The 113,002-nt window shown below is 71.3% G+C and carries 104 protein-coding genes, 1 tRNA gene and 1 pseudogene (1 of these 106 cut by a window edge); 55 read left to right on the forward strand and 51 right to left on the reverse strand.

The genetic code is table 11. The features are described from left to right. Positions 1 to 134: 134 nt before the first annotated feature. Together IL992_RS46100 and IL992_RS12135 are read left to right on the forward strand one after the other, a co-directional pair. Positions 135 to 1,385 carry a zinc metalloprotease gene (locus IL992_RS46100; RefSeq protein WP_226872841.1) on the forward strand — a complete coding sequence of 417 codons (1,251 nt, stop codon included), beginning with the start codon at positions 135 to 137 and terminating at the stop codon, positions 1,383 to 1,385. A 244-nt stretch (positions 1,386 to 1,629) separates the two neighbouring features. After that, positions 1,630 to 3,585: a Xaa-Pro dipeptidyl-peptidase gene (locus IL992_RS12135; protein ID WP_193203454.1), complete on the forward strand. Its 1,956-nt coding sequence runs from the start codon at positions 1,630 to 1,632 to the stop codon at positions 3,583 to 3,585. A 62-nt stretch (positions 3,586 to 3,647) separates the two neighbouring features. On the opposite strand, the gene IL992_RS12140 is transcribed toward IL992_RS12135, so the two are convergent. Then, entirely contained in the window at positions 3,648 to 4,724 is a 1,077-nt protein-coding gene (locus IL992_RS12140; RefSeq protein WP_193203455.1) for a transcriptional regulator, read from the reverse strand. Between the two features lie 159 nt (positions 4,725 to 4,883). After that, positions 4,884 to 8,345 carry a S8 family serine peptidase gene (locus IL992_RS12145; RefSeq protein ID WP_193203456.1) on the reverse strand — a complete coding sequence of 1,154 codons (3,462 nt, stop codon included), beginning with the start codon at positions 8,343 to 8,345 and terminating at the stop codon, positions 4,884 to 4,886. A gap of 153 nt (positions 8,346 to 8,498) precedes the next feature. Between IL992_RS12145 and IL992_RS12150 the strand changes: the two genes are divergently transcribed. The 13 genes from IL992_RS12150 to galK all read left to right on the forward strand — a co-directional run bounded on the left by IL992_RS12150 (position 8,499) and on the right by galK (position 20,622). Then, the gene (locus tag IL992_RS12150) at positions 8,499 to 9,506 is read left to right on the forward strand and encodes a helix-turn-helix domain-containing protein (RefSeq protein WP_193203457.1); all 1,008 of its coding nucleotides are present in this window, start codon (positions 8,499 to 8,501) and stop codon (positions 9,504 to 9,506) included. A gap of 225 nt (positions 9,507 to 9,731) precedes the next feature. Then, positions 9,732 to 10,493: a DeoR/GlpR family DNA-binding transcription regulator gene (locus tag IL992_RS12155; protein WP_193203458.1), complete on the forward strand. Its 762-nt coding sequence runs from the start codon at positions 9,732 to 9,734 to the stop codon at positions 10,491 to 10,493. After that, complete coding sequence (pfkB, locus tag IL992_RS12160; protein WP_193203459.1) at positions 10,490 to 11,455, forward strand: 1-phosphofructokinase; 966 nt, start codon at positions 10,490 to 10,492, stop codon at positions 11,453 to 11,455. The genes IL992_RS12155 and pfkB overlap by 4 nt, the downstream gene beginning before the upstream one ends. Before the next feature lie 114 nt (positions 11,456 to 11,569). Beyond that, a complete protein-coding gene (gene mtlA / locus IL992_RS12165; protein WP_193203460.1) occupies positions 11,570 to 12,751 on the forward strand; it encodes a PTS mannitol transporter subunit IICB in 1,182 nt (393 codons plus the stop codon). Positions 12,752 to 12,755: 4 nt separating this feature from the next. After that, a complete protein-coding gene (locus IL992_RS12170; RefSeq protein ID WP_193203461.1) occupies positions 12,756 to 13,064 on the forward strand; it encodes a PTS lactose transporter subunit IIB in 309 nt (102 codons plus the stop codon). Continuing rightward, positions 13,057 to 13,524, forward strand: coding sequence for a PTS sugar transporter subunit IIA (locus IL992_RS12175; protein WP_193203462.1), 468 nt, complete (start codon positions 13,057 to 13,059; stop codon positions 13,522 to 13,524). Before IL992_RS12170 ends, IL992_RS12175 begins: the two co-directional genes overlap by 8 nt. Then, positions 13,521 to 14,561, forward strand: a complete 1,041-nt coding sequence (locus IL992_RS12180) for a zinc-dependent dehydrogenase (protein WP_193203463.1) — start codon at positions 13,521 to 13,523, stop codon at positions 14,559 to 14,561. The genes IL992_RS12175 and IL992_RS12180 overlap by 4 nt, the downstream gene beginning before the upstream one ends. 17 nt (positions 14,562 to 14,578) lie before the next feature. Continuing rightward, on the forward strand, positions 14,579 to 14,881 hold the full coding sequence (locus IL992_RS12185; RefSeq protein WP_193203464.1) for an HPr family phosphocarrier protein: 303 nt from the start codon (positions 14,579 to 14,581) through the stop codon (positions 14,879 to 14,881). A gap of 92 nt (positions 14,882 to 14,973) precedes the next feature. Beyond that, the gene (locus IL992_RS12190; protein ID WP_193203465.1) at positions 14,974 to 15,891 is read left to right on the forward strand and encodes a helix-turn-helix domain-containing protein; all 918 of its coding nucleotides are present in this window, start codon (positions 14,974 to 14,976) and stop codon (positions 15,889 to 15,891) included. Then, positions 15,888 to 16,310: a VOC family protein gene (locus tag IL992_RS12195; RefSeq protein ID WP_193203466.1), complete on the forward strand. Its 423-nt coding sequence runs from the start codon at positions 15,888 to 15,890 to the stop codon at positions 16,308 to 16,310. Before IL992_RS12190 ends, IL992_RS12195 begins: the two co-directional genes overlap by 4 nt. A 77-nt stretch (positions 16,311 to 16,387) precedes the next feature. Further along, the gene (locus tag IL992_RS12200; protein ID WP_193203467.1) at positions 16,388 to 17,626 is read left to right on the forward strand and encodes a hypothetical protein; all 1,239 of its coding nucleotides are present in this window, start codon (positions 16,388 to 16,390) and stop codon (positions 17,624 to 17,626) included. A gap of 96 nt (positions 17,627 to 17,722) precedes the next feature. Next, positions 17,723 to 19,384, forward strand: a complete 1,662-nt coding sequence (locus tag IL992_RS12205; protein ID WP_193203468.1) for a catalase — start codon at positions 17,723 to 17,725, stop codon at positions 19,382 to 19,384. Positions 19,385 to 19,500: 116 nt separating this feature from the next. Further along, positions 19,501 to 20,622, forward strand: coding sequence for a galactokinase (gene galK, locus IL992_RS12210; RefSeq protein ID WP_193203469.1), 1,122 nt, complete (start codon positions 19,501 to 19,503; stop codon positions 20,620 to 20,622). Positions 20,623 to 20,625: 3 nt separating this feature from the next. Here the strand turns inward: galK and IL992_RS12215 are convergent, their stop codons facing one another. From IL992_RS12215 to IL992_RS12225, 3 genes are all read right to left on the reverse strand, one after another. Continuing rightward, a complete protein-coding gene (locus IL992_RS12215) occupies positions 20,626 to 21,396 on the reverse strand; it encodes an enoyl-CoA hydratase-related protein (protein ID WP_193203470.1) in 771 nt (256 codons plus the stop codon). A gap of 28 nt (positions 21,397 to 21,424) precedes the next feature. After that, positions 21,425 to 22,579: a nitric oxide synthase oxygenase gene (locus IL992_RS12220; RefSeq protein ID WP_319018501.1), complete on the reverse strand. Its 1,155-nt coding sequence runs from the start codon at positions 22,577 to 22,579 to the stop codon at positions 21,425 to 21,427. A gap of 347 nt (positions 22,580 to 22,926) precedes the next feature. Continuing rightward, positions 22,927 to 22,999, reverse strand: a tRNA-Asn gene (locus tag IL992_RS12225). A 263-nt stretch (positions 23,000 to 23,262) separates the two neighbouring features. Here IL992_RS12225 and IL992_RS46105 point away from each other — a divergent pair. Further along, the gene (locus tag IL992_RS46105) at positions 23,263 to 23,565 is read left to right on the forward strand and encodes a YtxH domain-containing protein (RefSeq protein ID WP_226872842.1); all 303 of its coding nucleotides are present in this window, start codon (positions 23,263 to 23,265) and stop codon (positions 23,563 to 23,565) included. Positions 23,566 to 23,733: 168 nt separating this feature from the next. On the opposite strand, the gene IL992_RS12235 is transcribed toward IL992_RS46105, so the two are convergent. From IL992_RS12235 to dnaG, 4 genes are all read right to left on the reverse strand, one after another. Further along, the gene (locus tag IL992_RS12235) at positions 23,734 to 24,237 is read right to left on the reverse strand and encodes a hypothetical protein (protein WP_226872843.1); all 504 of its coding nucleotides are present in this window, start codon (positions 24,235 to 24,237) and stop codon (positions 23,734 to 23,736) included. An 86-nt stretch (positions 24,238 to 24,323) separates the two neighbouring features. Further along, on the reverse strand, positions 24,324 to 25,007 hold the full coding sequence (locus tag IL992_RS12240; RefSeq protein ID WP_226872870.1) for a VOC family protein: 684 nt from the start codon (positions 25,005 to 25,007) through the stop codon (positions 24,324 to 24,326). 228 nt (positions 25,008 to 25,235) lie between these two features. Then, entirely contained in the window at positions 25,236 to 26,375 is a 1,140-nt protein-coding gene (rpoD, locus tag IL992_RS12245; protein ID WP_319018533.1) for an RNA polymerase sigma factor RpoD, read from the reverse strand. Positions 26,376 to 26,521: 146 nt separating this feature from the next. After that, complete coding sequence (gene dnaG / locus IL992_RS12250; RefSeq protein WP_319018502.1) at positions 26,522 to 28,465, reverse strand: DNA primase; 1,944 nt, start codon at positions 28,463 to 28,465, stop codon at positions 26,522 to 26,524. Positions 28,466 to 28,612: 147 nt separating this feature from the next. Here dnaG and IL992_RS12255 point away from each other — a divergent pair, with 147 nt between their 5' ends. Further along, complete coding sequence (locus IL992_RS12255) at positions 28,613 to 29,461, forward strand: M23 family metallopeptidase (protein WP_193203474.1); 849 nt, start codon at positions 28,613 to 28,615, stop codon at positions 29,459 to 29,461. Positions 29,462 to 29,486: 25 nt separating this feature from the next. On the opposite strand, the gene IL992_RS12260 is transcribed toward IL992_RS12255, so the two are convergent. Continuing rightward, positions 29,487 to 30,239, reverse strand: a complete 753-nt coding sequence (locus IL992_RS12260; protein WP_404804748.1) for an SDR family oxidoreductase — start codon at positions 30,237 to 30,239, stop codon at positions 29,487 to 29,489. A gap of 71 nt (positions 30,240 to 30,310) precedes the next feature. Between IL992_RS12260 and IL992_RS12265 the strand changes: the two genes are divergently transcribed. Continuing rightward, complete coding sequence (locus IL992_RS12265) at positions 30,311 to 31,198, forward strand: LysR family transcriptional regulator (RefSeq protein ID WP_193203476.1); 888 nt, start codon at positions 30,311 to 30,313, stop codon at positions 31,196 to 31,198. A 72-nt stretch (positions 31,199 to 31,270) separates the two neighbouring features. Here IL992_RS12265 and IL992_RS12270 read toward each other — a convergent pair whose 3' ends face one another. Continuing rightward, positions 31,271 to 32,575 carry a deoxyguanosinetriphosphate triphosphohydrolase gene (locus tag IL992_RS12270; RefSeq protein WP_193203477.1) on the reverse strand — a complete coding sequence of 435 codons (1,305 nt, stop codon included), beginning with the start codon at positions 32,573 to 32,575 and terminating at the stop codon, positions 31,271 to 31,273. Positions 32,576 to 32,748: 173 nt separating this feature from the next. Between IL992_RS12270 and IL992_RS12275 the strand changes: the two genes are divergently transcribed. Then, the gene (locus tag IL992_RS12275; protein ID WP_319018503.1) at positions 32,749 to 33,540 is read left to right on the forward strand and encodes a hypothetical protein; all 792 of its coding nucleotides are present in this window, start codon (positions 32,749 to 32,751) and stop codon (positions 33,538 to 33,540) included. Here the strand turns inward: IL992_RS12275 and IL992_RS12280 are convergent. Continuing rightward, positions 33,537 to 34,496 carry a LysR family transcriptional regulator gene (locus IL992_RS12280; RefSeq protein ID WP_193203479.1) on the reverse strand — a complete coding sequence of 320 codons (960 nt, stop codon included), beginning with the start codon at positions 34,494 to 34,496 and terminating at the stop codon, positions 33,537 to 33,539. The genes IL992_RS12275 and IL992_RS12280 overlap by 4 nt on opposite strands. A 70-nt stretch (positions 34,497 to 34,566) precedes the next feature. Here IL992_RS12280 and IL992_RS12285 point away from each other — a divergent pair, with 70 nt between their 5' ends. After that, positions 34,567 to 35,586, forward strand: coding sequence for a YeiH family protein (locus IL992_RS12285; protein ID WP_193203480.1), 1,020 nt, complete (start codon positions 34,567 to 34,569; stop codon positions 35,584 to 35,586). Positions 35,587 to 35,597: 11 nt separating this feature from the next. Here the strand turns inward: IL992_RS12285 and IL992_RS12290 are convergent, their stop codons facing one another. Further along, a complete protein-coding gene (locus IL992_RS12290; protein ID WP_193203481.1) occupies positions 35,598 to 37,418 on the reverse strand; it encodes a M14 family zinc carboxypeptidase in 1,821 nt (606 codons plus the stop codon). A 231-nt stretch (positions 37,419 to 37,649) separates the two neighbouring features. Continuing rightward, a complete protein-coding gene (gene ppdK / locus IL992_RS12295; RefSeq protein WP_193203482.1) occupies positions 37,650 to 40,298 on the reverse strand; it encodes a pyruvate, phosphate dikinase in 2,649 nt (882 codons plus the stop codon). A gap of 381 nt (positions 40,299 to 40,679) precedes the next feature. Here ppdK and IL992_RS12300 point away from each other — a divergent pair, with 381 nt between their 5' ends. Further along, positions 40,680 to 42,200 carry an alpha/beta hydrolase gene (locus IL992_RS12300; protein WP_319018504.1) on the forward strand — a complete coding sequence of 507 codons (1,521 nt, stop codon included), beginning with the start codon at positions 40,680 to 40,682 and terminating at the stop codon, positions 42,198 to 42,200. 11 nt (positions 42,201 to 42,211) lie between these two features. On the opposite strand, the gene IL992_RS46110 is transcribed toward IL992_RS12300, so the two are convergent. Next, the gene (locus tag IL992_RS46110; protein ID WP_319018505.1) at positions 42,212 to 42,559 is read right to left on the reverse strand and encodes a zinc-binding dehydrogenase; all 348 of its coding nucleotides are present in this window, start codon (positions 42,557 to 42,559) and stop codon (positions 42,212 to 42,214) included. A gap of 24 nt (positions 42,560 to 42,583) precedes the next feature. Between IL992_RS46110 and IL992_RS46115 the strand changes: the two genes are divergently transcribed. Then, positions 42,584 to 42,865: a hypothetical protein gene (locus tag IL992_RS46115; RefSeq protein ID WP_226872844.1), complete on the forward strand. Its 282-nt coding sequence runs from the start codon at positions 42,584 to 42,586 to the stop codon at positions 42,863 to 42,865. Between the two features lie 82 nt (positions 42,866 to 42,947). Here IL992_RS46115 and IL992_RS12310 read toward each other — a convergent pair whose 3' ends face one another. Further along, a complete protein-coding gene (locus IL992_RS12310; RefSeq protein ID WP_193203483.1) occupies positions 42,948 to 43,541 on the reverse strand; it encodes an ATP-dependent Clp protease proteolytic subunit in 594 nt (197 codons plus the stop codon). Between the two features lie 142 nt (positions 43,542 to 43,683). Continuing rightward, a complete protein-coding gene (locus tag IL992_RS12315) occupies positions 43,684 to 44,631 on the reverse strand; it encodes a GlxA family transcriptional regulator (protein ID WP_193203484.1) in 948 nt (315 codons plus the stop codon). Positions 44,632 to 44,702: 71 nt separating this feature from the next. On the opposite strand from IL992_RS12315, the gene IL992_RS12320 reads away from it, so the two are divergent. After that, positions 44,703 to 45,035 carry a cupin domain-containing protein gene (locus IL992_RS12320; protein WP_193203485.1) on the forward strand — a complete coding sequence of 111 codons (333 nt, stop codon included), beginning with the start codon at positions 44,703 to 44,705 and terminating at the stop codon, positions 45,033 to 45,035. A 48-nt stretch (positions 45,036 to 45,083) separates the two neighbouring features. Here IL992_RS12320 and IL992_RS12325 read toward each other — a convergent pair whose 3' ends face one another. From IL992_RS12325 to IL992_RS12335, 3 genes are all read right to left on the reverse strand, one after another. After that, positions 45,084 to 46,496, reverse strand: a complete 1,413-nt coding sequence (locus IL992_RS12325) for a glycoside hydrolase family 43 protein (RefSeq protein ID WP_193203486.1) — start codon at positions 46,494 to 46,496, stop codon at positions 45,084 to 45,086. Positions 46,497 to 46,520: 24 nt separating this feature from the next. Then, positions 46,521 to 49,085, reverse strand: a complete 2,565-nt coding sequence (locus tag IL992_RS12330) for a glycoside hydrolase family 127 protein (protein WP_193203487.1) — start codon at positions 49,083 to 49,085, stop codon at positions 46,521 to 46,523. Positions 49,086 to 49,151: 66 nt separating this feature from the next. Next, the gene (locus IL992_RS12335) at positions 49,152 to 52,466 is read right to left on the reverse strand and encodes a galactose-binding domain-containing protein (protein ID WP_193203488.1); all 3,315 of its coding nucleotides are present in this window, start codon (positions 52,464 to 52,466) and stop codon (positions 49,152 to 49,154) included. 221 nt (positions 52,467 to 52,687) lie between these two features. Here IL992_RS12335 and IL992_RS12340 point away from each other — a divergent pair, with 221 nt between their 5' ends. Then, positions 52,688 to 53,722: a LacI family DNA-binding transcriptional regulator gene (locus IL992_RS12340; protein ID WP_319018506.1), complete on the forward strand. Its 1,035-nt coding sequence runs from the start codon at positions 52,688 to 52,690 to the stop codon at positions 53,720 to 53,722. A gap of 68 nt (positions 53,723 to 53,790) precedes the next feature. On the opposite strand, the gene IL992_RS12345 is transcribed toward IL992_RS12340, so the two are convergent. The 4 genes from IL992_RS12345 to IL992_RS12360 are packed head-to-tail and all read right to left on the reverse strand — an operon-like array spanning position 53,791 to position 58,466. Then, positions 53,791 to 55,530 (reverse strand): glycoside hydrolase family 127 protein, encoded by a 1,740-nt coding sequence (locus IL992_RS12345; RefSeq protein WP_193203490.1) that lies wholly within the window; start codon positions 55,528 to 55,530, stop codon positions 53,791 to 53,793. Continuing rightward, positions 55,523 to 56,305, reverse strand: coding sequence for a carbohydrate ABC transporter permease (locus IL992_RS12350; protein WP_079312265.1), 783 nt, complete (start codon positions 56,303 to 56,305; stop codon positions 55,523 to 55,525). Before IL992_RS12350 ends, IL992_RS12345 begins: the two co-directional genes overlap by 8 nt. After that, complete coding sequence (locus tag IL992_RS12355) at positions 56,302 to 57,186, reverse strand: carbohydrate ABC transporter permease (RefSeq protein WP_193203491.1); 885 nt, start codon at positions 57,184 to 57,186, stop codon at positions 56,302 to 56,304. The genes IL992_RS12350 and IL992_RS12355 overlap by 4 nt, the downstream gene beginning before the upstream one ends. An 8-nt stretch (positions 57,187 to 57,194) precedes the next feature. Then, positions 57,195 to 58,466, reverse strand: coding sequence for an ABC transporter substrate-binding protein (locus IL992_RS12360; RefSeq protein ID WP_193203492.1), 1,272 nt, complete (start codon positions 58,464 to 58,466; stop codon positions 57,195 to 57,197). 203 nt (positions 58,467 to 58,669) lie between these two features. Here IL992_RS12360 and IL992_RS12365 point away from each other — a divergent pair, with 203 nt between their 5' ends. Beyond that, the gene (locus tag IL992_RS12365; protein WP_193203493.1) at positions 58,670 to 59,677 is read left to right on the forward strand and encodes a LacI family DNA-binding transcriptional regulator; all 1,008 of its coding nucleotides are present in this window, start codon (positions 58,670 to 58,672) and stop codon (positions 59,675 to 59,677) included. 83 nt (positions 59,678 to 59,760) lie between these two features. On the opposite strand, the gene IL992_RS12370 is transcribed toward IL992_RS12365, so the two are convergent. Continuing rightward, positions 59,761 to 59,964 (reverse strand): hypothetical protein, encoded by a 204-nt coding sequence (locus IL992_RS12370; protein ID WP_193203494.1) that lies wholly within the window; start codon positions 59,962 to 59,964, stop codon positions 59,761 to 59,763. A gap of 138 nt (positions 59,965 to 60,102) precedes the next feature. On the opposite strand from IL992_RS12370, the gene IL992_RS12375 reads away from it, so the two are divergent. Then, positions 60,103 to 60,714: a TetR/AcrR family transcriptional regulator gene (locus IL992_RS12375; RefSeq protein WP_193203495.1), complete on the forward strand. Its 612-nt coding sequence runs from the start codon at positions 60,103 to 60,105 to the stop codon at positions 60,712 to 60,714. 176 nt (positions 60,715 to 60,890) lie between these two features. On the opposite strand, the gene IL992_RS12380 is transcribed toward IL992_RS12375, so the two are convergent. Next, positions 60,891 to 62,276: a glycine--tRNA ligase gene (locus tag IL992_RS12380; protein WP_193203496.1), complete on the reverse strand. Its 1,386-nt coding sequence runs from the start codon at positions 62,274 to 62,276 to the stop codon at positions 60,891 to 60,893. A 163-nt stretch (positions 62,277 to 62,439) separates the two neighbouring features. Beyond that, a complete protein-coding gene (locus IL992_RS12385; protein ID WP_142568246.1) occupies positions 62,440 to 62,757 on the reverse strand; it encodes an antibiotic biosynthesis monooxygenase family protein in 318 nt (105 codons plus the stop codon). A 122-nt stretch (positions 62,758 to 62,879) separates the two neighbouring features. Here IL992_RS12385 and IL992_RS12390 point away from each other — a divergent pair, with 122 nt between their 5' ends. The 3 genes from IL992_RS12390 (at position 62,880) to IL992_RS12400 (ending at position 64,394) form a co-directional block, all read left to right on the forward strand. Then, positions 62,880 to 63,302, forward strand: coding sequence for a DUF6703 family protein (locus IL992_RS12390; protein ID WP_319018507.1), 423 nt, complete (start codon positions 62,880 to 62,882; stop codon positions 63,300 to 63,302). 55 nt (positions 63,303 to 63,357) lie between these two features. After that, complete coding sequence (locus IL992_RS12395; RefSeq protein WP_193203497.1) at positions 63,358 to 63,768, forward strand: Fur family transcriptional regulator; 411 nt, start codon at positions 63,358 to 63,360, stop codon at positions 63,766 to 63,768. Between the two features lie 77 nt (positions 63,769 to 63,845). Further along, positions 63,846 to 64,394, forward strand: coding sequence for a CGNR zinc finger domain-containing protein (locus tag IL992_RS12400; RefSeq protein WP_193203498.1), 549 nt, complete (start codon positions 63,846 to 63,848; stop codon positions 64,392 to 64,394). A gap of 13 nt (positions 64,395 to 64,407) precedes the next feature. On the opposite strand, the gene IL992_RS12405 is transcribed toward IL992_RS12400, so the two are convergent. After that, a complete protein-coding gene (locus IL992_RS12405; RefSeq protein ID WP_193203499.1) occupies positions 64,408 to 65,202 on the reverse strand; it encodes an isoprenyl transferase in 795 nt (264 codons plus the stop codon). A 128-nt stretch (positions 65,203 to 65,330) separates the two neighbouring features. Further along, positions 65,331 to 66,098: a DNA repair protein RecO gene (recO, locus tag IL992_RS12410; protein ID WP_193203500.1), complete on the reverse strand. Its 768-nt coding sequence runs from the start codon at positions 66,096 to 66,098 to the stop codon at positions 65,331 to 65,333. A gap of 266 nt (positions 66,099 to 66,364) precedes the next feature. On the opposite strand from recO, the gene IL992_RS47570 reads away from it, so the two are divergent. Beyond that, on the forward strand, positions 66,365 to 67,963 hold the full coding sequence (locus tag IL992_RS47570) for a CDP-alcohol phosphatidyltransferase family protein (protein WP_193203501.1): 1,599 nt from the start codon (positions 66,365 to 66,367) through the stop codon (positions 67,961 to 67,963). Then, positions 67,960 to 68,670 carry a DUF5941 domain-containing protein gene (locus IL992_RS47575; protein WP_193203502.1) on the forward strand — a complete coding sequence of 237 codons (711 nt, stop codon included), beginning with the start codon at positions 67,960 to 67,962 and terminating at the stop codon, positions 68,668 to 68,670. Before IL992_RS47570 ends, IL992_RS47575 begins: the two co-directional genes overlap by 4 nt. Positions 68,671 to 68,836: 166 nt before the next feature. On the opposite strand, the gene IL992_RS12425 is transcribed toward IL992_RS47575, so the two are convergent. Beyond that, the gene (locus IL992_RS12425; RefSeq protein WP_193203503.1) at positions 68,837 to 69,331 is read right to left on the reverse strand and encodes an ATP-binding protein; all 495 of its coding nucleotides are present in this window, start codon (positions 69,329 to 69,331) and stop codon (positions 68,837 to 68,839) included. A 225-nt stretch (positions 69,332 to 69,556) separates the two neighbouring features. Between IL992_RS12425 and IL992_RS12430 the strand changes: the two genes are divergently transcribed. Then, positions 69,557 to 70,456, forward strand: a complete 900-nt coding sequence (locus tag IL992_RS12430; protein WP_193203504.1) for a helix-turn-helix domain-containing protein — start codon at positions 69,557 to 69,559, stop codon at positions 70,454 to 70,456. Between the two features lies 1 nt (position 70,457). On the opposite strand, the gene IL992_RS12435 is transcribed toward IL992_RS12430, so the two are convergent. From IL992_RS12435 to IL992_RS12445, 3 genes and pseudogenes are all read right to left on the reverse strand, one after another. Then, entirely contained in the window at positions 70,458 to 71,357 is a 900-nt protein-coding gene (locus IL992_RS12435) for a LysR substrate-binding domain-containing protein (RefSeq protein WP_193203505.1), read from the reverse strand. A gap of 78 nt (positions 71,358 to 71,435) precedes the next feature. After that, complete coding sequence (locus IL992_RS12440; RefSeq protein WP_193203506.1) at positions 71,436 to 72,164, reverse strand: ABC transporter permease; 729 nt, start codon at positions 72,162 to 72,164, stop codon at positions 71,436 to 71,438. 71 nt (positions 72,165 to 72,235) lie between these two features. Beyond that, a pseudogene (locus IL992_RS12445) lies at positions 72,236 to 72,904 on the reverse strand (ABC transporter ATP-binding protein); the annotation flags it as partial. 64 nt (positions 72,905 to 72,968) lie between these two features. Between IL992_RS12445 and IL992_RS12450 the strand changes: the two are divergent. After that, complete coding sequence (locus IL992_RS12450; RefSeq protein WP_193203508.1) at positions 72,969 to 73,661, forward strand: TetR/AcrR family transcriptional regulator; 693 nt, start codon at positions 72,969 to 72,971, stop codon at positions 73,659 to 73,661. Here the strand turns inward: IL992_RS12450 and IL992_RS12455 are convergent. After that, the gene (locus tag IL992_RS12455) at positions 73,615 to 74,301 is read right to left on the reverse strand and encodes a TetR/AcrR family transcriptional regulator (RefSeq protein ID WP_226872845.1); all 687 of its coding nucleotides are present in this window, start codon (positions 74,299 to 74,301) and stop codon (positions 73,615 to 73,617) included. The two genes, IL992_RS12450 and IL992_RS12455, sit on opposite strands and share 47 nt — an antisense overlap. 129 nt (positions 74,302 to 74,430) lie before the next feature. On the opposite strand from IL992_RS12455, the gene IL992_RS12460 reads away from it, so the two are divergent. From IL992_RS12460 to rocD, 13 genes are all read left to right on the forward strand, one after another. Then, the gene (locus tag IL992_RS12460) at positions 74,431 to 75,462 is read left to right on the forward strand and encodes a DMT family transporter (protein WP_193203509.1); all 1,032 of its coding nucleotides are present in this window, start codon (positions 74,431 to 74,433) and stop codon (positions 75,460 to 75,462) included. A gap of 30 nt (positions 75,463 to 75,492) precedes the next feature. Beyond that, positions 75,493 to 76,317 carry an MBL fold metallo-hydrolase gene (locus IL992_RS12465; protein WP_193203510.1) on the forward strand — a complete coding sequence of 275 codons (825 nt, stop codon included), beginning with the start codon at positions 75,493 to 75,495 and terminating at the stop codon, positions 76,315 to 76,317. Between the two features lie 32 nt (positions 76,318 to 76,349). After that, positions 76,350 to 77,036: a DsbA family oxidoreductase gene (locus IL992_RS12470; protein ID WP_193203511.1), complete on the forward strand. Its 687-nt coding sequence runs from the start codon at positions 76,350 to 76,352 to the stop codon at positions 77,034 to 77,036. Between the two features lie 485 nt (positions 77,037 to 77,521). Then, the gene (locus IL992_RS12475; RefSeq protein WP_226872846.1) at positions 77,522 to 78,733 is read left to right on the forward strand and encodes an aminotransferase class I/II-fold pyridoxal phosphate-dependent enzyme; all 1,212 of its coding nucleotides are present in this window, start codon (positions 77,522 to 77,524) and stop codon (positions 78,731 to 78,733) included. Further along, on the forward strand, positions 78,723 to 79,229 hold the full coding sequence (locus tag IL992_RS12480; protein WP_193203512.1) for a DUF6190 family protein: 507 nt from the start codon (positions 78,723 to 78,725) through the stop codon (positions 79,227 to 79,229). The genes IL992_RS12475 and IL992_RS12480 overlap by 11 nt, the downstream gene beginning before the upstream one ends. Before the next feature lie 8 nt (positions 79,230 to 79,237). After that, positions 79,238 to 80,065, forward strand: a complete 828-nt coding sequence (locus IL992_RS12485; RefSeq protein WP_319018508.1) for a dihydrodipicolinate synthase family protein — start codon at positions 79,238 to 79,240, stop codon at positions 80,063 to 80,065. Beyond that, complete coding sequence (locus tag IL992_RS12490) at positions 80,062 to 80,901, forward strand: iron-containing redox enzyme family protein (protein WP_193203514.1); 840 nt, start codon at positions 80,062 to 80,064, stop codon at positions 80,899 to 80,901. Before IL992_RS12485 ends, IL992_RS12490 begins: the two co-directional genes overlap by 4 nt. Further along, entirely contained in the window at positions 80,898 to 81,230 is a 333-nt protein-coding gene (locus IL992_RS12495; RefSeq protein ID WP_193203515.1) for a Rieske (2Fe-2S) protein, read from the forward strand. The genes IL992_RS12490 and IL992_RS12495 overlap by 4 nt, the downstream gene beginning before the upstream one ends. Further along, entirely contained in the window at positions 81,227 to 82,705 is a 1,479-nt protein-coding gene (locus IL992_RS12500; protein WP_319018509.1) for a purine-cytosine permease family protein, read from the forward strand. The genes IL992_RS12495 and IL992_RS12500 overlap by 4 nt, the downstream gene beginning before the upstream one ends. After that, entirely contained in the window at positions 82,702 to 83,418 is a 717-nt protein-coding gene (locus IL992_RS12505; protein WP_193203516.1) for a DsbA family oxidoreductase, read from the forward strand. The genes IL992_RS12500 and IL992_RS12505 overlap by 4 nt, the downstream gene beginning before the upstream one ends. A gap of 128 nt (positions 83,419 to 83,546) precedes the next feature. Continuing rightward, positions 83,547 to 83,996 carry an Lrp/AsnC family transcriptional regulator gene (locus tag IL992_RS12510; protein ID WP_193203517.1) on the forward strand — a complete coding sequence of 150 codons (450 nt, stop codon included), beginning with the start codon at positions 83,547 to 83,549 and terminating at the stop codon, positions 83,994 to 83,996. Positions 83,997 to 84,103: 107 nt separating this feature from the next. Beyond that, positions 84,104 to 84,958: a dimethylargininase gene (ddaH, locus tag IL992_RS12515; protein WP_193203518.1), complete on the forward strand. Its 855-nt coding sequence runs from the start codon at positions 84,104 to 84,106 to the stop codon at positions 84,956 to 84,958. Continuing rightward, complete coding sequence (gene rocD / locus IL992_RS12520; RefSeq protein ID WP_193203519.1) at positions 84,955 to 86,160, forward strand: ornithine--oxo-acid transaminase; 1,206 nt, start codon at positions 84,955 to 84,957, stop codon at positions 86,158 to 86,160. The genes ddaH and rocD overlap by 4 nt, the downstream gene beginning before the upstream one ends. Here rocD and IL992_RS12525 read toward each other — a convergent pair. Beyond that, complete coding sequence (locus IL992_RS12525; protein WP_193203520.1) at positions 86,129 to 87,712, reverse strand: alkaline phosphatase D family protein; 1,584 nt, start codon at positions 87,710 to 87,712, stop codon at positions 86,129 to 86,131. The two genes, rocD and IL992_RS12525, sit on opposite strands and share 32 nt — an antisense overlap. 257 nt (positions 87,713 to 87,969) lie before the next feature. Between IL992_RS12525 and IL992_RS12530 the strand changes: the two genes are divergently transcribed. After that, positions 87,970 to 89,292 (forward strand): Glu/Leu/Phe/Val family dehydrogenase, encoded by a 1,323-nt coding sequence (locus IL992_RS12530; RefSeq protein ID WP_193203521.1) that lies wholly within the window; start codon positions 87,970 to 87,972, stop codon positions 89,290 to 89,292. Positions 89,293 to 89,354: 62 nt separating this feature from the next. Here IL992_RS12530 and IL992_RS12535 read toward each other — a convergent pair whose 3' ends face one another. The 3 genes from IL992_RS12535 to IL992_RS12545 are packed head-to-tail and all read right to left on the reverse strand — an operon-like array spanning position 89,355 to position 91,567. Continuing rightward, on the reverse strand, positions 89,355 to 90,245 hold the full coding sequence (locus tag IL992_RS12535; RefSeq protein ID WP_193203522.1) for a Gfo/Idh/MocA family protein: 891 nt from the start codon (positions 90,243 to 90,245) through the stop codon (positions 89,355 to 89,357). Positions 90,246 to 90,279: 34 nt separating this feature from the next. Further along, positions 90,280 to 91,209, reverse strand: coding sequence for an NAD-dependent epimerase/dehydratase family protein (locus tag IL992_RS12540; protein WP_193203523.1), 930 nt, complete (start codon positions 91,207 to 91,209; stop codon positions 90,280 to 90,282). 10 nt (positions 91,210 to 91,219) lie between these two features. After that, positions 91,220 to 91,567 (reverse strand): YrdB family protein, encoded by a 348-nt coding sequence (locus IL992_RS12545; RefSeq protein ID WP_193203524.1) that lies wholly within the window; start codon positions 91,565 to 91,567, stop codon positions 91,220 to 91,222. 112 nt (positions 91,568 to 91,679) lie between these two features. Between IL992_RS12545 and IL992_RS12550 the strand changes: the two genes are divergently transcribed. Then, a complete protein-coding gene (locus IL992_RS12550; RefSeq protein WP_193203525.1) occupies positions 91,680 to 92,378 on the forward strand; it encodes a TetR/AcrR family transcriptional regulator in 699 nt (232 codons plus the stop codon). Positions 92,379 to 92,410: 32 nt separating this feature from the next. Here the strand turns inward: IL992_RS12550 and IL992_RS12555 are convergent, their stop codons facing one another. The 7 genes from IL992_RS12555 to leuA form a co-directional block, all read right to left on the reverse strand. After that, positions 92,411 to 93,097, reverse strand: coding sequence for a response regulator (locus tag IL992_RS12555; protein WP_193203526.1), 687 nt, complete (start codon positions 93,095 to 93,097; stop codon positions 92,411 to 92,413). Then, complete coding sequence (locus IL992_RS12560) at positions 93,094 to 94,350, reverse strand: sensor histidine kinase (RefSeq protein ID WP_449843667.1); 1,257 nt, start codon at positions 94,348 to 94,350, stop codon at positions 93,094 to 93,096. Before IL992_RS12560 ends, IL992_RS12555 begins: the two co-directional genes overlap by 4 nt. Continuing rightward, positions 94,347 to 95,024, reverse strand: a complete 678-nt coding sequence (locus tag IL992_RS12565; protein WP_319018511.1) for a hypothetical protein — start codon at positions 95,022 to 95,024, stop codon at positions 94,347 to 94,349. The genes IL992_RS12560 and IL992_RS12565 overlap by 4 nt, the downstream gene beginning before the upstream one ends. Positions 95,025 to 95,256: 232 nt before the next feature. Further along, positions 95,257 to 95,796: a MarR family winged helix-turn-helix transcriptional regulator gene (locus tag IL992_RS12570; RefSeq protein ID WP_193203529.1), complete on the reverse strand. Its 540-nt coding sequence runs from the start codon at positions 95,794 to 95,796 to the stop codon at positions 95,257 to 95,259. A gap of 10 nt (positions 95,797 to 95,806) precedes the next feature. Further along, a complete protein-coding gene (locus tag IL992_RS12575; protein WP_226872847.1) occupies positions 95,807 to 97,438 on the reverse strand; it encodes an FUSC family protein in 1,632 nt (543 codons plus the stop codon). 177 nt (positions 97,439 to 97,615) lie between these two features. Then, the gene (locus IL992_RS12580; RefSeq protein ID WP_193203531.1) at positions 97,616 to 98,338 is read right to left on the reverse strand and encodes a hypothetical protein; all 723 of its coding nucleotides are present in this window, start codon (positions 98,336 to 98,338) and stop codon (positions 97,616 to 97,618) included. Between the two features lie 207 nt (positions 98,339 to 98,545). Next, complete coding sequence (leuA, locus tag IL992_RS12585; protein WP_193203532.1) at positions 98,546 to 100,270, reverse strand: 2-isopropylmalate synthase; 1,725 nt, start codon at positions 100,268 to 100,270, stop codon at positions 98,546 to 98,548. Positions 100,271 to 100,549: 279 nt separating this feature from the next. Between leuA and IL992_RS12590 the strand changes: the two genes are divergently transcribed. Together IL992_RS12590 and IL992_RS12595 are read left to right on the forward strand one after the other, a co-directional pair. Continuing rightward, positions 100,550 to 100,795, forward strand: a complete 246-nt coding sequence (locus IL992_RS12590) for a DUF2630 family protein (protein ID WP_193203533.1) — start codon at positions 100,550 to 100,552, stop codon at positions 100,793 to 100,795. Positions 100,796 to 100,867: 72 nt separating this feature from the next. Then, the gene (locus IL992_RS12595) at positions 100,868 to 101,965 is read left to right on the forward strand and encodes a GNAT family N-acetyltransferase (RefSeq protein WP_193203534.1); all 1,098 of its coding nucleotides are present in this window, start codon (positions 100,868 to 100,870) and stop codon (positions 101,963 to 101,965) included. 15 nt (positions 101,966 to 101,980) lie between these two features. Here the strand turns inward: IL992_RS12595 and IL992_RS12600 are convergent, their stop codons facing one another. Next, positions 101,981 to 102,619: a DUF1579 family protein gene (locus tag IL992_RS12600; RefSeq protein ID WP_193203535.1), complete on the reverse strand. Its 639-nt coding sequence runs from the start codon at positions 102,617 to 102,619 to the stop codon at positions 101,981 to 101,983. A 209-nt stretch (positions 102,620 to 102,828) separates the two neighbouring features. Between IL992_RS12600 and IL992_RS48315 the strand changes: the two genes are divergently transcribed. The 4 genes from IL992_RS48315 (at position 102,829) to IL992_RS12620 (ending at position 106,890) form a co-directional block, all read left to right on the forward strand. Further along, a complete protein-coding gene (locus tag IL992_RS48315) occupies positions 102,829 to 104,739 on the forward strand; it encodes a sensor histidine kinase (RefSeq protein WP_193203536.1) in 1,911 nt (636 codons plus the stop codon). A 58-nt stretch (positions 104,740 to 104,797) separates the two neighbouring features. After that, positions 104,798 to 105,403, forward strand: coding sequence for a response regulator transcription factor (locus IL992_RS12610; protein ID WP_193203780.1), 606 nt, complete (start codon positions 104,798 to 104,800; stop codon positions 105,401 to 105,403). 208 nt (positions 105,404 to 105,611) lie between these two features. After that, positions 105,612 to 106,016: a hypothetical protein gene (locus tag IL992_RS12615; RefSeq protein WP_193203537.1), complete on the forward strand. Its 405-nt coding sequence runs from the start codon at positions 105,612 to 105,614 to the stop codon at positions 106,014 to 106,016. A 28-nt stretch (positions 106,017 to 106,044) separates the two neighbouring features. Beyond that, entirely contained in the window at positions 106,045 to 106,890 is an 846-nt protein-coding gene (locus tag IL992_RS12620; protein WP_193203538.1) for an NAD(P)H-binding protein, read from the forward strand. A gap of 32 nt (positions 106,891 to 106,922) precedes the next feature. On the opposite strand, the gene IL992_RS12625 is transcribed toward IL992_RS12620, so the two are convergent. After that, on the reverse strand, positions 106,923 to 107,774 hold the full coding sequence (locus tag IL992_RS12625; protein ID WP_193203539.1) for an SgcJ/EcaC family oxidoreductase: 852 nt from the start codon (positions 107,772 to 107,774) through the stop codon (positions 106,923 to 106,925). Between the two features lie 47 nt (positions 107,775 to 107,821). Then, on the reverse strand, positions 107,822 to 108,919 hold the full coding sequence (locus IL992_RS12630; RefSeq protein ID WP_319018512.1) for a sigma-70 family RNA polymerase sigma factor: 1,098 nt from the start codon (positions 108,917 to 108,919) through the stop codon (positions 107,822 to 107,824). Positions 108,920 to 109,010: 91 nt separating this feature from the next. Here IL992_RS12630 and IL992_RS46130 point away from each other — a divergent pair, with 91 nt between their 5' ends. Continuing rightward, positions 109,011 to 110,600: an OmpA family protein gene (locus IL992_RS46130; RefSeq protein WP_319018513.1), complete on the forward strand. Its 1,590-nt coding sequence runs from the start codon at positions 109,011 to 109,013 to the stop codon at positions 110,598 to 110,600. Positions 110,601 to 110,869: 269 nt separating this feature from the next. Here IL992_RS46130 and urtE read toward each other — a convergent pair whose 3' ends face one another. The 3 genes in view from urtE to urtC are tightly spaced (each overlapping or abutting the next) and all read right to left on the reverse strand, a layout consistent with a single transcriptional unit that may run on beyond the window. Next, complete coding sequence (gene urtE, locus IL992_RS12640) at positions 110,870 to 111,562, reverse strand: urea ABC transporter ATP-binding subunit UrtE (protein WP_193203541.1); 693 nt, start codon at positions 111,560 to 111,562, stop codon at positions 110,870 to 110,872. Next, positions 111,549 to 112,325: an urea ABC transporter ATP-binding protein UrtD gene (gene urtD / locus IL992_RS12645; protein ID WP_319018514.1), complete on the reverse strand. Its 777-nt coding sequence runs from the start codon at positions 112,323 to 112,325 to the stop codon at positions 111,549 to 111,551. The genes urtE and urtD overlap by 14 nt, the downstream gene beginning before the upstream one ends. After that, positions 112,322 to 113,002: the 3' portion of an urea ABC transporter permease subunit UrtC gene (urtC, locus tag IL992_RS12650; protein ID WP_193203542.1), read on the reverse strand. Its footprint extends 384 nt past the window's final position; the window shows 681 of its 1,065 coding nt (coding positions 385–1,065); its start codon lies beyond the right edge, outside the window — the gene reads right to left on this strand; the stop codon is at positions 112,322 to 112,324. The genes urtD and urtC overlap by 4 nt, the downstream gene beginning before the upstream one ends.

Below are 113,002 nucleotides of genomic sequence, written 5' to 3' on the forward strand. Positions count from 1 at the left end.
GCCAAGGCGTCCAGGGCGACGAGGCGGCCATTCCTTCGAAGCCACAACCGCAGCAGACAGACATCAGCCACACCCCGTCGCCCCGGGAATCCAGAGCGACTCACTCCAGACAAATCGATCTTAGGGAGACAGGCATGAGGCGATTGCTCGCCGTTCTCGCGCTGGTCGCAGGCTTCCTCCTGCCGGTGTCCGCGCGTGCCGACGCCGCCGTGGCGAACGTGGCCCCGTCGGCCACCGCCTCCGCCTCCTACACCTCTCCCTGGGAGAGCGTGGCCGCCGTCAACGACGGCATCGACCCGGCTCGCTCCGATGACACGCGGAACCGCCGCTGGGGCACCTGGCCCGAGGCCGGCGCGCAGTGGGCCCTGCTGACCTGGCCGTCCGCCCAGACGATCTCCTCGGTGCAGGTCTACTTCTTCGACGACGGAGGCGGCGTCCGGCTGCCGGCCTCCTGGAAGCTCCAGAGCTGGGACGGCGGCGCGTACGTGGACATCGCGGCCTCCTACCCCACCGCGATCGACACCTACAACACCGTCACCTTCCCCGCCGTGACCACCACCCGGCTGCGCGTCGTCCTGCACAGCGGCCAGGCGTCGGTCGGGCTGCTGGAGATCAGGGCGCTCGCCGACGCCGCCGGCCGGCCGAGCGGCTGGAGCCCGCCCGCCGACCTGGTCGCGCCGCTCGACGAGGTCTGGCGGCACGTCGAGTCCACGAACACCGACCTATATGGCTACCGCGACTACGCCTGGGACCAGATCATGGCCAACGGCGGCAGCGTCAACTACTGCGTCCGGTGGGACTCCGGCGCCCCGGTCTCCGCGGAGCTGCGCGACAAGATCCAGGCCGCGCTGGCCAGGTCGTTCAAGAAGTGGACGGACGTGATGGCGGGGCACAACGGCTGGCCGTACGCGGACGTGCCGGTGAAGGTGGTCGGCTGGGCCGTACGCGACCGCGCCCTGCTGCAGTGGAGCGACGACTCGGTGGACGTGTACGTCGGCGACCTGCGCGAGAACGCGCCGCAGTGCGCCGAGCCGTGCGGACGCCAGTTCGACCAGTCGGGCGCCTACTCCGACTGCCCGGGCGGCGCCTCCCACCACTACGACATGTCGCTGTGGCTCACCGAGGGCATGATCGGCGGCATGGGCGGCGCCTGGGGACAACGCGTCGGCAGCGAGTATCTGGTGGACAACCTCGGCAGCGACGACATCCACATCCTCTTGCACGAGATCGGGCACAGTTTCGGCCTGGACGACTTCTACGACTGGACCCCGTCCGGGCAGTGCTGCTTCCTCATGAAGGCGGGCTCGGCCACGTCGATCACCGAGTTCGACGCGTGGATGCTGCGCGACGTCTGGCGGCACCTGAAGAGCCGCTACGGCTACTGACGCGCTTGCGGGCCGCGTCGGCGCGACGCGCGGATCATCAGCGGCCCTGCGACATCCGCCCCCGCGACGTCCGGTCCCGTGGCGTCCGGCCGGCTGAGGCCGGGCTTCGACATATGTCGAAAACAGTTGTGATCAAGACAGAACGGTCGTCCGAAGACATTCCACACGTGCGTCCCTAGCATCGCCCTCTACGGGCCGAATCCCCCGGCCCGAGTCCCCCCGATCGTTCTTGGAAGGTTTGCCGATGTCCTCATCGCGCCGGGTGACGCCTGGTCCCCTCCCACCAGCCGCGTCACGCCGTACGGGAGCCGCACGCCGGGGCGCGGCGGCGCTGGGCCTCGCCGTCGCCACGACCGTCACGGGGCTCGCCGTGAACCCGGCCACCGCGGGCGCCGCCGTCCCCGTCGGACCGGTGTTCCAGAACGGCATGGCCCAGCCGGTGTTCTCGACCAACCGGAACGACTGGATCCGCGAGGAGGTGTGGGTCGAGACCCCGGTCGACAGCGACGGCGACGGACGCAACGACCGGGTGCACGCCGAGGTCACCCGGCTCAAGGAGACCGAGACGGCCGGCCTGAAGTCGCCCGTCGTGTACGAGGTCAGCCCCTACTACGCCGGCGGCAATCCCATCACCAACCACGACGTCGACCACGAGCTCAACGAGGCGCTCCGGCCGGGCAAGGGCTGGCTGAACCGCGGCGGGAAGGTGCTCGACCCGGCGGCCGACGAGCGCCTGGCCGCGGCGACCGTCGACGAGGCCGGGGCCGGCGGCGCGGACGCGTCCCTCGCGGCGACCGGCCCGCAGCCGGTCATCAGCACCAGCCACGAGTCCAACTGGCTGCCCCGCGGCTTCGCGGTGGTCCACGCCGAGTCGCTGGGCAGCGGCAAGTCCGACGGCTGCCCGACCACCGGCGGGCGCAACGAGACCATCGGCGCCAGGTCCGTCGTCGACTGGCTGAACGGCCGCGCCAAGGCGTACGACGCCTCCGGGCGGGAAGTCACGGCGACGTGGACGACCGGCAAAGTCGGCATGATCGGCACCTCGTACAACGGCACCCTGCCCAACGCGGTCGCGAGCACCGGCGTCGAGGGGCTGGAGGCCATCGTGCCGATCTCGGCGATCTCCAACTGGTACGACTACTACCGGGCGAACGGCGCCGTCGTGGCCCCCGGCGGCTACCAGGGCGAGGACACCGACGTGCTCGCGGAGTACGTCTACACGCGCGCGGACAAGCAGGTCTGCCGGAGCGTCATCGAGGAGCTCGCGAAGGCGCAGGACCGCGTCACCGGCGACTACAGCGCCTTCTGGGACGAGCGCAACTACATGAACGACGTCGGCAAGGTCCACGCCGCGGTGCTGGTCGCGCACGGCCTCAACGACTGGAACGTCAAGACCAAGCACGCCGCGCAGTGGTACGAGGCGCTCAGGGCGCGCGGGGTGCCGCACAAGATCTACCTGCACCAGGGCGGGCACGGCGGCTCCCCCAGCGTCGACGTGCTCAACCGCTGGTTCACCCGCTATCTGTGGGATTACCAGAACGGCGTGGAGAACGACCCCCGCGCCCTGGTGCAGCGTGAGGACAGGACCCTGGTGCAGTACCCCGAGTGGCCCGACCCGGCCGCCGCGGAGACCGAACTCAACCTGGCCCCCGGCGCCGACGGCGCGGCCGGAGTCCTCACCTCCGACAGGACCCGGGTCGGCAGGCCGGTGACCGAGACGATCGTCGACGACGCCACCAAGCGGGCGCAGACCCTCGCCGACGCCGCCACCTCGCCCAACCGCCTGGCGTACAAGTCGGAGGCGCTGACCGCGGCCGCCAGGCTCAGCGGCACCCCGCGGGTGTCGCTGCGGATGTCCTTCGACCAGCCGGCCGCGAACGTCACGGCGCTGCTCGTCGACTACGACCAGAACGGCAAGGCGAAGATCATCACCCGGGGCTGGACGGACCCGCAGAACCGCACGTCGATCTCACGGACCGAGCCGGTCAAGCCGGGCACGCCCTACCGCCTCGACTTCGACCTGCAGCCGCACGACTACGTCTTCCCTGCGGGGCACCGGATCGGGGTCGTGCTGCTGTCGAGCGACTACGAGTACACCATCCGGCCCGCCCCCGGCGCGCGGCTGCACCTCGACACGACGAAGAGCACGGTGACGCTGCCGATCGTGGGCGGCGCCGGCGCGCTGGCCCCCGCGAGCTGAGCCTCCTCACGACACGCCGTCCCCGCCGGCCGATCACGCCGGCGCGGACGGCGTCCGTGTGACTACAGCAGAGCCTCGCGGTGCCGCCAGGCGAGGTCCAGCACGGCCGCGCCCGCCGCCTGCATCGGCTCGTCGCGGACGTACCGCCGCACGGTCTGCTCGTCGAACGGGACGCGGCCGACGACCTGGCCCTCGCTGTTGGAGGCGGCGACCTCGCCGAAGACGGCGTCGAACGTCTCCGCCTCCAGCACGGTCACCGCGAGGAAGTCGGTCGCGAAGGTCAGCGGATCGACCCCCACGCCCAGCACGAGAGAGCGCACCCGCCCGTCCTCACGGGCGTCCGTCAGCAGCCGGTAGAGCGGCCAGCCCTCGTAGTCGAAGCCGTCGCCGTACTCCTCTCCCCTCCCGAGGAACTCCTCGGCGTACTCGCGGACCACGCACTTCCACAGGTCGAGGTCGGCCTTCTCCGCGCCCGCGGACTCGTGCGCGGGCTGGAACACCCCGACCGGCATGACCTGGAAGAGCCCGCCGCCGTGGGCCACCCGGGCCGGGTCACGCCGGTGCAGGACGAACGACGTCTCCTCTGCACGGCGGTCATGGCGCAGCGTCAGCGTCGAGATCGCGCAGAGCGCGGGCCGGCGGCGCAGGTCGGTGGGGTCGCCCACGAGGGCGCGGAACGGCAGCGGGTGCCCGTCCCCATGCCCGGCGAACTCATGCCCAGCGAACTCGTGGGCGGCGAACTCGTGGGCGGCCGCCTCTCCCACGCTCACGCCGTCGAAGTAGCGCGCGCGGGTGAAGGTCAGCTCCGGCCAGGCGACCTCCAGCAGCCGGTAGCAGGTGCGGTCCTCGAAGAGCCGGGGGCGGGCGAGCGTCGCCAGCGCGTCCGGGTAGGCGCCGGCGCCCTCCGGCAGCAGGGCCGCCGCCTCCGGTTCGCGGCCCGTGACGGTGGGGGCGGGAGCGTCCTCCACCCAGCCGAGCCGCACCTCGCGCAGATCGAGCGGCGTGGCCAGGGTCCATGGGGTCGCAGTCCAGCCGTCCCGGGTGAGCAGACGGGTCGACCCGGCCCTGGCGAGTCCGGGATAGAGCCGATCCGCCGCAGCGGCCAGCTCGTGCCGGTGCCCGTTTAGGCGTCGCCGCACCTCGGCCCATTCCGGTCCCGACGGCCGCATCCACGCCTCCCCGCTCGATCTCACGAGTCCAGCACTCTAGCCGCTGGAGCCTCTGGAGCCGGGGCGGGCGCAGGAGGTGACCGCCACACTCGCCGGCCTCCCCCTGTCCCGCCCGCGTCCGAACGGTCCCTACCTCGTTTTCACGGTGAACTCGCCCTGAAGCGGCCCCAGCCTGACGGTGTAGGCACCAGGGTCCTGCCGGCGTACCTCGAACGAGATCCGCACCGTCCTGCCCGGTTGGGCCTGGACGGTCTGACGTGCCTCGACCCGGCCGTTCACGCTCAGGACGGCGTAGTACTCGCCGCCCTTCTCGCCGACGTTCTTCGCGGACGCGGTGACCTCGGCCGGGCGGCCCGGACGGACCTCCGACGGGTTGACACGCAGGTCCGCCAGGGCGAAGCGAGCCTCGGGGCCGGGAGCCAGATCGTGGACGAAGGCGTCGAACCGTCCGTTCCTGTCGCCCTCGACCAGGTTGCCGGAGTCGCTCAGAAAGGCGACGTACCGGCCGTTCCCGCTGAGCGCGGGGACCGTACTCCTGCCGTCGCCGTCCTCGCCCTGCGGGCCCGTGGAGACCCGTTCGGTGGTGCCGGCCGTGAGGTCGCGTACGAACACGTCCTCCCGCCCGTTGCCGTCGCCCGGCACGAGGTTGGCCGCGTAGCTGTAGAACGCCACCAGCCTCCCGTCGGCGCTGACCGCCGGTGCGAAGGAATCGGAGTCGCCGACGCCTCCATTCGGCGGTCCGCCCGCCGACACCAGCGTGGTCGCACGGGTCTGCCGGTCGTAGGCGAAGATCTGGAAGCCCATGGGACCGCCCGAGGTGAGATACGCCACCACTCTGCCGTCGGCGCTGAGCGCCGGCGAGCTCGCCTCCAGGCCGTCCGGCGCCGGGACCCTCTCGGTGGTGCCGTTCCTCAGGTCGCGAACGAACACGTCGTTGTGCTCGTCGGTGTCGCCGGGGGCGAGTTCGGGAGATCGGCTGTCGAAGGCGACGAAGCGGCCGTCGGCGCTGACGGAGGGGTCGAACGCGTCCGTGCTCCCCTGCGTGCCGTCCGAGGCCACCGAGACGCGCTCGGTCTTCCCCGTCTGACGGTCGTGGACGAAGATGTCGCCGCGATCGTTGGTGTCGCCGGGCACCAGGTTGGTGGCGTAGCTGGAGAAGACGGCGTAGCGGCCGTCGCCGCTGAGCAGCGGATCGAAGGACTTGTCGTTCCCCTGCGTGCCGTCGGAGGCCACCGAGACGCGCTCGGTCTTCCCCGTCCGCAGGTCGTGCACGTAGGAGTCGACCATCCCGTTGGTGTCGCCGGGCGCCAGGTTGGCGGCCGTGCTGCTGTACCCGACATAGCGGCCGTCGGCGCTGATGTGCGGCACGAGCGAGTCGGAGTCGGCCTGGGTGCCGTCGGAGGCCACCGACACCCGGCGGACGTCGCCGGAGCGCATGTCGCGCACGAAGACGTCCATGCTGCCGTTGGTGTCGTCCGGGACGAGGTTGTCCGCTCCGGTGCCCAGCACCATCAGGCTGCCGTCGCCGTTCAGGCTCGCCCACCACACGTCGTCGTCGCCTTCGATGCCGTCGCCGGTCACCGAGGCCCGCTTCGTGTCCGGCATTCTCGGTAGGGCGAAGTCGGCCTGTCCGCCACGGCCTCCGCTTACGGTTACCGGGCGGGGTGCGGCGGCCGATATGGCGGCGGCCGAGGCTACGACCCGGTAGTCGCCCTCGGGCACGTCGCCGATCGTGTACCTGCCGTTGCCGTCGGTCGTCGCGGCCAGCCGGTCGGGGACGCTCAGCACCCTGACCGTCGCGCCCGGCACGCTGATCCCGGTGGGACCGTAGACCACCTGACCGGAGATCCTGCCCCTCGGGGTCTGCTGCAGGGCGACGTCCGCCTGGGTGAAGCGGTCCACGGCCACGGTGACGTGGGTCGTCGCGTCCTGATACCCGAAGCGGGACAGCGTGAAGTCGTAGGCGCCGGCGAGGAGCCGGATCTGGAACCGCCCCTGCGCGTCGGTGTGGTAGGCCCGGCCGGTGGCCGTGTTGGTGATCGTCACACCGGCGAGCGGCTTGCGGGTCCTGCCGTCGGTCACGGTGCCCTGGACGCCGCTGTCGGCCGAAACCTCGGCGACCGCCGCGTACGCGTCGATCCGCCCGCTGCCGTAGCGCGGGTTGGGGCGTTCGCCGTAGCGCCTGTCGAAGAATGCGGTGCCTTCGAGGACCTCCAGAGTCTGGTCGACGGTGAGGCCGGGGCGGGCCTCCAGTATCAGCGCGACCGTGCCGGAGACGTGCGGGGTCGCCATCGACGTGCCGTCGGCGATGCCGTACCCGCCGCCGGGTACCGCCGACATGACCTCCGCGCCGGGGGCCGACACGTCCGGGACGGTGTAGGTGTCGGGCCACTCGGCGGGAGCGTGGAACCAGTCCTCGCGCCTGACGACGCCACCGCAGGAGAAGTCCGGCACGTCGTCGTTGACGTCGGTGGCGCCGACGGCCACGGCCTCATAGACGTTGCCGGGGCTGCCCGACCCGTTCGGAGCGCAGTCGTTGCCGATGGCGAAAGCCGGGAAGGCGCCGGCCCGGTAGATGTTCCGCGTCGGCTCGATCATCTCGTCGTCGTAACCCTCGCCGCCCAGCGACATGCTGACGACGTCGGCGGGCTTCCCGGCCGGCTTGCCGTCGGCGCCGTACGGCGCGATCGCCCACTGCATGCCGGCGATTACCTGGGCGAGCGTGCCCTCTCCGCCCGGGAGGACCAGCCCCGCCATCAGCTCCACGCCGGGCGCCACGCCGATCCGCGTACCCGAGGCGTCGCCACCGGCGATCGTGCCCGCCACGTGCGTGCCGTGCCAGTAGCTGTCGTGGGGCGTGGAGGCGACCGGCTTGCCATCCGCTCCGAACTCGATCCAGCCGCCGGGGTACGCCGGGTCGGACGGCTTGTCGCTGACGAGCTTGCCGGCGAGGTCGGGGTGACCGATGTCGATGCCGGTGTCGAGGACGGCCACCCGTACGCCCTTGCCGGTGAGCCCGTGCTCCTTCCACACCCGGTCGGCACCGATCTTCGTGATCCCCCAGGCCGACCCGCCGGTCTCGCCTTCCGGCGTTGCGGCCGCCCTCGGGGGCGTGGCCGGGGCCGAGAGTTTGAAGTTGGGGATGACCCGGTTCACCATCGGAAGCTCCGCCAGCTCGTTCAGGGTGGCGGGCTTGACCCGGACGAGAACCATGTTCTTGAGCCAGAAGGTGTTCACCACCTGGTCGCCGCGGGACTCGACCAGCTGCACGACGGGCTCCTGGGCGGACTCCGCGGCGTCTGCCAGGGCCTCGCGCGCCTTGCCGGGCTTGGCCGTCTCCGGCACGGCGTCCGTACGGGGCTCGAGTGTGACGACCGCCTCGATGCGCTTGTCCGCGCCCGCCCGGGCGGGCATCGAGTCCAGCAGCTCGGGCGCGATCTTCCCGTGTGGATGCGGGCCAGGGGGAGGATTGCCGGCCAGCGCCGGGGCCGCGGGCAGGGCCACGCCCAGCGAGCCCGCGACCAGCAGCATGGGGAGTAACACGGCGAGCAGAAGGCGTTGCCCGCGGGACCGCAAGGCGAGCAGCGACATGAGGGGGCTCCTTCTTCTGTTGTCCGCGCCGTCACGACGCGGTGGGGACGTTGGAACGCTGGCATCCGCGATCACCGGCTGACAAGCTGGAGCCCTGGCGAGTTCCCGTCACATGACGGGAATACGACACCTCACAAATCGCCGTCGCGCCTGGTGAACGGCGAGACCCTCTCCCTGGAGGTGACGGACGTGCTCGAAGCGGTCGGCTTGGGCGGGCAGGACGAAGCGGTGTACGACGCGCTCGTCCGCAGAACGCAGGCGACGATTTCCGAGCTGGCCCAGGAATGCCGTCTCCCGGTGCCGGCCATCCGGCGCGCGCTGCGGTCGCTCGTCGAACTCGGGCTGGCCACGCGCTCGGCCGGGCGCCCGCTCCGCTACGTCGTGATCGCCCCCGACAGCGGGCTGGAGGCCCTGCTGCGCGAGCGTGAGGCGCGGCTGCGGGACGTCCGCCTGCACATCCGGACGCTGATGGAGATGTATCGCGCCGGCACGCGGTTCGCCCATCCCGGGGAGCTCGTCGAGGTGGTATCCGGACGCGACGAGGTCAACGAGCGGTGGGTCCAGGTGCAGCGGAACACGCGCACGCAGGTACGCGGGTTCGACCGCCCGCCCTACGCGGCGCCACAGGGGCACGCCGAGCCGAACCCCGTCGAGCTGGATCTGCTGAAACGCGGTGTCAAGTACCGGGTCATCTACGACAGGAGCGTGCTGGAGCTGCCCGGCTGGCTGGAGGACGTCATGACCGGGATACGCCACGGGGAGCAGGCCAGGATCGGCGCCGACCTGCCGATGAAACTCGCCATCTCCGACGACCGGCTGGCCCTCATCCCGCTGCTGCGGCCCGGCGCGGACGCGCTCACGGCGTCCTACCTGATCCATCCCTCACCGCTGCTGGACGCCCTGATCGCCCTCTTCGAAGCGCTGTGGACGCGCAGCGTGCCCGTGCCGCTCGACGTGCCCGGCGTGGTCGAGGAACCGTCCCGGGACGAGGCCCTGCTGCTCTCGCTGCTGGCGTCGGGCGCGACCGACAAGGCGGCCGGGCGAGCCCTCGGCTGGAGCGAGCGGACGGTGCAGCGGCACATCACCAGGCTGATGCGGCGCCTCGGCGTGCAGACCCGCTTCCAGATCGCGATGGAGGCCACCCGCCGCGGCTGGATCTGAGCCGGCGCGCAGCAGCCCGAGCACCCGCGCGGAGCACCGCGGTGGCCATCCCGGGGAACGCGAGCAGCCCGATCCACCGCCACCGCACGCCCGCCGCGACGAGCATGCCCCCGAGGAACGGCATCGCGCGGTGCCCGTTTCGTTACGTTCACCACCCTTGACCCTCCAACAGACACGGGTATAAACACATACGAAACAACATCGAAACGGCGGTGAACCAACACGATGTACGCCGAGGAGCGGCAGCAGGAGATCCTGCGGGCGGCCCGCGACGCCGGCCGGGTCGACGTGGTGACGCTGGCCGAGCGGTTCGGCGTCACCACGGAGACGATCCGCCGCGACCTGACCGCACTGGAGCGCGCGGGCGTCCTGCGGCGCGTGCACGGCGGCGCGATCCCGGTCGAACGCCTGGGGTTCGAGCCCGCCCTGGCCGCCAGGGACGAGGTGCTGACGGCCGAGAAGGAGCGCATCGCCAAGGCCGCCCTGGCCGAACTCCCGCAGGACGGCGCCGTGGTGATCGACGCGGGCTCCACGACGAGCCGGCTCGTGCAGGCGCTGCCGCCGGACCGCGAGCTCACCGTCGTCGTGAACTCGCCTCCGCTGGCCACGGTGCTGGCGGCCCGCCCCAACCTGACCGTGCTCATGCTGGGCGGCCGGGTGCGCGGCCGGACGCTGGCGACGGTGGAGGACTGGGCCATCCAGCAGTTGTCGCAGCTCAACGTCGACGTGGCCTTCATGGCCACCAACGGCTGCTCGGTGGCCAAGGGCCTGACCACTCCCGACCCGGCCGAGGCGGCGATCAAGCGGGCGATGATCGCCTGCGCCGACCGCGCCGTCCTGCTGGCCGACCACACGAAGTTCTCCGGCACCTACCTGGCGCGCTTCGCGACGCTCGGCGAGATCGACGTCGTCATCACCGACACCGGGCTCGACCCCGACCAGGCCGCCGCGCTGGCCGCCGCGGGACCGGAGGTCGTCCGGGCATGATCCTCACGCTGACCCTCAACCCCAGTCTCGACCGCACGATCGAGGTCGGCGCGCTCACCCGCGGGGCCGTCATCCGGGCGGCCGCCACCCACCTCGACCCCGGCGGCAAGGGCGTCAACGTGTCGCGGGCCCTGCTGGCCAACGACGTCCGGTCGTGCGCGGTCATCCCGTACGGCGGCAACGAGGGGCGCCGGCTCCTCGACCTGCTGTCGGCGGAGGGCATCGACATGATCCCCGTGCCGGTGAAGGGCCCCACCAGGTCCAACGTCGCGATCGCCGAGCCGGACGGCACCGTCACCAAGGTGAACGAGCCGGGCACCGCGCTGACCCCCGCCGAGCTGGACACACTGGCGGGCGCTGTGCTCGACGCCGCCCGGTCGGCCGACTGGGTGGTCGCCTCGGGCAGCCTCCCGCCCGGCGTGCCGGTGGACGTCTACGCCGGGCTGTGCCGCCGGTTCGCCGGCGCCGGCATCAACCTCGCGGTCGACACGAGCGGCCCCGCCCTCGTGTCCGCGGTGAACGCCGGCCCCGCACTGGTCAAGCCGAACCGCGACGAGCTCGCCGAGGCCACCGGCACGTCGATCGCCCGTGTCGGCGACGTGCTCGACGCGGTCGGCAAGCTGCGCGCCATGGGCGCGCGGTCGGTCCTGACCAGCCTCGGTGCGGACGGCGCGCTGCTGGTCGAGGACGACGAGCAGGTCTGGTACGGCGAATGCGCGGTCGAGGAGCCGCGCAGCAGCGTGGGCGCGGGCGACGCCCTGCTGGCGGGCTTCCTCGCCGCGGGGGCCCGCGGCGGGACGGCCCTCGCCGAGGGCCTGGCCTGGGCCGGCGCGGCCGTGGGGCTGCCCGGCAGCCGGATGCCCCGGCCGGCCGACATCGATCGCACACACGTCCGGATCGGTCCCCCCGACCCGGCCCGGCCGCTCACGCCGCCCCCTCGCTCGGCGCTCGGGGGCGTGTGAGCCCGACGCACCGCCCCTATCGATTCACTCGCTTCGCTCGCTCATACCCGGGGGATGAGCGCCACCCCCCACCAACCGGCCAGCCAGGCCGGTCGCCCCGGAAGGAGCACGTCAATGGCCACGCCCTATACCCCCACCGTCCACGGCACCGGTGTGCGGGCCACGATCCAGCGCTTCGGCGGCCATCTCGCCGGGATGATCATGCCCAACATCGGCGCTTTCATCGCCTGGGGCCTCATCACGGCCCTGTTCATCCCGACCGGGTGGGTGCCGAACAAGACACTCGCCGAGCTGGTCGATCCGATCATCAAGGTCCTGCTCCCCGTGCTCATCGGCTACACCGGCGGCCGGATGGTCCACGCGCAGCGTGGCGCGGTCGTCGGCGCCGTCGCCACGATGGGCGTGGTCGTCGGGGCGGACGTCCCGATGTTCCTCGGCGCGATGATCATTGGCCCGCTGGCCGCGCTGATCCTCAAGTACGTCGACCGGTTCACCGCCGAGCGGACCAGGGCCGGCTTCGAGATGCTGGTCGACAACTTCACCGCCGGCATCGTCGGCGCGGTCATGGCGATCGCCGGCGTCCTCGCCATCGGCCCGGTCGTGGAGAAGGTCACCGAGGTCGCGGGCAGCGGCGTCGAGTGGCTCATCACCCACTCGCTGCTGCCGATCGCCTCGGTCATCATCGAGCCTGCCAAGGTGCTGTTCCTCAACAACGCGATCAACCACGGGGTGCTCGGGCCGCTGGGCGTCGCCGAGTCGGTCAAGCACGGCAAGTCGATCCTGTTCATGCTGGAGTCGAACCCCGGCCCGGGTCTCGGCCTGCTGATCGCCTACCTGCTGTTCGGCCCGAGGTCCCTGCGTCCCAGCACCCCCGCCGCCATGATCATCCACTTCTTCGGCGGCATCCACGAGATCTACTTCCCGTACGTGCTGATGAAGCCGCGCCTGATCCTCGCGGTGATCGCCGGCGGCGCCTCGGGCGTGCTCACCTTCCTGGTCACCGGGGCGGGCCTGGTCGCGACGCCGTCGCCGGGCAGCATCTTCGCCTACATGGCGGTGACCCCCAAGGGCGGCTGGTTCGGCGTGATCGCCGGAATCGTGGTCGCGACGGCCGTCTCCTTCGCCGTCGCCGCCGCGCTGCTGGGCTTCGGCCGCGCCAACGGCGACCAGGCGGAGGACCAGGCGGAGGACGCCATCGCGAACGACACCACCGGCACCGACATCACGAGCGACGACAACCGCGACACAACCGGCGAGACGGCGGCCGAGAGCGTGCCCGCCACCAAGGAGGCGTAGAACCGTGTCCAGCATCGAGGGCAAGGACGTCCGCAAGCTCATCGTGGCCTGCGACGCGGGCATGGGCAGCAGCGTCATGCTGGCGAGCACGCTGCGCAGGCAACTCAAGGGCACCGCGGTCAGCGTGGAGCACACCCCCGTCAACTCGATCCCCGGGGACGCCGACGTGATCGTGTGCCACACCGGGCTGGCCGACCGGGCCAGGGCGAGCGCCCCCGGCGTCGTGCTCGTGCCGTTCCAGGTCTTCATCGGCGACCCGGCCGTGGCGCGGGTCGTCACCGCGATCAAGAACGGGGGCACGATCGATGGCTGACCGGGCGGGCACGGCCCCGCTCCCCCTCGATCGCCGCGCCGTACGGACGGCCGCGACCGCCGCGGATGTCGAGGACGCCATCCGGCAGTGCGGAGCGGTCCTCCAGGAGGTCGGCGCGGTGGACGGCGGCTATACCGAGGCGATGCTCGAACGCGAGCGGTCGATCTCCACGTACGTCGGCGAGGGCGTCGCCATCCCCCACGGCACGCTGACCTCGAAGGAGGCGGTCCGCCACGACGCCATCTGCGTGCTGCGCTTCCCCGAGGGCGTCGACTGGCACGGCGAGCGGGTGACGGTGTGCGTCGGCATCGCGGCCCGCGGGGACGGCCACCTGCGGCTGCTGTCGGAACTCGCCCAGATCCTGCTCGACCCGGACCGCGCGGCGGCCCTGCGCGCGGCCACCGAGGTCGACGAGGTCATCCAACTGCTGCAACCGGACGGAGAGGAAGACTCCGAGTGAAAGTCGCCCGTTTCCACGCTCCCGGGGACATCCGGCTGGAGGAGGTGCCCGAGCCCGTCGCCCGCCCCGGCGAGGTCAAGATCCGCGTACGCAACTGCTCGACGTGCGGCACGGACGTGAAGATCTACCGGTTCGGGCACCACCACATCAGGCCGCCCCGGGTGATGGGCCACGAGATCGCCGGGGAGATCGTGGAGCTCGGCGAGGGCGTCACCGGCTGGAGCCCGGGCGACCGGGTGCAGGTGATCGCCGCGATCCCGTGCGGCGAGTGCGAGGAGTGCCGCCGGGGTCACCTCACCGTCTGCCCCAACCAGGAGTCGATGGGCTACCACTACGACGGCGGCTTCGCGCAGTACATGGTCGTGCCGGCCAAGGTGCTCGCCGTGGACGGGCTCAACCGCATCCCCGACGGGGTGGGGTTCGCCGAGGCGTCCCTCGCCGAGCCGCTCGCCTGCGTGCTCAACGGGCAGGAGCTGGCCCGCGTCGGCGAGGGCGACGACGTGGTCGTCGTCGGCTCGGGCCCGATCGGCTGCCTGCACGTGCGGCTGGCCCGCTCGCGCGGCGCGGCCCGGGTGTTCCTCGCCGACCTTAACGCCGAGCGCCTCACGATGGCCGCCGACCTCGTACGGCCCGACGCGGCGATCTGCTCGGGCGAGACCGACCTCGTGGACGAGGTGCTCAAGCTGACCGGAGGCCGGGGCGCCGACGTGGTGATCACGGCGGCGGCCTCCGGCGCGGCCCAGCAGCAGGCGTTGCTGATGGCCGCGCGGCAGGGCCGCATCAGCTTCTTCGGCGGGCTGCCGAAGGACGACCCGATCATCGCCTGCGACTCCAACCTGGTGCACTACCGGGAGCTGACCATCGTCGGCGCCAACGGGTCGAGCCCGGCGCACAACGCCCGCGCCCTGCGGCTCATCGCCGACGGAGCGGTGCCGGTCGCCGACCTGATCACCCATCGCCTCGGTCTGGACGAGGTCATGGACGCCATCGACGTCGTCGCCCGCGGCGCCGCCATCAAGGTCACCATCGAGCCCTGAGACCTGAGAGGAACCCGATGCCGGAAAGGACAGTGGCGGTCGCCTCGCGCTCCGGCCTGCACGCCCGCCCCGCCAAGCTCTTCGTCGAGGCGGCGGCGCGACAGGCGGCGCCCGTGCGCATCCGCGTGGGCGACGGGAAGGCCGTCCCCGCCAACAGCATGCTGGGCGTGCTTACCCTCGGTGCCGGGCACGGCACCGAGGTCACCCTGGAGGCCGAAGGCCCGGGGGCGGAGGAGGCGCTCGCCGCCCTCGCGGACCTGCTGTCCCGCGACCTCGACGCCGAGGGAGCCGAGGGGGCCCCGGACGCCGGACCCGCCTGACCCGCCTGACCCGCCTGACCGGCGCGGCCGCGACGATGGCCGCCGCGCTCCCCTTCGTGGAGACTGGGAGGGCGGGGAAGGAGGACCATCCGATGGCGGCACGGACACGGCGGACGGCGGACGCGGACGAGCGCGACGAGTCACGCTTCCTGCACCGGCGGCCCGCTCCCGCGCTGCGTCCGCTGGTCGCGTGGTACAGCGGCTATCGCGAGGCCGGAGTCCCCCCGGCCACGCATCGCGGCCTGCCGTCGCCCTACCTGACGATGATCGTCACGCTCGACGACCCGCTCGTCGTCGCGGCGCACCCCGATCCGCGCACCCCGCCCGGGTCGTACGACACGCTGGTCGGCGGGCTGCACACCAGCCCCGCGCTGATCACGCACGACGGCCGGCAGTCGGGCGTGCAGCTCGCGCTGACGCCGCTCGGCGCGCGGGCCGTGCTCGGGCTGCCCGCCGGTGAGCTGTCCGGGCTCGACCTGGACGGCGCCGAGGTGCTCGGCCGGCTGGCGGGCGAGCTGCGCGAGCGCCTGCTGGAGGCGTCCGGCTGGGACGAGCGCTTCGCGGTCCTCGACGCGGTCCTGTCCCGGCACGCCCGCCCCACGCGGGCGCACCCGGCCGAGGTGGCGCGGGCGTGGCGGCGGATGCTGGCCGCCGGCGGGCAGGTCACCGTGTCCGGTCTCGCCCGCGACGCGGGCTGGAGCACCAGGCACCTCAACGGACGGTTCCGGGAGGAGATCGGCCTGTCCCCCAAGGAGGCGGCGCGGGTCGTGCGGTTCGACCGGGCCCGGCGCCTGCTCCAAAGCGCGGCGGCGTCCGGGCGGCGGCTCACACTGGCCGACGCGGCGGCCGAGTGCGGGTTCTACGACCAGGCGCACCTCGCCCGCGAGTTCGGCGCCCTCGCCGGGTGCTCGCCCAGCCGCTGGCTGTCGGAGGAGGGCGGCCACGGCGGCGAGCTGTTCCGAAACGTCCAAGCCGGGGCGGGGGACGGATCGCCAGACTCGGTGGCATGAACGACACCACACCAGCACCTCAGGTATGGCCCACGCTGCGGGCCAGGGACGCACGCGCCCTGATCGCCTTCCTCGTCGAGGCGTTCGGCTTCGAGGAGACCGCCGTGTACGGCGAGGGCGACCGCGTCGACCACGCCCAGCTCTCCTGGCCGCGCGGCGGCGGGATCATGCTGGGCAGCGTACGGGACACACCGGACGACAAGTGGAGCCTCACCCCCGGCTCGTTCGGCGCGTACGCCGTGACCGACGATCCGGACGCGTTGTTCGCCCGGGCGACCGCCGCGGGGGCGCGAGTCGTCCAGGAGCCGTACGACACCGACTACGGCTCCCGCGAGTTCGTCGTCCGGGATCGGGAGGACAACCTCTGGTCGTTCGGCACTTACCGCGGCGAGCCGCGGAAGGCGGCCCCTACGGGGTGAGGTAGGGAACTCCCCACCATGGTTTCGGCGGTGCGCGGGATGGGCCGTGATCACCGCCGGAACCTACCGTCATGGCCATGACAAACCCCCTCTCCAAGCGACTGCTCGCCGCCGCGGCCTGCGCCGCCCTGGCGCTCCCTGTGCTCTCCGTTACCGCCACCGCCTCCGCCGCGATCACCCGGCCCGCCGCCACCGCCGAGGCCCCGCGGGGCGCGATCGTGTCGGCGACCCGCCTCGACCGGCTGTCGCCCGCCCAGGTCTCCGCCACCTTGCGCGCCGCCGGATTCCCCGCGCCGGAGCACCCGCTCGGCGTCGACGTCTACCGGGTCGTCTACCGGACTACCGGCGCCGACGGGGAGCCCACGACCGCCGGCGGCGTGGTGACCCTGCCCCGCTCGCGGGACGGGCGCCTGTCGTTCGCGGTCTACGAGCACGGGACGCTTCCCACCAAGCGCTACGCGCCCTCCGTCGCGGCGGACAGCGACGGCCGGCTGGCGCCCGTCATGTTCGCCGCCGCAGGCTTCGCGGGGCTGGCGCCCGACTACCTCGGTCTCGGCCTCGGGCCGGGCCGGCACCCGTACATGGACGCGGCGTCGGAGGTGACGGCCTCCGCCGACCTGCTGCACGCCGCCCGCGACCTCGCCGCCCGGCACGGCCGGACCCTCGACGGCCGGGTGATGGTCACCGGCTTCTCCCAGGGCGGGCAGGCCGCGATGGCGCTGGGCCGCGCGCTTCAGCAGGGCGCCGTACCCGGCCTCCGCCTCGCCGCGCTCGCCCCGATCAGCGGGCCGTACGCCGTGGAGCGGGCCGAACTGCCCGCCACCCTGTCCGGGGATGTCGAGCCGCACACCGCGACGTTCTACCTCGCGTACTGGATCACCTCGATGAACCGCCTCCACCACCTGTACGACACGCCCGGCCAGGCGTTCCGGGCGCCGTACGACACGAAGGTGGAGGGGCTCTTCGACGGGCGGCACACCGAGGAGCAGATCGCCGCCGCGCTCCCGGCGAGCCCGGCCGAACTGCTCACCGACGAGTTCCTGGCCCAGGTCAGGCAGCCCACCGGCGCCTTCCTCGAAGCGCTGCGCGCCAACGACACGACCTGCACCGGCTGGCGGCCCCGGGTCCCGGTCACGCTGTACGCCTCCCGGGGCGACCGCGACGTCGCGATCGCCAACTCCCGGCTGTGCCGCGACGACCTGGTGGCGGGCGGGGCCGATGTGCGCCTCGTGGACGTCGGGGACGTGGACCACGTGCACGGCGCCCTGCGGTCCCTCCCCCGCGTGCTCCGGGCGTTCCAGGATCTCCTCTCCTGAGGGCGCCGGGACGAATACCCCGGCAAAAAGCGGAAAGGGGGGTCTTGAGGAGGATAAACAGCTCAAACGAGATCAAATAGCGAGAGGAGCCGTCCCATGACGGACGTCTCGAGCAAGGGACCGGAGCCCGGGGACGAGCGTCCGGTGCTGACCAACCGTCAAGGGCACCCGGTCTACGACAACCAGAACCAGCGGACGGTGGGCGCGCGTGGCCCGGCCACTCTCGAGAACTACCAGTTCCTGGAGAAGATGAGTCACTTCGACCGGGAGCGCATCCCGGAACGGGTCGTGCACGCGCGCGGCACGACGTCGTACGGCTTCTTCGAGGCGTACGGCATGTGGGGCGACGAGCCGATCGCCCGGTTCACGAGGGCGAAGCTGTTCCAGGAGGCAGGCAAGCGCACCGACCTGGCGGTGCGGTTCTCGACCGTGATCGGCGGGCGTGACTCGTCCGAGTGCGCCCGCGACCCGCGCGGCTTCGCCGTGAAGTTCTACACGGAGGACGGCAACTGGGACCTCGTCGGAAACGACCTCGCGGTGTTCTTCATCCGCGACGCCATCAAGTTCCCCGACGTGATCCACGCGCTCAAGCCGGACCCGGTCACGTTCCGGCAGGAGCCGAACCGGATCTTCGACTTCATGTCGCAGAGCCCGGAGAGCATGCACATGCTCGTCAACCTGTTCAGCCCGCGCGGCATCCCGGCGGACTACCGGCACATGCAGGGCTTCGGGGTCAACACCTACAAGTGGGTCAACGCGCAGGGCGAGACCGTGCTGGTGAAGTACCACTGGATGCCCAAGCAGGGGGTCAGGAGCATGACGGCCGAGGACGCCGCCCGCATCCAGGCCCACGAACTGGGCCACGCCACGAAGGACCTGCACGACGCCATCGAGCGCGGCGACTACCCGGAGTGGGAGCTGCTCGTCCAGATGATGAGCGACGACGAGCACCCCGAGCTGGACTTCGACCCGCTCGACGACACCAAGGTCTGGCCGGAGAACGACTTCCCGGCCAAGCCGGTCGGCCGGATGGTCCTCAACAGGACCGTGGACAACGTCTTCGCCGAGAACGAGCAGATCTCGTTCGGCACCGGCGTCCTCGTCGACGGCCTGGACTTCTCCGACGACAAGATGCTGGTGGGCCGGACGTTCTCCTACAGCGACACCCAGCGCTACCGGGTCGGGCCGAACTACCTGCAGTTGCCGGTCAACCAGGCCAAGAACGCCGACGTGCGGACCAACCAGCGCGACGGCTTCATGACCTACCAGCAGGACCAGGGGGGCGAGAACCCGCACGTCAACTACGAGCCCTCGATCACCGGCGGGCTGCGCGAGGGGCAGTTCCCGACGCACGACGAGCAGGGCCCGGAGATCGTCGGAAGGCTCACCCGCAAGCGCATCCCGCGGACCAACGACTACAAGCAGGCGGGCCAGCGCTACCTGCTCATGGAGCAGTGGGAGCGCGACGACCTGGTGGAGAACCTGACCGCCAAGCTGTCGGAGTGCGACCGGCCGATCCAGGAGCGCATGGTCTGGCACTTCCTGCTGGTCGAGGACGACCTCGGGCTGCGCGTCGGCGAGGGGCTCGGCATCACGCCGGACGACGTCAAGCATCTGGAGCCGCTGGCGAGCCAGGACCTGACCGACGAGGACAGGGAACGCCTGGCCAACCTCGGCAAGAACGGCCCGCGCGACGTCTCGGGCCTGAAGATGACGCACTGCGTCCCCGACGAGCGGGCCACCGTGCCCGCCATGTGAGATCCGCCCCGCGGATCAGGGCCCGGCCCGGGAGTTCCGAGCCGGGCCCTGGCACGTCCGCACCCGCGTGGGCCGCTACCCTACGGGGAGGCTGCGATGTTGAGGAGTGTGCGACTATGCGCGTTATTGATGCTTTCCGGCAGGCGTACGGCGGCGAGCCCGCCGGGGTCTGGCACGCGCCCGGCAGGGTCAACCTGATCGGGGAGCACACCGACTACAACGACGGCTTCGTGCTGCCGTTCGCGGTGCCGTGGGGTGTCACCGCGGCCGTCAGCCCCCGCGAGGACCTCACCGTCCGGATCTCCTCGCTCCAGGCGCCCGGCGAGGAGCAGGTGCTGGAGGACGTCGAGCGGGCCGAGGGCTGGGCCCGCTACCCCGCCGGAGTCGTCTCGACCATGCGCGGCGCCGGGCTGCCGGTGCGCGGCGCGGACATCGTGATCGACGGCGACGTGCCCAAGGGCGCCGGGCTGTCCTCCAGCGCGGCGCTGGAGGTGTCCGTCGGGCTCGCTCTGAACGACCTGTACGGCCTGGGCCTGGAGCCCATGGCGCTGGCCAGGCTGTGCCAGAAGGCCGAGAACGAGTTCGTGGGCATGCCGTGCGGGATCATGGACCAGGCGGCCTCCGCGCTGAGCAAGGAGGGGCACGCGCTGTTCCTCGACTGCCGCTCGCTGGCCAGCCGCGCCGTGCCGTTCGACCTGTCGGCGTACGGCCTGCAGATCCTCATCATCAACACCGGCGTGCACCACGAACTGGCCGACGGCCAGTACGCCAAGCGGCGCCAGGACTGCGAGAACGCGGCCAAGCACCTCGGCGTCCCGTCGCTGCGGGACGTCACCGACCTGACCGCGGCCCTGTCGAGGCTCAGCGGCGACGAGCGGGCCCGCACCCAGCACGTCGTCACCGAGAACCACCGGGTGGAGGCCGTCATCGGGCTGCTGCGGGCGGGAGCCGTTCAGGAGATCGGCGCCCTGCTCAACGCCTCCCACCTGTCTCTCCGGGACCAGTACCAGGTCTCCTGCCCGGAACTGGACGTGGCGGTGGAGGGCGCGGTCAAGGGCGGCGCGCGGGGCGCGCGGATGACCGGCGGCGGCTTCGGCGGCTCGGCCATCGCGCTCGTCGCCGACGACCGGGTGGACCGGGTCCGCACCACCGTGGAGCAGGCCTACGCCGAGCGCGGCTGGGCCGCGCCGACGTTCCTGCCTGCCACCCCTGCGGCCGGTGCCCACCGCGTCCGCTGAGTCCTACGCCAGGGGCGGGAAGTCCGGCGGCCGGCGTTCGAGGAAGCTCGCCACTCCCTCGGCGAAGTCCGGCCGCCGGAACGACTCCATCATCAGCCGTACGGCCTCGTCCCTGGCCTCGTCGAGCCCCGCCTGCCAGCCGCCCCAGATCTGCCGCTTGATGATCGCCATCGAGGCGGGCGAGCACTGGGTGGCCAGCTCCTTCGCGTACGCGACGGCCTCGGCGAGCAGCCGCTCCCCCGGCACTGCGCGTACGGCGAGGCCCATGGCGCACGCCTCCGCGCCGGTGAAGACCCGGCCGGACAGCAGCAGGTCCATCGCCCGCGCCTGCCCCGCCAGCCGCGGCAGGATCCAGCCCAGGCCCCACTCGGCGACGAGCCCGCGCCGGGAGAACGCGGTCGTCCACTTGGCGTCGTCGGCGGTGACGACCACGTCGCACACGAGCGCGTGGACCATCCCCAGACCGGCGCACGCGCCGTTGACCGCCGCGACCACCGGTGTGCGCAGGGTGGTGGGGAACGTGTTGGGCCGCGGGTCCTGCTGGTCCGTGTAGTCGCCGGACTGGATGGCCGTCAGGTCCGCGAAGTCGGCCCCGGCGCAGAAGCCCTTCCCCGCGCCGGTCACCACGACCGCCCGTACGGACGGGTCGCGGTCGGCCTCCTCCAGCAGGTCGAAGTAGCGCCGTCCCATCTCGGCGGTCCAGGCGTTCAGCCGTTCCGGCCGGTTCAACGTCAGGATCCGCACACCGCCGTCGTCCTCGGACAGCACCACCATCGTCGCCCTCCTTAACCCGAACTATGTTCTACACCACGGGCGGGCGGTGGACGTAGGCCGGCGTGAGCCGTACGTCCTCGTAGTAGCGGTGGAAGACCGGCGTCGCGGCGCCGGACAGGGGCGGCACAATCCAGGACCAGTCGGCGGGGCAGACGCGCCCGCTGCGCTCCTCCCGCTCCAGATGGGTCAGGAACCGCCGCGCCTCGGTGTGGTGGTCGGTGATCGTGACGCCGTCCTCCGCGAAGGAGTGCAGCACGGCGACGTTGAGCTCCACCAGGGCCTGGTCGCGCCAGAGCGTCCGATCGTGGGAGGTGTCGAGGCCGAGCCGCTCGGCCACCACCGGGAGCTGGTCGTAACGGTCCCGGTCGGCGAGGTTGCGCGCGCCGATCTCGGTGCCCATGTACCAGCCGTTGAACGGCGCGCAGGGATAGGTGACGCCGCCGATCTCCAGCGCCATGTTCGAGATCGCCGGCACGGCGTGCCACCTGAGCCCCAGATCGGCGAACCACGGGAAGACCGGGTGCCGGAGAGGCACCTCCAGCACCACCTCGCGCGGCACCTCCCGCAGGACCAGGGCGCCCTTGGCCTCCACGACCAGCGGCAGGACGTCGAACCTCGTGCCCTCCCCCCGCCAGCCCATCCGCAGGGCCCGTTTGGTGATCTCCGCGTTGGCCGGGTCGCCGAGGACCGAACCGTCCTCGCGGGTGTACCCGGCGTACCGGATGAGCTGGTCGTTGAGGATCCGCGGCGCCCGCTCCCCCGGCCGGTCGGGGGCGAACACCGTGATCGTGGGGCGGATCCTGCCCTTCCCGGTGGCCGCTCTGAGGTGCTCGACGCTCTCCTCGGCCACGCCGTCGGCGGTGTCCACGTGCCGCCGGTCACGAACCTGCAGCGACCGCCAGTAGAGGCGCCCGATGCACCTGCTGCTGTTGCGCCACGCCACCCGCGCGCCGAAGGTCAGCTCGCCCGTGGTGTGCGCGTACGTCCCCGTCTGGTCGATCTCCGCGAGGACCTCCCGGAGCCGGGGCTCCACCGGGCCCGCCACGGGGTTCTCCGCGTGGTGGAGCCGGATGAAGTTCTCCGCCTCCCGCCTGTCGATTTCCTCCCCGCGTTCCCGTACGGGCGCGGGGTTCTTCCTCGATTTACGCCAAGTCAGCACGACCGCCACACACTTCGCGCTCACGGGCGCCCCGCGCCGGTTCCGGGCCGGCGGTGACACCCTTCCGCAGTGGCCCTCACCCCACTGCGCCGTCCGTGGTCCGCGGCAGCCGCGACCGGTACGGCCACGGCGATCACATTTTCCGCGAAGTCCCCGGATTTGTCCGCCAAATCCACACACCGGCGCATCCGGAGCGTCCCCCACCGCGCCACCCGGCCATCCTGATCCCGTACGGCAGAGGCGGTGCGCAACTCACCGCTCGCCTGACCGGCCGCACGGTCTGTAGGACGCGACCGCTGCTACGGCGACCCGCATGTGGACCACAAAAACCCCGGGGCGGTGGTCTGTGACCACCGCCCCGGGGTGAAAGGCTCCCGCGATAGGACTCGAACCTATAACCTGCCGGTTAACAGCCGGCTGCTCTGCCGATTGAGCTACACGGGATCGTGCTGTGTACTGCTGTTACTGCTCTGCTCCGCTCGTTCCGGCCTTTCGGCTTTCCTTGCGGCGCGGAACTAGATTAGCGCACTCCGGGGGGTGTCTGTCACATCGATTCCGTCCGCGAGTCGCCGGGTCTTGATCGACGTACGGCAAAGAGCGCCCGGACGGCCGTGGGAGCCCGCCCGGGCGGGGCCGGAGCGGCTGCTGTTGGATAGAGACAGGCCCTCGGGGTAGGGGGGCGGGGAACACGAGCGCGGAGGTGGAAGATGCGATACAAGGCGATGTTCGCCACCGGGCTGGCCGTCGGCTACGTCCTCGGCACGCGGGCCGGGCGTGAGCGCTACGAGCAGATCAAGCGTTTCGCGCAGCGGTTCGCGGACAGCCCCACGGTGCAGGAGGCGGCGGGGCTGGTCGGCGCCCAGGCCTCGAAGGTGGCGGGCAAGGCCAAGGACTTCGCGGGCGACAAGGTGCCGTTCCTGAAGAAGACGGAGACCTGGGAGCAGGCCGACAGGTCCGACCGGGTCGGCACGGCCACCGGCTGGCCGGCCGGCGCCGACCAGATCCCCTGAGCGATCCCCGAGGCCGGGCCCGCCCCGTGGACGGTCCGAGACCAGACAGATCTCCGGCCCGGCTCCGCCTCCCCGCGGAGGGCCGGGCCGGACGGTGCGTGACGCACCATCGGCGGGCCCTCGGCATCACGCCGGGGCCCGCCGCTCTGGCGGGGCGCGGCGGGTCGATCAGACGCCGAGGCTGCGGCGTACCTCTTCGAGGGCCTGCTCGGCGTGGGCGCGCAGGCCCGGGTCGTCGGCGTCGAGCCCGGGGTCGAAGATGAACTCCCAGCGCGGGGTGTCGTAGCCGGGAATGCGGCGGGCGACCAGGCGTACTCCCCCGCGGCCGTTGATGGTCACATGGCGGCTCGCGACGATCGTCGAGGTCACCCGCTCGCGGATCGTCTCCGGCAGCCTGCCCGGCTCCGGCAGGAGGGCCCGGTGGACGGCTCCGTCCGTCATCGTCACCGTCACGCCCTCCTCGTCCCATACGGCCTTGTCCATCAGGTGCCACGGCAGGCGCGGCCCGTCCGGCAGGTGCAGTGCCAGGGTGGTGGCGACGATGTGGCCGCCCTCCGGCGTCAGCGCGTGGCTGATCGGCCGCTCGCCGCTCTGCAGGGCGAGAGCCGTACGGACCTCACGGGGCAGCCGGAGGCCGAACAGGCGGGACAGTGAGGGCTTCTGAGAGGTCAAGGGAGCACCGCCAGCGTACGACGACCGTTAACACCCCCGAGGCTATCCGGCGGCCCGGCCTCAACTTCGCTCCCCCCAGACACAGCTCAGGCGAGCCACTCCCGAAGTCCGGCGAGATGCCCGAGTTCCGACTCGACGCGCTGCCTGTCGTCAGCGGTGAGCTCCAGACCACGCAGATCGGCGAGCCAGGGATCGGTGGGCTCACCGAGGACCGTGGCCAGGTCGACAAGGTGACACAGGGCGATGGCCCGCTCGACCGGCGAGGCGTCCGCGCCGTGCCTGCGCACCGCGGACTTGAGCGCACGGAAGGCCTGCAGGTCGTCGTTCTTGAACTCGCGCAGGATCCGGGCGTTGTCGAGCGCCTTGGCCAGGCCCGTCAGCTTCTTCGAGCCGCCGTACTCCAACTCGGCCGGCTCGTCGCGCTGGATGAATATGATCGAGTTCCCGGACGGATCGATCAGCGTGAACCGGGACGCGCCGGGCCGGTAACGGGTGATCCGCGGAAGACCGGAACTCAGCACCTTCCCGTAGACCCGGCGCATCGCCGCGACGAAGGACGCATGGTAGGGCGCCACGGCGTCGACCATGACCAGGCAGCCTCCGGACTCCTCCCGGACCGGATCCAGGCCCTTTGGCGCCGGGCCGAAGTGCAGCTGGAACCCGCTCCACCGCAGCGCCAGATAGACATAGGGCTTGCTTTGTTTGTAGGTCGCCTCGAATCCCAGCGCCTCATAGAACGCCAGGGTCTCCTCCACTGAGGCGCACGGCATCAACGGCACCGTCGTCTCGTTCGGCCGAAGTGCGGGTTCGCTCACTTCATCCACCTTCCAGGTCGTCCCGGCGATGGTTACACCCCGCCGGACGACTCGCATATGGATCGTTCCAGCGCCCCGCCTCGCGCCACCAGACGCCGACGTCCACCTGGCCGCGCCGGGCGACACCGGGAACGCGACGAGCGCCTCCCAGAGAACGGGAGGCGCTCGTCCGCGGTCGAGGCTTCAGTCCAGGTAGTCCCGGAGCATCTGGGCCCGGGTGGGGTGGCGCAGCTTGGCCAGCGTCTTGGACTCGATCTGGCGGATGCGCTCACGCGTCACACCGAACTCCCGGCCGACCTCCTCCAGCGTGCGGGGATGGCCGTCGGAAAGGCCGAAACGGAGCTGGATGATCCGCTGCTCGCGGTCCGACAGCGTGGCCAGGATGTCGTCGAGCTGGTCCTGCAGCATGATGAAGGCCGCGGCCTCCATCGGCACCACGGCGTCGGCGTCCTCGATGAAGTCGCCGAGGTCGGAGTCCTCCTCTCCGATGGGCGCCTGGAGCGAGACCGGCTCCTGCGCGATGCGCTGGATCTCCACCACGCGGTCGATGGGCAGGTCCATCTCGGCGGCGATCTCCTCGGGGGCGGGCTCCCGGCCGAGATCCTGGTGAAGCTGCCGCTGCACGCGGACCAATTTGTTGATCGTTTCGACCATGTGCACGGGAATCCTGATCGTTCTCGCCTGGTCGGCGATCGCCCGCGTGATCGCCTGGCGAATCCACCAGGTCGCATAGGTCGAGAACTTGTATCCCTTGGTGTAGTCGAATTTCTCGACCGCCCGGATGAGACCCAGATTGCCTTCCTGAATGAGATCCAGGAACAGCATTCCGCGCCCGACATAGCGCTTGGCGATGGAGACCACGAGCCTGAGGTTGGCCTCGATGAGCCGCTGCTTGGCGCGGACGCCCTCCCAGACCAGGTCTTCCAGCTCCGGCCGGGCGAACCTGGCGGCGGGGCTCTCGCAGAGCTTGTCCTCCGCGAACAGGCCGGCCTCGATGGCCTTGGCCAGTTCCACCTCCTCCTCGGCGGTGAGCAGCGGAACCCTGCCGATCTCCCTGAGGTAGATCCTGACCAGGTCGCTGGTCGGAGCGCGTTTGCCGACATCCTCCTCGTCCGGCTTGCTGGGCTCCTCGTCGCCTTGCGGCTCGAGGACCTCAACCCCGTTCTCGGCGAGCATCCGCACGACGCGCTCCAGCGCGTCGGCGGGCAACTCGGATCGGTCGAGCGCGGCGGCCACGTCGTCAACCGTGACGCTCCCGCGTTCCCTTCCCTTCGCGACGAGGTCCGCCACCTGGTCTACCGATGGCGGCCTGCTTGGCAGCACCGATGCACCCACGCAACACAGTGTGCAGGAAAGGCACCACTAAATGGCAGGCCTATTTTTGTCACCCAAGGTAAGGCGGAAGTCAATACCGAATCGAGATCAAAACATATGTTTGGCGGCTGTGAGATCTGGAAAGGGACGTTTATTCAGGCCCCGCTGGCGCGTTCTCGCAACACGCGTCGCTGCTGTTCCAGCGCCACGAGTTCGCCGAACAGCCGGTTGTACTCCTGCTGCTCCTCGACCGGGTTGAGCCGCTGCAGCCGTGACTTCAGCTGGGCGACGGCCCGGCCGACCGCGACCTCCTGGATCTTGGCCAGGACGGCCGCGCCGTACCGCTCCTCGACGTTGACGTCGGCGCGCACGGCCTCGACCGCGAAGCGGGTGACGAGCGACCTCAGGTCGACGCCCGTCCCGTCCGGCGTCCCGGCGTCGGCCTGCTCCAGCAACCGGTCGACCCACTCGCGCCCGCCGGGACCTCCGGCGGCGGTCCCCCCCGCCGCCACGATGACCTCGTACAGCGCGACGTGCTCGGGCAGGGTGAACGTCGCCGCGCCGAGCGCGTCGAACTCCGGCCCGAGCAGCGCGGGCCGCTGCACGGCGAGCTTGAGCGCCTCCGCCTCCAGGCGGACGGCGGGGTCCGACGGCTCCTGCCGCACCGGGGCGGACCCCCCGGGAGCGGCACCGCGCGCCGCCTGCTGCCGAGCCTGTTGTCCACCCTGCTGCCGACCTGGGGCGCGCCCGCCCTCCTGCGTCCGCCCCACGACCTGCTGTACGCGCTGGATGACGAAGCCCTCGTCCATGAAGCCGAGCCAGCGGTCGAGGTCTACGACGTAGGTCTTACGCAGCCCCGGATCCTTGATCGAGGCCACGACGGGCGCGGCGGCGTCGAGCGCGGCCAGGCGCCCCTCGTTGGTGTTGAGGTCGTAGCGGGACAGGATGCTGCGGATCGCGAAGGCGAACAGCGGCTCGCGACCGGCGATCAGGTCGCGAACGGCGGCGTCACCCTGCTTGACCCGCAGGTCGCAGGGGTCGAGGCCGTCGGGCTGCACGGCGACGAAGGTCTGCGTGACGAACTTCTGCTCGTCCTGGAACGCGCGCAGGGCGGCCTTCTGCCCCGCCGAGTCGCCGTCGAAGGTGAAGATCACCTCACCCCGGAACTCCGCCTGGTCGAGCAGCAGCCGGCGCAGGACCTTGATGTGGTCCTCCCCGAAGGAGGTGCCGCAGGTGGCGACCGCGGTCGGCACGCCGGCCAGATGGCAGGCCATGACGTCGGTGTAGCCCTCCACGATGACGGCCTGGGACCGCTTGGCGATCTCCCGCTTGGCGAGGTCCACGCCGTACAGCACCGAGCTCTTGTGGTAGATCGGGCTCTCGGGGGTGTTCAGGTATTTGGGGCCGTCGTCGGAGTCGAGCAGCTTGCGCGCGCCGAAGCCGATGACGTCGCCGGTGATGTCGCGGATCGGCCAGACGAGCCGGCCGCGGAACCGGTCGACGGGGCCGCGCCTGCCCTCGCGGGCGAGGCCGCCCTTGATCAGCTCCTGGGAGGTGAACCCGCGGGCCATCAGGTGCCGCGACAGCGCCTCCCACTCGTTGGGCGCGTAGCCGACGCCGAAGTGCTCGGCGTCGGCCCGCTCGAAGCCGCGCTCGGACAGGAAGCGCCGCCCCGGGGCCGCCTCCGGGCTGGACAGCCTCTCGGCGTAGAACTCGGCGGCGGCGCGGTGCGCCTCGATCAGCCGCAGCCGCTCGCCCTGCTCGCGGCCGGGCACGTAGCCGCCCTGTTCGTACCGGAGCTGGATGCCGGCGCGCTGGGCGAGCCGCTCGACGGCCTCGGTGAACGTCAGGTTCTCGATCTTGCGGACGAACGTGATGACGTCGCCGCCCTCGGCGCAGCCGAAGCAGTAGTAGTAGCCCCGGGCCGGGGTGACGTTGAACGAGGGGGACTTCTCGTCGTGGAACGGGCACAGCCCCTTCAGGTTGCCCCCGCCCGCGTTGCGGAGCTGGATGTGCTCGCCGACGACGTCGGCGATCGGCGATCGCTCCCGCACGAGCGCGATGTCCTCGTCACTGATCCGACCGCTTCGCCCTGCCACGCTGGCGAGTCTAGAGCCTGCCCCCGACAGCCCGGACGCCCCACCACGGGTGGTCGAGGACATGTCACGACTTTCCGGAACCGGTCGTGATGTGCGGCTTGGTCCGTTACAAAGGAAAGGTTCGGTAACGTCGACCAGGTGGAGATCATGCGATCGGGGAGACTGGCCGCCCTCGCCGGCGCCGCGTTCGTCGCGGCGTCCTGCGGCGCGCCCGCCGGAGTCGCGGGAGTGAGCACGCTGCCGCCCACCCCGCCGCCGGGAGGCGGCGTCACGGCCGCCATGGACGACTCCGAGCCCGGCCACGTCGTGCCTCCGCCCGGTGAGGAGCCGGTTCGGGTCCCGCCGCCGAAGATGTCCCCCTACACGTACGCCTTCCCCATCAAGGGCTGCAAGGTGTCGTACTCCCGCAAGCTGCTCGTGCTTCCCAAGACCACCATCTGGGCGGCCAAGGGATGCGCGTTCGTGTCGCCGGTCGACGGGGTGGTCCAGGAGGTCAACGTCAAGAACCTCTGGACGCCCTCCACGGACCGCGGCGCCGACCGGGAGGGCCGGTTCGTCACGGTCAAGGGCGAGGACGGCGTGCTGTACCTCGGGGGTCACCTCGACTCCGTGGAGCAGGACGTCACGCCGGGCGCCAAGGTCAAGGCCGGGCAGCTGCTCGGCCGGGTGGGCAACACGGGCAACGCGCGCGACACCGCGAGCAACCTCTACTTCGCCATCTCCTGGCCGGTCGAGCCCCAGTACTGGTGGGTGCGGCGGGGCATCGTGCCGCCGTGGCCCTACCTGGACGCCTGGGACGACGGCAACCGCACCGTCTCGCCGCGCAAGGCCATGCTCACGCTGCGCAAGAAGATGGGCGCGACCCCGCCCTGCACCCAACTGTGCGCGTCCAACTCGTCCAGGCAGCCCACACCCACCCCGGACGAGACCAAACCGCCCACGAAGAAAAAGAAGAACGGCGGCAACGACGACGAGGTCGTGGTCATCCCGCTTTAGGTGAGCTCGGTCACCGGGGCACGGCTTACCAGGGCACCGGTCCGTCCTCGTCGAAGAACCCGCCCGACGGCCCGTCCGCACCGAGCGTCGCGAGCCTGACCGCGACCGCCGCGCCCTGCGCCGCCGTACGCGGCAGGGACCTGCCGAGATCCCTGGCGAAGTCGGTGTCGCACGGCCCGGGGGCGATGGCGTTGACCAGGATGCCGAGCGGGCGCAACTGCTTGGCGTACTGCACGGTGAGCATGTTGAGCGCGGCCTTCGACGGCGGATAGGCCGCGAAGCTCGGCCTGCCGGTGAAGTAGTGGCCGGGGTCGGTCATGTGCGTCATCGACCCCGTGCCGCTGGACACGTTGACGATCCGGCCCGCCGCCGACCGCCGCAGCAGCGGCAACATCGCGTCGGTCACCCGGATGACGCCGAAGAGGTTGGTCTCGAACACCTCGCGCACGACGCCGAGGTCGGCAGATCCGGGCGTCTGCCGCGTTCCGCCCGAGATGCCGGCGTTGTTGACGAGCACGTCGAGGCGGCCGAACCGCTCCCCCACCTGCGCCGCCGCCGCCCGCACGCTCTCCTCGCCGGTGACGTCGATCGTCAGCGGGTGGACCTCCAGCCCCTCCGCCCGCAGCTTCGCGGTCGCCTCGTCCCGGCGCCCCGGGTCGCGCGCCCCGAGCAGCACGGTCATGCCGAGCTCGCCGAGCTGCCTGGCGATCTCATGGCCGATTCCCTTGTTCGCGCCCGTGACCAGGGCGACGGTGTCGGTGCTGTTCATGCTTTTCATGGGGGCAAGCCCATCACCGGGTCCCCCGCGAAGCCCAACACCGTCTCGGTCACGGGCGATACCCTCGCGGTATGACCGCCGGTGACGACACCGTGGAGACGCGGGAGCTGGCCTATTTCGTGGCGGTGGCCGAGGAGCTGCACTTCGGGCGGGCGGCCCGGCGGCTCGGCATCGCGCAGCCGCCGCTGTCACGGGCGATCCAGCAGCTCGAACGCCGCCTCGGGGTGCGGCTGCTGGAGCGCGACCACCGCACGGTGGCGCTGACGGAAGCGGGTGAGACGCTGCTGCGGGAGGGCCAGGCCGCGCTCGCCGCCGTGTCGGCGGCCGTGCGGAGGACCCGGCGGGCCGGCCGGAGCGAGCCCTCCCTCGTGCTCGCCGCCAAGCCGGGCGGGGACGCGGACCTGCTGCCGGAGATCCTCGCGGCGTACGCGGCCACGCCGGGCGCGCTGACCGTCGACATCGTCTTCAGCGCACGGGAGCGGGGCGCGATGGTGCGGGACGGCCGGGCCGACGCCGCCCTGCTGCACGCGCCGCGCGAGGACCTGACCGGCCTGGCGGTCGAGGAGCTGCTGGTGGAAAGCCAGGTCGCGGTGCTGCCGCGGGGGCACAGGCTCGCCGGGCGCGCGGTGCTGTCGATGGCGGACCTCGACGGCGAGCCGCTGCCGCGGTGGCCCGGGGCGGTCCCGGAGGGCTTCTCCCGGATCGCCGAGAGCGGCCAGCTCATGCATCTCGTCGCGCTCGGCCGGGCCGTGGCGGTCGTCCCCGAGTCGATCCGGGCGAACCTGCGTCACGACCTCGTCGGCGTGCCCGTGGCCGACGCGCCGCCGACGACGCTGGTCCTGGCCTGGCCGCAGGACGCGCGGTCGCGGGCGCTGGCCGCCTTCGTGCGTGCGGCGGCGGAGGTGGCCCGGCGGGTCTCAACCGGCTCCGAGGCCACGCGGCGGGTCAGCCGGCCCTGAGGCGGCCTGTGGCAATCAGCCTGCCTTGTAGCGGTCCGTCGCGGTCAGCCGGCCCTGAGGCGGCCCGGCGAGTCAGCCGGCCCTCAGGCGGTGCGTCGCGGCCGACAGGCGGCGGTGCCAGCCCATCGCGGAGGCGTCGGTCAGTGAGGCGATCTGGTCGACCACCGCGCGCAGCCGTCCCGCGTCGTCGGCGGCCTGCTCGAACTGCGGCCGCAGGGCGGGCTCCAGCGTCGCCGGAGCACCGCGCAGGATGAGGTCGCCCAGCTCGGCGATGATCTCGCGCTGCCGGGCCTGGACGGCGTGGTGGGCCTCCCGGGACATCACGTAGCGGGCCGTCACTCCCTTGAGCAGCGCGCACTCCAGGCGGGTGGCCCTCGGCACCACCAGGTCCGCGTCGTACCGGTCGTGGCCGCCTCTGCCCCCGGGCGTGGGGCGGCAGCCGTACGCCTCGCGCGTGGCGTCCTGGGCGGAGCGGCACAGCCGGCCGATGAGCGCGCTGGTCAGCCGCTTGAGCGCGGCGAGGTCGGCGAGCCCGGCGTCGAAGGCGGCCGGCCACAGCGGCTCGGCGAGCAGCCGGGCGAAGGTCTCCGACAGCTCCTCCAGGCCGGCGTCGGGCGCGTACCACTCCCTCGTCAGGCGGCACACCTCCAGCCGCTCCTCGGGGTCCCGCAGGGCCGCCATGGTGACGTGGCCGCACGTCAGCGCGTCCTCCAGGTCGTGCACCGAGTAGGCCACGTCGTCGGCCCAGTCCATGATCTGCGCCTCGAAGCCGAGCGCGTAATCGGGCGCCCCCTCCCGCACCCAGCGGAAGACCGGGAGGTCGTCGGGGTAGACGCAGTACGGCTGGCCCTCGCCGGCGAGCGGGACGCCGGGGACCCGGCAGGACGACCCGGCCCAGGGATACTTGCAGACCGAGTCGAGCGCGGCCCGGGTCAGATTGAGCCCGGCGCTGCGGCCGTCCTCGGTGATGACCTTGGCCTCCAGCCGGGTCAGCAGGCGCAGGTTCTGCGCGTTGCCCTGGAACCCGCCGCACGGCGCGGCCAGTTCGTCGAGGGCGGCCTCCCCGTTGTGGCCGAACGGGGGATGGCCGAGGTCGTGGGCGAGGCAGGCCGTCTCCACCAGGTCGGGGTCGCAGCCGAGGACCTTGCCCATCTCCCGGCCGATCTGCGCGCACTCCAGGGAGTGGGTCAGCCGCGTACGGGGGCTGTGCAGGCCGGTGCAGTCGGCGGGGGCCACCACCTGCGTCTTCGCGGCGAGCCTGCGCAGCGAGGCGCTGTGGAGCACGCGTGCCCGGTCCCGCTCGAACGCGCTCCGCTCGGGGTTGCCCGGCGGCTCCGGCACCCACCGTGCCTGGTCGTGCTCGTCGTAGCGGGCCATGCGTCCTCCTTCCCTGTGGCAAGCCCCGTGGCGGCGGGGAATGGAGCGTACCCGCGAAGGTCCGGTTTCACGACAGATCCGGTAGTCCGATGGAAGATTGCCCTCTTGCCCGCTAAGCGGTCGCGAGTGATACTCGGTTTTTCCCGCCCTGGCGCTTCCGAGGAGGAGCCTTGGTGGTGGACAACGAGCTCGCGGAGGTCCTCCGATCCGGGCCCTTCGAGCGTGCCCTGCGGGCGGCCATCCGCGCCCGGGGGCTGAGCCTCGATCGCCTCCACTCTCGGCTGCGCGAGCGGGGTGTCCGCGTCAGCCTGTCCAGCCTCAGCTACTGGCAGCGCGGCCGGTCGCGGCCCGAGCGCGCGGCCTCGCTCGCCGCGGTCCGGGAGCTCGAAGCCATCCTGTCCCTGCCGGAGTACGCACTGATCGGCCTGCTCGGGCCGCCCCGCCCGCGGGGCCGGCGGCCGGAGACGCTCATCGTGCTCAGCCACCACGAGCAGGTGGTGGTGGGCGCCGGCCGACGGCACCGGGTGAGCGCCCGGGTCGTGCTGCGGGCCGCCGTGCCGAGCCTGGACCGGTACGTGGTCGCCCATCCGCCGGGCACCCGGCTGCTGCGCACCGAGGGCTGCCGGCCCGGCCGGGGCGACGACGACGGGACCGGCCCCCTGACCGAGCTGATCTTCCCGCACCCGCTCGCCCCCGGCGAGACCCACATCGTCGAGTACGTCACCGCCGTCGCCGCCGCCGACCGGTACGACCGGCGCCTGCGGGACCCGGTCGAGCAGCATCTGGTGCAGGTGCGGTTCACGGGCGGGCGGCTGCCGGTGCGGTGCTTCCACACCTGGTCCCCGGACGCGTCGGCGCCGCCCGGGGACGCCGGTGAGCTGCGCGTCGACGCGTTCGGGACCGCTCACCTGGTGGACACCGGCGCCCGGCCCGGCGTACGCGGCATCCGCTGGGAGTGGGATTAGGGTCGCGGGGCGCCGTGAGCGGCGGTCCGGGCGAGGCGGACGAGCTCGGCGGCCGGGCCGGTCAGACGGGTCCTGGCCCGCCACACCGCGAACAGCGGCCGCCGCAGGTCGAGATCGGTGACGGGCACCTCGATCAGGCGCCCGTCGCGCAGTTCCGCGGCCACGGCGAGATGGCTGAGAACCGCCGGGGCGACCCCGGTCTCCACCGCCACCTTCACCGCGGCGTTGGAGGACAGCTCCAGGATCGGCGGGGCGACGTCCGGGCCGGTCAGGAGGCGGTCGAGGGCGTAGCGGGTGCCCGAGCCGGGTTCGCGCACCACCAGCGGCGTCGCGGCCAGGTCGGCGCGGCTCAGTGGTTCCCCGCGCGGAGATTCCCCGCGCAGAGGTTCCCCGCGCAGGGGCTCCCCGCGCCGCGCCCACGGGTGACCGGGGGCCACCACGACGACGAGCCGGTCTTCCGCGACCGGCCAGGAGGTCAACTCCCGCGGCACGACGGGCGACTCGATGAAGCCCGCGTCGATCTCGCCGTCCGTCGCCATCCTGCAGACCTCGCCGGAGTTGACCACGCGCAGCCCCACCTCCACGTCGGGCAGCACGCGGCGCAGCGCCACCAGCCAGCCGGGCATCAGATATTCGGCGACGGTCATGCTCGCGGCCACCCGTACGCGGGCGTCAGTCCGCCCGCGAAGCGCCTGCACCCCTGTGAGCAGGTCGTTCGCCGCGGCCAGCGTGGCGCGGGCCCAGTCCACGACGACCTGGCCCTGCGGGCTGAGGCGCGAGCCCGTGGTCGAGCGGTGCAGCAGCGGCACGCCCAGCTCCCGCTCCAGCGTGTCGAGCCTGCGGCTGGCGGACGCCTGCGTGATGCCGTGCAGCTTCGCCGCCTTCCCGAGGCTGCCCTGCTCCGCCACCAGGAGCAGCAGTTCGAGGCTGGCCAGATCCGGCCACCGTACGGTCATACGGCAACCGTATGACCTAGTGCGGAATCGGTGGCTACCGGGGCATATGGGACTTCGCGACGATCTCCGCATGCTTCCGTCTCTCACACGGACCACCGCTGCCCGTTCCCCGCTTCCGGGGCTGCTCGTGACGGCCGCCGGGGTGGCCCTGGCCACCGCCGTCAACGCGCTCGTCCCCGCCGTCAGTCCGCTGATGGCGGCGCTCGTCCTCGGCGCCCTCATGACCAACCTCGGCCCGTCTTCACCCGCCCTGCGTCCCGGGCTCGAGTTCGCCGCCAGAGGGCCGTTGCGGCTCGGGATCGTCCTCCTCGGCGCGCAGCTCGCCCTTCCCGACGTCCTCGCCCTGGGACTCCCGGTGCTGCTGCTGGTCGTGGTGACGGTCACCGCGACCTTCTTCGGCACGCAGTGGCTCGGCCGCAGGCTCGGGCTGGGGCGTGAGCTGTCCCTGCTCGTCGCGACCGGTTTCTCCATCTGCGGGGCGGCGGCCGTCGCGGCCATGGACGGGGTGACGGACAGCGACGAGGAGGACGTCATGACCGCGGTCGCCCTGGTGACGCTGTACGGCTCGCTCGCGATCGCCGTCCTGCCGCAGGCCCGGGACCTCCTGCACCTGTCCCCGGAGGCGTTCGGCGTCTGGGCCGGAGCGAGCGTGCACGAGGTGGCCCAGGTCGTGGCCACCGCGCAGGCCGTAGACGGAGCGCAGGCCGTAGACGGGGCGGCGCTCACCACCGCGGTGGTCGTCAAGCTGACCCGGGTGGTCCTGCTCGCCCCTCTCATCGCCGGGGTCACCCTCTGGCGCCGCCGTACGGCCACTCCCGGCGAGGGCAGGAGGCCGCCCGTCGTACCCCTCTTCGTGGGCGGCTTCCTGGCCATGGCGGCCCTGCGCAGCCTCGGCGTGCTGCCGCCCGCGTCGCTGGCGGCGCTGAAGACCGCGGAGACCCTGCTGTTCACCGCCGCGCTGTTCGGCATGGGAGCGGCGGTCCGCCTGCGCGCGCTCCTGCGCACCGGCCGCCGCGCCGTCGCGCTGGGCGCCCTCTCGACGGCCCTTGTCACGCTGGTCGCCCTCGCCGGTGTGACCGTGCTGGCGTGATCTGCGATGGATCAGGTCTTCGTGATCGTCACGTCGTCGACCCCTGCCTCCACGAGGCTGGCGGTCGCCAGGTCGGCGGCCTCGAACTGGATCCGCACGGTCTGGCCGGCCAGCCCGGTCAGCGACGCGGTGGCGACGCTCCACACGCCGTCCCTGTCGGTGGCCGCGCCGAGCTGCTCGAAGACCGTGCTCGTCGTGCCGCCGATCACCTTCACCCGGAAGTAGTCGGCCGCGGAGGAGTTCGACCCGTGGGCGAGATACCAGGAGAACGACAGCGTGAGCGTCCCCGACGCCGGCAGCGTGATCGGCGGCGAGGTGATCGTGGTCACTCCCCCGTCGACGTCGCCGTCCCCGGCACTCGCCCCGGCGGCGGCGCCGGTGACCAGGTCGTAGCTCCCGCTGACCGTGGTGCCGAGCTGCTTGGCCCCGCTGGACGTCGTCGCGGCGGGGTCGGCGCGCTCCCACGCCCCCGAGGTGGCCGTGTCGGCGCCCGCCGCGTTCACCGTCCAGCCGGTCGCGGTCTCGAAGGTGTCGGAGTAGACGGTCGCGGGCGGCGTGCCGGTGCCGCAGTACGCGGTCTCCTTGCCGATGACCCGGTAGACGCAGTCGGCGTTCTGCACGAGCAGCAGCGCGGCCGCCCGGTTACGGGAGGTCTCGCGGTCGATCACCTCGTCGGGCGGGTAGAAGCCGGGGTTGCTCCCCTTGGGGTACATCTCGAACGTGTACGTGAAGATCTTGTACGTGCCCCACATCCAGTCGTCGATCGAGCCGTCGGTGATGTAGAGGTCGCTCGCCTGCTCGGCGGTGTACCCGTTGGTGGCCGCCATGCTCCGGCCGAGGGCGGCGTGCGCGTCCCGGTCGTCCTGCGTCATGCCCGGGCCGGTGTCGGCGGTCGTGTACCCGTACGGCCACAGGACGAGCTCGCTGTAGGTGTGCCAGTCGATCGCCGCCTTGATCTGCTGGACGCCGCCGACCACGCGGCTGCGGACGAAGTCGGCCGCCGCCCTGACCTCCGGGGCCGACTCGGCGGCCGAGCCGCGGTAGGTCTCACTTGACGGGGTGCCGGAGGAGCCGCCGCAGCAGCCCCATCGGTAGCCCCAGTTGCGGTTGAGGTCGGTGCCGACGCTGGAGGTGCCGGAGTTGGGCTGGCGGTTCTTGCGCCACGACCGGTAGGAGCCGGTGACGATGTCGTACTCGCCGCCGTCGGGGTTGAGGTCGGGCAGGATCCAGATCTCCCGCGTGTTCACCAGGTCGGTGATCTGGGCGTCGCCGCCGTAGTTGTCGGTGAACAGGCGCAGCAGGTAGATCGCCATCTCGACGGTGAGATGCTCGCGCGCGTGCTGGTGCGCGGTGAACAGCACCTCGGGCTCGTTCTCGTCGGCGGCCACGTTGTCGCTGATCTTGACGCCCATCAGGTCGCGGCCCTCGTACGAGCGGCCGTAGCTGAACCTGCGCGCGATCGTGGGATGGGCGGCGACGACCTGATCCACCAGCGTGCTGAGCTCGGCGTAGTTGTGGTAGCCGGAGTCTCCCGAGGGGAAGTCGAAGGTCTGCGGGCCGCCCGCCTCGGCGGGGGGCGCCAGTTCGGTGACCGTGAACCCGAGCCTGCGGATGGCGTCGGCCTCCTGGAGGGTCGCGGTGACGACCAGGCTCCGGCCGTGCACCTCGTCGACCGCGGCCCCCGTGCGGGCCACCGCGCTGCGCTGCGCGACGGTGGCCGGGCCGTCCACCTGGTACTGCCTCGACGGCGACGGCTCCTGACCCGCCTGTCCCGCCGCCGAGGTCGTCAGCGACAGGGCCGGCGAAGCGGGGACGGCACCGAGCAGTGTCACGAGGGCACAAAGCGACGCGAAGACAGCACGGCGCGACGCCGCGGCGATCCCCGACGACGGCAGGCGGCGACGTCTTCCCACTCCACGCCCTCCCTTGCGGTAGGTACGTAGAGTGATCAGTCAGGCGGGCGGCTTCAACGGTCACCGGGCCGTGTCGCGCGGCCCGGTGAACCGCCCCCACTCCGACCTGGTCATTCCACAACCAGTCCGGATGTTCTGTGGAATTTCAACTCATCTCGTGTCGGACTGCGCACAGGTCAGCGCCGCACGACCCGCCTCCAGCCGGGCCACCGGAATGCGGAACGGCGAGCAGGAGACGTAGTCGAGGCCGATCTCGTGGCAGAAGTGCACCGACTCGGGGTCGCCGCCGTGCTCGCCGCAGATGCCGAGCTTGAGGTCCGGCCGCGTCCGCCTGCCCTCCTCGACCGCGATCCGCATCAGCCGGCCGACGCCCTCCCGGTCGACGGACTCGAACGGCGAGACCCCGAAGACGCCGAGGTCGAGGTATTTGCCGAAGAAGGCGCTCTCCACGTCGTCACGGGAGAAGCCCCACGTCATCTGGGTGAGGTCGTTGGTGCCGAACGAGAAGAACTCGGCGGCCTCGGCGATCTGCCCGGCCGTCAGCGCCGCCCTCGGCACCTCGATCATCGTGCCGATCGCCGCCTCCACGCCCGCCTCGGCGAGGATGCCCTCCGCCTCCTCCCTGACGATCTCCAGCTCCTGCACCGCGCCGACCAGCGGGATCATGATCTCCGCCCGGGCGTCCTCGACCCGCCGGGCGGCCGTGGCGATGGCCCGCACCTGCATGGCGAACAGGCCGGGGATCGTCAGGCCGAGCCGTACGCCGCGCAGCCCGAGCATCGGGTTCTGCTCGTGCAGCCGCTTGACCGCGTCGAGGAGTCTGCGGTCCCGGTCGTCCGCCCTCTCCCCCGCCCGTTCTTCCGCGAGAGCCACCTTCACGGCCAGGTCGGTGAGGTCGGGCAGGAACTCGTGCAGCGGCGGGTCGATCAGCCGGATCGTCACCGGCAGCCCGCGCATGGCCGTGAAGATGCCGGTGAAGTCGCCGGTCTGGAGCGGTTCGAGCGCGTCGAGCGCGGCTTGCCGCTCCTCGGGCGTCGTGGCCAGGATCAGGTCCTCGACGAGCCGCCGCCGCTCCCCCAGGAACATGTGCTCCGTACGGCACAGCCCGACGCCCTGGGCGCCGTAGCGGCGTGCGCGGGCGGCGTCCTCGGGGGTGTCGGCGTTGGCCCGTACGGCGAGCCGGCGTGCGGAGTCGGCGTGGGTCATGATCCGGTCGACGGCCTGCACCAGTTCGTCCTCGGCGGGCTCGCCCTCGAAGTACTCGGCGACCGGCGAGGCGGTGACCGGGACCTCGCCGAGGTACACGGCTCCGGTGCCGCCGTCGATCGAGATCACGTCGCCCTCGTTCACCACGATCCCGCCGGGGGCGGTGAAGCGGCGGGCGTGCGGGTCCACCTCCAGCTCCTCGGCCCCGCACACGCAGGTCTTGCCCATGCCGCGGGCCACCACGGCGGCGTGGGAGGTCTTGCCGCCCCTGGAGGTGAGCACGCCGTGGGCCGCGATCATCCCGGCGAGGTCGTCGGGGTTGGTCTCCCGCCGCACGAGGATGACCGCCTCGCCCTGCCCGGCCAGCTCGACGGCCCGCTCGGAGCTGAAGACGGCCCTGCCCGCGGCGGCGCCGGGCGAGGCGTTCATGCCGGTGGTCAGCCTGCGGTTGCCGGCCGTCGCGGCGAAGCGAGGGAACATGAGCTGGGCGAGCTGGTCGCCGGTGACCCGGGTGACCGCCTCGTCCATGTCGATCAGGCCCTCGTCCACGAGCTGGGTGGCGATGCAGAAGGCGGCGGCGGCCGTGCGCTTGCCGACCCGGGTCTGCAGCATCCACAGCTTGCCGCGCTCGATCGTGAACTCGATGTCGCACAGGTCGCGGTAGTGCCGCTCCAAGGTCGCCATGATGTCGAGGAGCTCGCGGTAGGCCTCCGGGTTGATGGTCTCCAGCTCCTGCAGGGGGACGGTGTTGCGGATGCCGGCGACGACGTCCTCGCCCTGGGCGTTGCGCAGATAGTCGCCGTAGACGCCCTGGCGTCCCGAGCCGGGGTCGCGGGTGAAGGCGACCCCGGTGCCGGAGTCCGGGCCCATGTTGCCGAACACCATGGCGACGACGTTGACGGCGGTGCCGAGGTCGGCGGGGATGCGCTCCTGGCGGCGGTAGAGGATAGCGCGCGGGGCGTTCCAGGAATCGAAGACCGCCCTGACGGCGAGGTCCATCTGCTCCCGGGGGTCGGCGGGGAAGTCGCGGCCCGTCCGCTCCCGGACGATGCCTTTGAAGGTCTCGACCAGCCGCTGGAGGTCGGCGGCGTCGAGGTCGGTGTCGTCCCGCTCGCCCTTGAGGTCGTCCATCGCGTCCTCGAACAGCTCGCCGTCGATGCCCAGGACGGTCTTGCCGAACATCTGGATGAGCCGGCGGTAGGAGTCCCACGCGAAGCGGTCGTTGCCCGACTGCTTGGCCAGCCCGAGGACCGAGTCGTCGTTGAGGCCGATGTTGAGGACCGTCTCCATCATGCCGGGCATCGAGAACTTGGCCCCCGACCTCACGCTGACCAGCAGCGGGTCGTCCGCCTGACCGAGGCGCTTGCCCATCCGCGCCTCCAGGGCGGCGAGGTGCTCGACGATCTCCCCCTCCAGCCCGTCGGGAATGCCGCCGTGCCCCAGGTAGTGGCGGCACGCCTCGGTGGTGATCGTGAAGCCGGGAGGCACGGGGAGGCCGATTTTGGTCATTTCCGCCAGATTGGCGCCCTTGCCACCGAGTAGGTCTTTGAGGTCCTTGTTGCCCTCGGTGAAGTCGTAAACGTACTTGGGCATGCGACGCTCCTTCGCCGACTTCAATAAAACCGCGGACGCGGCCCGCAACCGGACTGTACCTAGGAAAAGCAGCACCAAACATCACCCTTCGCCACACATGACGTCTAAGCAGGTAGAAGGCATCGCATAGGTCTAATCCAATCAAAGAACACCCATTTTTCCGGTGACCGCACAGTGGCATAAACCAATTCGCCACCAAGGACGGCGTGAAGGTTCCGAGTCACGGGAGGGGAAATGGTTTAGACCATTGTCCGGGTAAGGCGGAGTTCCGGTGAGTCGGCGGTGCGGTGGCGACGGCGTGCGATATAAACGAGACACCCTCCGAATACAGTCGAACACGGAGGGTTGTCAGTGTCGCGAGCGATGTCGCGAGTGGTATCGGTGCGAGTGGTATCGGCGCGGGCGGCGGCGCGGGTGACGGCGGCGCGAAGGGTCTGGCCGGTGCTGGCGGCGGCGGTCGCCGGGCTCGGCGCGATGACGGCGGCCACCGGCTGCGGGGGCGCGCGGGTCACCCCGGAGGAGTACGCCTCGGGCACGCCTTCCCTGGCCTGGAAGGCGTGCGAGGAGACGGCCTCCGCCTCCGGCTTCGAGTGCGCCACGCTCCAGGTGCCCCTCGACTACGCCAAGCCGGAGGGCAAGAAGGTCGACATCGCATTGGTCCGGCTGCGGGCCACCGACCAGAGCCGGCGGATCGGCTCCCTGGTCTTCAACTTCGGTGGTCCCGGCGGCTCCGGCGTCACGACGCTCATCAACGCGGCCCACGCGTTCTCCACCCTGAACAGCCGCTACGACCTCGTCAGCTTCGACCCGCGGGGCGTGGAACGCAGCAGCGGCATCCGCTGTCTCAGCGGCCCCCAGATGGACCAGTACATGAGCAGGGAGCCCAGCGAGAACGCCGCGACCGAGACCAAGCTCGTCAAGGGCTTCGCCCAGGCGTGCGAGCGCAACGCGGGCTGGATCCTGCCCTACGTCGGCACCGTCAACGCGGCCCGCGACTTGGAGTCGCTGCGCGTGGCCCTCGGCGAGCCGCGCCTCAACTACTTCGGCTTCTCCTACGGCACCCACCTCGGGGCGGTGTACGCCACGCAGTACCCGAAGAAGGTGGGGCGCATGGTGCTCGACTCGGCCGTCGACCCCTCGATCAGCATGCTTGACATGGCCAAGACACAGGCCCTCGGCTTTCAGAAGGCGTACGAGGACTACCTGGCCGACTGCACCAAGACGCGGACGAGCTGCCCGCTCGGCGCCGACGCCGCCACCGCGAACGCCACCGTGCTGAAGCTCCTCGACACCCTGACGCGCACGCCGGGGAAGGTCGGCTCGCGCACGGTCACCGAGGACGTCGCCAGGGTGGGCATCACCCAGGCGCTCTACAGCAAGTACACCTGGCCGCTGCTCACCGAGGCGCTGGACGAGGGCAGGAAGGGCAAGCTCGACGGCCTGCTCGCGCTGGCCGACCAGTACGCCGGACGGCAGTCGAACGGCACCTACTCGACCCTGCAGTTCTCGCTGCCGGCGGTGCTGTGCGTCGACAGCACCGACCGCCCCTCGGTCGCCCAGGGCGAGGAGCTGGCCCGGCGGCTGAAGAAGCGGAGCCCGATCTTCGCCTCGACCGCGATCAGCGCGGGGTCGTGCAGCGTCTGGCCGGTGCCCGGGGACGACGACGCCAGGCACGTCGACGCCACCGGGTCCGGCCCGATCCTGGTGGTCGGCGTGACGAACGACCCGGCCACGCCCTATCAGTGGGCGCCGCGCCTGGCCGAGCAGTTGCGCACCGGCGTACTGCTGACGCTGAACGGCGAGGGCCACGGCGCGTACGGCCAGAACCAGTGCATCGACGACAAGGTCAACGCCTATCTGGTGGAGGGGAGGGTCCCGGCCAAGGGGACACGCTGCGGCTGACGCCCACGTGGTCACAGCGTGACCACGATCTTGCCGTGGACGTGGCGTCCGGCCTGCAGGGTGACGGCCTCACGGATCTGCTCGATCGGGAAGGTCGCGGCGATGGGCACGGTGATCTCGCCGGCGAGGATCGCGTCGGTGATCCGCTCCAGGTCCGCCGGCCGGGCTTGCTCGCCCCCGGTCCCGCGCACGCCGCCGGGAGGGTTCGGGCCCGCGGCGATCGTGGAGATCCGCTCAGGCGGCACGCCGAGCGCGAGCGCGGTCTCGGCCGTCTCGGTGCCGAACAGGTCCGTCGCGGTGGTCACGCGGTCGGGAGCCAGCGTCCGCACCCGGTCCGCGAGCCCCTGGCCGTACGCCACGGGCTCGGCGCCCGCAGGCGGGCAGTGATCGCCGCCAACCCGGAACTGCGGGAACGCGAGGCGCTGAAGGGCCTCGGTCTCACCGCCTCGATGACCCACGCGCTGATGCGGCGCGGCGTTCCCGACCTGACCGCGTGCGTGGCCGCGGAACTGGGCGCGCTCGCCCTGAAAATCGCCTACGAGCGCTGGAGCGACACGACCGACGGCGACCGGCTTCGGCGAACTCGCGCGGCGCACACTCGCCGACCTGCGGGCAGCCAGTGCCTCGTGCTGACGCGGACGCGGACGAAGTCACGGCATTCGTGACCCGGGACCTCGCTCCCCCCCGGGCGGCCCGCGGGCGGTCGGCGTACGAGCCCCGCCGCCGCGGACCCTACGCTCAAAGCGCCTAACGCACGGCGCCCAGCCCAGCCACCACGTGGTCGACGATGCCGTACTCCCTGGCCTCCTCGGCGGTGAACCACCTGTCCCGGTCGGAGTCCGCCTCGATGCGTTCGAACGGCTGACCGGTGTGGAAGGCGATGCGCTCGGCCAGGGTCTTCTTCGTGTGCCGCATCTGCTCGGCCTGGATCGCGATGTCGGCCGCCGTGCCGCCGATGCCGCCGAGCGGCTGGTGCATCATGATGCGCGCGTGCGGCAGGGCGTAACGCTTGCCCTGCGCGCCGGCGCACAGCAGGAACTGCCCCATCGAGGCGGCCAGGCCCATGCCCACGGTGACGACGTCGTTCGGCACGTATTGCATGACGTCGTAAATCGCCAGACCGGCCGACACGGAACCGCCGGGGGAATTGATGTAAAGGCTGATGTCCCGCTCGGAGTCCTCCGCGGTCAGCAGCAGCAGCTGCGAGCAGATGCGGTTGGCGATGTCGTCGTCGACCTCCTGGCCGAGCACGACGATGCGCCGTTCCAGCAGCTTACGGCCAAGGTCTCCGAAGGCGAACCGGTCGGCGGCGGGGTCGCCGGAGCGCGCGTGGTAGTCCATCTGGTCTCCCTGTTCCGGTAGTCGGGTTATGCCGCGACATTAGTCCCGGAACCCGGGAAGAGGCCTGCCTATTTCACTCTGAGCACATTTTCGCCATGAGCAAATTACGCTACAAGCATATTCGGCCATTACCACATTTACGTCAGGGCTCGGCCCGGAACGCCCGGCGGTAGGCGCCCGGCGTCGTGCCCATGATGGCGAGGAAGCGCCGGCGGAGGTTAGTGGCCGAGGAGAGCCCGACGCGGCGGGCGACGGCGTCCAACGGGAGGTCGGAGGACTCCAGCAGGTCCCGGGCGGTGGCGATCCGCTGGGCGAGCAGCCAACGCCCGGGGCTGGTACCGAGCTGCTCGGCGAACCGCCGGGCCAGGGTGCGCGCCGAGACGCCGGCGTGTGCGGCCATGTCCTCGACGGTCAGCGGTTCACCGAGTCTCTCGATGATCCACTCCAGCACCGGCGCGAGCGTGTCGTCGATCTGTGCGGGATGTGGCGGCGCCGAGTACTGCAACTGCCCGCCCTCGCGGTGGGGTGGCATGACCATGGTCCGTGCGATGTGCGCGGCGTACCGGGCGCCCTGGTCGCGGCGGACCAGGTGCATGCACAGGTCGATGCCGGCCCCGGCGCCGGCGCTGGTGGCCACGTCACCGTGGTCCACGTACAGCGGATCCGGGTCGACCCGGATGCGCGGGAAGCGCGCGGCGAGCTCGTCCGCCAGCGCCCAGTGGGTGGTCGCCCGCCGTCCGTCCAGCAGACCGGCGTGCGCCAGCAGGAAGGCGCCGGAGCAGATGCCGACCACCCGCGCGCCGCGCGAGTGCGCGCGGCCGAGTGCCCGGACGACCGCGGGCGAGGGGGTCTCCTTGACGGGCAGCCAGCCGGGGACGACCACGGTGTCCGCCCGGTCGAGTGCGTCCAGCCCGTCGGTCACGAGCATGTCGTACCCGGCGTACGTCGCGACCGGGCCGGGGCGCTCCGTGCACACGCCGAAGGCGTACCGCGTCGGAAGTCCTCGCCGCTCGATTCCGAACACCTGCGCCGCACAGGCGAGTTCGAAGGTCGATTGCCGTGGACGGACGAGCGCCACCACTCGATGCATGGCAGGAAAGTACCGCATGATGTCTTTTCTGACGCTCGGCGATGCGACGGCCGGCCGCCAGGCTGGCCCTCATGACGACAGAACAGAACACGCCTGCGTGCGTGTGGTCCGCCGTCCAGGACGCTCCCGTCCGCGAACTCTTCCCCGGCATCCGGCTGCGCCCGCTGTGGGCCGGGGACAACGGTGCGAAGGCCTTCGTCCTGGAGATGGACGCGAACACCTGCTGGCAGGGAGTCGACGTCCACGAGCCTGGTCCCGAAGAGGTCTTCGTGGTCTCCGGCGTCTTCAACGACGGCGAGCGGGACTACCCGGCCGGCTCCTTCATCCACGCCCCCGCGGGTTCCTCCCACGTCCCGCAGACGACGACGGGCTGCACGCTGTTCCTCTTCTATCCCGAGGGTTAGCGGCGGACAAGCGAGCGCCTTCCGGGATCCGGAAGGCGCTCGCCCCGCTCACGGCGCCAGGGCCTGGACCTCCAGCAGCCCGGTCGAGTAACCGCTGCGTGAGGTGAAGTTCAGCCGGATCCGCGTGGTGGTGACCGGCGTGAACGTCACGGTGTTGAAGGTGTTCGCGGCCACGCCGCACGCGCTCGCCCCGGGTACGTTCTGCCAGGCCGACCCGGTCCAGTACTGCACCGAGCAGGACGCCGGCAGGTCGATGCCCTGGTCGTCGTCGAACCAGTAGGCCCGCACCCGGTTGAGGGTGACCGCGGCCGGCCAGTCGTACTGCACCCATTGGGCGCCCTGCTGTGGCCAGTTGCCGTACACCGCGTGGGCCCGGTCGGCCGAACTGGCCGGGGTGTACCCGTCGTTGATCGCCGCGAGGCTCTCCCAGGAGGACACGTACGACGTCGAGGCGGTCGCCGTCAGCGCCTTGTTGTCACCGCCGGTGCCGCCGCCCCTGGTCTGGATCACCTTCTGGATCGTGCCGTCGGCGTTGAAGTAGAGCTTGTCCACCGCGACGGACCTGCGGAAGTTGCCGCCGCCCGGCGCGTCGGCCGTGTGGTAAACCATGTACCACTGCCCGTTGAACTCCACCACCGCCGCGTGGCTCGTGGTGGAGCTGACCTGGTCGAGGATCACGCCCCGCTGTGTCCAGGGCCCGAGCGGGTTGCTCGCGGTCGCGTAGCGCTGGCAGGCGTAGCTGGACGAGGTGACGCAGCCGTTGGTGTCGTTGGCCGCGTAGACCATGTAGTAGACGCCGTTCCGCTTGAACATCCACGGCGCCTCCCAGTAGTTGGTGAGGCCCTGCGGCGTGACGACCGAGCCGTCCAGTTCGATCATGTTGGACTTGAGCTTGGCCGCCCGCACCCCCCAGTAGCCGCCCCAGTAGATGTACGCCTGCCCGTCGTCGTCGGTGAACACGGTGGGGTCGATGTTCAGCGGCGACGAGTTCGGGGTGCTGTCGCTGATCAGCGGGCCGCCCTTGGCGTCGCGGAACGGGCCGAGCGGGCTGTCGCCGACCGCCACGCCGATGTCCATCCACCCCGGTCCGTTGCCGTTGACCGGGACATACCAGTAGTACTTCCCGTTGCGCGGCTCCACCTCCCCCGCCCAGGCGTCCGCGCCCGCCCAGGAGAAGTCGGCGATCGACAGCTTCGCCCCGTTGTCGGTCCAGGTGTTCGCGTCCGTCGACGAGAGCACGTGCCAGTCGCGCATAGAGAAGTTGGTCGCTCCCGGGGCCGCCTCGTCGTGCCCGGAGTAGATGTACATCGTGTTCCCCACCACGAGGGCGGCGGGATCGGCCGTGTAGATGGAGGTGATGATCGGGTTGGCGGCGTACGCGCCGCCCGCCAGGACCAGCACCAGCGTGGCCGCGATCGCGGCCACCGAGGACAGGCGCCGGCGCCAAAAGCGTCGTGACATGGATGAAGTGCCTTTCCGCGAGGGTTACAAGCCTGTCGAGTGGAGATCGGCGATCTCGGCGGCGGTCAGCGCCCGACTGTAGATCCGCAGCGAGTCGACCGCGCCCCGCAGGTAGGGGTCGCCGGCGTACTGCGAGCGGCCGACCCAGTTCCCCGTGGTGGAGCCGAGGTCGGCGGGGCGCAGCGTCATGCCCGTGGCGCGGGCCACCTGGGCCCCGTCGACGTACAGCGTTCCGGTGCCGCCGGCGGCGGTGACGGCGACGTGGGTCCACTTCCCGGTCGCCAGGGCGGCGGGGGCGTCGAGGCGCTGCTCCCCGCCCGAGCCGGTGGTGGTGACGGCGAAGCGGGCAGTCCCCGCCGAACTGCGCGGGGTCAGGAACATGTAGGCCGTGGTGCCGGCGCCGAAGTCGAAGACCCGCGACCACGTGTCGACGGCGTCCAGCCGGACCCAGAGGGCGACGGAGAAGGCCGTCGCGCCCGCGAGGATGCCGGAGGGCAGCGCCACGTGCTGCCCGCTTCCGCCGAGACCGGCGGCGTTGCCCGTGCGCCCCGCCGTCCAGGTCGCGCCGCCCGCCAGCGTCGCCGTACGGCCGTTGCCGGTGGCGTCGGCGGCGGTCGTCCCCGAGGTCTCGTCGAAGCGGTAGTGCGCCACGAACGGCGGCGGCGCGGCGGCGACCCTCCAGTAGACGGTGTAACGCTCCCCGTGCGTCTGGTGGAAGGGCCGCAGGGTCACCTGCCCGGTGCTCGCCGTCGCCGTGTAGTGCAGCGGCGTCGAGGTCGCCGTGATCGTGGCGGGGTCGAGCGTGGGCAGGGCGCCGAGGTTCGTCGTGCCGTACCCGCCGGCGAGCACGATCGGGCCGACCCTGACCGCCTGCACGGTCGCGTCGTCCGGCGCGGCCTCCCGCGTCAGCGGGGTGGGCAGGTCGACGTCGACGACGTCCCCGCTGTTCCACGTGCGGGTGAGCGCGGCGTACATGCCGGGGGTGAGGGTCAGCGCCTGCGCCGCGCCGTTGACCCGGATCCGGGCCCCGGAGGTCCAGGACGGGATGCGGATCCGGAACGTGGCGGCCCCGGAGCCGGTGACCGTGAGCCGGGTCGAGGGGGCCTCCGGGAAGGTCGTCTCCTGCCTGATCGTCAGCCCGCGCTCGGCCCAGGTCAGCTCGGAGGGGATGAAGAGGTTGACGTAGAGGGTGTCACCGGAGTGGAAGTAGACGCTGTCGCCATACTTGGTGTTGCTCTCCATCCCGGTGCCGTGGCAGCAGACGAAGCTGTCGTAGTCGTTGCTGTAGGTCTTGATCCCGCCCGCCCGCAGCGGCACGTAGTAGCACTGGAACCCGCGCGCCGAGTTCGGGTCCTGCGAGGCCAGGACGTGGTTGTAGAGCGTCCTTTCGTAGAAGTCCATCCGGTCGGCCCGCGACGGATCGGTGAGGAACAGCTGCCGGGTGAGCTTGAGCATGTTGTAGGAGTTGCAGCACTCGCAGGTGGTGTCGGACAGCTCGCTCGCGATGCGGTCGGGCGCCTTGAAGTACTCGCCGTTGGAGTTGCCCCCGATGGCGTACGTGTGGTGGCGGGTGACGATGTCCCAGAACGCGACGGCGATGTCGCGGTAGCGGGTCGTGCCGGTCGCGTGGTACTCCCGGATGGCGCCGATCACCTTGGGGATCTGGGTGTTGGCGTGGTAGCCGTTCAGCGCGTCGGTCCCGGCCGCGAGCGGGTCGAAGACCTCGGCGTGGTCGAAGTACTGCGCGGTGGCGAGGTGGGCGGGGTCTCCGGTGAGCTGGTAGAGGTTGGTCAGCACCTCGTTCATGCCGCCGAACTCGGTGTCGAGCATGTTCTGCCGCTGCGTGTAGCTGAGCCGGTCGCAGCGCAGCTTGACCCAGGCGGCCATGCCGAGCAGGACGGTCAGCGCCTGGGCGTTGCCGGTGAGCAGGTGCGCGTCGAGCAGCCCCGCCGTGATCTTGTGGAGCGTGTAGTAGGGGGCCCAGACCTGCTGGCGTGCCTCCACCCGGTCGATGAAGCTCTCGGGGAAGGCCGACAGGTAGCCGGCGTTGAACCCGGCGGTGGTGGCGCGGGCCTGGCATTCGGCCAGTTCGGCCACCAAGTAGTCGCTCTTGCTTTTGAACGACGCCGTGCCGGTGGAGGCGTACGCCTGCGACAGCGCGGACAGCAGGTGCCCGGTGGAGTGGCCGCGCAGTTCGGTGCTGGGCGACTCCCAGCCGCCGCAGGGCGTGGCGGCCGAGGCGAGTCCGACGTTGCGCCGGAAGGTGAGCAGCAGGCGGTCGGGGTCGAGGAACGACAGGTAGCTGTGCGTGCGCCCGGCGTTGGCCGCGAACGGCCCGCCCAGCAGGCGCACGGCCGTCAGCGGGAACGCGTAGGCGGCGACGCCGACGTCGGCGCGGGACGCCGGGAGGGAGGCACTGGGCACCAGGAGGGGGGCACTGGGCACCAGAGACGCGGGTGCGGCGGCAGCGGCGGGGCGGGCGGCCCCGGAGGCCCCGAGCGCGCCGGAGGCGAGCCCGGCCGCGCCGGCCACGAGCAGGTTTCTGCGGGACAGGGTTCTGCGGGACACGCTTCCGGGGGGTTCTGGCATGGCTGTCTCGTCTTCCGTCGGAGTGGGGGGTGCGGGGGAGGCCGCTCGCCTCCCCCGCCTGACGCGTTACGAGCCGTACGCCTTGACTTCGAGCAGCCCGACCGAGTAACCGGAGGCGCTCTGCAGCAGCACCCGCAGGCGGGTGGTGCTCACGGGGGTGAAGGTCACGCTGTTGTACTGGTCGGCCGCGACCGGATAGCCGCTCGCCCCGGCGACGTCCACGTAGGCGCTGCCGTTCCAGTACTGGAGCTTCCACGACGCCGGCAGGTCGATGCCCTGGTCGTCGTCGAAGAAGTAGACCTGCGCCCGGCCGACCGTCACCGCGGACGGCCAGGTGAGGGCAGCCCACTGCTCACCCTGGTTGGGCCAGGTGCCCCAGCGCGGGTTGACCGTGTCGTTGGAAGACGGCGGGTCGATCCCGTCGTTGATCGCGGCGACCGACTCCCACGACGAGGTGTACGAGGCGGAGGGCGTCGCCGACTGCGCCAGGTTGGTGACCGGCGGCGGGTTGGTGCCGCCACGGTTGTAGATCTTGATTTCGGTGAGCCCGCTCTTGGCCCCGGACGGGTTGGTCATCAGCACCCGCACCCGCTGCGCGGTGACCGGGCTGAACTTGACCAGGTTGTAGTTGCCCTGCGGGGTGGCGGGCGTCTTCGCCTGGCCGCTCACGGTGGTCCAGGTGCTGCCGTCGAGGTACTGGATCTGGTAGGCCGACGGCGGCCGGTAGGCCGTGCTCGCCGGGCGGCTGTCCTTGAAGTAGAGCCTGACCTCGTCGAAGGTCTTGGCGCTGCCGAAGTTCACCTCGTACCAGTCCTGGGCGTTCGGCGAGCCGGCCGCGCCCCAGAACGGCTCGTTGATCGGGAATCCGTCCACGGCGGAGGCCGTGGTGGTGCCCGAGCCGGTGTAGGAGGCCGACACGGTGGCGCCCTGGGCGAGGTTGGTGAGGTTCGCGGTGATATCGGCCCCGGCCTTGGCCAGCTCGTCGACCACCCGCGGATCGGTGTGGACGACCTGCTGCGGCGCCTTCATCCCGGCGACCGCCTGGTTGTAGGAGACGGTCCCGGTGGCGCCCCCGGTGAAGGTGACCGACCCGGTCGCGGGGTCCCACACGAACGGCGCCAATCGGTCCACGGTCACGGCCCGGGCGCCGTTGACGTAGATCGAGTATCCCTGCGGCACCCCGGCGTACCGGGTGACGCCGTCGGACGGGTCGTCCCAGACGATCGACAGGTCGGCGTCGCGATAACGGATGTTGTTGACGGCGAAGTGGTCCCAGCCGATGTCGATGGGCGACAGCTCCACTTTGGCGTCGTCGCGCGGGCGCAGCCCGGCCACGTCCTCGATCAGCGTCCAGTTGGCGCTGCCGAGGATGTTGTGGTGGATCCACGATCGGTAGGTGATCGACGAGCCGTTCCAGTTCGCCCAGAACTCGTTGGCGTCGGGCCAGCGGGTGTCGCCGCCGACGTACTGCGCCCAGGCGTTCCAGTAGAGCAGCTTCTTGTAGTCGTCCTTCGTGATGTAGGAGGTCGGGTAGTTGCGAATGGCCGAGGAGAACAGCCGGAACTGCACGGTCGAGTTGATCGTGGAGAAGTTGTTGCTGCCGGGGTTGCCGGCCGCCGCCGCTGCCGCCTTGTCCTTCTGGTTGGCCGTGTAGAAGGGGAAGACCGGATACTCGGCCGGGTCGGCGAACAGCCGCAGCGCCTCCCGGTAGGTCGCCGTGTTCGGCATCAGGCCCACGGCGTACGGGTAGAAGTTGTTGATCTCCTTCCACGGGTCGAGCGTGTTCGTCGCCACGTGGCGGTGCTCCAGCACCCGGTTCGCCGGGTCCCACAGCACGTTGACCACGGCGTTCTGCACGCGGGTGGCGAGCGCGCGCATCTCGGCCGCCTTCGTGGCGTTGCCGATCACGTCGTACGCCTTGGCGGCGGCCAGGGCCCCGCTGTAGACGTACGCCGACTCGGTGCGGTCGAGGTTGCCGCTGCGCCAGTGGAACGACACGGCGTCGGCGTCGTTGCCGGTGAGGGCGCCCCAGTCGTACTCGATCAGCCCGTTGCCGTCGTGGTCGTAGTAGGAGAGCTGGCCCTTGGCGTCGCCCTCGGCGTACTTGGCGAGGTTGGCCGCGACGGCGGGCGGCCCGCCGTGGATCTGGTAGCTGCGCCAGGCCGCCTCACCGATGTACTGGGTGTAGCTGTTGGACCAGTTGGCGGGGTCGCCCGGATTGTCGAGGAACCGGCCGCCCTTCGACACCTGCCCGACCGACAGCCAGTCGCCGTACGCGTAGAGCGGCGTGCGCAGATACTTCAGGTCGTCGATGTGCATCGGCTGGGTGAGCACGATGGCGTTGTTGTAGCCGAGCGCGCCCTCGACGGAGGTCGGGAACTGGTAGGTCTGGCCGGGCAGGTTCGCGTCGAGGTTGTTGAACCGCATCAGCCACCAGCGGTAGTAGTAGTTCTTCGTGATCGCCGGCTCGGGCGAGTCGAAGTAGGGGATGTTGTCCGCCCACCACCGGTTGTAGGCCCGCACGTGCGTGGCGAAGGCGGTGGCGGCGTCGTAGCCCTTGTAGGCGTTGTATTCGCTCAGCGACTCGGGGATCTCGTCGGTGACGAAGCCCATGACGAGCTTCACGGTGACGGTGGCGCCGGCCGCGACCGTCACCGAGCGGTTCAGTCCCCCGCTGGAGACGGTGAACCCGTCGCCCGACAGCCGGGGGCGGATCGTCGTGAGGTTGTTGAAGGCGTTCACGGTGCCGGTCAGCTCGTTGCCGCTGCCCGAGGTGGCGTACGGCGAGGTGGCGCGCAGTTGCAGGGTGGTGGAGGCGGTGCCGCCGTTGGTGATCGCCAGGTTGGCCACCGCGACGTTGTTGTCGGTGATGAACTTCGTCTGCTCGATCCGGACGTTGCCGCTGGTGTGGACGCTCTTCCAGTGGCTGGGGGCCTGCTTGCGCTGGGCGGCCTGCTCGGTGAACGTGCCGGGGGTGACGGCGACGGTGAAGGCGCTCTGGTCGTTGATGCTCTCGATATAGGCGACCTTGCCGGCGAAGCCGAGCGTGCCGGGCGTGTGGGTCTTCATGAACAGGGCCCGGCCGCGCGTCATGAGGATGCCGCCATCGGCGTCGGAGGGGTCGCTTCCGCCGGTGCGGCTGAGCAGCCGGTCGATCCAGAAGTCGGTGCCGGAGCTCTCGGAGTCGTAGACGGCCCGCAGCATGTTCCCCGTGCTGTAGCCGACGGGTGACGTGGGGATGGCGGGACCGGTGAACGTGGGATAGCCGATGGTCTGGGCGGCGGAGGCGTCCTGCCTCGGAACCATGAGGGCGCCGATGACGAGGCAGAGCACCACCGCCACGGTCAGGGATCTGAACCGGGGGTGGACGAACGCCGGCATCACGTCACCTCCTTCGGGGTGGTGGGGGGACGGTCATCCGGGGGCGGATGCCGCGCTTGAGCCCACAATCGACGCCGAAAAGGTTTTCGGCAACGTTAACTTTCGGTAACGAGATCAGCGCGCCCGCGGCATTGATGGCGGCGCGCTCACCCGCATATGGTCGGGGCGTGCGGGCGCCTTCTCCCGGCGCCTTTTCTGAAATGTCTTTCGAAAGGATTTCGGTGGGCCGACGTCGTTCCGGAATGGTGACGCTCACCGACGTCGCCGCCCGGGCCGGGGTCTCGGTGGCGACGGCTTCCAAGGCCCTGAACAACCGGGCCGAGGTCGCCGAGGAGACCCGGGCCCGGGTGCGGCGGGCCGCGGCCGAGCTGTCCTTCCGCCCCAACGCGCTGGCCCAGGGGCTGATCTCCGGCCGCACCCGCACCATCGGGCTGCTCACCGACGAGCTCGGCGGGCGCTTCTCCATGCCCGTGCTGCTCGGGGTGGAGAACGCGCTGGGCAACGAGGAGATGTCGGTCGTGCTCTGCGACGCGCGCGGCGACGCCATCCGGCGCCAGCACTACATCCGCACGCTGCTGGCCCGGCAGGTCGACGGGTTCGTCATCCTGGGCGAGAGCAACGACGTGCGGCCGTCCCTGACCCGGGACATCCCCGTGCCGGTGGTCTACGTGTACGGCGAGTCCAGCGACCCGGCCGACCTGTCGATCCTCGCCGACGACACGGGAGGCGCCCGGCTGGCCGCCGGGCATCTGATCGCGCTGCGCCGCCGCCACATCGCCCACATCACCGGCCCCGAGTCCTACCGGGCCGCCCGCGACCGGGCCGCCGCCCTGCGCGCGGCACTGGACGAGGCGGGCCTGGACCTGGCCGGCGGCGAGCCCTTCTTCGGCGAGTGGTCGCGCCGGTGGGGCCGCCACGCCACCCGGATGCTGATCACCGCGGCCCCCGAGGTGGACGCGATCTTCTGCGGCAACGACCAGATCGCCGACGGCGCCTGCGAGGCCCTGGCCGCCCTGGGACGGCGCATCCCCGACGACGTCGCGGTGGTGGGCTACGACAACTGGGAGGCGCTCGCGGCCGACTGCCGCCCGCCGCTGACGACCATCGACCTCAACCTGGAGCAGCTCGGAGCCGCGGCGGTCGAGCACCTGTCGGCCGCCCTCGACGGGCACCGCACGTCCGGCGTCGTCCGGCAGACGGGGCGGCTGGTGGTGCGGGAGTCGACCGGTCCGCTCCCCCGCCGCCCCGGCAACTGAAATCCACGGAGAATTACCGCTCCGGGCTTTTCCGAATTAGATTAGAAAAGGTTTTCGGCATGAATCTTTCAGCGGGCTTCAGGCAGCCAGACACGCATCGTCGCGGGCCCCCGGTTGCCCCAGCGGTGGTAGGGCACGAGCCACAACACCATCGGCTCTCCCTGCTCCGTCCGGGCCTCCCCGTACGGCCAGCCGTCGTCCTCGGCGACGACGTGACGGGCGGCGACCTCCAGGGACGGCCCGCGCTCCACCGGTGGCGTGGCGGTGCTGACCTCGATCTGCGACAGCAGCGGCGCGTCTCCGGGCGACTCCGCGCAGTAGACCAGGGGCCCGCGCTCGACCGCCACGCACCCGCGCACGGCGTCCACCCGGGGATCGGCGCGGACCCAGCGCGGGGCCATCGGGACGTCGAGACGGACCTCCTCGCCCGGCTGCCAGGAACGTTCCCACTCGTGCACTCCGCCGCCCGCCCAGCCCGGAATGCGCACCGTGATCCGGCGCGGCTCCGCCGGAGCCTCCTCGACGGTCAGCGTCACCGCCCCCGACCAGGGGTAACCGGTGGAGAGCCGGACCCGCAGCCCGTCGTAACCGATTACCGACGGCGTGATGTGCTGGATCTGGATTCCCCGCTCGTCGGCGGTCGCGAGGTAGGCGGGCAGGGAGGCGAAGGTGCGGGCGAGGTTCGTGGGACAGCACGACACCTCGCGCCAGGGGGCGCGCAGCCCGCCCTCCGCACGCGGGCTGACCCCCTCGACCTTCTCCCCCGGCACCCGCACCTGGAGGGGGTTGGCGTAGAAGAACGACTTCCCGTCGAGCGCCGGCCCGGCGGCGACGACGTTGTAGAGCGTGCGCTCGGCCAGGTCCGCGTAGCGGGGGTCGCCGGTCGCCAGCAGCAGCCGGTGGGCCAGCATGACCGACGCCACCCCGGCGCAGGTCTCGTTGTAGGCGCGGTCGGGCGGCAGCTCGTAGTCGTCGCCGAACGCCTCCCCCGAGTGCCGCGAACCCATGCCGCCGGTCAGGTATGTGCGCCGGGCGACCGTGCGCTCCCACTGCCGCTCGACGGTCTCCAGCAGTTCCTTGTCGCCCGTCTCCACGGCCAGGTCCACGACCCCGCAGGCCAGGTAGAGCGCGCGTACGGCATGGCCGCGGAACACCTCGGCCCGCCGTACGGGCAGGTCGTCCTGGTAGTAGGCGCGGCCGAACTCGATGTCGGCGAGCGCCGGCAGCCCGCGCCGCTCGACGAACCGGCGGGCCATCTCCAGGTAGCGTTCCGCGCCGGTCTCCCGGTAGAGCTCGACCAGCGCCATCTCGATCTCCGGGTGCCCGCAGACCCCCGTGCCCTCCATGAACGTCGCGCAGACGTGGTCGGCGGCGCGGCGGACCACGTCCCACAGCTCGTCCTCGCCGTGGGTGCGCTTGCGCGCGATCCCGGCCTGGATCAGGTGGCCGTAGCAGTACAGCTCGTGGCCCCACTCCAGGTCGGTGTACCGCGCGCCGGGCCACTTGGTGTTGAGATAGCCGTCGGCCTCCTGGGCCGCGGCGACGACGCGGGTCAGCTCCTCGATCCGCGGGTCGCCCGCCCAGGCCATCGCCTCCATCAGCTTGTAGACCTCGGAGTCGCTGAACTCGCGTCCGCGCCGCGGCTCGCCCGTGAAGTTGCCGATCCATCCCACCCGCTCCATCCACGTGTAGCAGTGGTCGATGATCGTCTGGGTCGGCTGCGATCCCCAGAACCCGGGGAGCAGGCGGACGTCCGGCAGGCCGAGGGGGGCGAGGGCGCCGGAGGAGGGGACGACGGGACTAACCACGCAAGGCTCCTGACATGAATCCGCGGACGTAGTAGCGCTGCAGGACGAGGAAGAGCAGCAGGCAGGGCACCGCCATGACCATGACGCCGGCCTGCAGCATGCCGTAGTCGATCGCGCCGAACGTCTTCTGCGTCATGCTGACGACGGCGACCGGCAGCGGGAAGCTCGATCCGTCGTTGAGCAGGATCAACGGCGCGAAGAAGTCGTTCCACGAGGCGAGGAACGCGAACAGGCCGACGGTGATCAGGCCGGGCCGCACGGCGGGCAGCAGGATGCCGATCAGCGCGCGCAGCGAACCGCACCCGTCGACCATCGCGGCCTCCTCCAGCTCCTTCGGGACGGCCTCGAAGGAGTTGCGCATCATGTAGGTGGCGAAGGGAAGCTGGAACATCACGAAGACCAGGGCCAGCCCGACCAGGGAGTTCTGCAGCCCGACGTACCCGAGCAGGACGTACAGCGGGATGAGGATGGTGGCGTAGGGCACCATGAGGATCGCGAGCGTGGCCAGGAAGAGCAGGTTCTTGCCGGGGAAGCGGAACCGGGCGAACGCGTAGCCGCCGAGCGCCGAGACGACGACGGTGCCGACGACCGTGATCACGGACACCAGCAGGCTGTTGCCGAAGTAGCGCGGCAGGCCCTCGCCGAACCGCGCCATCTGCGCGTAGTTGCCGAGCGTGTAGCCGCCGTCCTGTCCCCGCAGCGAGGACCAGCCGCTCCACAGCAGCGGGAACAGGAACAGCACGGCCAGCGCCGACCGGGACGAGTAGTACCTCATCTCAGGACCTTCAGCTGGAGGGTGTTGAGCGCGACCAGGACGGCCAGCAGCACGACGGAGATCGCGGCGGCGCCGCCGAGGTCGAACTTGAAGAACGCGTTGCGGTAGATCACCATCACCATCGAGACCGTGCTGTTGTCGGGCCCGCCGTTGGTGAAGATGAAGAACTGGTCGAAGGCGAGCAGCGACCCGGTGATGCTGAGGATCAGCATCAGCGCGAGGGTCGGGCGCAGCAGCGGCAGCGTGATCTTCGTGAACACCTGCCAGCGGGACGCGCCGTCGGACCTGGCCGCCTCGTAGACCTCGACCGGGATGGACTGCAGGCCGGTCAGCAGGATCAGCATGTTGAACCCGGCGAAGCGCCAGAGCACCAGCACGATCGTGGAGGTCAGGGCCATGTTCGGCGTGCCGGTCCACTTCACGCCGAGAAACCCGAACGGGCCGACGTCGTTGTTGAGCATGCCGTAGAACAGCAGCGCCGCCGCGGCGAACCCGACCGCGCCGGGCAGGAAGAACGCCGTACGGAAGAAGCCGACGCCGGGCCGGCGCTCCTGCACGAGCAGCGCGAGGCCGAGGGCCAGCGCCGACAGCAGCACCGTGATGATCGCGGTGTACTTCAGCGTGAAGACCACGGCGCCGGGGAACAACGGGTCGTCGGCGATCTTCGCGTAGTTCGCCGGGGCGTTGAACGCCGGCGCCCCCAGCAGCGGCCACCTGTGCAGCGACATCACGACGACCAGCACGAGCGGGGCGAGGAACAGGGTGAGGACGATCACGGCGGTGGGCGCCGCGTAGGCCATCCCGGCCAGCGCGCGCAGGGTGCCCGGACGGGCCGGGGCGCGTCGGCCCCGGCCCGCACGGGCCGCCGTCACCTGGGTCATGCCTGTCATCACTGCTGGAGGGACTGGTTGACGGACTCGTTGAGCGAGGCGACCTTCGAGGCGTCCCCGAAGACGGCCTCACGCGCCAGCCTGAGCCACGGCCCCTGCGGGTCGTTGAACGTCTGGCCGAACTTCAGCGCGTACGGCGTCCTGCCCTTGGCGACGAGCGAGTTGATCAGCACCACCCGCGGGTCGGCGGACGAGTACTTGTTGTCGGCCAGGTCGGTGCGGGCCACGACGTCCTTGTTCTTGGCCATGACCTCGACCTGGGCCTCGTCGGAGACCGACCAGGACAGGAAGTCCCACGCCTCGTCCGGGTGCTGGGAGGTGGACGAGATGCCGACCGAGTCGCCGCCGACGAAGGTGGACTCGCCGCCGTCGGGGCCCGCGATGGGCGCGACGCCGATCTTCATGTCCGCCGGCATCGACCCGAGCGTGGTGGACGGCATCGGCATCACGCCGATCTCGCCCTTGGGGAAGAAGCCGGTCCAGGTCGGCCCCTGCTCCTCCTTGGTGGTCGGTCCGGTGACGCCCTTCTCGTACAAGCTCCGGTAGATCGCGAAGACGTCGGTCATCGGCGACTTGTCCACCAGCGACTGGGTGCCGTTTTCGTTCAGCACGTCGCCGCCCGCGGCCCAGACGGACGGCCAGAACGTGAAGACGTAGCAGCCTCCGCAGTTGCCGCCGAAGAAGGTGCCGTGGACCTTGCCGTCCTTGCCCAGCTTCTCCTGCACGGCGGTGGCCTGCTCGGCGAACTCCTTGAGCGTGGCAGGGCCCTTCTCCGGGTCGAGCCCCGCCTTCTTGTAGAGGTCCTTGTTCCAGAACCAGACCGACAGGTCGAGGGTGTGCGGCAGCGTGTACTGCCGGTTCTCGTACGTGCCGAGCCGCATGTGCGAGGGGGCCAGCGCGTCCTTGAACGGGAGCTTGGCGATGCGGTCGGTGATGTCCAGGAACAGGCCCTGCGAGGTGTAGTTGGGCACGAAGATCACGTCGGCGGCGAAGATGTCGGGGAGCTGCTTGGCCCCCGCCGCCGCGGCGATCCTCGGCTGGTAGTTGTCGGTGGGGATGACGGTCAGCTTGACCCGGTTCTTGTGGGTCTTGTTGTAGGCGTCGACCAGGCGCTGGCTCTGCGCCTGGGTGGCGGCGCGGGTCCACATCGTGACGGTGACCGGGCCGCTCGACCCGGCCGATGCCGATCCCGCGGGCTCGCCGCCGCCGCAGGCCGCGAGTGCCGCGGCCAGGAGCGCTGCGGCCGTGATCGCCGGCAGTCGTCTGAACATCGGTGCTCCTTACGGGGGGTGTGCCGTGGTGGGCAGGTGCTCCTCGCGTGAAGATCACGGAAAACGACCTAAAAGGTTTTCGGAAACGTAGCCGCAACATACGCCGCCGTCAATGGCATGCCTAGTCCTTGCGCCATCACGGGACGGCGACTATCTTCGGCACAGCCGTAGTCGCCCCTAGTCTGAAAAGGTTTTACGTATCGATGGCTCCTCCGCAACGACCCGCCACGATCACCGACGTGGCCGCCCTCGCGGGGGTCTCGATCGCGACCGCGTCCAAGGCGCTCAACGGCCGGGGACAGGTTCGCGCGGAGACCCGCAGGCGCGTCTTCCAGGCAGCGGAAGAGCTGTCGTTCCAGCCGAACGCGCTGGCCCGCAGCCTGCTGACCGGGCAGACCCGCACCATGGGCCTGCTCACCAGTGACAGCGTCGGCCGTTTCGGCATCCCCGTGCTGCTCGGCGCCGAGGACGCGTTCGGCGCGGGCGAGATGGCGGTGCTGCTGTGCGACGCCCGCGGCGACGCCATCCGCGAGCAGCACCACATCCGCACGCTGCTGGCCCGCCGGGTGGACGGCCTCATCGTCGTGGGCGAGAGCACCGACCCCCGCCCCTCGATAAGCCGCGATCTGCCCGTACCCGTCGTGTACGCCTACGCGCCGTCGGACGACCCGGACGACGTGTCGTTCGTGCCCGACGACGTGGACGGCGCGGCGCAGGCCGTACGGCACCTGGTGACCCTTGGCCGGCGCAGGATCGCGCACGTCACCGGCCCGCAGCACTACCAGGCCGCCCAGGACAGGGCGGCCGGGGTGACGCTCGCGCTGGAGGAGGCGGGCCTGCCGATGTCCGGCGGCCAGGTCCTGTACGGCGTGTGGTCGCAGCGCTGGGGACGGCAGGCCGCCGAGGTGATCCTGCGCGCCGATCCCGAGGTGGACGCCGTCGTCTGCGGCAGCGACCAGATAGCGGCCGGCCTCGTGGAGGCCGCGCGGGAACGCGGGCGACGGGTGCCGGAGGACCTCGCGGTGGTCGGCTACGACAACTGGGAGGTCCTGTCCACGGAGACCAGGCCCCCGCTGACCACGGTCGACATGAACCTGGAGGTGCTGGGCCGCACGGCGGCCCAGCACCTGTTCGCGGCGATGGACGGGCGGGCGACACCCGGCGTGCACCGCATGCCGTGCCGTCTGATCATCCGCGAGTCGACCGTCTGAGCGGCAGGAGGACTCCGGCGGCGATCCCGCCCACTCGCAGCGGGCGACCTCGCGAGCGTCCGCGCGGGGTGCTCTACTCGGCCTTACTTGGCCTTCTTGCCGCCCCAGCCGGCCAGTGATGCTCCGAGGACGGCGGCCACCGCGTAACACGCCACCCGCACCCCGAATCCGCCGGGCAGCCATGCGAGCAGCCCGGCGTTGTCGTGGTCGGCCAGCAGCCGGATGGCACCTTGTGCCCCCAGAACCAGCAGCAGCATGCCAAGGATCAACACGGTGACGTGTCTCATCTGCGCTCTGTCTCCCATCGCGTCCGCAGGGCAGTGGCGGCAGGCGCGCCCGCCGCAGTTTTATGGTTCGAACGCACCATAACATTGTCTTGGTACGATCGCACCACAACGAGCACGGAGGACAGAGGACGGACGGGTATGCCGCGACAGGTGGACCACGACCAGCGCCGGCGCCAGATCGCCGAGGCCGTGTGGCGCCTGGCCACCCGTGGTGGCCTGGAAGGCGTCACCTTGAGGCAGGTCGCGGCCGAAGCCCAGGTCTCCGCCCGGCTGCTGCAGTACTACTTCGGCACCCGCGACCAGTTGCTGCTCGGTGCGCTGAAGATCCTCAATGACGACGCCGAGCAACGAGCCCGCGAACGACTCGCACGACTCGGCGAAGCACCCGGCGTACCGGCACTCGTGCGGGGAGTGCTGCTCGAACTGCTTCCGCTGGACGAGGAACGGCGCAACCGGCATCTGGTGTACGCCGCCTACTTCATCCCTTTCCTCACCGACCCCGCCATGGCCAAGGCTGCCCGGGACGCGCCACACGCACTGGAGGACCTCGTCGCCGGTCTGATCAGGCAAGGCCAGGAACTCGGCCAGGTGCCCCGCGACCTCGACGCCGCGGCCGAGGCCGCGTTCCTGGTGGCAGGCGCCGACGGGATCCAGACCACCGTCCTGCTCGGACAGCGGACCCCCGAGGAAGCTGTGAGCCTGATCGATCATCAGCTCGCCCGCGTTTTCGGAGCCACGATCGGCGACTGAATGTGTCACCCACCCAAGCGCCGTGCGCCGCCGCGACGCCCAGCAGCCCCCGGCATCTGCGAGATCGAGGTGGACTCCGTCCAGCGGCGCATGCAGGCCGTTGGCGTAGTCGGACGGCCCGCTGCCGCAAAAAGCGCCTGTCCGGAAATTTCCGGACAGGCGCCTCGTTGCGTGCTCTAGTCGTTGAGGTGCTGGCGCAGGTACGACTCGACCTGGTCGAGCGCGACCCGCTGCTGGGCCATGGAGTCCCGCTCGCGGATCGTCACGGCCTGGTCCTCCAGGGTGTCGAAGTCGACCGTGATCGCGAACGGCGTGCCGATCTCGTCCTGGCGGCGGTAGCGGCGGCCGATGGCGCCCGCGTCGTCGAAGTCCACGTTCCACCGGCGGCGCAGCCGGGCCGCGAGGTCGCGGGCCTTCGGCGACAGGTCGGCGTTGCGCGACAGCGGCAGCACCGCGACCTTGACCGGGGCCAGGCGATGGTCGAGGCGCATCACGGTCCGCTCCTCCATCACGCCCTTGGCGTTGGGCGCCTCGTCGACCGTGTAGGCGTCGAGGAGGAAGGTCAGCGTCGCGCGGTCCACACCGGCCGCCGGCTCGATGACGTACGGCACGTAGCGCTCGCCCGACTCCTGCTCGAAGAAGGACAGGTCGGTGCCGGACGCCTTGCCGTGCGCGGTGAGGTCGAAGTCGGTGCGGTTGGCGATGCCCTCCAGCTCGCCCCACTCGCCGCCGGCGAAGTTGAAGCGATACTCGATGTCCACGGTCCGCTTCGAGTAGTGGGACAGCTTCTCCTTCGGGTGCTCGTAGAGCCGGAGGTTGTCCTTGTTGATACCGAGGTCGACGTACCAGCGCAGGCGCTCGTCGATCCAGTACTGGTGCCACTCCTCGTCCGTGCCGGGCTTGACGAAGAACTCCATCTCCATCTGCTCGAACTCACGGGTGCGGAAGATGAAGTTGCCCGGGGTGATCTCGTTGCGGAAGGACTTGCCGATCTGGCCGATGCCGAACGGTATCTTCTTGCGGGCCGACTGCTGGACGTTCAGGTAGTTGATGAAGATGCCCTGGGCGGTCTCCGGCCGCAGGTACGCCAGGCCCGACTCGTCCTCCACCGGGCCGAGGAACGTCTTCAGCAGACCGCTGAACTGCTTGGGCTGGGTGAACGCGCCCTTGTTGCCGCAGTTCGGGCAGGTGATGTCGGCCAGGCCGCCCGCCGGCTCGCTGCCGTGCTTGGCCTCGTACGCCTCGATGAGATGGTCGGCGCGGTAGCGCTTGTGGCACGCCTGGCACTCGGTGAGCGGGTCGGTGAAGGTGTCGACGTGGCCGCTGGCCTGCCAGACCTCGCGGGCGAGGATGACGCAGGAGTCGAGGCCGACGACGTCGTCGCGGCCCTGCACCATGGCCTTCCACCACTCGCGCTTCACGTTGTTCTTGAGCTCGACACCGAGGGGGCCGTAGTCCCAGGACGCCCGCAGGCCTCCGTAGATCTCGCTCGACGGGAAGACGAGCCCGCGGCGTTTGGCGAGGCTGACGATCGTTTCCAAGACGTCGGTGCGACGTGCCATCAGTGGAACTCCATCCGGCTGGGTGTCGGCGTTGAGATCGGGGTCAGCGTGCGTTGTTCGCTGAAGCGGGCGGGCCGACCCGGCCGCCGTGCCGCGGCTGCGGGACGTCCGGCCACCTGCCCGGATCCGTGCTCAAGCTTAGGGGAATCCGGCGCCCCCGCGCTCAAGCCTTGCCCACGGTCCCCGCGCTCGCCCCCTCACCCGGCAGCGCGTAGACGCCCTCGAAGGCGCTGGGCTCGTTGATCATAAGGGTCATCAGGGGATACATCACCATGCGGGCCGCCGACAGGGCGCGCCGGTAGTAGCCCGCGCCCTCCCACTCGCTGACCACGGCCCACAGAGCCGGCTCGTCCACCGACCTGCCGATCTGCCCGCGCAGGTATCCCGGCTGCGCGGCCAGCAGGTCGAGGATGGCGCGCGCCTGGGCGGCGAACTCGTCGGCGCGGGCGCCCGGCACCGAGTAACGGATCACGGCGAGCATGCCGCCCAGCATGCCACCCCTCACGTACGCCCCGGCGGGGAGGGGGGCGGCGCGGGCGGAAGGAGCACAGCGGGCGACGCGACGGGGCGAAGATTGGGCGGACGCGCACTAGGCTCGAACGCGTGGGAAGCGAAACCGAACCGCCGCGCCGTCAGGTGCCGGCCCATCCTCTGGCGAGGAAGCCTCCCGTCCGGGGGAACGCGGCGTCCCCGCGGGTGCGGCGGCCGCTGCCGCCGGGCGAGCAGTTTTTCACGCCCGGCGCCACCGGGCTGCGTGCGGCGTTCGAGCGCAGGAGCGCCGCGCCGCTGGTCTTCCTGTTCCAGCAGCCCCGCTGGGTGGTCCCGCTGGTCATGGTGGCCCTGCTGATCGCCGGGCTGGTGGTGCCCGACTGGCGTGGCGGGGTGGCCGTGCTTCCGGTGCTCGCGTTCATCGTCTGTCTGGCCTACCTGTCGTGGCCCTCGCTGCGTCCGGTGGGCCGGTTGCTGCGTGTGGCGGTCGCGACGTTCCTGGTCCTCCTCGCCGCCACCCGTTTCGGCCTGATCTGACGCGAACCGGCCTAACCTGGTAGGTCGTAGGGCGAAGCCGTACACAGGAGTCCTGATGACGAAGAGCCGCGACGCCGTTCACGAGATCCTCCGCCAGAGCCGGGGGTTCCGCAGCGCGCAGGACGTGTTCGCCGAGATGCGCGCGGTCGGCTCGAAGATCGGCCTGACGACCGTGTACCGGGCGCTCCAGTCGCTCTCCGACGCCGGCCGGGTCGACGTGCTGCGCACCGACGAGGGCGAGTCGGTCTACCGGGCGTGTCAGACCGACACGCACCACCACCACCTGGTGTGCCGGGAGTGCGGGCGCACCGTCGAGGTGGCCGGGCCGGACGTGGAGCGCTGGGCCGAGGTCGTCGGGGCCGAGCACGGCTTCATCGACGTCACCCACACCGTGGAGGTCTTCGGCACCTGTTCCTCGTGCGCGGAGGCGGCCGCGTCTCGCGCGGAGGCGGCCGGAAAGAGCTGACCCCGCCCCGCACGGGCTCCCTGAGAGGTACGCTGCCTGCGCCGCGACAGGGACCGCCGCGACAAAAGGGAGATGGCGTGCCGTTCAGCCATGACATGGTGTACTCGCTGGCGACGGTGGTGGACCTCATCAACACCGGCGCCGGCGAGCGCGACGGGCTGGCCGAGGTCGGCGACCTGGAGGAGTTCGTCCGCAGGCGAGAGGTCAGCGGAGTCGGGACGGTGACCCGGCGGGACCTCGCCGAGGTCCAGGCCCTGCGCGAGGAGTTCCACGCCGTGTTCACCGCGCCGGACCAGCCGACGGCGGTCGGCCTGCTCAACACGCTGCTGCAGCGCACCCGCATCACGCCGCACCTCGCCGAGCACGACGGCCACCCTCTCCACGTCCACTACTTCGCGCCGGGCTCGTCGGTCGCCGAGCACCTGGCCGCCGACTGCGGCGTCGCCCTCGCCCACGTGCTCGTGGAAAACGAGCGGGATCGCCTGCGCACGTGCGCGGCGCCCGACTGCTCCCACGTCTTCGTGGACGAGTCGAGGAACCGCTCCCGGGTCTACTGCGACAGCCGGACCTGCGGAAACCGCATGCACGTCGCCGCGTACCGGGCCCGCCGCCGCGACGCCTCCTGACGCCGGGCTCCCGCTACCGCCCGGCGTCCCGGTTCCGCGCCACCTCGTTCGGAACGGCCCCGCCATACCTGCGGTCGCGCTTGGCGTAGATCTCGCAGGCCTGCCACAGGTCCCGGCGGTCGAAGTCGGGCCACAGCTGGTTGAGGAAGACCATCTCGGCGTACGCGGACTGCCAGAGCAGGAAGTTGGAGGTGCGCTGCTCGCCGGACGAACGCAGGAACAGGTCCACGTCCGGGATCTCCGGCTCGTCCAGGTAGCGGGCGAAGATCTTCTCCGAGACCTTGTCGGCCTTGACCCGGCCCTCGGCGATGTCGCGCGCGAGCCGCACAGCGGCGTCGACGATCTCCGCGCGGCCCCCGTAGTTCACACAGAACTGGAGGGTCAGCGTGCTGTTGCCGACCGTCATCCGCTCGGCGTCCTCAAGCTCCTTGATCACGCTCTTCCACAGCCGCCCGGGGCGCCCGGCCCAGCGGACCCGCACGCCCATCGCGTTGAGCTGGTCGCGCCGCCGGCGGATGACGTCGCGGTTGAACCCCATGAGGAAGCGCACCTCGTCCGGCGAGCGCCTCCAGTTCTCCGTGGAGAAGGCGTACGCCGACAGGTAGGGGATGCCGATCTCGATGGCGCCCTCGATGACGTCGAACAGCGACGCCTCGCCCATCTTGTGCCCCTCGGTCCTGGGCAGCCCGCGCGCCTTGGCCCAGCGGCCGTTGCCGTCCATGACGATCGCCACGTGCCGCGGCAGCAGGTCGCGCGGGATGGCGGGCGGGGTGACCCCGGACGGGTGCGGAGAGGGAGGACGGACCATGTACCGAGGGTATTGCGTCCGGACCGGTCCTCAGGCGCGCGAGACGTGTGGATCCCGTGCGGATTCCGTGCGTTCCCCACCTCACGCCGAGGTTACCGAGGACACCCCCGGACGCCCGCGAGGGCCGCTCAGATGATCCTCGCTTCGCTCGCGGTCACCTGAGCAGGCCACTCCCGTTCCACGTGACGCAGCGAGCGGATCCCGTGCTCCAGGTGCCACTGCAGGTACGCGGCGACCAGGCCGCTGCACTCGGCGCGGTGCCGGGACTCGGAGGCGTCGGCGGCCGCCCAGTCGCCGCGCAGCAGGGCGATCATCAGCGCGATCGTCTCCGCGGCGGGCACCGCGGCGCCGGCCGGGCGGCAGGCGCCGCACACCACGCCACCGGCGACGATCGCGAAGGCGCGCACGGCCTCCGCGCCGCACCGCGCGCACTCCGACAGCGCGGGGGCGTAGCCCGCCACGGCCAGCGAGCGCAGGAAGAACGCGTCGAGCACCAGACGGGCCTCGTGGCCGCCCTCGGCGAGCGTGCGCAGTCCGCCGACCAGCAGCAGGAACTGGCGCAGCGCCGGCTCCTTCTCCCCCACCGTCAGACGGTCGGCCGTCTCCAGCATCGCGGTCCCCGCGGTGTACCTGGCGTAGTCGGCCACGATCGCCTCGCCGTACGGGTGCAGGGTCTCGACCTGGGTGATCACGTCGAGCGACCTGCCGCTGTGGAGCTGCAGGTCGACGTGGGAGAACGGCTCCAGCCGCGCGCCGAAGCGCGACATGGTCCTGCGCACGCCCTTGGCCACGCCGCGGACCTTGCCGGTGCGCCGGGTGAGGATCGTGATGATGCGGTCGGCCTCACCCAGCTTCTGGGTGCGCAGCACGACGCCCTCGTCCCGGTAGAGGCTCACCCCGCCATCGTATGGGTGCGCGCAGGCGTCCGCCCCGCCAGACGGGCATTCGCCCCGTTGATGGTCATGAATGGTGAAAATTCGGTAATGATCCGGCGACGATGCCGGGCGACGAACCCTCTCCAAGCTGTACATCCAGGGACCGTACGGTAAACCTGGGGTGCATCGGTTCAACCGAAAGGTCACTAAGCTTTGGCTTCCGGCGGACTTCCCCGCGCCGGTCAAGCCTGAGGGCCTGATCTCCCCCCGTTGCGTGAAAGGTTGCCATGACCCGCGTGGTCCTGCTGGGCGCCCCGCCCGGCCCGATCAGTCCCCCGCCGCCCGGCGGCCAGCCCGCCCTGCCCGCGGCCATCACGCTGAAATCGCTGCCCGGGGCCCCCTCCGCGTACGACAGGCTGCTCGCGCAGGCCGCCGCTCTGGACCCCGAGCCGACGACGATCGCCCGGCCGGGGGACGCCGCCGCCTACCGCAGGCCGTACGGCCGGGTGGTGGAGAGCCCCGACGTCGCCGGCGACCTGCGCGCGCTGGCCGACGCGGTCGAGGGCGCCGAGGAGAACCTGCTCATCCTGCCGGCCGACTCGCTGGTGCACGACGAGCTGATCTACCAGATCACCAAGGCCAAACGGGGGGCCATCGCACTGGTCGTCCGGGAGGAGCGGCAGGAGCGGGACGAGAACGAGCCTCCGGAGGAGGAGGTGCCGATCGAGGAGGCGGAGCCCGAGATCGGCGAGAAGGTCATCGAGGGGCTGCCCCAGCGCACCCGCATCGGCCGGAGCCGGATCGTCTCGGTCGGCACCGCCTACCACGCGGTGACCCGGCCGAACGCGGCGCTGCTCGGACCACTCCACCTCCACCAGCGGCACCTGCAGACCCTCGCCGAGGTCGCCCGCGAACTGGCGGACATGGCCCACCTGTTCGGCCCCGAGGACGACGTGACCGAGCTTCTCGTGCTCGGCCTGGTCCGGCGCGGCGTGTCGGTGGGCCGGCGGGGCCGCCGCGACCTGTTCTTCCGCCGTATCCGCAGTCAGGCCGACGCCGACGAGGCGCTGGCCGAGATGGCGGACTTCGACGAGGACCGGGCCCGGCTGAACAACGCCGTGAAGGGCGCGGACGGCTTCTTCACCACGTTCTTCGTCAGCACCTACTCGCGCTTCATCGCCCGCTGGGCGGCCCGCCGGGGGCTCACGCCCAACCAGGTGACGCTGATCTCGATCGCTCTCGGCCTGCTGTCGGCCGGCGCGTTCGCCACCGGCACCCGCTGGGGGGCGGTGGCCGGCGCGGTCCTCATCTACTTCGCGTTCGTCTTCGACTGCGTGGACGGCCAGGTCGCCCGCTACGCGCGCAAGTTCGGCGTGCTCGGCGCCTGGCTGGACGCCACGTTCGACCGGTTCAAGGAGTACGCCGTCTTCGTCGGACTCGCGGTCGGCGCGACGGTGTCCGGGCAGTTCGGCGACGGCGAGGGCGTCTGGACGCTGGCGCTGGTCGCGCTGGCCCTCCAGTCGGTCAAGCACCTGCTGGACTTCTCGTTCGGTGCGGCCAACCGGCGCAAGGCGCCCGTGCCGCTGCCCACGCTGGACCTGACGGTCGCCGACGACCGTCCGCTGCGGGAGGCGCTGGAGCAGCGCAGGGCGAGCCGGAGCACCGGCGTGCGCGGGCTGCTGAAGCTGTGGACCAAGGCCGGCAAGTTCCGCCCGGTCCACTGGGCCCGCAAGATGATCGTGTTCCCCATCGGCGAGCGTTTCGCCGCGATCGCGATCACCGCCGCGTTCTTCAACCCCCGGGTGACGTTCCTCACGCTGATCGTCTGGGGCGGCGTCGCGGCCACCTACACCCTCACCGGACGTCTCCTGAGGTCGCTCGCATGATCACTCAGCCGCAGGCCACCACGCCGCTTCCGGACCCGGACGAGGAGCGCCGCCGCGTCCAGACCGCGCGCCTGCTCGCCTACCGCGACGACGGCCCGCTCGCCACCGCGCTGAAGGGCTCCCTGGGCCGGCTGCTGCCGCCCGTGCCCGCGACCGTGGTGGCGCTGATCGCGATCGTGGCGCCGGCCGTCGCCGGCGTCCTCACCGACGGCCCGATCCTGCTCGTGCCCGTCGCCGTGCTGCTCGTGCTGGTCCTGCCCACCGCGGGCCGCGACCACCTGGGCCGCTTCGACTGGCTCACTCCCCCGCTGCTGCGTGCGGCCGAGTTCGTGACGATCACCCTGCTCGGGCTGGCCGAGGACACGCCCAAGTGGCTGCTGTTCGTGCTGATCTACGTGATCGGCTACCACACGTACGACACCGTCTACCGAACCCGGCAGGGCATCTGGCCCCCCGCCTGGCTCTACCAGGCCGGGCTCGGCTGGGAGGTCCGCCTGCTGGTCCTGGGCGTGGCCGCCGCCGCCGGATGGCTGACCCCCGTGGCGGCCGTCCTGACGACGTACCTGCTCGTGCTGTTCGCCATCGAGAGCGTCACGAGCTGGGTCAGGCTGGACAAGGCCTCCGCGCAGGCCCAGGCCGACCAGGACCTGGAGCAGTCGCCCGAGGAGGCCGCCGAGCAGGTCACCGGCGAGGCCGAGCAGGGCTGACCCGGCGGGCCCCTGGCACGACGGCCCCTGAGCGGCCGGTGATCCGCATCCGCGTGCTCGGCGCGCTCAAAGCCGAGGTCGACGGCGCGGCCCGCCCAGTTCGGCGGGCCGCCCGGCAGGCGAACGGATTCGGACCCGCCCGGCAGGCGAACGGATTCGGGGCCACTCAGGAGGCGGGCGAGGCGTCGAACAGCGCCCAGACGACCTTGCCCCCGCCGCGGGTGAGGATCCATCCCCACGCCGCGGTCAGCGCCTCGACCAGATGCAGCCCCCGGCCCGATTCCGACAGGTCGCTCCAGGGCGAGACCGCGGGCACCCGGGCGCTGGCGTCGCTCACGCCGCAGCCGATATGAAACCGGTGCTTCACCAGCCTCAGCCGGATCGGCGGGGCGTCGGCGGGGTCGCCGGGAGCGTGCCTCAGCGCGTTCGTCACCAACTCCGACACCACAAGCTGCGCGTCCGGCACGAGGCCGGGTAGGCCCCAGCCGCACAACGTCCTGGCGGTGAAGTCACGGGCCGCGGCGGCGGACGTGGTGCGCCCGTGAAAGGTGCACGTCGCCGACGGAGGCAGGGATACGCCGGCGATATCTTCCCGCTCGAACATCGAGGTCAACCACGGAGGCGCTGTCGCGGCTCCCGGGCCCGCCAGGTCTGCTGTCATCGCCGATCCCTCAGGTCTCACCCATTACATGATGTGAATTTCCCTGCCGTCGTGTATCTTGCCCTGTGCCTTGCGGATGCAAGCACGCGTGCACGTGCAAATGTCGCGCGTCCCCGACTTTCCGTGGAAGTTCCCAGAAAAGACGGCCTCACCCCGGTCCGGTAGGATGATCAACCCGATTGTTTCACTAGGGATTTTTCCGGGAGCGCCGCCGATGGAGCGATCGTGAACGCACAGGCGGGCAGCACCGCCCCCGTACCGGTCGGGATCGCCCGCGGCGGCCCGACGGCCCTGCGGCTTCTGCTCGGGGCCCAGCTCAGGCGACTGCGCCGGGCGAGCGGCATCACCCCCGAGGAGGCGGCCCGTGCCATCCGCGGGTCGCACGCCAAGATCAGCCGGCTTGAGCTCGGCCGGGTCGGCTTCAAGGAGCGGGACGTCGCCGACCTGCTCACCCTCTACGGCATCACCGACGCCGACGACCGTGCCGTGCTGCTCGACCTGGCGCGGCAGGCGAACATCCCCGGATGGTGGCACAAGTACAGCGACGTGCTGCCGGGGTGGTTCGAGTTCTACGTCGGGCTGGAGGAGGCGGCGTCCGTCATCCGCTGCTACGAGTTGCAGTTCGTGCCCACGCTGCTGCAGACGCCCGAGTACGCGCGGGCCCTCGTCCTGCGGAGCAACGCGGGGCGGTCCGCCGACGACGTCGACCGGCGCGTGGACCTCAGGATGCGCCGGCAGGAGCGGCTGACCGGGCCCGAGGCGGCGACCCTGTGGGCCGTGATGGACGAGGGGGCGCTGCGCCGCCCGATCGGCGGCCGGAAGGTGATGCGGGCCCAGCTGGAACACCTCATCGAGGTGACCAAGCAGCCGAACATCACGCTGCAGATCGTGCCGTTCGACCACGGCGGGCACGCCGCGTGCGGGGGGCCTTTCACGATCCTGCGCTTCGAAGCGCCCGAGCTGCCCGACGTCGTCTACCTGGAGCAGCTCACCAGTGCCCTCTATCTGGACAAGCCCGAGGACACCGAGGCGTACACGCAGGTGATGAACGAGGTGTGCGTGGACGCCCGGCCGGCTACGCAGACCGGCGCTTTCCTGGAGGAACTGCTCACCGACCTCGGGTGAACTACCTCCTGGAGAAGAACGCCTGGCAGGTCTCGGCGAAGGCGACCGCCCGGGCGGTGGGCCGCACGCCGCGCACCGAGGCGAGGACGACGTCGAGCGCGGGCACGTCGTCGCTGATCGGGACGCACGCGACCCGGCCGCCGTCGTAGGTCTGGTCGTTCTCGGCCCGCTGGTTGAGTATCGAGTAGCCGTGCCCGCCCGCCACCAGTGAGCGCGCCGTCTCGTAGCTCGACGTGCGGAACCGCACGCGCGGCTCGGTGGGATAGATGGCCCGGAAGTAGTCGCGGCTGCGCGGCAGGTCCAGCAGGATCATCGGCTCGGCCGCCAGGTCCGCCAGCGACACCGTCTCCGCCTGGGCCAGCGGATGCTCCGGCGGCAGCAGCGCGTACGGCCTGGCCCGGGTGAGCGTCCGGATGTCGAGGTCGAGGGCGAGGTCGATGGCGTAGACGAGGGCGACCTCGCACCGTCCGTCGAGCAGGGCCGACTCCATGGCGGAGATCTCGCCTTCCGCGACGCTGACCCGCACCCCCGGATACCTCTCGGCGAACTCGCGCAGCAACCGGGACAGGTAGAACGGCGCGAGCGTGGTCAGGCAGCCGACGGCGAGCTCACCGGTCAGCGACCCCGCGAGGCCCCGCGCCGACTGGGCGAGCGCCGCGGCGTGGGACAGGAACTCCCTGGCCTCGACAAGGAAGCGCTCACCCGCGCGGGTCAGCGAAAGCCCGCGGGCGTGGTGGCGGATCAGGAGCTGGACGCCCAGCTCCCGCTCCACCTGGGCGATGGCGGCCGAGATGGCCGACTGCGCCACCATGAGCTCTCTGCTGGCCGCGGTCATGCTGCCGAGCTCGGCCGCGGTTACGAAGTAACGCAGCTGGACGAGGGTGAAGTTGACGTCCGCCACGCACCCATTGTGACCGTCCGCGTGCCCGACGGCGCCCGCAAACCGGTATCAACTTCGAATGCCTTTTCCTAGCCCTGATCAGGCGTTTTCCCTTTGGAAACGACTGGTGCCCAGGGTAACGCCCAGGACGGCGAAGGCCAGGGACACGACGACCCCCCAGACCAGGGCGGACGACGCGTAGGAACCGGCGAAAAGCGCGCGCAGTCCCTCGACCGCGTACCTGAACGGCGTGAGCCGCGACACCACGTCGAGCCAGGCGGGGGCGAGCGACATCGGCAGCAGCGCGCCCGACAGCAGCATCAGCGGGACCACCAGGGTGGACATCACGGGCGCGAACAGCTCCTGCCGCAGCGTGAGCGCCGCCGTGTACGACAGCGACGCCATGCCCACCGACAGCACGGTGGTCAGCAGCAGCGCCCCCAGCACCCCCGCGAGCGGCGCCCGCAGGCCCAGCGCGTACGCGGCCACGACGATCGCCACCGCCTGGACCAGCAGCACGACGCTGTCCCTGAGCACCCGGCCGAGCAGCAGCGTCACCCGGCTCACCGGCGTGACCCGCAGCCGTTCGAGCACACCGAACCGCTGGTCGAAGACGATGGTGAAGCCCGCCATTCCCGCGCTCGTCAACCCGAGCTGCACCAGCAGGCCGGGCACGAGGACGGCCCACGAGCCCACGCCGCTGCGGTCGAACAGCGGGCCGAACAACACGAGGTAGAGGAACGGCTGCAGGGCGCTGAAGACCAGGCTGAACTTGTTCCCGAAGGAGACGCGCAGGTAGTGCCCGGTCAGGGCGGCGAGGGCGGTCACGCGGCGGCCCCCTCGCGCAGCTCGCGGCCGGTGACGGCGAGGAAGACGTCGTCGAGCGTCCGCGCGCCGTGCTCGGACTTCAGCTCGTCCGGGGTGCCCTCGGCGACGATCCGGCCGTGGTCGATGATCAGGACGCGGTCGCAGAGCGCGTCGGCCTCCTCCAGGTAGTGGGTCGTGAGGAAGACCGTCAGGCCGTCCCGTTCGCGCAGCCGCCGCACGTGGTCCCACAGGTTGGCGCGGCTCTGCGGGTCGAGCCCGGTCGTGGGCTCGTCGAGGAAGAGCAGCTCGGGCCGGTGGAGCAGCCCCATCGCGATGTCCAGCCGGCGCTTCTGGCCGCCCGACATCGTGACCGTCGTACGCTCCTCGACCCCGGGCAGGTCCAGCTCGGCGAGCAGGGTGGTCACCCGTTCGCGGGCCTGCTCCCTGTTCAGGCCGTACAGGCGGGCCTGGAGCACGAGCTCCTCCCCCACCGGGGAGAACGGGGCGAACGCGCCGCCCTGGGCGACGTAGCCGATGCGGCGGCGTACGCCCGCTGGGTCGGCGAACAGGTCGGCGCCGGCGACCGTGGCGGTGCCGGACGTGGGGCGCAGCAGCGTGGTCAGCATGCGCAGCGTGGTGGTCTTGCCCGCGCCGTTCGGTCCGAGGAAGCCGACGATCTCCCCCGCGGAGACGTCGAGATCGATCCCCCGGACGGCCTCGACCGGGCCGAAGGTCTTGGTGAGCCCTCTGGCGTGAATCATGCCGGGTAGAGTAACACCAATTTTGGTGTCACTTAAAGATTGTGCTCGCCCTTACAATCGAGGCGTGGAAGAGGGCCTGCGGGAGCGGAAGAAGCGGGAGACCCGGCAGCGGATCGCCGACATGGCGATGGGACTGTTCCTGCAACGGGGGTTCGACAACGTCACGGTGGCCGAGGTGGCCAGGGCCGCCGACGTGTCGGTCAACACGGTGTTCAACTACTTCCGCACCAAGGAGGACCTGTTCCTCGACCGCAGCGAGGAGAGCGAGGACATGCTGGCCCGGGCCGTGCGCGAGCGCCGCGCGGGCGAGACGGCGGTCGAGGCGGTGCGGCGCGACTTCTTCGAGGCCCTCGACGCCGGCGACTGGCGTTACGGGATGAGCGAGGGCCTGGACCTGTTCACGCAGCGGGTGCGGGAGAGCCTGGCGCTCCAGTCACGGGTGCGCATGCTGGAGGTCAACCGGGAGGAGCGGCTGGCCCGGACGCTCGCCGAGGAGACCGACGCCGATCCCGACGACCTGACGCCGTGGCTGGTGGCGGCGCAGATCTGCGCCACCGTCCGCGCGCTGACCCGCCACTTCGCGATGCGGCAGATGGCCGGCGAGGACGCGGCGCTGATCAGGGCGGACGTCAGGGAGCACGCCGAGCGCGCCTTCGACCTGCTGGAGCGCGGGATCGGCGGCTACTGCCCGCGGCCCGAGCCCGGATCGCTCAGCCTCCCGCAAGCCGGCGAGCGCTCCACACCAGCGCCTCGGTGACGCGGGCCTGCGACAGGCCCAGGGTGTGCCGCTGGAACTGGTAGACCTCGGGCGCGAGCGGCGCCAGCACGGCGTCCGCCGTTCCCTCGGGGTCCGGCACCCCGGCCTCGGTCAGCAGCATCCGCACGTGTGTGCGCCAGAAGCGGTAGGCGCCGGTGCCGAACCGCGCGCTCCCGGTCTCGGCCCCCAGCACGAGGTGCAGGTGACGCTCCAGCAGGTCGATCATGGCGATGTAGAACGCGGCGAGCCGGTCGGCCGGTGAGGCACCCGGGCCGAGCGGCGGCGGGCCGTTCAGGATGTGTCCCTGCACCTGCCGCTCGTGCTCGTCCAGCAGGGCCGTCGCGATCGACGCGGGGTCGGGATAGCGCCGGTAGAGCGTGGCCCGCCCCACCCCCGCCGCCTTGGCGATCTCGTCCATCGTGACGTGCCGCGCGTCCCTCGTCGCGAAGAGCTGTTCGGCCGCCTTCAGCACGCGCATGCGGTTGCGCGCGGCGTCCGCCCGTTCCCGCACCGGCGCCGGGCGGCCCGGTTCGAGGTCGAGCACGGGCAGTTCCCGGCCGGCGCCGGCCGGCGTGATCCCCTCCGGGGGAACACGGCCGTTTCTCCGGTTCCCGCCGGGATCCATCAACCCGTTGTTCATGAGGACATCCTAGTCCCCCGGCGGAACGATGTGGACAGAGCGTCCACTTTTGCCTTACGCTCATCCGGACACCCTGTCCGTTTCTGGCCCGGTTTCTCGAAATCCGGTTCTTTCAGAAGAGGGATCGCGATGCATGCCCTGTTCCTCGCCTCGGCACTGCTGGTCGGCTGCTTACTGGCAGTGCAAGCCTCGGTGAACCTCCAGCTCAACAAGGCCGTCGGGACGCCGTACGGCGCCTCGACCCTGCAGTTGAGCGTGGCGACGGCCCTGCTGGCGCTCCTCGCGGTCGCCGTCGGGGCGATCGGCGCCGTCCGCCTCGTGCCCGGTGTCCCGTTCTGGCACCTGCTCGGAGGTCTGGCCAGCCCGCTCTACATCACCAGCGGGATCCTGCTCTTCCCCCGGCTCGGCGCGCTGGCCGCGGCGGGCCTGTTCGTGACCGGCCAGATGTTCGCGTCGCTCGGGCTGGACCTGTTCGGCCTGCTCGGCATCGCGCGCAAGCCGCTCAGCGTCGGCATCGCGCTCGGCGCGCTCGCAGTCCTCGCCGGCATCACGGTCATCATCCGGGGACAGCGCCCGGCGCAGACGCCGGCCCCGGCGGGACCGGCGCCCGGCGGCGCTCCCGGCACTTCCGGTCGTGGCGGGACGGCCACCGTCACCGCCCCGGCCGCGACGGCACCGGCGGCCGTACGCCGGACCGGCGGCCTCGGCCAGACCGGCTGGATCCTGCTGGGCATCGTGGCCGGCGCCGTCCTGCCGGTGCAGGGCGCGGTCAACGCCGCGCTCCGCAAGGACATCCACCAGCCGGTGACCACCGCCATGATCAGCTTCATCGTGGCCACGATCACCATCGCCGTGGTGCTGATCGTCCTGCTGGCGACGCGCCGCACCCCCCGGCCGCAGCTCGGCGGGCTGCGCACGATGCCCTGGTGGGGCTGGCTCGGCGGCGCCTGCGCCGCGGCGTACGTCACCGCGACCTTCACGCTCATCCCCACGATCGGCGCCGCCACCACCGTGGCGCTGACCGTGACCGGCCAGCAGGTCGCCTCGGCCGTGATCGACAACTACGGCCTCCTGCGGCTGCCCCGGCGCCCGCTCACCGCGCCGCGCCTGACCGGTCTCGCCCTGCTCATCGTCGGCTCGGTGCTCGTCCAGCTCACCTGAGCGAACCCACCGCGGAAAGGACCCCCCTCCATGACCTCCTATCTGCGCAGCCCATACGAGGCGACACCCGGCGTCACCACGCTGCCGTCGTCCCTCCCCATCACCGGCGCCGGCCTGCTGCCGGTGAACGCCTACCTGATCCGCGGCCCGCAGCCGATCCTCGTCGACACGGGCATGGCGATCGACCGCGGCTATTTCGAGAAGGCCCTGTGGTCCCTGGTCGACCCGGCCGACCTGCGCTGGATCGTGCTCACGCACGACGACAGGGACCACGCGGGCAATCTCAAGGAGATCCTCATGGCGGCGCCGCAGGCCAAGGTCGTCACGAACGGCCTGGCCGTCGCCCGGCTCGGCGAGGAGTGGGACGTGCCCCCGAACCGCGTCCTGCAGGTCAACCCCGGCCGCACGCTCGACCTCGGGGGCAGGATCGTCTCCCTGCTGCGCCCACCCGCCTACGACTCCCCCTCGACGCTGGCCCTCTACGACCACGCCACCCGCTCGCTGTTCAGCGCGGACAGCTTCGGCGCGATCCTGCCGACCCCGGCGGAGGACGCCCAGGACGTCCCGGAGAGCGACTACCTCGCCGGGATGGCCCTGTTCACCAGGGCCAACGCCCCCTGGACCGCACTGGCCGACCCGGCCAAGTTCGACGCCGTGCTGGACGACCTGCTCCGGCTGGCTCCCCGGCACATCCTCAGCTCGCACGGCGCCACCGTCGTGGAGCGCACCGAGACGCTCGTGAAGACCCTGCGCGAGGTGCCCTCCATGACGCCGTGGCTGCCGGACGAGGACGTGCTGGTGGAGGCCGTGCTCGCCCAGCACGAGGGGGCCACGCTCAGCGCCGGCGCGGCCTGAGCGCCACGAGGCACGACACAAGGAGAACGTCGATGACGACGACACTGACCCCGGAACCCGGCACCATCATCATCTTCTCGGACATCTGGTGCTCCTTCGCGCACATAGCCGTGCACCGGCTCCACAAGACCCGGGAACGGCTGGGCCTGACCGACCGGGTCCGGTTCGACCACCGCGCCTTCCCCCTGGAGTTGCTCAACGACGCGCCCAGCCCCCGGCCGGGGACCGACAGCGAGGTGGGCCGGATGGCCGCGCTGGAACCCGACGCGGGATGGCAGCTGTGGCAGGCGAAGGACTGGCTGTACCCGTCCACGACGCTGCCCGCGCTGGAGGCCGTCCAGGCGGCCAAGGAGCAGGGGTTCACGGCGTCCGAGCAGCTCGACCTGGCGCTGCGGAGGGCGTTCTGGGCCGAGTCGCGGTGCATCAGCCACCGAAAGGTCATCCTGGACGCCGCCGCGTCCACCGGCGTGGTGGACGTGGACGCCCTGGCGGCCGCGCTCGACGACGGCCGGGCACGCAGGACGCTGTCCGAACAGGCCGCCATCGCGGCGACCGACCGGGTGAACTGCAGCCCGCACCTGTTCCTGCCGGACGGCACCGACCACGCCAACCCCGGAATCGAGGTCGGCTGGGCCGGCTCGTACGGCATCGGCTGGCCCGTCGTCTCCTCCGACGACCCGAGCGTGTTCGAGGACATCCTCAAGCGCGCCGCCGCCTGACCGAAGCCCTCTCCCGGGCACCCCGGACGGCCCCCGGGAGCACGGCACAGCTCCCGGGAACACGGCACAGCCCTCTCCCGGGGACACAGAACGCCGGCGGACCCGGGCGGCCCGTCGGCGCAGCACGCGACCGGCTCTTTCATCGGCGCGCGCCGGAACATCGACGCGCGCCGATTCTTTATGGACGACCCCCATTCCTGAGTTAATCGACGCGAATTTGGATTACCCAGAGTAAGCATCCGGTGACGCGAAACCCGGACCATTGTGGAAATCCGGAAAGAAGCATTTCCCGTCTCACCCGTTGACTCCGCCGTAAGTGGGACGTACCTTTCTATCGCGATGCCCGGCACGGGCAAAAACGGGAGTGACGTTCCTCCCCGCTTCTCCGTAAGAAGGAGCTCGCGGCGAAGCCGCCGCCTCCGACGCATGTCTTCCCGCACCACTCTTGCGCTACTCCATGTTCCGCACCAGTGAAGGGATCTGCCATGAACAATGTCGGTACGCAAAACGAAGAGACACCGCTCAGCGCGTCGGGGACGCCGGACGTGACCGCGTTCGTCGACCTCACCCAGCACGAGATTCAGGCCCTGAAGACCCGGTGGAACCTCGCCGACGCGCACACCCACCAGCGTCAGTCCGCCGGCCAGGACAAGATCGTCTCCCGCCTCCCCGACCTGTGGTACGAGGCCGAGGAAAACCAGCAGGCGTATTTCGAGCAGCGATTCATCGACGCCTTCTTCCGGCTGCACAGGCAGCCCACCGCGGCGGCCGCCGGCAAAACGTGGCTGTCGTATTCGGCCAGCGTCTCCACAATGGTCGCCGCCATGTACCTGATGCAGCGGAACATGTCGGTCGGCCTCATCGAGCCGTGCTTCGACAATCTCGTCGACCTGCTCAAGCACATGCGGGTCGAACTCACCGCGCTACCGGAGGAGTCGCTCGCCGATCCGGCCAGCATTTACGCGAACCTGAGCACGCTGGAAACAGACGCGCTCTATCTGGTCGACCCCAACAATCCGACCGGATTCAGCCTCCTCCAGTACGGGATGGACGGATTCCGCGAGGTCATCCGCTACTGCAAGGACCACGGCAAGCTGCTGATGCTCGACCTGTGCTTCGCGTCGTTCGCGCTGTGCGACGAGAGGATCGGGCGCATCGACATCTACAAGCTGCTGGAGGAGTCGGGCGTCTCGTACATGGCGCTGGAGGACACCGGCAAGACCTGGCCGGTGCAGGACGCCAAGTGCGCGATGCTGACGGTCAGCGACGACATCAAGGAGGACGTCTACAACATCCAGACGGCCGTCCTGCTGAACGTCTCGCCGTTCGTCCTCAACTTCCTCACCCAGTACGTCGAGGACTCCATCGAGGACAACTTCGCCTCGGTGCGCGACGTCATCACCGACAACCGGGCGATGGCCGTCAAGGCCGTCGAGGGCACGATCCTCGAGTACGTCGAGCCCGTGGTGAACACGAGCGTCGCGTGGTTCCGCATCAAGCCGGAGGACCTCACCGCGAGCGCGCTGCAGCAGCGGCTGCTGGAGGACGAGATCTACGTCCTGCCCGGCACGTACTTCTATTGGAACGACCCCGCGAAGGGCGAGCGCTACATCCGCGTCGCCCTCGCCCGCCGGCCCGGCACCTTCGCCTGCGCCATGCACCGGATGCGTGAGGTGCTGCTCGGCTATGAGCGGTGAGCCCTTCCTCGACGCCGCCCTGTTCATGGGCATGCACAGCCGCGACGACGAGGTCCGGCTGGGGTGCAAGCGCTTCTTCACCGAGCACCTGGCCGGCGACCGGGTCCTGATGAGCCTGGAGCACGTCGGGCGGTGCGACGACCTGGTCTGGCGGTACCCCCGCGAGACGCAGGACGAGTACTACCCGTTCATGGACAACCTGCACACCGACATGGCCATCGACCGCATCGGCTACGACGAGCAGGACCTGCGCCTCGCCCTCGAGGCCAAGGCCCTGACCGACCTCCCCCTCCACGAGCGGCTGCTCGTGGCGATGGCGATGCGCCGCGACACGGTCGTGGTGACGGCCAGCCCCCGGCTGAGCCTGCGCCCCGACCTCCCGGTCCGGCCCGTGGAGCCGGCGAAACCGGCCGATGAGGAACCGGTGTTCCCGGCGCCACTGGAGCGGCTCTACGAGCGCTCCCTGGCCCTGCGAGTCGACGTCGACGACCTGTGAGGTGACCCGTGTACCCAGCGAAGCACGCGAAGCACTCGGGGACGATCGTCCCCATGGTCACGCCCCTGACCGAGTCGGGCGAGGTGTCCGAGCCGAGCGTACGGCGGCTCATCGACTCCCTCCGGAGCGAGGTCACCGGGCTGATGCCCGCGCTGTCCACCGGCGAGGGATGGAAGCTGTCGGATCGGCAGTGGCACGACGTCGTCGCCTGCGCCGTCCGCCACGCGGACGGGCTGCCCGTCCTGGCCGGCGTCCAGTCGCCGACCACCGATGAGGTGATCACCAGGGCGAAGGAGGCCCAGGCGCTCGGCGTGGCGGCCATCGCCGTCACCACCCCCTTCTCGCCCGACCTGACGCAGGAGGAGATCTACGAGCACTACCGGGCGATCCGGGAGGCCGTGCCGGTCCCGCTGTTCGTCTACAACGAGAAGGCGCTGTCGGGCAACCAGATCGAACTGGACACCCTGGTGCGCGTCTGCGCCCTGCCCGACGTCGTCGGCGTCAAGGAGTCCAGCGGGTCGGCCGAGTTCACCAGGAAGCTCGTCGCCGCGGTCCCCGGGATCCCGGTGTTCGAGGGCTGGGAGAACCTCCTGCACGAGGTGACGGGGCCCGGCGGGGTCGCCGGGTTCATCGGCCCCCTGGCCAACCTGGAGCCCGGCCTCGCCAACGCGATGCTGGCCCGGCCGACCGCGGAGCGGCAGCGGCGGATCGACGCGACGTGCGAGCGGTACGGCCTGTTCAGCGACGACTGGTACCGGCACCTGAAGAAGGAGCTGCACCGGCGCGGGGTCATCGACAGCGCCGCGGTGGCCGGGGAAGCGGAGGGACGGGGATGACGCAGATCCGGTCCGGCGACTCCGCCCAGAAGCGGCTCTACATCTGCAACCGCTCGGTCCTCACGCCGGAGCGGTACGCCGAGCTGTGGGAGATCGAGCGCGACTGGGTGGTGCCACTGGCCGCCGAGCACGAGGAGCGCGCTCCTCGCTTCGGGTTCCGCATCGAGTTGATCGACGCGCTCCACGACCTGCTGGCCAAGGAGCAGGCCAACCCCTCCGGCGACGAGCGCTTCCTCGCCGAGGAGGCCACCCTCGACCAGTTCAAGACGGTGGTCGCGGAGTTCGCCGTCGACGGCCTGGTGGAGTCGCAGTCCCACATCGGGATCCTGCGCCGCCTGCCGTCGAAGTCGCGCATGGCCGTGCTGCGCGTGCTCATCGACGAGTTCGGCTGCGGCAACGACGACATGGAGCACTCACGGCTCTACCGCGATCTGGTGACCGAGCTGGGCATGCCCACCGACCTGGAGCACTACGTGGACCGGGCCGGGGACGCCAGCTTCGCGTACGTCAACCTGTTCCACTGGCTGGCCGACCGGGCGCCGGCGCCGGAGTACTTCCTCGGCGCGTACGCGTACTTCGAGGCCAGCGTGCTGTACGCCTTCAAGCCCTTCGCGGCCGCGGCGAAACGGCTCGGCATCCGCAACGACAGGTATTACACAGAACATCTGTACATCGACAGCTTCCACTCCAAGCAGATGCAGACCGCGATCCGGGCGCTGGGCGAGCACCGCGAGGTCGACCTGGCGAAGGTGTGGGCCGGCGTCACGCTGACCAGCGCCGTCATCGCGGAGGCCACGGAGGCGGCGGTGGACAGGGCGAGGAAGGTGCCCGCATGACCGGCAACGCGGGGCAGGGCGTCTCGCTGCGCCAGATAGCGCCCGACCTCCTGCTCATCGAGGCGGCGGGCAGGCGGGTGCTGACCCAGGCGGAGTGCCCCCACCGCAGGGGACGGCTGCGCTACGGCTACCTCAACAGCCGGACGCTGCGGATCACCTGCCCGCTGCACCACTCGACGTTCGACCTGCTCACCGGGCGGCAGGTGGCCGGCCCTCCGTGTGGGTCGCTGCGCGTGACGCTGCTGCCCGAGGACGCCGCGTCTCCTCGGTCGGCGGAGGAGGCGGCGGCGTACGCCGAGGCCGTCCGGCCCGAGGCGGGTGCTCCGTGACCACCCGCGAGCTGCCCGCCCAGGTCACCGGGCAGAGCACCGGGCAGAGCACCCGGGTGGAGGCGCACGGCGTCGACCGGATCCCGGACGGCGAGCGCACCGCCTCGCCCCGCGAGTTCCTGTGGATCTGGCACTCGGCCCAGTTCTCGTTCGGCACGGTGGTGCTCGGCTCGGTGCCGGTGAGCTTCGGCCTGAGCTGGACGGCCTCCGTCACGGCGATCCTGGTGGGGCTGCTGATCGGCACGGCGGTGTTCGCACCGCTTGTGCTGTTCGGCAAGCGCACCGGCGCGAACGACCCGGTGTCCAGCGGCGCCCACTTCGGCGTGCGCGGCCGGGTCGTCGCCAACGTCATCACGATCGTGGTCGCGATCGGGTTCTTCTCGATCGCGGTCTGGACGGGCGCCACGGCGATCCTCGCGGCCGGACAGCGGGTGCTCGGCACCCCTGCCGGCCCGGCCGGCCTCGCCGTCACGATGCCGCTGATGGCGCTGGCCGTCGTGGTGGTCGCCGTGTACGGATACGGCGCGCTGCTGGCCACGTACAAGGCCATGACGGTGATCGGCGGGCTGGTGCTGCTGGCGCTGGTCGTGGTGCTGCTGCCCCGTTTCGACCCGGGGCACGCGGGCGGGCCGTACGCGCTGGGCGACTTCTGGCGGACCTGGCTGCTGGCCGTGTCCTTCAGCGCCACGCTGCCCGTGTCGTACTCGACGTTCCAGGGCGACTACAGCCGCTACCTGTCGCCGCGGACCCGCGACCGGGCCGCGGTCGCGTACAACGGCGCGGCGATGTACGTGAGCAACGCGCTCGCGCTCATCGGCGGCGCCTACGTCACCACCATGCTGAAGGACGGGTCCGCGCCCTGGATCCTCGGCGTGGCCGACGTGGTCCCCCGCTGGTTCGCCGTCGTGGTGATCGCGTTCGGTTTCGCCGGCACGCTGCCGCAGGCGGCGCTGTGCCTGTACGCGGCGGGCCTTTCGGCCAACTCGATCCTGTGGCGGCTGCGCCGCGTCGGAGATTCCCGTGCCGCGGCGACGTGGCTGATGTGGGTGCTCGGCGTCGCCACGCTCTACGTCGGAGCGATCGTCTTCGACGCCGTCGAGTCGATCTCGACCTTCGTGCTGATCCTGCTCGTTCTCGTCTCGCCGTGGAGCGCGATCATGCTGGTCGGGTTCGCCCTGCGGCGGGGCCGGTACGACCCCGACGACCTGTACGGCTTCGCCCGGCCCGGCCACCGTGGCCGTTACTGGTTCACCGGGGGGTTCAACCTCCGGGCCCTGGGGGCGTTCGTCCCCGCGGTGGTCCTGGGACTGCTGTTCGTGGACAACACGATCTACACCGGCCCGCTCGCCGGCCTGGCGGGCGGGGTGGACCTGAGCTGCCTGGTGCCGTTCTGCACGGCGGCGCTGCTCTACGCCGCGCTGTGCCTGCTTTTCCCCGAGCGGACGGCCGTACCGACCGGAGGTGATCCGAGGTGACAAGAGACCCGCGGCTGCCCGAGTCGCCCGACACGATCGTCGTCTTCTCCGACCTCAACTGCTCCTTCGCCCACCTGGCCGTTCACCGCCTGCACGAGGCGCGGCGGCGGCTCGGCCTGGAGGGACGGCTGTGGTTCGACCACCGCTGCTTCCCGCTCGAGCTGTTCAACCGGACCGTGAACGAGCGCCCGGGGGTGGACTCGGAGGTGTCGGTGGTGGGCGCGCTCGACCCCGGCGCCGGCTGGCGGCTGTGGCAGGGGCCCGACTGGACCTACCCGGTCACGATGCTGCCGCCGCTGGAGGCCGTGCAGGCGGCCAAGGCGCAGAGCCTGCACGCCTCGGAACAGCTCGACCTGGCGTTGCGCCGGGCCTTCTGGGCCGAGGGCCGGTGCATCTCGCTGCGGCACGAGATCCTCGACGTCGCGGCCTCCACCGGGGCGGTCGACGTCGAGGTGCTGGCCGAGGCGCTCGACGACGGCCGCGCCAGGCGGGCGGTGATGGATCAGTTCGAGACGGCCAGGCACGGCCGGGTCACCTGCAGCCCCCACGTGTTCCTGTACGACGGAACCGACGTCGCCAATCCCGGCGTGCGGGCGCGGTGGGTCAACGGCGACTTCGGGGTGGGCTTCCCGGTCATCGAGGCCGACGACCCGACCGTCTACACGGATCTGCTGGCCAGGGCGGCCGAGCTGATCTGCGAGGCGGCGGCCTGACGACCCGCCGCCGCCGGAAACAGGGCGCGGGCCCGGTGAGGGGGCCCGCGCCCTGTGCTGCGTGGCGCGGCGCGGCCGCATGCCCCGCGCGGGGGCATGCCGGGCCCGGCGGCTGTATACAGATCCATGTGAGGTTGGACGAGCTTGATCGCGCCATTATCCGGGCCCTCGTCGAGGACGCCCGGGCGACGTACGCCGAGATAGGCGCTCAAGTCGGGCTGTCGGCTCCGGCCGTGAAGAGGCGGGTCGACCGGCTCATCGCCAGCGGCGCGATCACCGGCTTCAGCGCCCGGGTGGAGCCGTCGGCCCTCGGCTGGACCACCGAGGCGTACGTCGAGCTGTACTGCCGGGGCAAGACCTCACCCGCGGAGATCGGCATGGCCGTGTCCCGGCACCCGGAGGTCGTCTCGGCCTGCACGGTCACCGGCGAGGCCGACGCGCTGCTGCACATCCGCGCGACCGACGTGCGGCACGTCGAGCGGGTGATCGAACGCCTGGCGGCCGAGCCGTTCGTGGTCCGCACCAAGAGCTCGATCGTGCTGTCGCGGCTGATTAACGGATCGCTGGAAAACGGGTGAAGGACGCAACCGATCCACACGTGATCGCAACGCGGGCGCATTGGATTGTCGCCTTCCGATTCCTACGCTGAAGTCCCGTTCACCCGGTTTCCCGCTTGGAGTCGACGATGACACTCGCGCCAGCCACCGAGACCACGGAAAGTGGTCGTACGGGCACGGCCCGGCATTTCCTGATGTGCCGGCCCGAGTTCTTCACGGTCTCGTATTCCATCAACCCGTGGATGCATCCCGAGAAGGGCGCCGACACGACCAGGGCGCTGCGGCAGTGGGAGAGCCTCCGGCAGGCGTACGAGAGCCTGGGCCACACCGTGAGCCTGATCGACCCGATCGAGGGCCTGCCGGACATGGTGTTCGCCGCGAACGGCGCGCTCGTCGTGGACGGACGGGTCTACGGGGCCAGGTTCGCCCACCCGGAACGCGCCGCCGAGGGCCCCGCCTACCTGCGGTGGTTCGTCGAACGGGGATACGAGACACTGGAGGCGTCCTTCACCAACGAGGGCGAGGGCGACTACCTGACGCTCGACGAGATGATCCTGGCCGGGACGGGCTTCCGCACCGACGTGGCGGCGCACATGGAGGCCCAGGAGTTCCTCGGCCGGCCGGTCGTCACGCTGCGCCTGGTCGACCCGAGGTACTACCACCTCGACACCGCTCTGTTTCCGCTGGACGGCCACAACGTGGCGTACTATCCGGAGGCGTTCAGCGAGGGCAGCAGGAAGGTGCTGCGGCGGCTGTTCCCCGACGCCGTGATCGCCACGTCCGCGGACGCGGAGGTGCTGGGCCTCAACGCGGTGAGCGACGGCCGCAACGTCGTCGTCAACGCCGAGGCGACCGGGCTGGTCCTGGAACTCAAGCGCCGTGGCTTCGAGGTCGTCCCGGTGGACCTCAGCGAGCTGCGCAAGGCCGGCGGCGGGCCCAAGTGCTGCACCCTCGAGATCCGGCCGAACAGGGAGATTCGATGAACAGCGAGGAACTGATCCGGCTCAGCGAGAGCCACAGCGCGCACAACTACCACCCGCTGCCCGTCGTGATCAGCTCGGCCGAGGGCGCCTGGGTCACCGACGTGGAGGGCAAGCGGTATCTCGACTGCCTGGCCGGCTACTCCTCGCTGAACTTCGGCCACGGCAATCCCACGATCCTCGCGGCGGCCCGCGAGCAGCTCGACCGGCTGACGCTGACCAGCCGGGCGTTCTACCACGACCGGTTCGCCGCGTTCGTGACCGGCCTTTCCGAGCTGTGCGGCAAGGACATGGTCCTGCCGATGAACACCGGCGCGGAGGCCGTCGAGACCGCCGTCAAGGTCGCCCGCAAGTGGGGTTACGAGGTCAAGGGCGTCGCCCCCGACCAGGCCAACATCGTCGTGATGGAGGACAACTTCCACGGCCGCACCACGACCATCGTGGGCTTCTCCACCGACCCCGAGTCGCGGGACGGCTTCGGCCCCTTCTCCCCCGGCTTCCGGATCGTCAAGTACGGCTCCGCCGAGGCGGTCAGGGAGGCGATCGACGAGAACACGGTGGCCGTGCTGCTTGAGCCCATCCAGGGCGAGGCCGGCGTGCTGGTCCCGCCGGACGGCTACCTGGCCGCGGTCCGGGAGATCTGCACCGACAACAACGTGCTGTTCGTGGCCGACGAGATCCAGTCGGGCCTCGGCCGCACCGGCGACACGTTCGCCTGCGACCACGAGCGCGTCGTCCCCGACCTGTACGTCCTGGGCAAGGCCCTCGGCGGCGGCGTGGTCCCGGTCTCCGCGGTCGTCGCGAACGCCGACGTCATGGGCGTGATCGGGCCCGGCCAGCACGGCTCCACCTTCGGCGGCAACCCGCTGGCGTGCGCCGTCGGCGACGCGGTGATCGGGCTGCTGCGGACCGGCGAGTACCAGGCCAGGGCGCGCGAGCTCGGTGCGTTCCTGCACGCGCGCCTGGCGGATCTCGGCCCCGGGGTGGTGGCGGTGCGCGGGCGCGGGCTGTGGGCGGGCATCGACATCGACCCCTCGCTCGGCACCGGACGGCAGATCAGCGAGGCGCTCATGCGCCGCGGCGTGCTCGTCAAGGACACGCACGGCTCGACGATCCGCCTCGCGCCGCCCCTCGTCGTCTCCCGGGACGATCTGGCCTGGGCGGCGGACCAGCTCAGCGCGGTGCTGCGGGAGGCTCGGGCCTGATCCGCACCGTGTCCTGATCGCCGGTATCGGTGAACCACGTCACCGTGGCCTCCCCGGGCGCCAGGTCGATGGCGGTCATCATGTTGGGGAACCAGGGTCCCTTGCTGATGCGCCACCGCAACGGCGGCCGGGGAAGGCCCCCGGTCCTGGCCAGCACCCCGCCGAGCACGCCCGCCAGCCCGAACGACGCCACGATGTTCGCGAAGCGCAGCGTGCGGCTCAGCGGGTTGCGGATCGGCGAGCAGACGATCTGGTGGACGCGCCCGCCGCCCCGGCGCCGTACGGACGCCATGTAGGAGTAGTGGACGTCGCCCGACAGCAGCAGGACGGTCGCGGGCGGCCTGCCACGGCCGCCCGAGGCAACCTCCAGCACCACCTGCGCGAGTTCCTCGAACGACCTGCGGAAGGCCCCCCAGTGCTCCAGGTCGAGAAACTGCCGCACCCGCTCGCCCCACCGCGCCGCCCGGCGGCCCCAGATACCGTCGCAGACCGCCTCGTTCCAGCTCTCGACGTGGTGGATCCCGGCGGGCAGCAGGATCGGCAGCGAGGACCCGACGAGCAGGTGGTCGAAGTCGCCGGTGGCGTGCTTGTCGAACCAGTCCCACTCCCCGGGGTCGAGCATCCGCCGGCGTCCCGGCTCCAGCACCCGGGCGCTGCGGCTGTCCAGCACGATCAGCCGGCTGCCGCCCAGGTCCCTGTGGTAGCTCCAGCGCACCGAGTCGGGCTCCTTGTCGGCCCGCCGGGCGAAGGCGTCGAGCGCCTCGTCGCCGCCGCCCGCCCGCAGCGCGGCGAGCACGGGATCGGCCTCCCGCTCGGCCGGGGGCAGGTTTCCCAGGTGCTGGTAGACGTAGTACGAGCCGAGCGCCGAGACGATGCGCCGCTCCCACCAGGGCACCTCGGCCATCTGCTGACGCCAGACGTTCGAGGTGTTCCAGTCGTCCCTGACGTCGTGGTCGTCGAAGATCATCAAGGTGGGGACCGTGGCCAACAGCCAGCGGACCGGAGGGTCGGACCACGCCTGCCGGTACAGCTCGGCGTACTCCTCGAAATCGACGACCTCCTCGGGGCCTTCGTCCCTGCGCCCGGCGATGAACTCCTTCATGTCCGGGGTGAGCTCGTCGGCGTACACCTGGTCGCCGAGCAGCAGGATCAGGTCGGGCCGCTCGTCCGGCGACTCCATCAGGCGCAGGCCGTACGCCCGCAGGACGTCCGGGCCGTGCGTGCGCACATACGGCTCCTCGTGCGGCACGCTCGTCCGGCAGGAACCGAAGATCAGCCGGTCGAGGCGGGTCAGCGGGCGGATCACGCTGGGCGGCAGGCCCTCTTCCGGCCACACCCGCCGGTCGTCGAGCTCCACCTCGTAGGCCGCCGGGCCCTCGATGCCGACGTCGAGCAGGGCGTAGTGGTGGCCGTGCACGGTGAAGGTGCGCTCCTCGGAGCAGGCGTCGCCGGCCCGCACACGGACCGTGCAGGGCTCGGAGGTCTCCACCCAGACGGTCGCGGCGGCCGCGTCCACGTGGCGCAGCAGCGGGCCCAGCACAAGTTCCGGCACAAACCCTGTCTACTGCAAAAGGATGGCAAAGCGCGACTTGTGCTCGTCCGTCCGCCGCCGTTCACGGTGCGTGCGCCGGCCTATGCGCCGGAACGGCGAAATCCCGCCCGGCGATCTCCGTATTGGCCTATATCGCGACCACCCGGCGCACGGTTTGATCCAGATGTCGCTCCTCCCGGTCCGCCTTCCGCTGCCGTCAACGACGACGGCACACGGGGGCCGGGGGACGGCCACCCTTCCGACAGGAGAACAACAGAATGACCATCACGGACTTCCCGACAACGGCGTCGGGGGTTCGGTCTCCGATCCCCGGCCTCCATGCCCCCTCAGCGGGTGAGCGCGCCCTCGCCGCCGCCCGCTTCCAGCTCGCCGAGGCGTCCCGGTTCCTCGGCCTCGACGACGGCATGCACCACATGCTCGCCACGCCCCGCCGCTCGCTGACGGTCTCCGTGCCCGTACGGCGCGAGGACGGCCGCCTGGAGGTGGTGCAGGGTCACCGCGTGCAGCACAACCTGTCGCGCGGACCCGCCAAGGGCGGCATCCGCTTCCACCCCGCCACCGACCTCGCCGAGGTCACCGCCCTCGCCATGTGGATGACGTGGAAGTGCGCCCTCGTCGGCATCCCGTACGGCGGCGCCAAGGGCGGCGTCGCGGTGGACCCGGCCGCGCTGACCACCCGCGAGCTCGAGCGCGTCACACGGCGCTACGTCAACGAGATCCTGCCGCTCATCGGCCCGGAGAAGGACATCCCCGCGCCCGACGTGGGCACCGACGAGCAGACCATGGCCTGGATCATGGACACCTACAGCGCGAACGCGGGCTACTCCGTCCCTGGCGTGGTGACCGGCAAGCCCACGGCGCTCGGCGGCTCGCTGGGCCGCGCGGGCGCGACCTCGCGCGGCGTGCAGATCGCCGCGCTGCAGGCCCTGGCCCAGACGAGGGGGGCGCACTCCCCCGAGGGCACGACCGTGGCGGTGCAGGGCTTCGGCAAGGTGGGCGCGCTCGCCGCCCAGTATCTCGCCGACGCCGGCTGCCGTGTCGTGGCCGTCTCCGACGCGGGCGGCGCGGTCGTCCGGCCCTCCGGCCTCGACGTCGCCGCGCTGCGCGCCCACGCGGCCGAGACCGGGACGGTCCACGGCTACCGCGACGCCGACCCGCTCTCCCGCGACGAGCTGCTCGAACTCGACGTGGACGTGCTGGTGCCTGCCGCGCTCGAAGGCGTGATCACGGCGGACAACGCGCCGCGCGTACGGGCCCGCCTGGTCGTGGAGGGCGCCAACGGGCCCACCACGCCCGAGGCCGACCTGATCCTGGCCGGCAACGGGACCACCGTGGTCCCCGACATCCTGGCCAACGCCGGCGGGGTGATCGTGTCCTACCTGGAGTGGGTGCAGAACACCCAGGCGTACTCCTGGAGCGCCGGCGAGGTCGAGGTGAAGCTCCGCGACCTGATGGAGAACGCCTACCGGGCGGTCGCGGACCTGGCCGCGGAGCGCGACCTCACGCTCCGCCAGGCCGCCCACGCGATCGGGGTGGGGCGGGTGGCCGAGGCCCACCGGATGCGGGGCCTCTACCCCTGACGCCGCTTGCGAAGACGGCGACGATGACCGCCTCCCGGGAATATGCGGCTTCCGGGAGGCGGTCAGGCCGTCGCGGCCGTCACGATCTGTTCGCACAGCTCGTGGGTCGTCAGGGCGTCGTCGGCCGTGAGGATCCGCCCCTCCCGGACCGCGGCGAGGAACTCCCGGCAGATCTGCTCGATGCCGCGCTGCCGCGTCGCCGGGACCCAGTCGCCGCGTCTCGTGAGGACCTCGTCCCCGCCGAGGTCCACCACGTCGCCGAGGTTGACCACCCGCCGCTTCCCGCCGCCGCCCATGACCTCGCAGATCTCCTCGGCCGCGCCGCTGGTGCGGCTCATCACGCCGACGGCGGTGAAGTGGTCGCCGCCGAGCGTCAGCACCACGTGTTCGAGCAGGCCGTCCCGCACCCTGGTCCTGATCGCGGTGTCGGTGACCGGACCGGGGGCGAGGAAGCGCAGCGTGTCGGCCACGTGGATGAAGTCGTCGAAGACCACGGTCCGCGGGTCGCCGGGCAGGTCACGCCGGTTCTTCTGCATCACGACCACGTCGCGCGGCAGGTCGCGCAGGGCCGCGTACGCGGGGGCATGCCTGCGGTTGAACCCGACCATCAGCGACCTGTTCCGCTCATGCGCCAGCCGTACGAGCCCGGCGGAGGCCGCGGCGTCGTAGGCGAGCGGCTTGTCCACGTAGACGTGCACGCCCGCCTCCAGCAGCGTGGTCACGATCGGGACGTGCGCGGAGGTGGCCGCGTGCACGAAGGCCGCGTCGATCCCGGCCTCGGCGAGGCCGTCCACGGAGGTGAAGCGCGCGCCGATCCGGTAGGCGTCGCCGAGCCGGTCGAGCGCCGCCCGGTCGCGGGTGCACAGCAGCGGCTCGATGCCCGGCATCGCCGCCAGCACCGGCAGGTAGGCCTTCTCCGCGATGTCTCCCAGGCCGATGATCCCGACTCTCATGCCGGGGAGACTATCGCCGTCATTCCGGCGCCTTTCAGCGCCCCCGCCACCACGCCACCGTCTCCTTCACCCCGTCCTCGACCGGCGTCGGCGCGAACCCGAGGACCGCCTGGGAGGCGGAGGAGTCGAGCACGTACGGCCGGTCGAACTGATAACGGGTCTCCCCCAGCTCGCGCAGGAACGGCGACACGAGGCCCCCCGCCTTCAGCATCCACGCCGGCAGCCGCCGCAGGCGCGGCGCCGGGACGCCCGCGGTCTCGCACACCATCTCGGCGTACCGCCGCATCGTCAGGGGCGGCGCGGTCGGGACGTGCCAGGGCCGGCCCCAGGCGCGCTCCTCCTCCGCGGCCGCCGCCAGCGCCCGCACGACGTCGGGCAGGTACGTCCAGCTGTGCGGGATGTCGGGGTCGCTCACGACGGTGGCGGGCCTGCCCGCGAGCAGAGGCTCTAGGAGCCGCGGCCCCAGGTAGGACTGGTCGGACGACCGCGGCCCGTAGTAGTCCGAGCCGCGCACCTCGGTGACCCGCACCCGGCCGGCCTCGTGTGCGGCCCGCATCTCCTCCCACATCCGCGCCCTGACCAAGCCCTTCGTGCCCGTCGCCGCGAGCGGCAGATCCTCGGTCATCGGCCCGTCCACCGGGCCGTACCCGTACAGGTTGCCCAGCGTGACCAGGACGGCCCCGGACGACTCGGCGGCGGCCAGCAGCGAGGCCGCGATCGGCGGCCAGTCCAGGGGCCACCGGTGGTAGCGCGGGTTGGCGCAGTTGTAGAGCGCGTCGGCCCCCTCGGTGAGCCGCCGCATCACGGCGGCGTCGGCCGCGTCCGCGGCGACCGGCGAAATCCCGGGGTGTTCGGGGCCCGAGCCCGAGCGGGTGACAAGGGTCACCTCGTGCCCGCGCTCCGCCAGCGCGTCGGCGAGCCCGCCGCCGACCTGTCCCGCTCCGACGATCACATGCCTGCCCATCACTTCTCCTTCAGACCTGATCCGTCAGCAGCCGCAGCACGCCGTCCACGACGTACGCGACCGCGAACACCACACCGGCGGTGACGAGTCCGGAGGCCGCCAGCGCGGCCGCCCCCGCACCGAACCACACGACCTCGAAGGCGGCCCGGGCGATCCCGTGCAGCTGGTGCGGCGCCTTGCCGCCCGCCATGAACAATCCCCAGAGCGTGGCGAACACGGCCGGCCCACCGAGACCCAGAAGGATCTTGACCAGGACGTTCGCCTGCAGGGTGAACCCCCAGTAGGCCAGCGAGATCAGCACGCCCAGCTCCAGGAAGAACTGCACTGCGGGGATCATTCCCTTGGCCACGGTGAGCATCGCCACTCCTTGCGTTTATTGCTCCGTTTCGAGAGCAATGCTCTCTCATTGGGGCGACCTTCGTCAAGAGCAGCGCTCTCTAATCGCTCAGGTGCTCTGTTAGCCTGACCCCATGAATGCGAGCAGGACCGCGCGGGAGCGGGTGAGAGCGGAGCTGATCAGGGAAATCACGGACATCGCCCGGCGACATCTGGCGACGGAGGGGGCCACGGGCCTGTCCCTGCGGGCGGTGGCCCGCGAGATGGGGATGGTCTCCTCGGCGATCTATCGCTACTTCCCCAGCCGCGACGACCTGCTGACCGCGTTGATCATCGACGGATACAACGCCCTCGGAGAGGCCGTCGAGCGCGCCGACGCCGCATGCGCCCGCGACGACTTCTTCGGACGCTGGCTCGCCGTCTGCCGGGCCGTACGCGAGTGGGCCCTGGCCCATCCGCACGAGTACGCCCTGCTGTACGGCTCACCCGTGCCGGGCTACGCCGCTCCGCAGGACACCATCGCACCGGCGGTGCGGGACACGGCGGTGTACGGGCGGATCGTCGCCGACGCCCACCGCTCGGGCAGGCTCGTCCCTCCCCCGATCTGCCCGCCGCCGCCCGCGATCCTGGCCGAGGACGCGGAGATCGTACGGTCGCTGATGCCGGACGTGCCGGACGACGTGGTCACACGGGCGATCTCCGCGTGGACGGGCCTGTTCGGGATGGTCAGCTTCGAGCTCTTCGGCCAGTTCAACAACACGATCAGCCACCGAACCGAACTGTTCGAGCACAACATGACCTGCCTGGGCCGCTTGCTCGGCTTGCCCGAGTAGGCGGCATGCGGGCCGTGGTTCCCTGGCCTCGCTCAGGAGTCGGTCGATTGATGAGCGGCGTTCACGAGCCCGGACTCGTAGGCGCTGATCACCAGTTGGGCACGATCACGCGCCCGCAGCTTGCTCAGCAGCCGGCCGATGTACGTCTTGACGGTGCCATGGCTGAGATGCAGGTACTCGGCGATGTCGGCGTTGGACAGGCCGCGTGCCACGAGCACCAGGACCTCGCGCTCGCGTGCCGTGAGGGCGTCCAGCGCGGGCACCGGGGCATGGCGGGCAGAGGGAAGACGAGCGAACTCGGCGATCAGGCGCCGGGTCACCGAGGGCGCGAGGAGGGACTCTCCGGCGGCGACGGTGCGGATGCCCGTCAGCAGGACCTCGGGGGAGGTGTCCTTGAGGAGGAACCCGGCCGCGCCGGCCCGCAGGGCCCCGTACACGTACTCGTCGAGATCGAAGGTGGTGAGGATGAGGACGCGTGTCGCGACCGTCGCGGGAGATCCGGCTATGCGCCGTGTCGCCTCGATGCCGTCCATGTCGGGCATCCTGATGTCCATCAGCACCACGTCCGGGTGTAGGCGACGAGCGCTTTCGACGGCTTCGGCGCCGGTGCCGGCCTCGCCCACCGCGGTCAGCCCCGGGGCGGTGTCGATCAGCACCCGGAAGCTGCCTCGGAGCAGAGGCTGATCATCGGCGACGAGAACCCGGATCGGATCGGTCACGCGGTCGCCTCCTTCGGGCTGATGGCTGTGTCATGAGCGGGTTCGGGCGGGAGACGAGCCGACACGGCGAACCCGCCGCCGGGCCTTGGCCCGGCCTCCAGCGTCCCCCCGTACATCATCACGCGTTCGCGCATCCCCACGAGACCGTGACCGCCGCTGAGACCCGCCCGGCCGGACGCCGGCGCGTTCCCGGCTCCGTCGTCCACCACCTCGACATGTACGCCTCCGCGCGCGTCGGCCGTGATCGCCACCTGGCAGTGCGTTCCACCGCCCGCATGCTTGATCACATTTGTCAGCGCCTCCTGCACGATCCGGTAGACGGTCAGCGCCGTGCCCGCGGGGAGAGGGGCGGCCAGTCGGGTGCGAAGCCCGGTGCGAATTCCCGCCTGCTCGGCACGCCGGACGAGGGGCGGCAGGTCGTCCAGCCCGGGAGGGGGAGCCGTGCCGAGGTCTGGCGCGCGTTGCCCGGCGGCGTCGCCGCGCAACACTCCCAGGGCGCGCCGCATGTCGGTGAGCGCCTCCCGGCCGGTCTGCTCGATCGCCTGGAGGGCGTCGCGCGTCTCCTGGGGGCGTTCCTCGGCCACGTGGTTGGCGACCGCGGCCTTGACGACGATCACGCTGAGGCTGTGCGAGACGATGTCGTGCAGTTCTCTGGCGATGCGCAGGCGTTCCTCGGCCAGCGTCTGCTCGGCCAGGCGCCGGTCCCTGCGGGCGGCTCGACGTCGCCGTTCACGCACGACGCGGCCCGCGGCCCACGCGGCGCCGACCACAAGCCACACGAGCGCTGCCGTCGCTGCGGCTTCAGGCCAGGGGCCGGACGGTGTCAGGACCGCCTCCCCGGTGACGACCGCGGCTGCCGAGACGGCGAGGGTCAGTGCCAGCGCCACCGAGGCCCGGCGCGTCGGCTCGGCGAGCGCCACCGCGTAGACGGCCAGGGCCGCGGGGATGTAGGGGTCGCGGGTGATGTCGAGGAGTGTCGCCGCCGCCGATGCGCCGACAACCACGGCGAGGGCGGGCAGTGGCCAAAGACGCCGAACGGCCAGCGGCGCTCCGACACAGGCGGCGATCGGCCACGCCATCCAGGAAGGGCCGGAGAACCCGGGCAGGCCGTCAGACGCGTCCTGGCCGGCCAGCGCCCCATACGCGGCGGCCACGACGACCGCCACGCAGGCATCGAGTATCAGTAGATGCGGGCCTGTCCGGAGACGCCACCGCGCTGTGTGCATCGCACGACGATACCGATGGCCACTCATCCGGCCTGCCCGAAGAGGAACATCGCGGTGCCCACGACGCCCACCATGACAAGCCTTCCGACGACCGTGGCCGTTCGCGGTGCCGGCCCGGTGCGCATCGCGGCAACGCCCAGAGGGACGAGCGCGACGCACAGCCCTGCGGCAGCGGCCACCGACCAGGGGGTCGTTCCCTTCAGCACGCCCAACGGCATCGCCGACGCGAGGGCCAGCGCCGTCGCCCGCACCGGTCCGAGCACCCGCGAGCGGTAGGCGCCGACGGCCAGGAGAACCCAGCCGCCCATGATCGCGGCGTTCAACGTGCTGAAGACATGGAACGCTCCGTAGGTCTCGCTCACCGTTCGTGTCGCCGACGTCACTCCATGGACGGTTACCAGGTGGAGGCCGAGATGGTCCACACCGGCGTGGAACGCCCGGGCGAACAGGCCGAGGATCGTGAGGGCCCCGCCCCACACCGCCAGTTCCCGGAATGTCTCACCGATCCTGGCGGCGAGGAGCGCGACTCCCGGCCACAGCAGCACCCATCCGGCGGCGACGACGCTGTACGAGGCCGTCATGAGGTCAGGATGGTGCGCGTATGCGCTCAGTTGCGCGGGGAAGAAGAAGTCGAAACGCAGGCGCAGCAGTACGCCGGTGAGCAGCAGCAAAGGCCCGGCGACAAGGGATGCGCCGCCCACCCAGCGTCCCGGAAAGACAGGGTTGGCACCAGTGATTGACGGAGTCGTTGCACTCATGGGGGCAACGATGCCGCCGCCGCACACGCCGGGTCGTCGGAGCGGGGGCCACACTTCCGGATCTGACCGTGGTCGTATCGGCGTGCTCGGTTGTCGTCTCCGGTCCAATGATCCGCGGTAACCGTCTCGACCGCATCGGCCCGGTGCGCCGTGCGGGATCGGGCCGGCTCGCGGGTCAGAGCTGGTGGGTGCCGAGGCGTCCTTCCAGCAGGAGGAGCAGCTCGCCGAGCAGGTCCCCCAGCTCCCGCCGCCGGTCGGCGCCCATGGCCGCCAGGAGATCGCTTTCGTAACGCAGCTGCCGCGGCAGGAGCAGGTCGGTGAGCACGCGCCCCTCGTCGGTGAGCGCGAGGTGGGAGACCCGCCGGTCGCGGTCACCGGGTCGGCGGCTCACCAGCCCACGCTCCTCAAGGACCCGCAGCCGCTTGGTGACGGCCGCTCCCGAGGCGAAGGTCTCCCTGGCGATCCGGCCCGGGGTGAGCTCCCGGTCGAGCCGGCGCAGGGCGGCGAGGACGTCGAACTCCGGCCGGGTGAGCCCGTACTCCCGGAGGGGCGCGTCGCCTGCCTGCTGAAGCAGCAGGACGCACCGGGTGAGACGGCCGATCACGGCGATCGGCGCGGTGTCCAGCTCGGGGTGGACACGCCGCCACTGGCGTATCACCTGCGCGACGACGTCCTCTGCGACGCTCTCCGGCGCCTCGTCGGCGATGTCCTCCACGCCCCGATCCTCAGCCCTGGGTCCGTTCGCAGCCGACTCTATCCCGAGCCGGCGCGGCCAGCCTCGCCAGCAGGCGGTGCCCCTCGTGCTCGGCCCGGGCGACCTGCTCCTCAGGCAGCGCGCGCTGCCACCACTCGCCTGCCGCCACGTCCGCGGCCCGGCGCAGCTCCACCAGAGCGTCGACGAGCAGGCCGCGGACCCGCGCGGTCTCCCCCGGCTCACGGGTGCCGAGCGCCAGCAGACGCCGGGCGGCCGCCTGGGCGCCGGCCACGCGCCGCAGCGCCGCGTCGATCCGCCCGGCGCTACGGCGGTTGGTCACCAGCAGGCAGCCGAGCAGGCCTGCCACGACGCCCACGGCCGTGTCCAGCCAGCGGTCGCTGATCAACCGCCACGCGGGCTGATAGCCGGGCAGTTCGGTGAGCAGGAGGGCCATCGGCGTCACGCACACCGTGCCCAGCCAGTAGTTGCGGGTCATCAGCGCCTCGGTGCAGAACTGGAGGGCCAGCGTGAGCAGGACCAGGGCGAGCGCGCCCGTACGGCCGATCGGCAGCAGCGCCGTGAAGACGAGCAGGCCGACCACGCTGCCGAGGGCGCGCTGCAGGGCCCGTTGCCACGACAGCGTGGCGTTGGCCTGGAAGACGGACGCGGCCGTGACGACCGCCCAGTAGGGGTGGCCGACTCCCGCCGCCAGCGAGACCAGCCCGGCGAGGGCGGACCCGACGGCGACCCGCACGCCGATCGGGAACAGCGGGGAGGCGGGGTGGAACATGCGCAGCAGGCTGGGCCCGCCCGGCGCCGCCCGTTCCAGCGCGATGCCCGCGAGCCCGGCGGCCCCCGTCTCGCCGAGACCCACCTCGGGCACCGGGCGGTTGCGGCGCACGTCGGCGGCCCAGCTCGCGAAGAGGCCCGCCTCGTCGCGGGACACGGCCGGCAGGGACGCCTCCACCCGGGCCAGGAGGCGTTCGAGCGCGCGCCTGCCCGGCCCCTCGGGTGACGGGAGCAGCGTGTGCCACGCCGCGTTCACCGCCGCCGCCGCGTCATGCCGGTCGCGGGCGACCGCCGGCCCCTCCGCGTGGGCGAGCCGCACGGCGGCCTCCAGGGCGCGGGCCACCGCCGTGCGCTGGGGCCCTTCGGGCCGTACGAGCGCGGGAGCCATGCAGACCAGCCAGGCGAGCGCCGCGGCGGCCGCGACGAGCCCGAGGTGAAGGGGGATCTCCCCGAGCCGCTGCGGCAGGAACGCGCAGGTCGCGCTCATGAACGTGAAGATCAGGTTGCCCGGCGGGCCGATCCGGGCGGCGTCGCACGCCACCTTGTGCGCGGCGGCCAGCAGCGCCGCCACCAGGACCAGGGCGGGGGCCGACCGGGTGAGCCCGGCCGCGGTGAGCGCGACGCCCACGCTGACGACCATGCCCGTCGCGACGCCGAGCAGGGTCCGGGCCCTGACCCGGTACGGCAGGCCGTGCGCGTAGAGGGCGCACATGGCTCCGGCGGAGGTGTAGACGGCCAGGTCCAGGCGGTCGAGCAGGAGCAGGACCGTGTCCGGCACGGCGAGGGTGATGACCGCGCTGAGCGCGTTCTTGTGCCAGACGTCCCCCAGCCCGCCGATCCGGAACACTCCCCGCAACGGCAGCCGCCCTCGCATCGCCGGCCTCATGATCCCCCGTTCTTTCGCAAGTGTTTTACTCGTGAAAGATATCAGGCCGCCGAGCGCCCCGGCCCCGCCGCCGCAGGGGCTTGGCGGCGAGCGCGGCCGAGCGTCCGGCGTCGAGCCGTGCTGTGCCCCGTCGTGTCGCCCACCCGGCGGGACATCCCCCTGTGACTACCGCCGCAGGTCTCGGATGGCCTCCCTGACGTCGTCGAATTCGGGCAGGCCGTTGGCCGGGCCCACGACCTTGGCGACGAGCGACGACGTGGGCGGCTTGATCGTGACGCGAGGCCGCCAGGCGAGGTATTCGGTTCTCGCCGCTCCCCTGGCGTTGGGCCGGCCGGCCCCGCCCTTGACCCAGGTGTCCCAGATGGATTCGACCTTCAGAGGCGTGCCGTCCTTGTCAACCCACAAGAACCACCACACGAGGGCGGGAGCGAGGGTGGCGTCGGGCTTCTGCCCGAGAAGCGCCCGGAAGGTGGGCGAGACGGCGTACAGGTCGGCGAAGGTGATTTTCCCCCTGTAGAGCCTCTTGTTCTTCTGAATACGGCCGGTGCTGTCCCGGAAGCCGGGGTCGATCTTTTTGGAGTAGGTGTCGGACAGCAGCGTTTTCAGCGTCTGCGGCTCGAAGACATTGACGACCTGATCGGTGAAGGCGCCGCCGTTCGGGATCGTGCCGCGCAGGGCCCAGGTCTTCCCCTTGGGCAACGCGGGCGCATACAGCGATCCGGTGGTGTAGAGCTTGCCGTTCACGCTCACGGAACGGTGCTGTCGCGTCTGGATCAGGAGACTCTTGGCGACCGGATCGCCATTGGCGGCATCCTCCTTCACCAGGGCCGCGGAGTCGTCACGCTCGAAGCGCAGGCGCCTGCTGAGGTCGGACGCGACCACAAGCATGATCCATTGTGCCGGTGGCTGTGAATCTTGACGCCCCTGTCAATCGTGGGACATGCGAAAGGCGGCAGTCGGGGATTTCCCGGTTGCCGCCTTTCGCGTGTTCACGACAGCCTTCTGGGCTCGTCAGGGCATACGCTTGCGATTTTGTGCAAGGTCACGGGCAGTGAGACCGCAGGTCCTGCCGTTCACTGCGAAGTTCAGGGGATGTCAGGCGCGGGTGGCGCGGTTGACGGCGGAGATGATGGCCTTGAGCGAGGCGCTCGTCGTGTTCGCGTCGATGCCGACGCCCCACAGGACCTGCGTGCCGTTCGGCCCGCCGACCTCGCACTCCACGTACGACGCGGCCTTGGCGTCGGCGCCCGCGCTCATCGCGTGCTCGGTGTAGTCGAGGACCCGCACCGGCACCCCGATGTTCTCCAGCGCGTCGCAGAAGGCCGAAATGGGGCCGTTGCCGACGCCCTCGATCTCCCGGATCTGGCCGTCGACCCGCACGTCGGCGCTGATCGCGTCCTTGTCGTCCACGGTGGAGGTGTGCCGGTGGGCCAGCAGGCCCAGGCGGCCCCAGGGGTGGGACGAATTGGGCAGGTACTCGTCGGAGAACAGCTCCCACATCTCGGCCGCGGTCACCTCGCCGCCCTCGGCGTCCGTACGGGCCTGGATGACGCGGGAGAACTCGATCTGCAGACGGCGCGGCAGGTCGAGCTGGTGGTCGGCCTTCATGATGTAGGCGACGCCGCCCTTGCCCGACTGGCTGTTGACGCGGATCACGGCCTCGTACGTGCGGCCGATGTCCTTGGGGTCGATCGGCAGGTACGGCACGGCCCAGGTGAACTGGTCGACCGGCACCCCGGCGGCGGCCGCGTCGCGCTCCAGGTGCTCCAGGCCCTTCTTGATGGCGTCCTGATGGGAGCCGGAGAAGGCCGTGTAGACCAGCTCGCCGCCCCACGGATGGCGGGGGTGCACGGGCAGCTGGTTGCAGTGCTCGACCACTCGCCGGATCTCGTCCATGTCCGAGAAGTCGATCTCCGGGTCGACGCCCTGGGAGAACAGGTTCATGCCCAGCGTGACCAGGCAGACGTTGCCGGTCCGCTCGCCGTTGCCGAACAGGCAGCCCTCGATGCGGTCGGCGCCGGCCATGTAGCCCAGCTCGGCGGCGGCGACGGCGGTGCCGCGGTCGTTGTGCGGGTGCAGCGACAGCACGATCGAGTCCCGGTAGGCCAGGTTGCGGTGCATCCACTCGATCTGGTCGGCGTACACGTTGGGGGTGGCCATCTCGACCGTCGCCGGCAGGTTGACGATCACCTTGCGGTCGGGGGTGGGCTGCCACACGTCGTTGACGGCGTTGCAGACCTCGACGGCGTACTCCAGCTCGGTGCCGGTGAAGGACTCGGGCGAGTACTGGAAGTAGATCTCCGTGCCCTCCATCTCGGCCGCCAGCTTCTTGCACAGCTTGGCGCCCTCGACGGCGATCGCGGTGATGCCGTCCCTGTCCTGGCCGAAGACGACCCGGCGCTGGAGGGTGGAGGTGGAGTTGTACAGGTGGACGATCGCCTGGCGGGCGCCGCGCAGCGACTCGAAGGTCCGCTCGATCAGCTCGGGCCGAGCCTGCGTCAGCACCTGGATGACCACGTCGGAGGGGATGCGCCCCTCTTCGATGATCTGGCGGACGAAGTCGTAGTCGGTCTGCGACGCGGCGGGAAAGCCGACCTCGATCTCCTTGTAACCCATCCGGACCAGCAGGTCGAACATCTTCAGCTTGCGGTCGGAGTCCATCGGGTCGATCAGCGCCTGGTTGCCGTCGCGCAGGTCCACGGCACACCAGCGGGGCGCCTTGGTGATGACCTTGTCGGGCCAGGTGCGGTCGGCCAGCCGTACGGGCTCGAACGGCGTGTAGCGCTGGAACGGCATGGGGCTGGGCTGCTGCTCATTCATGATTGCTCCTCGTCGGGCGCACGGCGAGTCCCGGGCATGACGTTGCCGTCGATTCGTTCGGGAAAGGGGCGCCGTTGGATGAAACCAGGGCGGCCGACGCGCATGACTCTCGCACCGCGGCGAGGGAGCCGGCCTCTTACAGGCCCTCGCCGCGGCGGATAAGAAGGAGTCCGCGCAGCATGTCAGGCAGACTAGCAGACGCCCTCGACCGGACGAGACACCCGATCACATTTCGAGACGGAGTCCCAGGTTAGGGTGACTCGTGACGAAGGAGGCCACATGAAGGACGACGAGATCCTGAAGCGGATCAGCGAGCTGGTCGACGAGGAGCACTCCCTGCGCGAACGACTGGTCGCGGGCGAGCTGACCTCCGAGGAGGAGCACAACAGGATCAGCTCGCTGGAAGAGCAGCTCGACCGCTGCTGGGACCTGCTGCGCCAGCGCCGCGCCCGGCGCGACGTGGGCGAGGACCCCGACTTCGCCTCCCCCCGCCCGGTCGACGAGGTCGAGAACTACATGCAATAGAGCCCTCACCCGCCGTTCCACCATGTGAAAATCAGTCGCATTCCTGACAACGCGTGCGGAATTCTTGTCGGCATGCACATGAAGCGCGTCGCCCCCATCGAGAACGACGCCGAGCAGGGGGAAGACGGCCCGGACGGCCCGGCGGGCCACTCCCCTCTGGCCGGTCTGTACGACATCGCGCGGGCATGCGACCATCCGGGTCCGGCGATGTCGTGGCGGCACTTCACGGCGAGCGTCCGGAGCGGGTCCGGCGGCGAACGGGCCGAGGCGTGGGTGGCGCGCGACGGCGGCCGGATCAACGGCGGCCACGTCGACGGCGGTGAAGACGACGGCAGCCAGGTCGGCGGTGAACAGATCGACGGTGACCAGGTCGTCGGCGGCTACGTCCTCCACTTCCCCCAGGACGACAACACCCATCTCGCCCTGCTCCGGCTGATGACGCATCCGGGCCGCAGACGCGAGGGAATCGGCGGTGCGCTGCTCGACCACGCCGTCGGCCGGGCGCGTGACGAGGGCAGGCGCGTCCTGATCGTCGAGGCCCCGGCGGACGGGCCGGGCACGCCCTTCGCCAAGGCCCGCGGGTTCTCCCCGGCGTCCACCGAGACCCGCCTGGTGCTCCACCTGCGTACGGCCGACTGGTCCGGCCTCGAACTCCTGCGGGCCCGGGCAGTACGGCACGCCACGGACTACTCGCTGGAACGGTGGGCCGGGCCGACCCCCGACGAGCTGCTCGGCGACATGGCCCACCTGACGGAGGGCATGAACGACGAGCCGCTGGGCGACCTCGCGATGGAGGACCAGCGCTGGACCGCCGACCGCGTGCGCGCCCGCGAGGAGATGCTCACGCGTGCGGGCCAGCGGACGTACACGGTGATCGCCCGGCACACGGCCAGCGGAGAGCCCGCGGGGTTCACCCAGCTCGTGGTGGACGCCGAGCGGCCGGAGGGGTGGGCCCGTCAGGGCGCGACCACCGTCCTCGCGCCGCACCGCGGCCGTCGGCTCGGCCTGGTGCTCAAGCTCGCCAACATCACCTGGTTCCGCGCCTGCGAGCCGTCCGTGGAGCGTGTGATCACGTGGAACTCCGTCGCGAACCCGTACATGCTGGCGATCAACGAGGCGATGGGCTTCGAGGTCTTCGACACCTGGCACCAGTGGCAGCTCGACATCTGACGTAGGCCGGCGGGCCTACTTCGTCTTCCGGGTGTAGACGACGCGGTCGACCAGCCGCTCGGACTGGCCGGGCGGAGTGAAGTACAGGTCGAAGGTGTGCCGGTCGTTCGACCTGATGGTGATCACTGTGCGCATCGGTATGGTCTTCCCGACGTACTCCGGGCCGAGCACGCCGGGGTCGGTGAACGTCCCGGGCAACGACAGCACATTGCCGCCCTCGGCGAGGGCGGGGCCGCGATAGGTCATCGCGGTGGGGGTGACGCTGTCGAAGGTGGTCCACTCGTAGCGCCGGTCGATGGTGGAGAAGCCGAGGATCCCCAGCCGGTAGTACGGGTGGCCGCCGAGGACGCCTTCGGCCTCCTCCTCCAGGAACCGGCCGCCCGTCTTGGCGATCCACCGCGTCCTGACCGTGATGTCGCGGGAGACGACCGGCTTGCCGTCGCCGCCGAGAAGGTAGTTGTACTTGGTGGCCTTCCAGGTGCCGACCAGCGGGTCGAGCCGGCGGTGGAAAGGCCCCGGCTCGAGCGGGTCGGCGGCTGCGCTCTGGGTGCGCGCGGCCGGCGCGGCGACCGGCGCCGTGGCGGCGGCCGGCGCGCCGGTCAGGGCCAGTACGGCCGCGGCCGAGACGGCGGACAGGGACAGTCTCTTCAGCATGGGTGTCTCCATGGGCTGCGAGGGGCCGGCGGGCGAGATGGTGTGGCCACACCGACGTGGACGATCTCGGCCGCGGATGGTCCGGGCTCTCGTACGCCGAGCCGGCCGCGTGACGTACGGGATCATGACATCGGGGGAAGCGGGGCTGATAGTGTCCCCGTCATCGGCTAGATGTGCATTTCGCACGGTTCACGGGAGGGTCCCGGCGAGTGGGGCGAACCGCGGACGACCTTCCGCTCCGGCTGGCCAGGGGCATGTTGTGGGCCTCGTTCGGCATCCTCGTCTACATCCGCGCGTTCAGCGCTCTGGACAACGGCGCCGGTCCGCTCGGCGTGCTGCTCCCGATGGCGTCCTACCCGCCGCTCGCCGCGCTGTCGATGTGGTGCTGGAGCCCAGCCGTCCGATACAGGCTCTTCGCCGCCGTTGTGCTGCTCTACTTCCTGCCGTTCCCGTTCGTCGGGGAGTCCTGGGACTGGATGCCATGGACCGTGGCCGCCGCCGCGCTGTGCGCGCTCCCCACACGGATCGCCTGGCCGCTGTTCGTCCTCAGCGTGACCGCGGCCGGCGCGTTGGTCCTCCTCCCCGGCTTCGACGCCTATCCCGGGTTGGAGTTCCAGGCAGGCGTCGGCTACATGATCGTCACGGCGGACGACGGTCTCATCGTCTTCGGCCTGTCCAGGCTCGTCATGGCCGTCACGAGACTTCACCAGACCCGCGAGGAACTGGCCCGGACGGCCCTGTCGAGGGAACGGCTGCGGCTGGACGGAGAGCTGCGGCACCTGCTCGGCGGGAAACTCCAGGCGATCGCGTTCCGGATGCGGACCGCGGCCCGGCAGGAACCGGGCAAGGCGCGGCACTCCCTCCGGGAAGGGATCGAACTCGCGCGGCGCACCCTGGCGGAGGTGCGTGCCACGGCCGGCGCCTACCGCGCCGATGTCCCCGAGAAGATCTCGCCGCCGATCGAGTCGCCGCGGCTGGCGCGACGGGTGCTGCTCGCGGTCCTGCTCATCCAGTGCGTGCTCGTCCTGAAGACCCTGGCCTACGTCCGCCCCGGCGACTGGCCGGCCCTCGCCTTCGCGACCGTCCTGCTCGTCGCCGTCGTGGTCCTCCAGGTGCTCCCGCAGTCGCGGACGGTGCTGGTCGCGCAGAGCCTGCTGATCCTGCTGCCCCTGCCCGTCTTCCCCGACGCCTGGGACCGCCTGCTGAGCGTCTTCACGGGCAAGCTGCTGCTCAGCGTCCGGCCGCCGCGCTCCTGGGCGATCGTCGGGGTCGTCCTGGGCGGGCACCTCGCCTGGTTCCTGCACCGCATCGACCGCAACTACCTGTTCATCGACGACATCCCCGCCGCGCTGGTCAACTTCGGCGGCCACATCATGATCATGTGGCTGGTGTACTGCCTCGGGCGGCTGAGCGGACTGCTCACCGTGCTGGAGCGGGCCCGGCACGAGCTCGCCGAGGCGGCGGTGCGCCGCGAACGAGTGCGGATCGCCGGCGACCTGCACGACATCCTCGGCTTCAGCCTGTCGGCCGTCGCCCTCAAGGGCGAGGTGGCCGGACACCTGCTCGGCACCGACCCCGCCAGGGCCAGAACCGAGATCGCCTCACTCGGGTCACTGGTCGACCGGGCCCTGGTCGAGCTCGACTCCATCACCGGCGGCCGGGTCGAGCTGCGGTTGGGCATCGAGATCGACGCCGCCCGCGAGGTGCTGGCGGACGCGGGGATCGAGGCGGTGGTGCGCGTCGAGACGGGCCCGCTTCCCGCGGCGGTCGACACCGCGCTGGCCGCGGTGCTCCGTGAAGGCGTCACCAACGTCCTGCGCCACAGTCAGGCCCGCACCTGCGAGATCTCCGTGTCGGGCACTGCAGACGGCGTACGGTTACGGCTGGTCAACGACGGCGCCGCCGTACGGGAGGAACCGGCGCGGCCGGAACGGCGCGGCACCGGGCTCGACAGCATCGCGGCGCGGACCAGTGGACGGGTGACGGCGGGACACCGCGCCGAGGACAGCTTCGAGGTGCTCGCCGAGTTCCCCGCACCGGCCGAACCCGATGGCGGTCCGGAGGGCTTCCACCCGGTCGCGGGCACCTCGGCTCTCCAGGAGATGAGACCGCTGGCATGATCCTGTCGATCGGATGCCGGTCGTGGCCGTTCGTTCGAGGGCGGGGAGGGTGATGCGCGTGATTCGCGTCCTCATCGCGGAGGACATGCACATCCTCCGCGAGGCGCTGGTCGAGCTCCTGTCGCTGCACGACGACATCGAGGTGGCGGCGGGGGTGGCCTCCGGCCTGGAGATCGTGCCCGCGGCGCTGGAGCACCGGCCCGACGTGGCCGTGATCGACATCGACCTGCCGGGGCTGGACGGCGTGACCGCGGCGGCCGAGCTACGAAGGGCGCTGCCCGGATGCGCCGTCCTGATCCTGACGGCGCTGACCAAACCGGGCGTCCTGCGCAGAGCGCTGGGCGTCCAGGTCGCGGGCTTCGTTCCGAAGGACATCCGGCCGGCCGAGCTCGCCGCGGCGATCAGGACCGTCGCGGCGGGGGGACGAGCGGTGGACCCGTCGCTGGCGCTGGTCGCGCTGGAGGCGCCGGAGAGCCCGCTCAGCCAGCGCGAGACGGAGGTGCTGCGCATGTCGGCCACGGGCGCGCAGCCCGCCGAGATCGCCGAGCGGCTCTTCCTGACCTACGGCACGGTGCGCAACTATCTCACCTCAGCGGTGGCCAAGCTGGGGGCGCGCAACCGGGTCGACGCCATCCGGATCGCCACCGAGTCCGGCTGGATCTAGCCGTATGCGAAATGCACATCGGCCCGGTTACTGGGGCACTAACGGCCTTCCCCAGCCTCCTGCCACGATTCCGGTGAACCACGATCCACCGAACGGCGTCCGCCGCGTGCCGCGGCTGTGCCGTCTTGTGAGCAGGAGATGTCATGGGAAAGACGGGCAACCCCACGCCGCAGCGGGCGGCGGCCCTCGCAGGCGCCGGGGCACGCTGATGGAGCCCACCGAAGTCCTGCCGATCGTCGCGATCCTGTCGATCGTCACCGTCGAGTTCGGCGGGCACGCGCTGCTGCGTTTCGTCACCACCGACCGCGACAGGCTCGGAGCCCTCCGCGAGCGCTTCTTCCGCGCCGGCCACGCGCACGCGGGTGTGCTCCTGGTGCTCTCACTCGTCTATCTGCTGTACCTGCCCCGCGCCCGCTTCCCCGACGGCCTGGAGTGGCTGTGCGGCGCGGCCCTGCTGGCCGGGGTGCTGGCCCAGTCGGGCGGGTTCTTCCTCCACCTCGGCATCGGCGAGGAGGGCCGGGGCTCGTACGGCACGGCGCTCACGCGGACCGGCGCCCTGCTCCTCGCGGTCGCGCTCATCGCCCTGGCGGCCGGACTCATCCGGGCCGCGTAGACCCCTCTGCGGACGAACGGAGATGTGAATGATCCTGGTGACCGGCGCGACCGGGAACGTCGGCTCGGAACTGGTCGAGGCGCTGCTCGGGGCGGGCGAACAGGTGCGGGCGCTCGTCCGGAACCCTGGGGACGCCGCCCTGCCCCCTGACGCGGAGCCCGTAGGCGGCGACCTCAACCGCCCGGAGAGCCTGACCGAGGCGTTCGACGGTGTCCGCCGTGTGTTCCTGCTGCCTGGCTACGACGACATGCCCGGACTGCTGGCCCGCGCCCGCCAGGCGGGGGTGGAGCGGATCGTGCTGCTGACGGGCGGCTCGGCCGCGCTCGAGGACATGACCAACGCCGTCTCCCGCTACATGACCCTCTCCGAGCGGGCCGTGCGGGCATCCGGCCTGCCCTGGACCATCCTGAGGCCGAGGTCGTTCATGTCCAACGCCCTGCGCTGGCTCCCTCAGCTCGAGGCCGGCGACGTGGTGCGCGTACCGTTCGCCGGCGTGCGCACCGCCGCCGTCGACCCCTTCGACATCGCCGCCGTCGCGGCCCGGGCGCTGCTGGACGACGGGCACGACGGGCTGATCCACGAAGTGACCGGCCCACAGGCGCTGCTGCCCGCCGACCAGGTCGCCGTCCTCGCCACGGTGCTCGGCAGGGATCTGCGCTGCGAAGGCCTGGCGAACGCCGAGGCCCGAGCCGAGATGGAGGCGCAGATGCCCGCGCAGTACGTCGACGCGTTCTTCCGGTTCTTCGCCGACGGCACTCTGGACGAGTCACACGTCCACCCCACGGTGCGGGAGGTGACCGGACGCCCACCCCGCACCTTCGAGCAATGGGCGAACGCCCACGCCGACGCCTTTCGCCGGATTCAGGCCGTTTGAGGCGTGGACGCCGAGCCGTGCTCGGCATCCCACTACGGGCGCAGGCCGGTCCTGGCCTCGCCGGTGACCGGGTCGTACGGGAAGGAGAGATGCTGGTGGATCATCACCCACGCGCCGTCTCGCCTCTCGAACACGCGGGTTCCGCGTGACCACGTCTCGGTGCTCCCGGTCGCGGCGCTCTCGCCGCCGGCCTGCTCGACCCGGATGTGGTTGAGCCCCCACGCGACCGCCAGGTCCTGCCTGACCAGGATCGTGAGGTCGGGGACGTCCCAGCTCACGCCGTCCTCGGCGGCGTCGAGGCCGCGCGCGCAGACCTCGCGCACCGCCTCGACGCCGCGGTGCTGCAGCGGCTCGTCGTGCTCATAGGAGACGACGTCGTCGGCGATGCCGGTCATGAGGCCGTCCAGGTCCCCGGCGGCGGTGCCGGCGAACCACCGGCGGTGCAGTTCGCGCACCTCCTCCTCGGCCGTGCCGGAATCGGCGTCCGGCTCGACGTACGGGAACGAGTGGTGTTCGTGGGCGATCACCCATCGGCCGTCCTGCCTGCGCAGGCCGAGCGTCAGCCGCAGGCGCATCCGCGGGTTCGCCGCGAGCTCTTCCGGGCTGCCGCAGCGCAACAGGGCGTGGGCGAACGCGACGTCCTCCCCCGCGGTCACGTCCAGCGACTCGATCTCGAAGCAGGCGCCCTGTGCCTGCCAGGCGAAGAAGGGCGGCCACGTCTCGCGGTAGGTGTCCAGCCCGCGCACGCCCTCGTACGGCGGCGGCACGTCGAACATCACGATGTCGTCGGCGTGGTCGGCGACCACCCCGTCGATGTCGCCGCGGTGGACCGCCTCGGCCCAGCGCTCGATCAGGTCGCGGATCCGCTCGTGGTCGTCGGTCATCCGGCTCGGTCCTTCCGGGTTGTCGCGCTGATGATTCCTGTCAGCACCTACAACCCGCGGCGACCGCCGGACTCATCGCTCTGCCCGGGTGTCAGTTCCGCCGGCAGGCCGAACGCCGGCAGGTGGGCGTCCAGGAACGAGACCACCTCGGCGATCAGCGGTCCGCGCAGGGCGAGCAGGTCCAGGCCCGCGGCGGCGTAGACGCCGCGGTCGTCGTCCCAGAGGTACGTGCCGAACGCGACCTGCCCGTTCGCCCGCGCCGGCAGGAAGCGCCAGCGCCGGTTCCCGGCCGTCTCCAGCAGGAAGCCGCGGATGTCGTCGTGCCCGTGAAACCAGGCCGTCAGCGGCGGCATCGAGTACTTCGCGTCATGGGTCAGCATCGCCACGATGGCGTCCACGTCCGCGGCCTCCCATGCGGCGGCGTACCGCCGGGCCGTCTCCCGCCACACCGGTTCGCCGAGCAGGCCGAGGGTCCGCTGCTGGGTGGCCGGCGGGACCAGGCGGCCGAGCGTGGCGCGGGCCCGCTGCAACGCGCTGTTGACCGCGGCGACGGTCGTCTCCAGTAGGCCGGCGACCTCGCCTGCGCCGTAGCCGAGGACGTCGCGCAGCAGCAGCACGGCCCGCTGCCGAGCCGGCAGGTGCTGCAGCGCGGCGACGAAGGCCAGCTCCACGCTCTCCCGCGCCACGGCGCGCGCCTCCGGGCCCAGCTCCTCCGTCCAGCTCGTCAACCGGTCGGGGAACGGCTCGACCCACGCCGCCTCGGCCGCCGGCGCGCCTCCCGGGCTCAGATCGGCGGGCAGCTCGCGCCGCCCGCGCCGTTCGATGAGCGTCAGCGATCTGTTCGTCGCGATCGCGTACAGCCAGGGCCGTACGGAGCCCGGATTCTCATATCCAGGGTTCTCGGATCCAGGGTTCTCGGATCCAGGGGCCTCGAACCGCGGCAGGGCACGCCAGGCCCGGTCGAGCGTTTCCTGGACGACGTCCTCCGCGTCGTGAACCGATCCCAGCATCCGATAGCAGTGCGCGCGCAGCTCGTCCCGCAACGGCCCGACCAGGCGCCCGAAGGCGTCGCCGTCACCGGAGCGGGCCGCCGCCAGCAGTTCCGCGCGGGACCGCCCCGTCCCGCCCACGAGATCCTCGTCCACCATCCCATCCTCACACCGTGCGCGGTCGGCGGCCCGACGGAGTAAGAATCTTGGCGGATGCCGCGCTCTTGGGAAACAGGGGACGAGAATCATGCTCAGGTCGAATCTCGAACGGCAGGGGATCACACGCGTGGGAGGCGGCCTGGCCGCCCTTCTCGTCGCGTTGTCCGGATGCGCCGGCGACGTCGAGCCCACCGGCGGCTCGGACGAGCGGAAGACGCCTGGCGTCACCGCCCGCAGCCCGGCCCCGGACGGCGCCGCGAGCCCTGGGGGGACCCTGGGCAGGGCGGTGCCCATGGCACACCGGCAGGGTCCCGCGCACGTCGAGGTCGTCGCGCTGAACCGGACGTCGGCCACCACGGTGACCGGCCGTTTCAAGGTCGTCAACGACGGTCAGACCGGGCTCGACCTGTCGACCAGCCTGTTCGAGGGCGGAAGGGGGGCGGACAGCAGCTCGCTGGTGGCCGGCGGCATCGGACTGCTCGACGGCCGGGGCAGCAAGCTGTACATGCCGCTGTCCACCACCGACCACACGTGCCTGTGCTCCTCGCTGGCCGGCACGACGATCGCGCCGGGCGAATCGGTGGACGTCCACGCGGTGTTCCCCGCGCCTCCGCCGGACGTACGGCGCGTGACGGTGACGATGCCGCTGACCGTGCCGGTCCAGGACGTGCCGATCACGAACGGCCCGCTCCGGCCGGCGGCGGACCAGACGATCGACCCGGCGTCGGTGGACCTGGCGCCGCCGCGGGTGCTCAGCGTGCACAGCCGGGCCGAGGGCGACGAACGTTCGGTGGACGAGGACGCCGACGGCCGCGCCGTACGGCTGTCGGCCGATGTGCTGTTCGCCCTGAACAAAGCCGAGTTGACCTCGCGGGCGAGCGCGCTGCTGAAGGAAGTGGCCGGGCAGATCGACACCTCCGGGGACGCCACGGTCGAGGTCGACGGTTACACCGACACCACGGGGAACGACGCCATCAACCAGCCGTTGTCGGAGCGGCGCGCCAAGGCCGTGGCCGACCGGCTCAGGACGCTGGTCACCCGGGGCGGCGTCACCTTCCGGACCGCCGGCCACGGCTCGGCGGACCCGGTGGCCTCCAACGCCTCCGAGGAGGGGAGGCGCAAGAACCGGCGGGTCACCGTCCGGTTCACGCCTTCGCCGCCCTCGTCGCCCTCATCGTCGGCCACGGGTCGGTCCTCGGGCGGGCAGCCCTTCCAGTGGACGCCCGGCGAGGCCCCGGTGTCCGGCAGCGCCGCGTTCACCGCCGACGGCGCCAAGGATCTCCGGGTCGAGGTCAACAGCGCGCATCGCGACTCCACAGGCCTGACCACCTTGGTCTGGACCGTTCGCAACACCGGGCAGTCCGACGCTGAGCTGCAGTCGGCGTTCGAGCAGGATCAGCGGTATCACGGCACGTTCAGCCCCTCCCCGAGCGGCACCGACGGCGTCACCGTGCTCGATCGGTCCGCCAAGATCTGGTACTACCCGTTGCGCGACTCCGGCGGGCAATGCGTGTGCACGTCCATGTCCCGCACGGCCGCCAAGAGAACGCTGGCGCCCGGAGAGAGCGTCACCTACGCCGGCGTCTACCGGCTGCCCGCCGAGGTGCGGAGCGTGGACGTCGACTTCCCCTGGCACGGCACGGCGGGCGCGCGGGTCGAGGGAGTCGCGATCGGATAGCCGGCGCTCCGCGCGCCAGGCTCCACGTCACACGCTCCACGTCACAGGTTCCGCATGACAGGAGGAAGCGGTCGGGCCGTGCGCAGTGCCGGGTCCGGACGGCCCCCACCGCCGGGGCGGTGCGGAGCCTCCGGCGCGGCCAAAGGCGTTCACACGTGCGATCGCTTCCTCCCTTCCAGCTTAGGCCGTGCCTGGCAGATCACGCCCTGCCACGCGTGGCCCAGGCTCGCGACGGACGGCATTCGCCAGGCACTCCCCAAGCGCCGGGGTCAGACGGACAGCAGCCGGTGAACCTCCGCGTCCCGCAGTTCCTCGGCCGCGCCGCTGCGGACCACCCGTCCGGCGTCGAGGATCACGAACCCGTCGGCCAGCCGCAGCGCGAGGTCCAGATACTGCTCCACCAGCAGGATCGCGAGACCGGTCGCGTGGAGGCGTCCGACGGCCTCCTCGATCTCCAGGATGATCGACGGCTGGATGCCCTCGGTCGGCTCGTCCAGGATCAGCAGCTTCGGCCGGGTGACCAGGGCCCGGGCCATCGCGAGCTGCTGCTGCTGGCCGCCGGACAGGAAGCCCGCCGGCCGTTTGAGCAGCGGCTTGAGCCGCGGGAAGACCTCCAGGGCCTCCTCCAGCGCCGCCCGGTCCCGGTGCGCGGACGCCTCCAGCGTGACCAGGAGGTTGTCCATCACGCTGAGCTGGGGGAACGTGTCGTGCCCCTGCGGCACGTAGCCCATGCCGAGCCGTACGCGCTGGTCCGGGCGCAGCCGGGTGACGTCCCTGCCCTCGAACGTCACCCTCCCGCCGGTCGCCGGGAGCACGCCCATGACGGTGTCGAGCAGGGTCGTCTTGCCGACCCCGTTGCGGCCCATCACGCAGACGAGGCGACCGGCGGGCACCTCCAGCGAGACGCCGAAGAGCACCCGGGCGCGGCCGTACCCCGACTCCAGTCCCTCAACGGACAGCATCCTCCGCACCCTCCCGCGCCCGTCCCAAGTAGATCTCCTGTACGCGCGGGTCGGCCCGCACCTGCTCCACCGAGCCCTCCGTCAGCACCCTGCCCTCATGCAGCACGGTGACCTGGGAGGCGTAGCGGCGCAGGAAGTCCATGTCGTGCTCGACCACGATGACGGTGTGGTCGCGGGCGACCTCGGTGAGCAGTTCGCCGGTGCGCTCGCGCTCGGCGGAGGACATGCCGGCGACCGGCTCGTCGAGCAGCAGCAGCCGGGGCCGCTGGACGATCAGCATGCCGATCTCCAGCCACTGCCGCTGCCCGTGGGACAGCACCCCGGCCCTGCTGCCCGCCAGTGAGGCCAGGCCGGTCGTCTCCAGCGCCGCCGTGACCTCCTCCGACACCCCGCGCCTGCGCCGCAGCAGCGACCAGAGCGGGCGGCGGAACGACGCGGCCAGGTCGAGGTTCTCCAGCACGGTGAGCTCCTCGAAGACCACCGAGGTCTGGAAGGTGCGGCCCACGCCGAGCCGGACGATCTCGTGCTCCCTGCGGCCCAGGAGGTCGTGCCCCTCGAACCGCACCGAGCCCCCGGTGGGCCTGGTCAGGCCCGTGATCACGTCGATGAGGGTGGTCTTCCCCGCGCCGTTCGGCCCGATCAGGAAGCGCAGCTCACCCCGGCCGACGGTCAGGTCCACACCGTCGAGCGCCCGGAAGCCGCCGAAGGCGACCTCCAGCCCGCGAATCTCCAGTAACGCGGATCGCACGTGCGCCTCGGTCACGTCCGCGCCTCCCTTCTCCGTACGAGGTTGGCGGCCAGGCCCGCGATGCCCTTGGGCGCCAGCGTCATGACGAGCACGAACAGAGCGCCCTGCAGGTAGAGCCAGGCGTCCGGAAGCTCCTCGCTGAAGTAGGTCCGCGCGTATCCCATGACGACCGCGCCGAGCACCGCGCCGGCCAGCGCGAACCGGCCGCCGACCGCCACCGCGACGACGAGTTCGAGCGAGGGGACGACACCGAGCAGGGCCGGCGAGATGATGCCGACCACCGGCACGAACAGCGCCCCCGCGATGCCGGCCATGCCCGCCGAGACGGCGAAGGTCAGCGTCTTGACGGTGGCCGGGTCGTAGCCGAGGAAGCGCACGCGGTCCTCGCCGTCCCTGACGGCCAGCAGCAGCCGCCCGAACCGGCTGCGGACGAGTTGCCGGGCGCCCAGGTAGAGCGCCCCGAGCACGGCCGCGACCAGCAGATAGAGGCCCCGCTGGGTCTCGTCGGCAGCCACGTCCTGGCCGAAGAAGTCGAAGAAGTTGGTCAGGCCGTTCGTGCCGCCGGTCAGCCCCTGCTGCCCGACCAGCAGGATCACCAGCGCCGCCGCGAGCGCCTGGGTGAGGATCGCGAAGTACGCCCCTCGTACGCGCTGGCGGAACACCAGCGTGCCGAGCAGCAGCGCGACCGCGAC

The organism is Microbispora sitophila (assembly GCF_014892245.1).
GTDB classification, from domain to species: Bacteria; Actinomycetota; Actinomycetes; order Streptosporangiales; family Streptosporangiaceae; genus Microbispora; species Microbispora siamensis.

What these genes read in the sequence shown, in the direction of transcription:
- IL992_RS46100 (WP_226872841.1), top strand. Translation starts at nt 135, where the DNA reads ATGAGGCGATTGCTCGCCGTTCTCGCGCTGGTCGCAGGCTTCCTCCTG.
- IL992_RS12135 (WP_193203454.1), top strand. Translation starts at nt 1,630, where the DNA reads ATGTCCTCATCGCGCCGGGTGACGCCTGGTCCCCTCCCACCAGCCGCG.
- IL992_RS12145 (WP_193203456.1), bottom strand. Translation starts at nt 8,345, where the DNA reads ATGTCGCTGCTCGCCTTGCGGTCCCGCGGGCAACGCCTTCTGCTCGCC.
- IL992_RS12155 (WP_193203458.1), top strand. Translation starts at nt 9,732, where the DNA reads ATGTACGCCGAGGAGCGGCAGCAGGAGATCCTGCGGGCGGCCCGCGAC.
- pfkB (WP_193203459.1), top strand. Translation starts at nt 10,490, where the DNA reads ATGATCCTCACGCTGACCCTCAACCCCAGTCTCGACCGCACGATCGAG.
- mtlA (WP_193203460.1), top strand. Translation starts at nt 11,570, where the DNA reads ATGGCCACGCCCTATACCCCCACCGTCCACGGCACCGGTGTGCGGGCC.
- IL992_RS12175 (WP_193203462.1), top strand. Translation starts at nt 13,057, where the DNA reads ATGGCTGACCGGGCGGGCACGGCCCCGCTCCCCCTCGATCGCCGCGCC.
- IL992_RS12185 (WP_193203464.1), top strand. Translation starts at nt 14,579, where the DNA reads ATGCCGGAAAGGACAGTGGCGGTCGCCTCGCGCTCCGGCCTGCACGCC.
- IL992_RS12190 (WP_193203465.1), top strand. Translation starts at nt 14,974, where the DNA reads ATGGCGGCACGGACACGGCGGACGGCGGACGCGGACGAGCGCGACGAG.
- IL992_RS12195 (WP_193203466.1), top strand. Translation starts at nt 15,888, where the DNA reads ATGAACGACACCACACCAGCACCTCAGGTATGGCCCACGCTGCGGGCC.
- IL992_RS12200 (WP_193203467.1), top strand. Translation starts at nt 16,388, where the DNA reads ATGACAAACCCCCTCTCCAAGCGACTGCTCGCCGCCGCGGCCTGCGCC.
- IL992_RS12205 (WP_193203468.1), top strand. Translation starts at nt 17,723, where the DNA reads ATGACGGACGTCTCGAGCAAGGGACCGGAGCCCGGGGACGAGCGTCCG.
- galK (WP_193203469.1), top strand. Translation starts at nt 19,501, where the DNA reads ATGCGCGTTATTGATGCTTTCCGGCAGGCGTACGGCGGCGAGCCCGCC.
- IL992_RS12215 (WP_193203470.1), bottom strand. Translation starts at nt 21,396, where the DNA reads ATGGTGGTGCTGTCCGAGGACGACGGCGGTGTGCGGATCCTGACGTTG.
- IL992_RS46105 (WP_226872842.1), top strand. Translation starts at nt 23,263, where the DNA reads ATGCGATACAAGGCGATGTTCGCCACCGGGCTGGCCGTCGGCTACGTC.
- IL992_RS12240 (WP_226872870.1), bottom strand. Translation starts at nt 25,007, where the DNA reads ATGCCGTGCGCCTCAGTGGAGGAGACCCTGGCGTTCTATGAGGCGCTG.
- IL992_RS12255 (WP_193203474.1), top strand. Translation starts at nt 28,613, where the DNA reads ATGCGATCGGGGAGACTGGCCGCCCTCGCCGGCGCCGCGTTCGTCGCG.
- IL992_RS12260 (WP_404804748.1), bottom strand. Translation starts at nt 30,239, where the DNA reads ATGAAAAGCATGAACAGCACCGACACCGTCGCCCTGGTCACGGGCGCG.
- IL992_RS12265 (WP_193203476.1), top strand. Translation starts at nt 30,311, where the DNA reads ATGACCGCCGGTGACGACACCGTGGAGACGCGGGAGCTGGCCTATTTC.
- IL992_RS12270 (WP_193203477.1), bottom strand. Translation starts at nt 32,575, where the DNA reads ATGGCCCGCTACGACGAGCACGACCAGGCACGGTGGGTGCCGGAGCCG.
- IL992_RS12280 (WP_193203479.1), bottom strand. Translation starts at nt 34,496, where the DNA reads ATGACCGTACGGTGGCCGGATCTGGCCAGCCTCGAACTGCTGCTCCTG.
- IL992_RS12285 (WP_193203480.1), top strand. Translation starts at nt 34,567, where the DNA reads ATGCTTCCGTCTCTCACACGGACCACCGCTGCCCGTTCCCCGCTTCCG.
- ppdK (WP_193203482.1), bottom strand. Translation starts at nt 40,298, where the DNA reads ATGCCCAAGTACGTTTACGACTTCACCGAGGGCAACAAGGACCTCAAA.
- IL992_RS12310 (WP_193203483.1), bottom strand. Translation starts at nt 43,541, where the DNA reads ATGGACTACCACGCGCGCTCCGGCGACCCCGCCGCCGACCGGTTCGCC.
- IL992_RS12315 (WP_193203484.1), bottom strand. Translation starts at nt 44,631, where the DNA reads ATGCATCGAGTGGTGGCGCTCGTCCGTCCACGGCAATCGACCTTCGAA.
- IL992_RS12320 (WP_193203485.1), top strand. Translation starts at nt 44,703, where the DNA reads ATGACGACAGAACAGAACACGCCTGCGTGCGTGTGGTCCGCCGTCCAG.
- IL992_RS12325 (WP_193203486.1), bottom strand. Translation starts at nt 46,496, where the DNA reads ATGTCACGACGCTTTTGGCGCCGGCGCCTGTCCTCGGTGGCCGCGATC.
- IL992_RS12330 (WP_193203487.1), bottom strand. Translation starts at nt 49,085, where the DNA reads ATGCCAGAACCCCCCGGAAGCGTGTCCCGCAGAACCCTGTCCCGCAGA.
- IL992_RS12335 (WP_193203488.1), bottom strand. Translation starts at nt 52,466, where the DNA reads ATGCCGGCGTTCGTCCACCCCCGGTTCAGATCCCTGACCGTGGCGGTG.
- IL992_RS12350 (WP_079312265.1), bottom strand. Translation starts at nt 56,305, where the DNA reads ATGAGGTACTACTCGTCCCGGTCGGCGCTGGCCGTGCTGTTCCTGTTC.
- IL992_RS12355 (WP_193203491.1), bottom strand. Translation starts at nt 57,186, where the DNA reads ATGACCCAGGTGACGGCGGCCCGTGCGGGCCGGGGCCGACGCGCCCCG.
- IL992_RS12360 (WP_193203492.1), bottom strand. Translation starts at nt 58,466, where the DNA reads ATGTTCAGACGACTGCCGGCGATCACGGCCGCAGCGCTCCTGGCCGCG.
- IL992_RS12365 (WP_193203493.1), top strand. Translation starts at nt 58,670, where the DNA reads ATGGCTCCTCCGCAACGACCCGCCACGATCACCGACGTGGCCGCCCTC.
- IL992_RS12370 (WP_193203494.1), bottom strand. Translation starts at nt 59,964, where the DNA reads ATGAGACACGTCACCGTGTTGATCCTTGGCATGCTGCTGCTGGTTCTG.
- IL992_RS12375 (WP_193203495.1), top strand. Translation starts at nt 60,103, where the DNA reads ATGCCGCGACAGGTGGACCACGACCAGCGCCGGCGCCAGATCGCCGAG.
- IL992_RS12380 (WP_193203496.1), bottom strand. Translation starts at nt 62,276, where the DNA reads ATGGCACGTCGCACCGACGTCTTGGAAACGATCGTCAGCCTCGCCAAA.
- IL992_RS12385 (WP_142568246.1), bottom strand. Translation starts at nt 62,757, where the DNA reads ATGCTCGCCGTGATCCGTTACTCGGTGCCGGGCGCCCGCGCCGACGAG.
- IL992_RS12395 (WP_193203497.1), top strand. Translation starts at nt 63,358, where the DNA reads ATGACGAAGAGCCGCGACGCCGTTCACGAGATCCTCCGCCAGAGCCGG.
- IL992_RS12405 (WP_193203499.1), bottom strand. Translation starts at nt 65,202, where the DNA reads ATGGTCCGTCCTCCCTCTCCGCACCCGTCCGGGGTCACCCCGCCCGCC.
- IL992_RS47570 (WP_193203501.1), top strand. Translation starts at nt 66,365, where the DNA reads ATGACCCGCGTGGTCCTGCTGGGCGCCCCGCCCGGCCCGATCAGTCCC.
- IL992_RS47575 (WP_193203502.1), top strand. Translation starts at nt 67,960, where the DNA reads ATGATCACTCAGCCGCAGGCCACCACGCCGCTTCCGGACCCGGACGAG.
- IL992_RS12425 (WP_193203503.1), bottom strand. Translation starts at nt 69,331, where the DNA reads ATGACAGCAGACCTGGCGGGCCCGGGAGCCGCGACAGCGCCTCCGTGG.
- IL992_RS12455 (WP_226872845.1), bottom strand. Translation starts at nt 74,301, where the DNA reads ATGAACAACGGGTTGATGGATCCCGGCGGGAACCGGAGAAACGGCCGT.
- IL992_RS12460 (WP_193203509.1), top strand. Translation starts at nt 74,431, where the DNA reads ATGCATGCCCTGTTCCTCGCCTCGGCACTGCTGGTCGGCTGCTTACTG.
- IL992_RS12465 (WP_193203510.1), top strand. Translation starts at nt 75,493, where the DNA reads ATGACCTCCTATCTGCGCAGCCCATACGAGGCGACACCCGGCGTCACC.
- IL992_RS12470 (WP_193203511.1), top strand. Translation starts at nt 76,350, where the DNA reads ATGACGACGACACTGACCCCGGAACCCGGCACCATCATCATCTTCTCG.
- IL992_RS12475 (WP_226872846.1), top strand. Translation starts at nt 77,522, where the DNA reads ATGAACAATGTCGGTACGCAAAACGAAGAGACACCGCTCAGCGCGTCG.
- IL992_RS12480 (WP_193203512.1), top strand. Translation starts at nt 78,723, where the DNA reads ATGAGCGGTGAGCCCTTCCTCGACGCCGCCCTGTTCATGGGCATGCAC.
- IL992_RS12490 (WP_193203514.1), top strand. Translation starts at nt 80,062, where the DNA reads ATGACGCAGATCCGGTCCGGCGACTCCGCCCAGAAGCGGCTCTACATC.
- IL992_RS12495 (WP_193203515.1), top strand. Translation starts at nt 80,898, where the DNA reads ATGACCGGCAACGCGGGGCAGGGCGTCTCGCTGCGCCAGATAGCGCCC.
- ddaH (WP_193203518.1), top strand. Translation starts at nt 84,104, where the DNA reads ATGACACTCGCGCCAGCCACCGAGACCACGGAAAGTGGTCGTACGGGC.
- rocD (WP_193203519.1), top strand. Translation starts at nt 84,955, where the DNA reads ATGAACAGCGAGGAACTGATCCGGCTCAGCGAGAGCCACAGCGCGCAC.
- IL992_RS12530 (WP_193203521.1), top strand. Translation starts at nt 87,970, where the DNA reads ATGACCATCACGGACTTCCCGACAACGGCGTCGGGGGTTCGGTCTCCG.
- IL992_RS12535 (WP_193203522.1), bottom strand. Translation starts at nt 90,245, where the DNA reads ATGAGAGTCGGGATCATCGGCCTGGGAGACATCGCGGAGAAGGCCTAC.
- IL992_RS12540 (WP_193203523.1), bottom strand. Translation starts at nt 91,209, where the DNA reads ATGGGCAGGCATGTGATCGTCGGAGCGGGACAGGTCGGCGGCGGGCTC.
- IL992_RS12545 (WP_193203524.1), bottom strand. Translation starts at nt 91,567, where the DNA reads ATGCTCACCGTGGCCAAGGGAATGATCCCCGCAGTGCAGTTCTTCCTG.
- IL992_RS12550 (WP_193203525.1), top strand. Translation starts at nt 91,680, where the DNA reads ATGAATGCGAGCAGGACCGCGCGGGAGCGGGTGAGAGCGGAGCTGATC.
- IL992_RS12560 (WP_449843667.1), bottom strand. Translation starts at nt 94,350, where the DNA reads ATGAGTGGCCATCGGTATCGTCGTGCGATGCACACAGCGCGGTGGCGT.
- IL992_RS12575 (WP_226872847.1), bottom strand. Translation starts at nt 97,438, where the DNA reads ATGCGAGGGCGGCTGCCGTTGCGGGGAGTGTTCCGGATCGGCGGGCTG.
- IL992_RS12580 (WP_193203531.1), bottom strand. Translation starts at nt 98,338, where the DNA reads ATGCTTGTGGTCGCGTCCGACCTCAGCAGGCGCCTGCGCTTCGAGCGT.
- leuA (WP_193203532.1), bottom strand. Translation starts at nt 100,270, where the DNA reads ATGAATGAGCAGCAGCCCAGCCCCATGCCGTTCCAGCGCTACACGCCG.
- IL992_RS12590 (WP_193203533.1), top strand. Translation starts at nt 100,550, where the DNA reads ATGAAGGACGACGAGATCCTGAAGCGGATCAGCGAGCTGGTCGACGAG.
- IL992_RS12595 (WP_193203534.1), top strand. Translation starts at nt 100,868, where the DNA reads ATGCACATGAAGCGCGTCGCCCCCATCGAGAACGACGCCGAGCAGGGG.
- IL992_RS12600 (WP_193203535.1), bottom strand. Translation starts at nt 102,619, where the DNA reads ATGCTGAAGAGACTGTCCCTGTCCGCCGTCTCGGCCGCGGCCGTACTG.
- IL992_RS12615 (WP_193203537.1), top strand. Translation starts at nt 105,612, where the DNA reads ATGGAGCCCACCGAAGTCCTGCCGATCGTCGCGATCCTGTCGATCGTC.
- IL992_RS12620 (WP_193203538.1), top strand. Translation starts at nt 106,045, where the DNA reads ATGATCCTGGTGACCGGCGCGACCGGGAACGTCGGCTCGGAACTGGTC.
- IL992_RS12625 (WP_193203539.1), bottom strand. Translation starts at nt 107,774, where the DNA reads ATGACCGACGACCACGAGCGGATCCGCGACCTGATCGAGCGCTGGGCC.
- IL992_RS46130 (WP_319018513.1), top strand. Translation starts at nt 109,011, where the DNA reads ATGCTCAGGTCGAATCTCGAACGGCAGGGGATCACACGCGTGGGAGGC.
- urtE (WP_193203541.1), bottom strand. Translation starts at nt 111,562, where the DNA reads ATGCTGTCCGTTGAGGGACTGGAGTCGGGGTACGGCCGCGCCCGGGTG.